This window comes from Brevundimonas kwangchunensis (assembly GCF_039523815.1).
Lineage (GTDB): Bacteria > Pseudomonadota > Alphaproteobacteria > Caulobacterales > Caulobacteraceae > Brevundimonas > Brevundimonas kwangchunensis.
Map to the genome: position 1 here is coordinate 692,478 of NZ_BAAAGA010000001.1, position 94,032 is coordinate 786,509.

The 94,032-nt window shown below is 68.1% G+C and carries 97 protein-coding genes and 1 tRNA gene; 35 read left to right on the top strand and 63 right to left on the bottom strand.

The window, feature by feature from the left end:
- Positions 1–71: 71 nt before the first annotated feature.
- From truA to ABDZ95_RS03355, 6 genes are all read right to left on the bottom strand, one after another.
- Positions 72–809, bottom strand: a complete 738-nt coding sequence (truA, locus tag ABDZ95_RS03330) for a tRNA pseudouridine(38-40) synthase TruA (protein WP_343790339.1) — start codon at positions 807–809, stop codon at positions 72–74.
- Positions 809–1,732: a methionyl-tRNA formyltransferase gene (gene fmt, locus ABDZ95_RS03335; RefSeq protein ID WP_343790343.1), complete on the bottom strand. Its 924-nt coding sequence runs from the start codon at positions 1,730–1,732 to the stop codon at positions 809–811. Before fmt ends, truA begins: the two co-directional genes overlap by 1 nt.
- Before the next feature lie 17 nt (positions 1,733–1,749).
- The gene (locus ABDZ95_RS03340; protein ID WP_343790346.1) at positions 1,750–1,977 is read right to left on the bottom strand and encodes a hypothetical protein; all 228 of its coding nucleotides are present in this window, start codon (positions 1,975–1,977) and stop codon (positions 1,750–1,752) included.
- Positions 1,977–2,567: a peptide deformylase gene (locus tag ABDZ95_RS03345; RefSeq protein ID WP_343790349.1), complete on the bottom strand. Its 591-nt coding sequence runs from the start codon at positions 2,565–2,567 to the stop codon at positions 1,977–1,979. Before ABDZ95_RS03345 ends, ABDZ95_RS03340 begins: the two co-directional genes overlap by 1 nt.
- Positions 2,568–2,636: 69 nt before the next feature.
- A complete protein-coding gene (locus tag ABDZ95_RS03350) occupies positions 2,637–3,044 on the bottom strand; it encodes an acyl-CoA thioesterase (protein WP_343790352.1) in 408 nt (135 codons plus the stop codon).
- 269 nt (positions 3,045–3,313) lie between these two features.
- A tRNA-Arg gene (locus ABDZ95_RS03355) sits at positions 3,314–3,390 on the bottom strand.
- Positions 3,391–3,549: 159 nt separating this feature from the next.
- Here ABDZ95_RS03355 and ABDZ95_RS03360 point away from each other — a divergent pair.
- Positions 3,550–4,842 (top strand): hypothetical protein, encoded by a 1,293-nt coding sequence (locus ABDZ95_RS03360; protein WP_343790355.1) that lies wholly within the window; start codon positions 3,550–3,552, stop codon positions 4,840–4,842.
- 77 nt (positions 4,843–4,919) lie between these two features.
- On the opposite strand, the gene ABDZ95_RS03365 is transcribed toward ABDZ95_RS03360, so the two are convergent.
- Positions 4,920–5,705 carry an SDR family oxidoreductase gene (locus ABDZ95_RS03365; protein WP_343790358.1) on the bottom strand — a complete coding sequence of 262 codons (786 nt, stop codon included), beginning with the start codon at positions 5,703–5,705 and terminating at the stop codon, positions 4,920–4,922.
- Complete coding sequence (locus ABDZ95_RS03370; RefSeq protein WP_343790361.1) at positions 5,702–5,998, bottom strand: 4a-hydroxytetrahydrobiopterin dehydratase; 297 nt, start codon at positions 5,996–5,998, stop codon at positions 5,702–5,704. Before ABDZ95_RS03370 ends, ABDZ95_RS03365 begins: the two co-directional genes overlap by 4 nt.
- A 125-nt stretch (positions 5,999–6,123) precedes the next feature.
- Here ABDZ95_RS03370 and ABDZ95_RS03375 point away from each other — a divergent pair, with 125 nt between their 5' ends.
- The 4 genes from ABDZ95_RS03375 (at position 6,124) to ABDZ95_RS03390 (ending at position 9,724) form a co-directional block, all read left to right on the top strand.
- Complete coding sequence (locus tag ABDZ95_RS03375) at positions 6,124–6,828, top strand: Crp/Fnr family transcriptional regulator (RefSeq protein WP_343790365.1); 705 nt, start codon at positions 6,124–6,126, stop codon at positions 6,826–6,828.
- Between the two features lie 63 nt (positions 6,829–6,891).
- The gene (locus ABDZ95_RS03380; protein WP_343790368.1) at positions 6,892–7,668 is read left to right on the top strand and encodes a class I SAM-dependent methyltransferase; all 777 of its coding nucleotides are present in this window, start codon (positions 6,892–6,894) and stop codon (positions 7,666–7,668) included.
- The gene (ubiB, locus tag ABDZ95_RS03385; protein ID WP_343790371.1) at positions 7,656–9,254 is read left to right on the top strand and encodes a 2-polyprenylphenol 6-hydroxylase; all 1,599 of its coding nucleotides are present in this window, start codon (positions 7,656–7,658) and stop codon (positions 9,252–9,254) included. The genes ABDZ95_RS03380 and ubiB overlap by 13 nt, the downstream gene beginning before the upstream one ends.
- Before the next feature lie 23 nt (positions 9,255–9,277).
- Positions 9,278–9,724, top strand: coding sequence for a hypothetical protein (locus ABDZ95_RS03390; protein ID WP_343790374.1), 447 nt, complete (start codon positions 9,278–9,280; stop codon positions 9,722–9,724).
- A 44-nt stretch (positions 9,725–9,768) separates the two neighbouring features.
- Here ABDZ95_RS03390 and ABDZ95_RS03395 read toward each other — a convergent pair whose 3' ends face one another.
- The 8 genes from ABDZ95_RS03395 to ABDZ95_RS03430 all read right to left on the bottom strand — a co-directional run bounded on the left by ABDZ95_RS03395 (position 9,769) and on the right by ABDZ95_RS03430 (position 17,062).
- Positions 9,769–10,314, bottom strand: a complete 546-nt coding sequence (locus tag ABDZ95_RS03395; protein ID WP_343790377.1) for a hypothetical protein — start codon at positions 10,312–10,314, stop codon at positions 9,769–9,771.
- 86 nt (positions 10,315–10,400) lie between these two features.
- Positions 10,401–10,802, bottom strand: a complete 402-nt coding sequence (gene arfB, locus ABDZ95_RS03400; protein WP_343790380.1) for an alternative ribosome rescue aminoacyl-tRNA hydrolase ArfB — start codon at positions 10,800–10,802, stop codon at positions 10,401–10,403.
- A complete protein-coding gene (locus ABDZ95_RS03405; protein ID WP_343790383.1) occupies positions 10,799–11,260 on the bottom strand; it encodes a YaiI/YqxD family protein in 462 nt (153 codons plus the stop codon). The genes arfB and ABDZ95_RS03405 overlap by 4 nt, the downstream gene beginning before the upstream one ends.
- A gap of 121 nt (positions 11,261–11,381) precedes the next feature.
- Positions 11,382–12,734, bottom strand: coding sequence for an amidohydrolase family protein (locus tag ABDZ95_RS03410; protein WP_343790386.1), 1,353 nt, complete (start codon positions 12,732–12,734; stop codon positions 11,382–11,384).
- Entirely contained in the window at positions 12,734–14,224 is a 1,491-nt protein-coding gene (locus ABDZ95_RS03415) for an amidohydrolase (protein ID WP_343790389.1), read from the bottom strand. Before ABDZ95_RS03415 ends, ABDZ95_RS03410 begins: the two co-directional genes overlap by 1 nt.
- 135 nt (positions 14,225–14,359) lie before the next feature.
- Entirely contained in the window at positions 14,360–15,232 is an 873-nt protein-coding gene (locus ABDZ95_RS03420) for a dihydrodipicolinate synthase family protein (protein WP_343790392.1), read from the bottom strand.
- Between the two features lie 136 nt (positions 15,233–15,368).
- A complete protein-coding gene (locus tag ABDZ95_RS03425; RefSeq protein WP_343790395.1) occupies positions 15,369–16,298 on the bottom strand; it encodes an electron transfer flavoprotein subunit alpha/FixB family protein in 930 nt (309 codons plus the stop codon).
- Positions 16,298–17,062 carry an electron transfer flavoprotein subunit beta/FixA family protein gene (locus tag ABDZ95_RS03430; RefSeq protein ID WP_343790398.1) on the bottom strand — a complete coding sequence of 255 codons (765 nt, stop codon included), beginning with the start codon at positions 17,060–17,062 and terminating at the stop codon, positions 16,298–16,300. Before ABDZ95_RS03430 ends, ABDZ95_RS03425 begins: the two co-directional genes overlap by 1 nt.
- Before the next feature lie 107 nt (positions 17,063–17,169).
- On the opposite strand from ABDZ95_RS03430, the gene ABDZ95_RS03435 reads away from it, so the two are divergent.
- Together ABDZ95_RS03435 and ABDZ95_RS03440 are read left to right on the top strand one after the other, a co-directional pair.
- Positions 17,170–17,511, top strand: coding sequence for a hypothetical protein (locus ABDZ95_RS03435; RefSeq protein WP_343790401.1), 342 nt, complete (start codon positions 17,170–17,172; stop codon positions 17,509–17,511).
- Between the two features lies 1 nt (position 17,512).
- The gene (locus tag ABDZ95_RS03440; RefSeq protein ID WP_343790405.1) at positions 17,513–17,731 is read left to right on the top strand and encodes a DUF4287 domain-containing protein; all 219 of its coding nucleotides are present in this window, start codon (positions 17,513–17,515) and stop codon (positions 17,729–17,731) included.
- Here the strand turns inward: ABDZ95_RS03440 and ABDZ95_RS03445 are convergent.
- A complete protein-coding gene (locus ABDZ95_RS03445) occupies positions 17,728–18,300 on the bottom strand; it encodes a cob(I)yrinic acid a,c-diamide adenosyltransferase (protein WP_343790407.1) in 573 nt (190 codons plus the stop codon). The two genes, ABDZ95_RS03440 and ABDZ95_RS03445, sit on opposite strands and share 4 nt — an antisense overlap.
- Positions 18,301–18,304: 4 nt before the next feature.
- Positions 18,305–18,511, bottom strand: coding sequence for a twin transmembrane helix small protein (locus ABDZ95_RS03450; RefSeq protein ID WP_343790410.1), 207 nt, complete (start codon positions 18,509–18,511; stop codon positions 18,305–18,307).
- Positions 18,512–18,656: 145 nt separating this feature from the next.
- On the opposite strand from ABDZ95_RS03450, the gene ABDZ95_RS03455 reads away from it, so the two are divergent.
- Together ABDZ95_RS03455 and ABDZ95_RS03460 are read left to right on the top strand one after the other, a co-directional pair.
- On the top strand, positions 18,657–21,086 hold the full coding sequence (locus ABDZ95_RS03455; protein WP_343790413.1) for a TonB-dependent receptor domain-containing protein: 2,430 nt from the start codon (positions 18,657–18,659) through the stop codon (positions 21,084–21,086).
- Positions 21,087–21,192: 106 nt separating this feature from the next.
- Positions 21,193–22,311: a hypothetical protein gene (locus tag ABDZ95_RS03460; protein ID WP_343790416.1), complete on the top strand. Its 1,119-nt coding sequence runs from the start codon at positions 21,193–21,195 to the stop codon at positions 22,309–22,311.
- Positions 22,312–22,371: 60 nt separating this feature from the next.
- Here the strand turns inward: ABDZ95_RS03460 and ahcY are convergent, their stop codons facing one another.
- Positions 22,372–23,763 (bottom strand): adenosylhomocysteinase, encoded by a 1,392-nt coding sequence (ahcY, locus tag ABDZ95_RS03465; protein ID WP_343790419.1) that lies wholly within the window; start codon positions 23,761–23,763, stop codon positions 22,372–22,374.
- 153 nt (positions 23,764–23,916) lie between these two features.
- On the opposite strand from ahcY, the gene ABDZ95_RS03470 reads away from it, so the two are divergent.
- A complete protein-coding gene (locus ABDZ95_RS03470; protein ID WP_343790422.1) occupies positions 23,917–25,245 on the top strand; it encodes an amidohydrolase family protein in 1,329 nt (442 codons plus the stop codon).
- 66 nt (positions 25,246–25,311) lie between these two features.
- Here the strand turns inward: ABDZ95_RS03470 and ABDZ95_RS03475 are convergent, their stop codons facing one another.
- Positions 25,312–25,707: a hypothetical protein gene (locus tag ABDZ95_RS03475; protein ID WP_343790425.1), complete on the bottom strand. Its 396-nt coding sequence runs from the start codon at positions 25,705–25,707 to the stop codon at positions 25,312–25,314.
- Between the two features lie 295 nt (positions 25,708–26,002).
- Between ABDZ95_RS03475 and dnaK the strand changes: the two genes are divergently transcribed.
- From dnaK to dapB, 3 genes are all read left to right on the top strand, one after another.
- Entirely contained in the window at positions 26,003–27,910 is a 1,908-nt protein-coding gene (gene dnaK / locus ABDZ95_RS03480) for a molecular chaperone DnaK (protein ID WP_343790428.1), read from the top strand.
- Between the two features lie 170 nt (positions 27,911–28,080).
- Positions 28,081–29,259, top strand: coding sequence for a molecular chaperone DnaJ (dnaJ, locus tag ABDZ95_RS03485; protein WP_343790431.1), 1,179 nt, complete (start codon positions 28,081–28,083; stop codon positions 29,257–29,259).
- 69 nt (positions 29,260–29,328) lie between these two features.
- Positions 29,329–30,078, top strand: a complete 750-nt coding sequence (dapB, locus tag ABDZ95_RS03490) for a 4-hydroxy-tetrahydrodipicolinate reductase (protein ID WP_343790434.1) — start codon at positions 29,329–29,331, stop codon at positions 30,076–30,078.
- A gap of 142 nt (positions 30,079–30,220) precedes the next feature.
- Here dapB and ABDZ95_RS03495 read toward each other — a convergent pair whose 3' ends face one another.
- Positions 30,221–30,583 (bottom strand): hypothetical protein, encoded by a 363-nt coding sequence (locus tag ABDZ95_RS03495; protein WP_343790437.1) that lies wholly within the window; start codon positions 30,581–30,583, stop codon positions 30,221–30,223.
- A gap of 121 nt (positions 30,584–30,704) precedes the next feature.
- Between ABDZ95_RS03495 and ABDZ95_RS03500 the strand changes: the two genes are divergently transcribed.
- Positions 30,705–31,385, top strand: a complete 681-nt coding sequence (locus ABDZ95_RS03500) for a hypothetical protein (RefSeq protein WP_343790440.1) — start codon at positions 30,705–30,707, stop codon at positions 31,383–31,385.
- Here ABDZ95_RS03500 and dut read toward each other — a convergent pair.
- Together dut and coaBC are read right to left on the bottom strand one after the other, a co-directional pair.
- On the bottom strand, positions 31,382–31,831 hold the full coding sequence (dut, locus tag ABDZ95_RS03505; RefSeq protein ID WP_343790443.1) for a dUTP diphosphatase: 450 nt from the start codon (positions 31,829–31,831) through the stop codon (positions 31,382–31,384). The genes ABDZ95_RS03500 and dut overlap by 4 nt on opposite strands.
- Before the next feature lie 14 nt (positions 31,832–31,845).
- Positions 31,846–33,069, bottom strand: coding sequence for a bifunctional phosphopantothenoylcysteine decarboxylase/phosphopantothenate--cysteine ligase CoaBC (gene coaBC / locus ABDZ95_RS03510; protein WP_343790446.1), 1,224 nt, complete (start codon positions 33,067–33,069; stop codon positions 31,846–31,848).
- Between the two features lie 113 nt (positions 33,070–33,182).
- Between coaBC and ABDZ95_RS03515 the strand changes: the two genes are divergently transcribed.
- Positions 33,183–33,698, top strand: a complete 516-nt coding sequence (locus ABDZ95_RS03515) for an S-type pyocin family protein (protein WP_343790449.1) — start codon at positions 33,183–33,185, stop codon at positions 33,696–33,698.
- Positions 33,699–33,708: 10 nt separating this feature from the next.
- Here the strand turns inward: ABDZ95_RS03515 and ABDZ95_RS03520 are convergent, their stop codons facing one another.
- The 14 genes from ABDZ95_RS03520 to ABDZ95_RS03585 all read right to left on the bottom strand — a co-directional run bounded on the left by ABDZ95_RS03520 (position 33,709) and on the right by ABDZ95_RS03585 (position 49,293).
- The gene (locus ABDZ95_RS03520; protein WP_343790452.1) at positions 33,709–34,125 is read right to left on the bottom strand and encodes a helix-turn-helix domain-containing protein; all 417 of its coding nucleotides are present in this window, start codon (positions 34,123–34,125) and stop codon (positions 33,709–33,711) included.
- A 170-nt stretch (positions 34,126–34,295) separates the two neighbouring features.
- A complete protein-coding gene (lnt, locus tag ABDZ95_RS03525; RefSeq protein ID WP_343790455.1) occupies positions 34,296–35,906 on the bottom strand; it encodes an apolipoprotein N-acyltransferase in 1,611 nt (536 codons plus the stop codon).
- Positions 35,881–36,342 carry an rRNA maturation RNase YbeY gene (gene ybeY / locus ABDZ95_RS03530; protein WP_343790458.1) on the bottom strand — a complete coding sequence of 154 codons (462 nt, stop codon included), beginning with the start codon at positions 36,340–36,342 and terminating at the stop codon, positions 35,881–35,883. The genes lnt and ybeY overlap by 26 nt, the downstream gene beginning before the upstream one ends.
- Complete coding sequence (locus ABDZ95_RS03535; RefSeq protein ID WP_343790461.1) at positions 36,339–37,322, bottom strand: PhoH family protein; 984 nt, start codon at positions 37,320–37,322, stop codon at positions 36,339–36,341. The genes ybeY and ABDZ95_RS03535 overlap by 4 nt, the downstream gene beginning before the upstream one ends.
- Positions 37,322–38,695: a tRNA (N6-isopentenyl adenosine(37)-C2)-methylthiotransferase MiaB gene (miaB, locus tag ABDZ95_RS03540; RefSeq protein ID WP_343790464.1), complete on the bottom strand. Its 1,374-nt coding sequence runs from the start codon at positions 38,693–38,695 to the stop codon at positions 37,322–37,324. Before miaB ends, ABDZ95_RS03535 begins: the two co-directional genes overlap by 1 nt.
- A gap of 42 nt (positions 38,696–38,737) precedes the next feature.
- Complete coding sequence (locus ABDZ95_RS03545; protein ID WP_343790467.1) at positions 38,738–39,004, bottom strand: hypothetical protein; 267 nt, start codon at positions 39,002–39,004, stop codon at positions 38,738–38,740.
- Position 39,005: 1 nt separating this feature from the next.
- Positions 39,006–39,443: a Fur family transcriptional regulator gene (locus ABDZ95_RS03550; RefSeq protein WP_425542944.1), complete on the bottom strand. Its 438-nt coding sequence runs from the start codon at positions 39,441–39,443 to the stop codon at positions 39,006–39,008.
- Between the two features lie 65 nt (positions 39,444–39,508).
- Positions 39,509–39,934 carry a GNAT family N-acetyltransferase gene (locus tag ABDZ95_RS03555; RefSeq protein ID WP_343790473.1) on the bottom strand — a complete coding sequence of 142 codons (426 nt, stop codon included), beginning with the start codon at positions 39,932–39,934 and terminating at the stop codon, positions 39,509–39,511.
- On the bottom strand, positions 39,931–40,605 hold the full coding sequence (gene tsaB / locus ABDZ95_RS03560; RefSeq protein ID WP_343790476.1) for a tRNA (adenosine(37)-N6)-threonylcarbamoyltransferase complex dimerization subunit type 1 TsaB: 675 nt from the start codon (positions 40,603–40,605) through the stop codon (positions 39,931–39,933). The genes ABDZ95_RS03555 and tsaB overlap by 4 nt, the downstream gene beginning before the upstream one ends.
- 4 nt (positions 40,606–40,609) lie before the next feature.
- Positions 40,610–41,170: a NifU family protein gene (locus tag ABDZ95_RS03565; protein WP_343790479.1), complete on the bottom strand. Its 561-nt coding sequence runs from the start codon at positions 41,168–41,170 to the stop codon at positions 40,610–40,612.
- 229 nt (positions 41,171–41,399) lie between these two features.
- Positions 41,400–41,870, bottom strand: a complete 471-nt coding sequence (locus ABDZ95_RS03570; protein WP_343790482.1) for a universal stress protein — start codon at positions 41,868–41,870, stop codon at positions 41,400–41,402.
- Positions 41,871–41,946: 76 nt separating this feature from the next.
- Positions 41,947–46,797: an NAD-glutamate dehydrogenase gene (locus ABDZ95_RS03575; RefSeq protein ID WP_343790485.1), complete on the bottom strand. Its 4,851-nt coding sequence runs from the start codon at positions 46,795–46,797 to the stop codon at positions 41,947–41,949.
- Between the two features lie 201 nt (positions 46,798–46,998).
- Entirely contained in the window at positions 46,999–47,841 is an 843-nt protein-coding gene (locus ABDZ95_RS03580; protein ID WP_343790488.1) for an outer membrane protein, read from the bottom strand.
- A 303-nt stretch (positions 47,842–48,144) separates the two neighbouring features.
- On the bottom strand, positions 48,145–49,293 hold the full coding sequence (locus ABDZ95_RS03585; protein WP_343790491.1) for an AI-2E family transporter: 1,149 nt from the start codon (positions 49,291–49,293) through the stop codon (positions 48,145–48,147).
- A 108-nt stretch (positions 49,294–49,401) separates the two neighbouring features.
- Here ABDZ95_RS03585 and ABDZ95_RS03590 point away from each other — a divergent pair, with 108 nt between their 5' ends.
- Both ABDZ95_RS03590 and ABDZ95_RS03595 read left to right on the top strand, forming a co-directional pair.
- The gene (locus ABDZ95_RS03590; protein WP_343790494.1) at positions 49,402–50,979 is read left to right on the top strand and encodes a helicase HerA-like domain-containing protein; all 1,578 of its coding nucleotides are present in this window, start codon (positions 49,402–49,404) and stop codon (positions 50,977–50,979) included.
- Positions 50,976–51,419 carry a hypothetical protein gene (locus ABDZ95_RS03595; protein ID WP_343790497.1) on the top strand — a complete coding sequence of 148 codons (444 nt, stop codon included), beginning with the start codon at positions 50,976–50,978 and terminating at the stop codon, positions 51,417–51,419. The genes ABDZ95_RS03590 and ABDZ95_RS03595 overlap by 4 nt, the downstream gene beginning before the upstream one ends.
- Before the next feature lie 95 nt (positions 51,420–51,514).
- Here the strand turns inward: ABDZ95_RS03595 and ABDZ95_RS03600 are convergent, their stop codons facing one another.
- Both ABDZ95_RS03600 and timA read right to left on the bottom strand, forming a co-directional pair.
- Positions 51,515–52,642: an MltA domain-containing protein gene (locus ABDZ95_RS03600; RefSeq protein WP_343790500.1), complete on the bottom strand. Its 1,128-nt coding sequence runs from the start codon at positions 52,640–52,642 to the stop codon at positions 51,515–51,517.
- Between the two features lie 20 nt (positions 52,643–52,662).
- Positions 52,663–53,295: a TIM44-related membrane protein TimA gene (gene timA / locus ABDZ95_RS03605; RefSeq protein WP_343790503.1), complete on the bottom strand. Its 633-nt coding sequence runs from the start codon at positions 53,293–53,295 to the stop codon at positions 52,663–52,665.
- A 199-nt stretch (positions 53,296–53,494) separates the two neighbouring features.
- Between timA and secB the strand changes: the two genes are divergently transcribed.
- Complete coding sequence (gene secB / locus ABDZ95_RS03610; protein WP_343790506.1) at positions 53,495–54,010, top strand: protein-export chaperone SecB; 516 nt, start codon at positions 53,495–53,497, stop codon at positions 54,008–54,010.
- A gap of 73 nt (positions 54,011–54,083) precedes the next feature.
- Here the strand turns inward: secB and dnaQ are convergent, their stop codons facing one another.
- Genes dnaQ through ABDZ95_RS03635 form a run of 5 tightly spaced genes read right to left on the bottom strand, consistent with a single transcriptional unit; the run spans position 54,084 to position 57,713 of the window.
- Positions 54,084–54,800, bottom strand: a complete 717-nt coding sequence (gene dnaQ / locus ABDZ95_RS03615; RefSeq protein WP_343790509.1) for a DNA polymerase III subunit epsilon — start codon at positions 54,798–54,800, stop codon at positions 54,084–54,086.
- 15 nt (positions 54,801–54,815) lie between these two features.
- Complete coding sequence (gene coaE / locus ABDZ95_RS03620; protein ID WP_343790512.1) at positions 54,816–55,448, bottom strand: dephospho-CoA kinase; 633 nt, start codon at positions 55,446–55,448, stop codon at positions 54,816–54,818.
- The gene (locus ABDZ95_RS03625; protein WP_343790515.1) at positions 55,445–56,242 is read right to left on the bottom strand and encodes a shikimate dehydrogenase family protein; all 798 of its coding nucleotides are present in this window, start codon (positions 56,240–56,242) and stop codon (positions 55,445–55,447) included. Before ABDZ95_RS03625 ends, coaE begins: the two co-directional genes overlap by 4 nt.
- Positions 56,239–56,835 (bottom strand): Maf family protein, encoded by a 597-nt coding sequence (locus ABDZ95_RS03630; protein ID WP_343790518.1) that lies wholly within the window; start codon positions 56,833–56,835, stop codon positions 56,239–56,241. Before ABDZ95_RS03630 ends, ABDZ95_RS03625 begins: the two co-directional genes overlap by 4 nt.
- Entirely contained in the window at positions 56,829–57,713 is an 885-nt protein-coding gene (locus tag ABDZ95_RS03635) for a pyruvate, water dikinase regulatory protein (protein ID WP_425542947.1), read from the bottom strand. The genes ABDZ95_RS03630 and ABDZ95_RS03635 overlap by 7 nt, the downstream gene beginning before the upstream one ends.
- 481 nt (positions 57,714–58,194) lie before the next feature.
- On the opposite strand from ABDZ95_RS03635, the gene hemE reads away from it, so the two are divergent.
- From hemE to rho, 4 genes are all read left to right on the top strand, one after another.
- The gene (gene hemE / locus ABDZ95_RS03640; protein ID WP_343790521.1) at positions 58,195–59,241 is read left to right on the top strand and encodes a uroporphyrinogen decarboxylase; all 1,047 of its coding nucleotides are present in this window, start codon (positions 58,195–58,197) and stop codon (positions 59,239–59,241) included.
- Complete coding sequence (gene hemH, locus ABDZ95_RS03645) at positions 59,238–60,299, top strand: ferrochelatase (protein ID WP_425542948.1); 1,062 nt, start codon at positions 59,238–59,240, stop codon at positions 60,297–60,299. The genes hemE and hemH overlap by 4 nt, the downstream gene beginning before the upstream one ends.
- A complete protein-coding gene (locus ABDZ95_RS03650) occupies positions 60,296–60,763 on the top strand; it encodes a CopD family protein (RefSeq protein WP_343790523.1) in 468 nt (155 codons plus the stop codon). Before hemH ends, ABDZ95_RS03650 begins: the two co-directional genes overlap by 4 nt.
- 221 nt (positions 60,764–60,984) lie before the next feature.
- The gene (gene rho, locus ABDZ95_RS03655) at positions 60,985–62,394 is read left to right on the top strand and encodes a transcription termination factor Rho (protein WP_343790526.1); all 1,410 of its coding nucleotides are present in this window, start codon (positions 60,985–60,987) and stop codon (positions 62,392–62,394) included.
- A gap of 63 nt (positions 62,395–62,457) precedes the next feature.
- Here the strand turns inward: rho and ABDZ95_RS03660 are convergent, their stop codons facing one another.
- Positions 62,458–63,429 carry a quinone oxidoreductase family protein gene (locus ABDZ95_RS03660; RefSeq protein ID WP_343791230.1) on the bottom strand — a complete coding sequence of 324 codons (972 nt, stop codon included), beginning with the start codon at positions 63,427–63,429 and terminating at the stop codon, positions 62,458–62,460.
- 82 nt (positions 63,430–63,511) lie between these two features.
- On the opposite strand from ABDZ95_RS03660, the gene ABDZ95_RS03665 reads away from it, so the two are divergent.
- The 7 genes from ABDZ95_RS03665 (at position 63,512) to ABDZ95_RS03695 (ending at position 69,730) form a co-directional block, all read left to right on the top strand.
- Positions 63,512–63,739, top strand: coding sequence for a DUF6489 family protein (locus tag ABDZ95_RS03665; RefSeq protein ID WP_343790529.1), 228 nt, complete (start codon positions 63,512–63,514; stop codon positions 63,737–63,739).
- A 139-nt stretch (positions 63,740–63,878) separates the two neighbouring features.
- Positions 63,879–65,192: a tRNA uridine-5-carboxymethylaminomethyl(34) synthesis GTPase MnmE gene (gene mnmE, locus ABDZ95_RS03670; protein ID WP_343790532.1), complete on the top strand. Its 1,314-nt coding sequence runs from the start codon at positions 63,879–63,881 to the stop codon at positions 65,190–65,192.
- A gap of 113 nt (positions 65,193–65,305) precedes the next feature.
- Entirely contained in the window at positions 65,306–67,162 is a 1,857-nt protein-coding gene (gene mnmG / locus ABDZ95_RS03675; RefSeq protein ID WP_343791232.1) for a tRNA uridine-5-carboxymethylaminomethyl(34) synthesis enzyme MnmG, read from the top strand.
- 53 nt (positions 67,163–67,215) lie between these two features.
- Positions 67,216–67,782: a 16S rRNA (guanine(527)-N(7))-methyltransferase RsmG gene (gene rsmG / locus ABDZ95_RS03680; RefSeq protein ID WP_343791234.1), complete on the top strand. Its 567-nt coding sequence runs from the start codon at positions 67,216–67,218 to the stop codon at positions 67,780–67,782.
- The gene (locus ABDZ95_RS03685) at positions 67,772–68,587 is read left to right on the top strand and encodes a ParA family protein (RefSeq protein WP_343790535.1); all 816 of its coding nucleotides are present in this window, start codon (positions 67,772–67,774) and stop codon (positions 68,585–68,587) included. Before rsmG ends, ABDZ95_RS03685 begins: the two co-directional genes overlap by 11 nt.
- A gap of 26 nt (positions 68,588–68,613) precedes the next feature.
- Positions 68,614–69,501 (top strand): ParB/RepB/Spo0J family partition protein, encoded by an 888-nt coding sequence (locus ABDZ95_RS03690; RefSeq protein WP_343790539.1) that lies wholly within the window; start codon positions 68,614–68,616, stop codon positions 69,499–69,501.
- Between the two features lie 46 nt (positions 69,502–69,547).
- Positions 69,548–69,730, top strand: coding sequence for a hypothetical protein (locus ABDZ95_RS03695; RefSeq protein ID WP_343790542.1), 183 nt, complete (start codon positions 69,548–69,550; stop codon positions 69,728–69,730).
- Positions 69,731–69,855: 125 nt separating this feature from the next.
- Here the strand turns inward: ABDZ95_RS03695 and holA are convergent, their stop codons facing one another.
- The 4 genes from holA to ABDZ95_RS03715 form a co-directional block, all read right to left on the bottom strand.
- On the bottom strand, positions 69,856–70,908 hold the full coding sequence (holA, locus tag ABDZ95_RS03700; protein WP_343790545.1) for a DNA polymerase III subunit delta: 1,053 nt from the start codon (positions 70,906–70,908) through the stop codon (positions 69,856–69,858).
- On the bottom strand, positions 70,905–71,390 hold the full coding sequence (gene lptE / locus ABDZ95_RS03705) for an LPS assembly lipoprotein LptE (RefSeq protein ID WP_343790548.1): 486 nt from the start codon (positions 71,388–71,390) through the stop codon (positions 70,905–70,907). Before lptE ends, holA begins: the two co-directional genes overlap by 4 nt.
- The gene (leuS, locus tag ABDZ95_RS03710; RefSeq protein WP_343790551.1) at positions 71,390–73,957 is read right to left on the bottom strand and encodes a leucine--tRNA ligase; all 2,568 of its coding nucleotides are present in this window, start codon (positions 73,955–73,957) and stop codon (positions 71,390–71,392) included. Before leuS ends, lptE begins: the two co-directional genes overlap by 1 nt.
- Before the next feature lie 63 nt (positions 73,958–74,020).
- Positions 74,021–74,509 (bottom strand): DUF3576 domain-containing protein, encoded by a 489-nt coding sequence (locus tag ABDZ95_RS03715; RefSeq protein WP_343790554.1) that lies wholly within the window; start codon positions 74,507–74,509, stop codon positions 74,021–74,023.
- A gap of 336 nt (positions 74,510–74,845) precedes the next feature.
- Here ABDZ95_RS03715 and ABDZ95_RS03720 point away from each other — a divergent pair, with 336 nt between their 5' ends.
- Positions 74,846–75,241, top strand: a complete 396-nt coding sequence (locus ABDZ95_RS03720; protein WP_343790557.1) for an NtrZ family periplasmic regulatory protein — start codon at positions 74,846–74,848, stop codon at positions 75,239–75,241.
- Positions 75,242–75,245: 4 nt separating this feature from the next.
- On the opposite strand, the gene ABDZ95_RS03725 is transcribed toward ABDZ95_RS03720, so the two are convergent.
- The gene (locus ABDZ95_RS03725; RefSeq protein ID WP_343790560.1) at positions 75,246–75,884 is read right to left on the bottom strand and encodes a thiamine phosphate synthase; all 639 of its coding nucleotides are present in this window, start codon (positions 75,882–75,884) and stop codon (positions 75,246–75,248) included.
- Here ABDZ95_RS03725 and ABDZ95_RS03730 point away from each other — a divergent pair.
- Positions 75,883–76,584, top strand: coding sequence for a YggS family pyridoxal phosphate-dependent enzyme (locus ABDZ95_RS03730; RefSeq protein WP_343790563.1), 702 nt, complete (start codon positions 75,883–75,885; stop codon positions 76,582–76,584). The two genes, ABDZ95_RS03725 and ABDZ95_RS03730, sit on opposite strands and share 2 nt — an antisense overlap.
- Before the next feature lie 82 nt (positions 76,585–76,666).
- Positions 76,667–77,353 carry a response regulator transcription factor gene (locus ABDZ95_RS03735; protein ID WP_343791236.1) on the top strand — a complete coding sequence of 229 codons (687 nt, stop codon included), beginning with the start codon at positions 76,667–76,669 and terminating at the stop codon, positions 77,351–77,353.
- 3 nt (positions 77,354–77,356) lie between these two features.
- Here ABDZ95_RS03735 and ABDZ95_RS03740 read toward each other — a convergent pair whose 3' ends face one another.
- From ABDZ95_RS03740 to ABDZ95_RS03755, 4 genes are all read right to left on the bottom strand, one after another.
- Positions 77,357–78,151 carry an exodeoxyribonuclease III gene (locus ABDZ95_RS03740; protein WP_343790566.1) on the bottom strand — a complete coding sequence of 265 codons (795 nt, stop codon included), beginning with the start codon at positions 78,149–78,151 and terminating at the stop codon, positions 77,357–77,359.
- A 44-nt stretch (positions 78,152–78,195) separates the two neighbouring features.
- Entirely contained in the window at positions 78,196–79,140 is a 945-nt protein-coding gene (locus tag ABDZ95_RS03745; protein ID WP_343790569.1) for a hypothetical protein, read from the bottom strand.
- A 252-nt stretch (positions 79,141–79,392) separates the two neighbouring features.
- The gene (locus tag ABDZ95_RS03750; RefSeq protein ID WP_343790572.1) at positions 79,393–80,037 is read right to left on the bottom strand and encodes a LolA family protein; all 645 of its coding nucleotides are present in this window, start codon (positions 80,035–80,037) and stop codon (positions 79,393–79,395) included.
- Between the two features lie 381 nt (positions 80,038–80,418).
- Positions 80,419–82,830, bottom strand: a complete 2,412-nt coding sequence (locus ABDZ95_RS03755) for an FtsK/SpoIIIE family DNA translocase (protein ID WP_343790575.1) — start codon at positions 82,828–82,830, stop codon at positions 80,419–80,421.
- Between the two features lie 145 nt (positions 82,831–82,975).
- Here ABDZ95_RS03755 and ABDZ95_RS03760 point away from each other — a divergent pair, with 145 nt between their 5' ends.
- A complete protein-coding gene (locus ABDZ95_RS03760) occupies positions 82,976–84,229 on the top strand; it encodes a UbiH/UbiF/VisC/COQ6 family ubiquinone biosynthesis hydroxylase (protein WP_343790578.1) in 1,254 nt (417 codons plus the stop codon).
- Positions 84,230–84,396: 167 nt separating this feature from the next.
- Here the strand turns inward: ABDZ95_RS03760 and ABDZ95_RS03765 are convergent, their stop codons facing one another.
- The 5 genes from ABDZ95_RS03765 to rpe form a co-directional block, all read right to left on the bottom strand.
- Entirely contained in the window at positions 84,397–84,591 is a 195-nt protein-coding gene (locus ABDZ95_RS03765) for a Trm112 family protein (RefSeq protein ID WP_343790581.1), read from the bottom strand.
- Between the two features lie 32 nt (positions 84,592–84,623).
- Positions 84,624–85,280: an LON peptidase substrate-binding domain-containing protein gene (locus tag ABDZ95_RS03770; RefSeq protein WP_343790584.1), complete on the bottom strand. Its 657-nt coding sequence runs from the start codon at positions 85,278–85,280 to the stop codon at positions 84,624–84,626.
- 13 nt (positions 85,281–85,293) lie between these two features.
- Positions 85,294–86,190, bottom strand: coding sequence for a thioredoxin (gene trxA / locus ABDZ95_RS03775; RefSeq protein ID WP_343790588.1), 897 nt, complete (start codon positions 86,188–86,190; stop codon positions 85,294–85,296).
- A gap of 94 nt (positions 86,191–86,284) precedes the next feature.
- Positions 86,285–88,099: a heparinase II/III family protein gene (locus tag ABDZ95_RS03780; protein WP_343790591.1), complete on the bottom strand. Its 1,815-nt coding sequence runs from the start codon at positions 88,097–88,099 to the stop codon at positions 86,285–86,287.
- Positions 88,099–88,755: a ribulose-phosphate 3-epimerase gene (rpe, locus tag ABDZ95_RS03785; RefSeq protein ID WP_343790594.1), complete on the bottom strand. Its 657-nt coding sequence runs from the start codon at positions 88,753–88,755 to the stop codon at positions 88,099–88,101. The genes ABDZ95_RS03780 and rpe overlap by 1 nt, the downstream gene beginning before the upstream one ends.
- 100 nt (positions 88,756–88,855) lie before the next feature.
- Between rpe and ABDZ95_RS03790 the strand changes: the two genes are divergently transcribed.
- Complete coding sequence (locus ABDZ95_RS03790; RefSeq protein WP_343790597.1) at positions 88,856–89,311, top strand: OsmC family protein; 456 nt, start codon at positions 88,856–88,858, stop codon at positions 89,309–89,311.
- Here ABDZ95_RS03790 and ABDZ95_RS03795 read toward each other — a convergent pair.
- The 4 genes from ABDZ95_RS03795 to ABDZ95_RS03810 form a co-directional block, all read right to left on the bottom strand.
- Entirely contained in the window at positions 89,306–90,115 is an 810-nt protein-coding gene (locus ABDZ95_RS03795) for a dienelactone hydrolase family protein (RefSeq protein ID WP_343790600.1), read from the bottom strand. The two genes, ABDZ95_RS03790 and ABDZ95_RS03795, sit on opposite strands and share 6 nt — an antisense overlap.
- Positions 90,116–90,274: 159 nt before the next feature.
- Entirely contained in the window at positions 90,275–91,879 is a 1,605-nt protein-coding gene (purH, locus tag ABDZ95_RS03800) for a bifunctional phosphoribosylaminoimidazolecarboxamide formyltransferase/IMP cyclohydrolase (RefSeq protein WP_343790603.1), read from the bottom strand.
- A gap of 341 nt (positions 91,880–92,220) precedes the next feature.
- Positions 92,221–92,634 carry a hypothetical protein gene (locus ABDZ95_RS03805; RefSeq protein WP_343790606.1) on the bottom strand — a complete coding sequence of 138 codons (414 nt, stop codon included), beginning with the start codon at positions 92,632–92,634 and terminating at the stop codon, positions 92,221–92,223.
- A gap of 75 nt (positions 92,635–92,709) precedes the next feature.
- Positions 92,710–93,252 (bottom strand): prolyl-tRNA synthetase associated domain-containing protein, encoded by a 543-nt coding sequence (locus ABDZ95_RS03810; protein WP_343790609.1) that lies wholly within the window; start codon positions 93,250–93,252, stop codon positions 92,710–92,712.
- Between the two features lie 53 nt (positions 93,253–93,305).
- Between ABDZ95_RS03810 and ABDZ95_RS03815 the strand changes: the two genes are divergently transcribed.
- Positions 93,306–94,032, top strand: a 727-nt coding sequence (locus ABDZ95_RS03815; protein ID WP_343790612.1) for a DUF6065 family protein, incomplete at its 3' end; no start/stop codon positions are given.

A 94,032-nucleotide genomic window follows, 5' to 3' on the forward strand; every position in this document is an offset into this window, starting at 1 on the left:
ACGACGCCCGCCGCTAGGGCCGGATCGGAAAGACGAACGGCCCGCCGGTTCCGCCGGCGGGCCTTTTCGCGTCAGTAGGTCACCCCGGTCAGATACAGACCGTCCGACGGCGCTACCGGGCCGCAGGCGGCCCGGTCCTTCGCCTCCAGCGCCGCCTTCAGGTCGTCCGCCGACCACCGTCCCAGCCCGACCTCGACCAGAGAGCCGGTCATCGAGCGGACCTGCCGGTGCAGGAAGCTGCGCGCCTCGAACACCAGATGCACCTCCTCGCCGACGCGGGTCACGCGGGCGACGTCCAGCGTCTTTTCCGGCGACTTCGACTGGCAGTTCACGTCCCGGAAGGTGGTGAAGTCGTGCAGGCCGACCAGCGCCTGCGCCGCCTCATGCATGGCGTCGGCGTCCAGCGCCTTCTTCATGTGCCAGACCCGGCCCAGATCCAGTGCCGGCCGGCCCGGCCGGTTCAGGATGCGGTACAGGTATTTGCGGCCCGTCGCCGAGAAGCGCGCATGCCACTCCGGATCGACTTCGGCGCAGTCGAGCACCGAGACCTCCTCCTCGATCAGATAGGCGTTCAGGGCGTTCATGACCGTGCGCGACGGCCAAGCCTTTTCCAGATCGAAGCTGACCACCTGACCGGTCGCATGCACGCCGGTGTCGGTGCGCCCGGCGGCGGCGATGCGAATGCTCTCGCCGCAGAAGGCCTTCAGCGCCATCTCGATGGCGCCCTGCACGGTCGGCTGGCCGGCCTGGGTCTGGAAGCCGTTGTAGCCCGAGCCGTCGTATTCGATGGTCAGCCGGTACCGGGGCATCAGGCCAGCACGGTTCCAGCGGGCAGGGGGAAGCCGCGCAGCATCTCGTCCGGCGTCTGCGCCGCCTTGCCCGCACGCTGGACGCGCAGCAGCTGAACCGCGCCGTCGCCGCAGGCGATGCGCAGGGAGCCATCCAGCACCTGACCCGGCGCACCTGAGCCTTCGGCCACGCGCGACATCAACGCCTTGACCCGCACCGGGCGTTCCGTCGAGGCGGCCTCGAACCAGGCGCCGGGGAAAGGTGACAGGCCGCGGATATGGGCGTCGACCTCGGCCGCCGGACGGCTCCAGTCGATCCGCGCCTCGGCCGGGGTGATCTTGCGGGCATAGGTCGGCTCGCCGGCCTGCTCCGTGCCCTCGGCCCCGCCGCGCTCGATGGCGGCCAAGGCCCGCGGCCACAGGCTGGCGCCGGTGTGCGACATGCGCTCGGACAGGGTCGCGGCGGTGTCGTCGGGGCGGATGTCCATGATCTCGGACAGCAGGATCGCGCCCTCGTCGAGACCCTCGGACATGCGCATGATCTGCACGCCGGTCTGCCTGTCGCCCGCCATGATCGCTCGCTGGATCGGAGCGGCCCCGCGCCAGCGCGGCAGCAGGGAGCCATGCAGGTTGAAGCAGCCCAGATGCGGCGCCTCCAGCACCTCGGTCTTCAGGATCTGGCCATAGGCAACGACGCAGGCGGCATCGACGTCCAGCGACCTGAACGTCTCGATCGCCTCGGGCGACTTCATCGATTCCGGCGTGAAGACCGGCAAGCCCATCGTCTCGGCGAAGGCGTGAACCGGCGAGGGGGTCAGCTTCTGCCCCCGGCCCTTGGGCCGCGGCGGCTGCGAATAGACGGCCACGACCTCATGCCCGCTGGCGATCAGTTCGGCCAGCGACGGCACGGCGAAGTCGGGGGTACCCATGAAGGCGAGGCGCATGAGCGCCTCCTAGCGCTTTAATCCCAACGCGTGAACACTCCGCCGCCCTCGTCCCATTCGCCGCCCGCGTCGAGCGCGTCGTCGAAGTCGAGCAGACGGTCCAGCAGGACGCCGGCGATCACGCCGATTGCGGCCACGCCGACGATGGTGGCGACCGAGGCGACGCCGACCTTCTCGTTGCGGGTCAGGCGACGGCGACCCGACGGATCGATGATGCGGTCGCGGTTGCGCTTGAGACGGGCCATCAGGCGGCCAGCCTTGCGTTTTTCTTGACCTTGGCCACAGCGCGCTCCCGGCGCAGGCGCGACAGGTGGTCGATGAAGAGCACACCGTTCAGATGGTCCATTTCGTGCTGGACGCAGACGGCGTAGAGGCCGTCGGCCTCTTCCTCGATCGTCTCGCCGTTGTAGCCCAGATACTTGATCCGGCAGCGGGCGGGGCGTTCGACGGAGTCGAAATACTCCGGGATCGACAGACAGCCTTCCTCGTAGGGGCAGGTGTCGTCCGAGGTCCACAGGATCTCCGGATTGACGAAGTAGCGCGGGTTGCGACGCTCGGCGTCCCAGGTCTCGCGCTCTTCCTTCGACATCGTCGAGGGATCGACGTCGTCGACGTCTCCGCCCTTGTCGCCCAGATCCATGACGATGACCCGGCGCGTATCGCCGATCTGCACGGCGGCCAGGCCGATGCCCGGAGCGGCGTACATGGTCTCGAGCATGTCATCCATGAGCGTGCGCAGCTCGTCGGTGACGGGGCCTTCGACCGGGGTCGAGACCTGCTTCAGGATCGCCAGATCGGCGGCGTTGTCGATGGTGAGGATGCGACGGATGGCCATGCCCGCGAGGTAGTCTCCGCGGGCCGAAAGGTCAAGATTTCCGACTGTTCCGAAGGGTTATTGCGGCGATCAGCCCTCGACGCCCGGCAGCAGGCGCGGCTTGCGGTTCTCGTCGATGGCTACATAGGTGAAGACGCCCTCGGTCACCCGCACCGACTCTGCCTGGGCGTCGCGCCGCGGGCGTTTCCACGCCTCGACATGGACGCGGATCGAGGTGCGGCCGGTCTTGATCACCTTGGCATAGATCGACACCTCGTCGCCAACCGACACCGGCTGGTGGAAGACCATGGCGTCCAGCGCCACGGTGGCGCAGCGGCCCTGCGCATATTCGAACGCCGGCGTCGCGCCGGCCAGGTCCATCTGCGCCAGCAGCCAGCCGCCGAAGATGTCGCCTTCCGGATTGGTGTCCGCCGGCATGGCGATGACGCGCCCGACGGGCTGACCGGTCGGATGGGCGGGCAGGTCGGTGTGGGTCATGACGCGACTTTCAACGGCTGGGGGCCCGCTGCCTAGCCCGTCCGCGCGCCGGCTTCCAGACCGCCTACTTCTTCCGCGTGGCCATCCAGCCCATGTAAACCATCGTCGCCAGTGCAGGCAGGGCGATGAGCGCCAGTGTGACGGGCTCCAGCGTCGCTGTCATATAAACCTCCCCCGAGTGCCAGAGCTCTATAAAGCAACCATAGAGCGAGTCGAGAGACTTGTTTGATCAAGCCTGTAAGGCCGCCAGATGCTGTTCGATGAGGAAATGGCGCACCCGAGAGGATTCGAACCTCTGACCCCTGCCTTCGGAGGGCAGTACTCTATCCAGCTGAGCTACGGGTGCATCTGTCGGCCTGAACCGGACGAAGGCCTCTACAGCAGGACAGGCCCGCCCTCAATCCCGAATGCATGACGCCCGTCGCACCGTTCTGGACGGGCCGGCGGTTTTGTCGGAAGACTTCGGCCGTCCGGGCGCGGGAGCGCCTGTCGAAGGAGTGTTCCGATGCGCGTGCTCGCCCTTGCCCTCGCCCTGCTGGTCGCCGCCTGCGCGGCGCCGCCGTCCGACGGCACCCGGACCGGCCCGCGCCGACCCACCCTCGACGGCATCGCCCGCGACTATGTCGGCCTGATCCTCGAGATCGGCGAGCATGAGGACGGCTATGTCGACGCCTATTACGGACCGCCCGAATGGCGGGAAGAGGCCAAGGCGAACCTTCGCACCCTGCCCGAGCTGGGCGAAGAGGCCGCCAATCTGATCCACCGCCTGAACGCCATGTCCACGGACGGCGAGGACCCGGCTATCGTCCAGCGCAAGAAGTACCTGCTGGCTCACGTCTCCGCCGCCGGAGCCCGGGTGCGGATGCTGTCGGGTGAGCGCATGAGCTTCGCCGACGAGGCCGAGGCGATGTTCGGCATCCGGCCGGAACTGCGGCCCCTGTCGTCCTTCGATCCGGTGCTGGCGCAGATCGACGCCCTGGTGCCCGGCGAAGGTTCGCTGACGGACCGCGTGACCGAGTTCCGCTCGCACTACGTCATTCCGCGCGATCGCCTGCAGCCCGTCATGGACGCCGCCATCGCCGAGTGCCGCCGCCGCACCCTGCAACATATCCAGCTGCCCTCGAACGAGAGCTTCACACTGGCCTTCGTCGGCGACAAGCCGTGGTCGGGCTACAACTATTATCAAGGAAATTCAGCGTCGAAGATCGAGATCAACGCCGACTTCCCGATCTATACCGAGCGGGCGATCGATCTGGGCTGCCACGAGGGCTACCCCGGCCACCACGTCTACAACGCCCTGCTGGAACGCACCTTCGTGCGCGAGCGCGGCTGGATGGAGATGAGCGTCTATCCCCTGTTCAGCCCGATGAGCTTCGTCGCAGAGGGCAGCGCCAACTACGGCATCGATCTGGCCTTCCCGGGCGATGAGGGCACCCGCTTTGAGCGCGAGGTCCTGTTCCCGCTGGCCGGCCTCGACCCTGCGACGGCCGAGAAGAAGGCCCAGCTGGGCGCCCTGACCCGTCAGCTGGCGCGCGCGGAGTACACCATCGCCGACGCCTATCTGGCCGGCCGCATCGACCGGGACACGGCCATCGAACAGCTGATGAAATACTCGCTGGCCGACCGCGCCAAGGCCACGCAGCGCCTGCGCTTCATCGACACCTACCGCAGCTACATCATCAACTACGGGCTCGGCCGCGACGTGGTGCAGGCCTGGGTCGAACGCCGCGGCGGCGACCACTGGGACGGCATGGAAACCCTGCTGAGCAGCCAGATCCTGCCGACGGATCTGCAGTAGGCGAAAATCGCCCTCAAGCAGCGAGCCGCCGCGCGGCGAGCGTTAGGGCAAAAAGGTGCAGTGAGCGCCGAAGGCGGTCACTGCGCCAGCATGCCGCCGTCGATGACGAACTCGGCGCCGGTGATGAATTTGCTCTCGTCCGAGGCGAGGTAGACCACGCACCAGGCCACGTCGTCCGGCTCGCCAATCCGCTTCAGCGGGATGCCGCGTGACAGGCGTTCGTGGGCCTTGCCCTCGTCCCCGCCGGCCATGGCCACGAAGGGGTCGAGGATCGGGGTCTTGATGAAGACCGGATGCACGGAGTTGGAGCGGACGTTCCATTCCATCTTGGCGGCCTCCAGGGCGATGGTCTTGGAATACATCCAGACCCCGGCCTTGGTGGCGTTGTAGGCGCCCATGCCCGGCGCGGCGGCGAGGCCCGCCACCGACGAGATGTTGATGATCGAGCCCGGCGCGGAGGCGCGCAGGTGGGGCATGGCGTGCTTGCAGCCGAACATGATCGAACGAAGGTTGATCTCGTACTGGCGCTGCCAGTTCTCGGCCGTGTCGGCCTCGACGAACATCAGCGGGCCGCCGATGCCGGCGTTGTTCACCAGCACGGACAGGCCGCCCATGTCCTCGCTGGCCCGGCCCAGCACGTCGACCCACTGCTCTTCCGACGTCACATCGTGGGCATAGGCGAAGGCCGCGCCGGGGTGGCTCGCATTGATCTCGTCCGCCAGCGACTGGACGGCGTCGGCGTTGACGTCGGTCAGGGCCAGCTTGCAGCCCTCGGCCGCCATGATGCGGGCCATGGCCACACCCAGCCCGCCGGCCGCGCCGGTGATCAGGGCCTGTTTGTTCGCCAGACGTCCGGCCATCATTCGCCTCCCATCGCCGCAGCGGCTTCATCGATGAAACGGGCCATATCGAGATCACGCTGCGTCACGCCACCGGCGTCATGGGTGGTCAGCAGCACCTCGACGCGATTGTAGACGTTCGACCATTCCGGATGGTGATCGACCTTGTCCGCCAGCAGGGCCACGCGGGTCATGAAGCCGAAGGCGGCGTTGAAGTCGGCGAACTTCAGATCGCGCTGGATCGCCGGCCGGTCGCCGGCCGGATCGCGCCATTTCGGCAGGGCCTTCAAGGCTTCCGCTACGTCAATCGTCTGCATCAGGGCGTCCTCCTCCGTCCGGCGTATCGCGGCGAGGCCCGCGCCACAAGACGACGAGCGGCGCCGGAACAACGGCAAAGCTCCGTGCGTTGATCAAGCGTCGCCATTTCTATCGGAGGGCTGTGATGGACAATCTGTGGATCAACGCGCTCGACGCCCAGGATCGCAAGCGGATCGAGCCGCACCTGACCGAACGCCCGTTCGAACAGGGGCAGATGCTCTATGACGCCGGCGAGGAGGTGGACGTGGTCTGGTTCCCGCTGAACGGAGTGGTGTCCCTGATGACCGTCCTGCCAGAGGACCGGATGATCGAGACCGCCGCCATCGGCCGAGAAGGACTGGTCGGCGTCACCTGCGGCCCGATGAACGCCCGCGCCTCCAGCCGCGCCATCGCCCAGATCGAGGGCGCCGCCGCCTGCTGTCCGGCCGATGTCTTCTCGGATGCCCTGGGCCGCAGCCCGGCCATGCGCAACGCCCTGTCGCGCTTCACCGAAGGCCTGTTCGCCCAGGTCCAGCAGACCGCCGCCTGCAATGCCCAGCATCGGCTGGACGAACGTCTCGCGCGCTGGCTGCTGACCCTGCACGACCGGGCCGGCGACGACCGCTTCAACCTGACCCAGGCCGGCATCGCCGGCATGCTGGGTGTGCGTCGCGCCACCGTGTCCGAGGTCGGTTCGGTGCTGGAGGGCCAGAAGCTGATCCGCCGCGGTCGTGGCTGGGTCGAGGTGCTGAACCGTCCGGGCCTCGAGGACGCCGCCTGCGGCTGCTACGGCCTGATGCGCAACGTCATGAAGGATCTGGGTCTTCCCCGGCCGCGCCCGACACACTGAGATCGCCGCCATGCGGCTTCACAGGTGGATGACGCGGCCCCGCCGAAGCGCTAGACCGCCGTCATGACAGACGCCGCCTCCCCTTCCGGCAAGACCTCGCCCTTCGGCTTTCGCGACGTGGACGCGAAGGAGAAGGTCCGCATGGTGCGTGGCGTGTTCGACAGCGTGGCGTCGAACTACGACCTGATGAACGACCTGATGAGCGCGGGCGTGCACCGGCTCTGGAAGGATGCGGCGGCGGCCAAGCTGAACCCGCGTCCGGGCGAGACCATCCTCGACGTGGCCGGCGGCACCGGCGACATGGCGCGCCGCTATTCGAAGATGGCGCGCGCGGCGCAGGAGCGACGCGGCGGAGACGACGCCTCGGTCATCGTGCTGGACTACAACGCCGAGATGATCATGGCCGGCGTTCACAAGGGCGGCGAGCCGGAGATGACCTGGACCGTCGGCGACGCGATGAACCTCCCGCTGCCGGACGCCTCGGTCGACGCCTATTCGATCAGCTTCGGCATCCGAAATGTGGCCGACGTCGACGCCGCCCTGCGCGAGGCGCGCCGGGTGCTGAAGCCGGGCGGACGCTTCCTGTGCCTGGAGTTCTCGCGTCCGATCGCCGGCCCGATCCGCGCCGCCTATGACGCCTGGTCCTTCCACGCCATCCCGCGCATCGGCGGCTGGGTCGCCGGGGACAAGGACAGCTATCAGTATCTGGTCGAGAGCATCCGCCGCTTCCCGGACCAGCCGACCTTCAAACGGATGATCGAAACCGCCGGCTTCAGCCGCGTCTCGGTCAGCAATCTGTCGGGCGGCGTGGCCGCCATCCACCACGGGTGGGCGATCTGACCCGACGGATCGATCCCGCGACGCCCCCGCCGCCCCCGGCGACCGTTCCGGTCAACAATCCGGTCGGTGCTTCCTTGCGCCTTCTGGGCTGGCTGGGCGTGCTGGTTCGCCACGACGCCCTGATCCCGCGCGAGATCACGCCCCTGCTGCCTGTCTGGGCGCGCTGGATTGCCCATCTGCTACATGTCTTCGCTGGCCGTGAAGGCCGCGATGGTCGTCCCGGTCAGCGGCTGGGCAAGGCCTTCGAACATCTGGGGCCCGTCGCCATCAAGCTGGGGCAGGTTCTGGCCACCCGCGCCGACATCTTCGGCGTCGAGTTCGCGCGCGACCTCGGCCGGCTGAAGGACGCCTTGCCGGCCTTCCCGGTCGAACAGGCCCGCCGCGAGGTCGAGCGCTCGCTGGGCCGCCCGGTCGAGGCCCTGTTCACCGACTTCGGGCCACCTGTCGCCGCCGCTTCGCTGGCGCAGGCCCATCCGGCGTATCTGGCCGATGGTCGCAAGGTGGCGGTGAAGGTGCTGCGTCCGGGCGTCGAGCGTCGCGTGGCGCTGGGTCTGGACTCCATGCGTCTGGCCGCCCGGTTTGCGGTGAAGTTCGTGCCTCTGGCCCGGCGGCTGGAGCCCTCCGCCTTCGTCGAGACCATCGCCCGCGCGCTGCAGCTCGAGCTGGACATGCGACTCGAGGCCGCCGCCTGTTCCGAGCTGGGCGAGATCATGCGCAAGGGCGCCGGCGATCTCGGCGGCCACATGACCGCCCCGGCCGTGATCTGGGACGGCGTCGGCAAGCGGGTCCTGACGCTGGAATGGGCGCCCGGCCTGCCCCTGACCGATCCCACCGCCGCGATGCAGCCGGGTCTGGACGTCAACGCCCTGGCCGACAATGTCGTGCGCTCCTTCCTCAGTCAGGCTCTCGATCACGGCGCGTTCCACGCCGACCTGCACGAGGGCAATCTCTTCTGCCACGCCCCGGCCGAGCTCACGGCGATCGACTTCGGTATCGTGGGCCGTCTGGGTCCGGCCGAGCGCCGCTACCTCGCCGAGATCCTGTGGGGCTTCATCAGCCGCGACTACGACCGCATCGCGATGGTCCATTTCGAGGCTGGCTATGTGCCGAAGGAGCATTCGGTCGAGGCCTTCGCCCAGGCCCTGCGCGCCGTCGGCGAGCCGGTCATCGGCAAACAGGCCTCGCAGGTCTCGATGGGCCGTCTGCTGGGCCAGTTGTTCGAGATCACCGACCTCTTCGACATGCACCTGCGGCCCGAACTGATCCTGCTGCAAAAGACCATGGTCTCGGTCGAGGGCGTGGCCCGCCGCCTGAATCCCGATCACGACCTGTGGGCCGCCGCCCAGCCGGTGGTCGAGCGCTGGATACGCCGCGAGCTGGGTCCGCAGGCCCAGATCCGCGACGCCGTCGACGAGCTTCGTGCGACGCTGAAGGCGCTTTCCAAGCTGGCGCAGAACCCTCCGACGGCCTCGACCGTTATCGTCCGCGAACCCCGCACGCCCGTGTGGGTCATCGTCGGGGTCACGGTCGCCGTCTGCGCCTCCGTGGCCGCCCTTGTTCTGTCGCTTTGGCCGGCCATCGTCTGAGCCTCACGCTGGAGACTACCTGTATGAAGTCCGCCCTGATCGCCCTGGCCCTGCTGGCCGCTCCGGCCGCTGCTCACGCCCAGGTGGCCGCCGCGACCGTGCCCAACACTTTCGACGCTCCGGCGACCCAGGCGGCGCCCGCGGCCCCGGCCGCTCCGGCCCGCGCGACGACACCGGCCAATCCGCAGGCCGAAGCCACGCTTCGCAAGATCATCGCCGACGCGACGGCGGGGGCGATGGACTACACCATCATGACCGAGACCCTCGCGGACCAGGTGCGGCCACAGGAGGCGCAGGTGACACCGCTGATCCAGAGCTTCGGCGCTCTTCAGTCGGTCGAATTCGTCGGCAGTCAGGAAGGGGCGGATCTGTTCAACGTCCGCTTCGCCAACGCCGCCACCCAATGGTTCATCGGCTTCGACGACGCCGGCAAGGTCGATGCCCTGCTGTTCCGGCCGGCCGAGCAGTAAACGAGGAACGGCGGGCGGATCGTCTCCGCCCGCCGCCTCTCTCATCAGGTCTTGCGATAGACCCGCGCGCCCGCATAGCAGGGCGCCAACGTGCATTCGGTCATGGTGATGCGGACGGTGTAGGCGCCGGCCGTCTCCGGCGTCAGGTCGATCACCGGGAAGTCGCCGCTGTCGGTGTCCGACTTGATGACCTGACCCGCGCTGTTCAGCAGCGAGATGTCGACCACCTTGCAGTCTCCGTCGCAGACCGCGAACACCAGATAGGGCGTGCCCGCCGTCATCTGGGTGGTGAAGTCGTGGACCTGCAGCGGCTGCATGGCGACGACCTCGTCCTCGCCGACCTGGGTGTGGCCCTCGGCGCGATCACCGCCGGTGCTGTCCAGCATCTCCTTCATGTGGTTCCGGAACTGCTCGCGCTCGGCCGGGGTCATCGAGGCCTGGGGGGTCGTTGCCCTGGCGGCGAGTTGCTCGGCGTTCATGCCCTTGTCGTTGGGGCGTTCCGAAGCGGAGTCGACATTGGTTTCGCCACAGGCGGCCAGCGCCAGTACAGCCATGGAGCAGGCGATGGCCGGGAACAGATTACGCATCATTCGGCAGACCTCTCGGGAAGGAAGGGAGGCCCCCGCGGCCCCCAAGCCTTGCCATAACGGACCGATTTGAACGTCGTTCCCCGACGCTAATCCGTTGTTGGCCTCGACCGCCCCGACTTGATCGACGACCGGTGCGACTTGCCCTCCAGACGCCGCTGTTTCGAGGCGCGGGTCGGCTTCGTCGGCACGCGATAGACCGGCTTGATCGAGGCCTCGGCGGCCAGAGCCTGCAGCCGCTCGATCGCGTCCGCGCGATTGCGTTCCTGGGTGCGATAGCGGACGGCGGTGATCAGGATTTCGCCGTGCTGCGTCGCGCGGCTGCCGGCCAGCTTGATCAGCCGCTCGCGCACCGCATCCGTCAGCGACGGCGAGTTGAGCGCGTCGAACCTCAGCTGGACGCTGGTGGAGACCTTGTTGACGTTCTGCCCGCCCGGCCCGCCGGCGCGGAAGAAGCGGAACTCCATCTCGCTTTCGGGAATGACCGTCATGCCAGCGCCCGCTTGGCCACGACCACCGCCCGGTCCAGCGCCTGCAGGAAGTTCGACCGGTCCTTCGGCCCGAACGGCGGCGGGCCGGAGGTCTGCAACCCCATCGAGCGCATGTGCTCGCCGACCATCCGCCCGGCCAGCGCCGAGCCGATCGAGTCCGCCGTAAAGGGCGACCCGTTCGACTTGATCGCCTGCGCTCCGGCCTGAAGGCAGCGGTCGGCCAGCGGGATGTCCTGCGTGACGACGATGTCGCCCTTTCCGGCCCGCTCGGCGATCCAGTCGTCCGCCACGTCCGGTCCCTCGTCGACCACCACCTGCTCGATCCACGGATCGCGGCGGGTGTTGATCCAGCCGTTCGACACCACGAACACCTTCAGCCCGTAGCGCTCGGCCACCCGATAGACCTCGTCCTTCACCGGACAGGCGTCGGCGTCGATGAAGATGCGAGGGGCGGACATGGAGGGTTGGCGCTGCAGGGTGAGTGACGAGTGCTAGTGAGCACGAGGTGAGCAGAAGACGCTGACGTCAGCCTCAGTGCTCACTGCTCGCTCACTAGCACTCTTCACCCTGGCTCGCGACCTACCGGCCGTAGGCCGGCGGCATCGCCCCTTCGCCGCCATCCCGATATCGATCCCGCAGCAGGAACTGGCGGCTGGTCGGGGCCTGCTCCTGACCGTTGACGAAGATCGTCTCGGCGATCGACAGGGGCTCCAGCGGATCGCCGGACCAGACGACCACATCGGCCGCCGCACCGGCGCGCAGCTCGCCGAATTGGCCGGCCATGCCGAAGATCTTCGCCGGATTGACGGTGATCGCCTCGATCGCAGCATCGTAGGGCAGGCCGTGCGAGACGGCGTTGCCCGCGTTGTAGCGGGTCTCGCGGGCGCGGTGGACCGAGCCCTCGTTGCCCTTGATCGCGATCACCACCCCGGCGGCGTCCAGTGCGGCGGCGTTCTGGGCCCGCGTGGCGCGGGTCTCCAGATTGCCCGGCAGGTTGGAGATCGGGTTCAACAGCACCGGCACGCCGGCGGCGGCGATCTGGTCGGCGACCAGCCAGCCCTCTTCCCCACCGTCGATGATGATCTTCAGGCCTTCCTCGCGGGCGAGGCGCAGGACCTGCTGGATGTCCGAGGCCCGGCGGGCGGTGACGATCAGCGGCATCGAGCCGTTGGCCACCGGGATCAGGGCCTCCAGATCGGCGCGCGACAGGCTGAGCGCCCGCAGATCGCCCCGGTCGTAGGCCGCGCGGTTGCGGGCGAACAGGCGGACCTCGGCCAGGGTCTCGCGGAACTGGGTGAACTCGGCGCCGCGGGCGCCGCCGGCGACGCCGGCTCCGGCCTCGCCGAAGGGCGCGACCTGGGCCACGCGCGGCTTCACGAGGATGTCGTTGCCCGACGCCAGATGGATGATCGCCGCCTGGCCCGCGAACAGGCTGGGCGACTGCAGACCCGCATGGCCGACACCGGCGAAGTCGGAGTCGTCCTGGTGGTTATGCCCGCCCGAGCTGCCCGGATGAGCCGGAACCACGATGGCGCGGGTGATACCGCCCAGTCGCGCCACCGGCAGGGTGAAGGACCAAGGGTCGAGGCCATAGCTGACGTCGAAGGCGGCGCTGATGGTGTTGGCGCCGTTGCGCAGGTCGTTCGATCCCGTCACCGACGAGATCTCCGAACCGCCGAGGCCGGAATCCACCGCGACAAAGCCGGGGGCCACGACCTTGCCGCGCGCATCAATGACGCGCGCGCCGGAGGGGGCCGCGCCGGTCCCGACCGAGACGACCCGGCCGTTCTGGATCACGACCACGCCATTCTCGATGACGGACGTGCCGGTCAGGACCCGGCCGCCGGTGATGGCGGTCAGTTCCTGTGCGAGCGCGGGCGAGGCGAGGGCGACCAGCGAGGCCGCACCAAGGATGAGGCTCTTGAGGCGCATCAGCGGGCTCCCTGCTGGACGTTGGCGGCCGGAACGCCGAAGCCGGGCTGACCCAGCTCATAGTCGGACAGCGGCTGATAGGCCGGGTTGTTGCGATCGAAGGCCAGACCACCGTCGATGAACACCTGATCGGCGCGGGCGTAGACCGAGAACGGATTTGCGCTCCAGATCACCACGTCGGCGCGCTTGCCGGGTTCCAGCGAACCGGTCTGATCGGCGATGCCCAGCGAGCGGGCGGCGTTCAGCGTGATCCAGCTGATCGCGCGCTCCTCGGGGATGTTCATGCCGATCCGGCGACCGGCGGCCAAGGCTGCGGCGGCTTCCTGATTGAGGCGCTGGGTCAGTTCTGCGTCGTCCGAGTGAATGACGGCGCAGCCGCCCGGCGCAGCGTCGACGAGAGCCGCATTGGCCTCGACGGCGTCCAGAGCCTCCATCTTGAAGCCCCACCAGCCGGTCCACATGTCGGCGCAGATGCCCTCGCGGGCCAGCTGCGGCGCCAGCTTGTAGGCCTCGATGGCGTGGTGGAAGGCGGTGATTTTGAACCCGAACTCCTTCGAGAGGTCGATCATCATTGCCATCTCGTCGGCGCGGTAGCAGTGGTTCTGCACCAGGATCGAGCCGTCCAGAACGCCGGCGATGGTCTCGAGCTGCAGGTTGCGGGTCGGGGGCGAGCCCTCGCCGTCCTCACGCCACTTGTCCCACTTGGCGCGATACTCCTGCGCGGCGATGAAGCCGGCGCGGTAGCCGGCCATGTTGCCCATGCCCGTCGCCGGGCTCTGGTTGCGACCGCCATAGACGCGCGAAGGATTCTCGCCGCAGGCCATCTTCAGACCGTAGGGCGCGCCCGGCATCTTCATGCCCTGCATCGTCACCGACGGGATGTTGCGCACGGTCACGCCGCGGCCGCCGAACAGGTTGGCCGAGCCGGGGAGGATCTGCAGCGTGGTCACGCCGCCGGCGCGCGCGGTGTTGAAGCCCGGATCCTGCGGCCACAGGCTGTGCTCGGCCCAGACCTGCGCCGTGTTCGGGCTGGTCGCCTCATTGCCGTCGCTCATGCCCTGCACGCCCGGCGACGGATAGACGCCCAGGTGCGAGTGCACGTCGATGATGCCGGGGGTCACATAGCGGCCGTTGGCCTGCACCACGCGATAGCCGGCCGGAATGGCGGTCGAGGCGTCGCCGACAGCGGCCACGCGCCCGTCGGTGATCACCACCACGCCGTTGTCGATGCGCTGGCCGGCGCCGGTGAAGACCGTGCCGCCGACGATGGCCATGTTCTCGCGCGGCAGGCCGCGATAGGTCGAGGGGAAAGGATCGGGATTGGCCGCCGCATCCAGACCCGGCGCCATCGCCGCCCGCTGGCGGGTGGACGAGCCGTCGGCCGAGGGCGCGTCCGTCGATCCGGTGGTGGCGCAGGCCCCGAGGGCCAGTACGGCGAGGGCGGCGAGGCCCGGAGCGAGGCGTGCGCCCCGCAGGCGGCGAAGTCTCATGAAAAGCTCCCCTTGTGCGCCAGGTCCGGAATGAGGGGCGGCGCGAACTCGGCGGGGATTAAGGCGTCAGTCGCCCGATCCGTCAAAGGGCGATTTTCGTCATGCGACGGACAGACGCTGATGCACCTCGTCGACCTACTCCGGCAGAACGGAAATCAGCCTTTCCCTCAGCGCGTCGTCGATCCCGAGCAGCGGCAGGGGCAGGCTGGCGGTCGTCAGCCCCTTGATCCGCGCCGCCTCGTGAACCAGCCGTAGACCGCCGTACGCGCGGAACAGCTCCCACAAACCGGCGAAGGCTGCGTCCAGCCTGTCCGCCTCGGCCCGATCTCCCGCCATCGCGGCCCGCGCCAGAGCGGATGCCGTTTTCGGGAACAGGCCGCCCGCGACACTGAACCAGCAGTCGGCCCCGGCGAGCAGCGCATCCTTGCAGCCCCAGTCCCCGCTGTAGCCGATAGACAGGTCGGGCGCGGCGGCCCGGAACGCAGCCAGATCGGCCGACAGGTCCGTCGCCGGCAGCGGCAGCTTGATCGCCGCGATCGTGGGCACGGCCGCCAGCCGCGAGACCAGCGCCGGCGTGAAGGTGAATTTCGTCGTGCCGGGGTTGCTGTAGATGCACAGCGGCAGGTCGGTCCCCGACGCGACGGCGACGAAATGCCGATAGACCTCCTCCTCCAGCAGGGGCGTGTAGCTGACCGGCGCCATCAACAACGCGGCCGCGCCTTCTGCCGCAGCGTCCTTCGCGAGGGCGACAGCCTCGTCCGTGCGCATGGCCCCGACACCGGCGATCACCGGGATCGAGATTGCGGCCTCGACCGCAGCCGCGACGGCCCGTCGCCGCTCCGCGCGGCTGATGAACATATAGGTCCCGGTGCTGCCCAGCAGGCCGACACTGTCGGCGCCGCCCGCCTCGATGCGACTGACAAGGCGCGCCAAATCGTCCGTGATGACCTGCCCCTCGGGGGTCAGTGGCGTGATCGGAAAGGCGGACAGTCCGGAGAAAAGGCTCATCCGAGGACCAGACAACCCCACATGTCGACGCTCAAATCAGGAATGGCTTCGCTTTGTGTCTGGCGGCCGCCCATCCGACGAAAAAGGCGCGGCCCCTTCCGGAGCCGCGCCCTCATCATTCAGCCTGTGAAAGCCCTCAGCCCAGAGCCTTCATCAGCTCCGGCACGGCGGTCTTGTAGTCGGCGACCAGACCATAGTCGGCGACCTGGAAGATCGGGGCGTCGGCGTCCTTGTTGATCGCGACGATCACCTTGGAGTCCTTCATGCCGGCCAGGTGCTGGATGGCGCCCGAGATGCCGATGGCGATGTAGAGCTGCGGGGCGACGACCTTGCCGGTCTGTCCGACCTGATAGTCGTTCGGCGCATAGCCGGCATCCACGGCCGCGCGCGAGGCGCCGACGGCGGCGCCCAGCTTGTCGGCCAGCGGGTCCATGACCGCGTGGAACTCCTCGGCCGAGCCCAGGGCGCGACCGCCCGAGACCACGATCTTGGCGGCGCCCAGTTCCGGACGGTCCGACTTGACCATTTCCTCACTGACGAAGGCCGTCTTCGAGGCGTCGCCGCCCGAGATGGTCTCAACCGAGGCCGAGCCGCCCTCTGCGGCCGCGGCGAAGGCGGTCGGACGCACGGTGATGACCTTCTTCGCATCCGACGACTGGACGGTCTCCAGCGCGTTGCCGGCGTAGATCGGGCGCACGAAGGTGTCTGGAGAGACGACCTCGACGATGTCCGACACCGGCGAGACGTCCAGCTTGGCGGCGATGCGCGGGGCGAAATTCTTGCCGTCGGTGTTGGCCGGGGCGAGGATGGCGTCGTAGCCCGAGGCCAGCGGCAGGACGGTGGCCTCGACGGCCTCCGCCAGCGTCTTGCCCAGGCCGGCGCTCTCGGCCAGCAGCACCTTGCGGACGCCCGAGATCTTCGCGGCGCTGTCGGCGGCGGCCTTGGCGCCCTGACCCACGACGAGGATATCGACGTCGCCACCGATGGCGGCGGCGGCCGTCACGGTCTTGGCGGTGGTTTCGCGGACGGTCGAGCCGTCGTGATCGGCGATGACGAGAACGGCCATCAGAGAGCTCCCGCGGCTTTCAGCTTCGAAACGAGTTCGGCGGCGTCAGCCACCTTGACGCCGGCCGACCGCTTGGGCGGCTCGGTGACCTTCTGCACCTTCAGGCGCGGCGCGACATCGACGCCGTAGTCGGCGACCGCCTTCGCAGCGATCTCCTTCTTCTTGGCCTTCATGATGTTCGGCAGCGAGGCGTAGCGCGGCGTGTTCAGACGCAGGTCGACGGTCACCACCGCCGGCAGGTCCACGGCCAGGGTCTGCAGACCGCCGTCGACCTCGCGGGTCACGGTGGCCTTGCCGCCACCAATCTCGATCTTCGAGGCGAAGGTCGCCTGCGGCCAGTCCAGCAAGGCGGCCAGCATCTGGCCCACGGCGTTGTTGTCGCCGTCGATGGCCTGCTTGCCCATCAGCACCAGGTCCGGCTTCTCCTCGTCGACCACCGCCTTCAGCAGCTTGGCGACGGCCAGCGGCTCGAGGTCCGTGTCGGACTGGATCAGGATGCCGCGGTCGGCGCCGATGGCCAGGGCGTTGCGGATCGTCTCCTGCGCCTGGGCCGGGCCGATAGAGACGACGACCACCTCGCTGGCCGTCCCGGCCGCGTGATGCTCCTTGCCTTCCTTCATGCGCACGGCCTCCTCGACTGCGATCTCGCAGAAGGGATTGATGCTCATCTTGACGTTCGCCAGGTCGACGCCGGACTGGTCCGCCTTGACGCGGGCCTTGACGTTGGAGTCGATCACCCGTTTGACGGGGACTAGAACCTTCATTGCGCTATCCACAAAGTCGCCGGAATGTTGGGTCAGGCAATAGGTACCCGACGCCCGGCCTGTCAACGTAACGTCGCGTCAACGCATCAACCCACGGAACGCCTCAAATGCATCGCCTCCTGACCATGAAGCGGCTCAGCGTGCTGTTCCTGTGCACCTTCGCGGTGCTGGTCGGTGCGACCTTCGCCTGGCAGGCCCTCGTCAAGGCGCCCGGCGACCGCTGCGAGGCGGCCGGCAAATGGTGGGACCCGGACGGCCGTGTCTGCGCCCAGCCGCTGTCGATCGCCGAGATCACCGGCCGCCCGAACGGCCAGACCCGCGCCGAGGCTTCGGCCGAGAAGAACCGCGAACTGGTCGCCATCGAACACCAGCTGGCAGAGCGCAAGGCCGCCCGCGACGCCGATGCAGACCGCCAGCGCGCGGCTCTGGCGGCCCAGCGGGGCCAGTAGGGTGTCGTTCCAGGCCTATCTGGACAACGTCCAGACGAAGACCGGCAAGTCTCCGGACGCGCTGAAGGCCCTGGCCGAAGCCGCCGGCCTGGTCTCGGGCGACGATCTGGCGCACGGCGTCAAGGCGACGCAGGTCACCGACTGGCTCAAGAGCGAGTTCGACCTCGGACACGGCCACGCCATGTCGATCTATGCGTATTTCAAGGGCAAGCGCAGCTAGCGCGTTGCGCCCGGCTTCCACTTGATGTCGCCGGCGCCGTTGGCGTTGGCCCGGCGCGCGGCGCAGAACAGGTGGTCCGACAGGCGGTTCAGGTAGCGCACCGCCGCGCCGTTCACGCTCTCGCCGGTCTCGACCAGCCGAACCGCCTCGCGCTCGGCCCGACGCGCGACCGTGCGGGCCAGATGCAGATGCGCCGACAGGGGGGCGCCGCCCGGCAGGATGAAACTGTCGAGCGCCTTCAGCGTCTCGTTCATCCAGTCGATTTCCTGCTCAAGCCGCTCGACCTGGCTTTCGAGGATGCGCAGGGCCTCCCACTTCGGTTCCGGGTCCAGCGGGGTCGCCAGATCGGCGCCGAGGTCGAACAGCTCGTTCTGGATCCGGCCCAGCATGGCGTCGATGCGATCGTTCTGGCCCGAGTGCAACCGGGCCACGCCGATGACGGCGTTCAGCTCGTCCACCGCGCCATAGGCCTCGACCCGGCGATCGCTCTTGGACACCGGCGCGCCCGATGCCAGCCGCGTCTGACCGCCGTCGCCCGTCTTCGTATAGATGCGGTTCAGGACGACCATGGGCTCAGGCTCCGTGCGTGGACTTCCACCACATGCCGACCACCAGCAGAACGACGGCGATCGCCTGCAGCAACACCCGCAGGCGCATCAGCTTGTTGGAATACGACCGGGCGAAATCGCCGCCGCGATACAGCGAGTACAGACCCAGTCCCAGGGTGATCGCCACGGCGGCGATAGCCAGCAGGATCAGGATGTCGAGAAAACTGCTCATGCCGCCCTTCTAGGCCCGGCTCCGGTCGCGCGCCATAGCCCGCAATATGGACCATCGGTCGCTGAGATTGCGACGGATTCGCACACCCTCCTTGCGGTGCAGCTTCGAAAGCGATTGAGAGGCGCTCGCAATTGCAGGGGTTGTCATGCTTTCTCGTTCCCGTCTTCGTTCCGCCTCGACCTGGGCCTCGGCCACGGCGCTTCTGATGGCCGCCGGTCCGGCGCTGGCCCAGGAAGCCGCCTCGTCGCAGCTGGACGATGTCGTGGTCACCGCCGCCGGCTTCGAACAGAAGATCGTCGACGCTCCGGCCAGCATCAGCGTGATCACGGTCGAGGAGCTGCAGACCCGGCCCTACATGACCCTGCTGGACGCCGTGCGCGATCTGGAAGGCGTCGACATCGGCGAGACCCGCGACAAGACCGGTCAGGGCACCATCTCCATGCGCGGCATGGGTTCGGACTACACCCTGATCCTGATCAACGGCCGTCGCCAGAACAACCACGGCGACATTTATCCGAACAATTTCGGCGGCAACCAGTTCAACCACATCCCGCCGCTGGACTCGATCGAGCGCATCGAGGTCATCCGCGGCCCGGCCTCGACCCTGTACGGCGCCGACGCCATGGGCGGGGTGATCAACATCATCACCAGGCGCAATCTCGACCGCTGGGCCGGCTCGATCACCACCGCCCGCACCTTCGAGACCAATGACGAGTACGGCGACGACACCACCGTCGACTTCTACGCCAACGGCCCGCTCATCCCGGGCGTCCTGAACCTCGCCGTGCGCGGCAGCTGGTACAACCGCGACGCCTCGAACCCGGTCTATGACACCGTCACCGACCCGGCCGGCCACCAGCACGTCCGTTCGCTGGGCTTCGGCGGCGGCGGCAAGACGGTCGACAACGAGAACATCGCCGGCGGCCTCAGCCTGACCTGGACCCCGACCTCCAACCAGACGGTGACGGTCGACTACGACACGTCGCGTCAGGAGTACAACAACGCCATCCAGATCAACGACGCCGGCAATCAGGAATATCCGGTCGGCACCGTCGACAACATCAACAGCATCTTCGCCGCGAGCAGCTTCTGCCTCGGCGGCACGGGCTCCAACGCGGCGGCCTGCACCGCCAGCGGCGGGACCTGGTCGCGTCGCGCCAATCCGCAGGTCGGCTACGCCCCGGCGCAGGAGTTCACCCGTGACGCCTGGGCCGTGACCCACCAGGGCGACTGGGGCTTCGGGACCAGCCGCGTGTCGCTGTCGCACGTCGCGACCAACAACGACGGCCGCACCATGCCGTTCACCGTGGCTGAACGCGCCCTGCTGCTGACCATGATCGACGGCACCGGCGCCTATGCCGGCCAGACCCTCGCCCAGCGCCGCGCCGCGGCCGAGGCGACCTTCCTGCCGCGTCCCAAACGCACGCTGGAAAGCGCCCAGTACACCCTCGACGCCCAGCTGACCGTGCCGTTCGAGATGGCCGGCGAACACACCGTCGTCACCGGCCTGCAGATCATCCGCGGCGAGCTGACCGACGGCGTCTTCGGCATCGAGAGCGGCACGCCGGGCCTGAAGCAGGAGCACAACATGTGGTCCCTGTTCGCCGAGGACACCTGGCGGATCGTGGAGCCCTTCGCCCTGACCGCCGGCATCCGCTACGATGACCACGATGTCTTCGGCGACCACTTCAGCCCGCGCCTGTACGGCGTCTACAGCCTGAACGACCAGTGGACGATCAAGGGCGGCGTCTCGACCGGCTTCAAGACGCCCAAGACCACCCAGCTGTACGACGGCATCACCGGTTTCGGCGGTCAGGGCACCTCGCCCATGTTCGGCAACCCGGACCTGCAGCCCGAGACCAGCGTCAGCACCGAACTGGCCGTCTACTGGGAATCCCCGGCCGGCCATAACTTCAACCTGACGGTCTTCGACAACACCTTCGAGGACAAGATCGCCAACCAGCCCTGCGGCGCCGGCACCACCCTGCCCTGCGCCAGCAGCGGCGAGTACGCCGACCTCGGCTACGGCTCGACCAGCCGCGCCACCAACATCGACGAGGTCGTGATCCGCGGCGCCGAGATCGCGGGCCGCTGGCGCATTCTCGACAATCTGGGTCTGCGCGGGAACTACACCTGGACGGACAGCGAACAGAAGAGCGGCGCCGAGATCGGCCGCCCGCTGGGCAACAGCGCCCGTCACATGGCGAACGCCTCGCTCGACTGGCAGGTCACCGATCGCTTCAACCTGCTTCTGACCGGCGAGACCCGCTCGGACCGCTACCGCGGCCTGCACGCCATCACCGGCGAGGAGCTGTTCTACAAGAGCTACACCGTGTTCAACTTCGGCGGCTCCTACGAACTGACCCCCTGGCTGACGGTCAATGGTCGGGTGAACAACCTGCTGGACGAGGACTTCACCACCTATGACGCCGAGTTCCGCGACCTGAACAGCGACGGCGACTATCTCGACCTGAACGTCGGCGGGACGGGCCGTAACGAGGCGCTGTTCTTCGATCACTACAACAACAAGGACAAGGGCCGCAGCTTCTGGCTGAGCCTCAACGCCCGCTTCTGATCGACACGGCCGGGAGCGTCCTCGTGGCGCTCCCGGTAATTCATCACAACCAAGCTAAGCGGTTGGTTATCTTTTTCTGGTTGTATGACCCCTTCAGAGGGGCCTGATGACCGACCGCGCGATCCGAAACCTGGCTCACCTGCGCAAGTCTGCGTCGACGGCGCGCGTGCTGAACCTGCTGAAGGTCTACAACGATCACCGGCGCGACCCCGACTATGCGGAAAAGCCGATATTCCGCACCGTGGCGCTGAACCGCGCTCTGATCATCAAGCACCGCCTGCGTCGCAACGAGTTCGACGCCTTCCACCTGCGTCGTCAGGTGTCGACGAAGGTGGTCATTCCCATCGACAGCGACGACCTGAAGACCGGCGGCCGCTTCGTCTTCGTGGACCAGCGCAATTTCGAGCGCCTGATGCAGGAGTCCTTTGGCATCGAGCCCGGGCACCCCGATCTGGTCACCCTGCGCCTGATGGACGCCCTGCCGTCGCTGGACCCCTTCCTGCTGCGCGAGCAGCTGAAGCGCGGCGGGGTCGAGCCGGCGGCCTGCTACTTCTCCATCAGCGATGCCGACCTCGACCGCATGCTGGCCTTCGTCGAGAGCGAGATCCGGCCGCTGGTCACCCTCAGCGTCGGCGACGACATCGAGACCGTCGGCTCGACCCGACGTCTGGCCGGCAAGATCCTGTCCAGCGACCCCGGCGACCGGATGGAGGCGCTGCGCGAGACGTTGCAGCTGCACCCGGACGAGTATCAGGAGGGCGTCTTCTGCTGGAAGGGCTTCCTCTACTACAAATGGGTGCTGACCAGCCTGCTGGGCGACGTCACCGCCGTGGCCGACGCCGTCGCGACGGTGAAGCCCTTGGGCAAGGTCGACCGCACTGCGCGCGAGTATCTGGATCGCGGCCGCAGGGTGCTGCACGAGCGGATCATGAAGACCTGCGAGGAGGTCTCGGCCACCCTGCGCATCTACGACGACGCCTATGCGGACCTGACGGTGCACGGAAAGCCCGCGGCCTTCCGCGACTTCCTCCTCAGGGCGCCGCGGCTGTTCACCCGTCTGGGCGAGCAGCTGGGCGCGGTGCAGCACGTGATCAGCTTCTGGCGCTTCCGCTTCGCTCCCGGCGCGCCGCCGGTCAGCGTGGACGAGCTGATCGATGTCTTCATGGACTTCGAGACCGGCCTGGCCGACCGCGATCAGGAGCTCGGGCAGCTGATGGTGGCCTGAACGAAAGAGGCCCGGCGGATCGCTCCGCCGGGCCTCCCCGTCTCCGCCTTCAGGCAGGGATCAATAGCGGTAGTGCGAGGGCTTGAACGGGCCTTCGGTCGGCACGCCGATGTAGTCGGCCTGTTCCTTCTTCAGCACGGTCAGCTGGGCGCCCAGCTTGGCCAGGTGCAGGAAGGCGACCTTCTCGTCGAGGTGCTTGGGCAGGGTGTAGACGTTGTTGTCGTACGCCTTGATGTTGGTCCACAGCTCGATCTGCGCCAGCGTCTGGTTGGTGAACGAGGCCGACATCACGAACGACGGGTGGCCCGTGGCGTTGCCCAGGTTCACCAGACGGCCTTCCGACAGCAGGATGATCTTCTTGCCGTCCGGGAATTCGATGTGGTGCACCTGCGGCTTGATCTCGTCCCACTTGAAGTTCTTCAGGCCGGCGACCTGAATCTCCGAGTCGAAGTGACCGATGTTGCAGACGATGGCGTTATTCCGCATCGCGCGCATGTGCTCGACGGTGATGACGTCCTTGTTGCCCGTCGCGGTGACGAAGATGTCGGCCTTGTCGGCGACGTCGTCCAGGGTCTGGACCTCATAGCCTTCCATCGCCGCCTGCAGGGCGCAGATCGGGTCGATCTCGGTGACGATCACGCGGGCGCCGCCCTGGCGCAGCGAGGCGGCCGAGCCCTTGCCCACGTCGCCGTAGCCGCAGACAACGGCGACCTTGCCCGACAGCATGACGTCGGTGCCGCGACGGATCGCGTCGACCAGCGATTCACGGCAGCCGTACAGGTTGTCGAACTTCGACTTGGTGACGCTGTCGTTGACGTTGATCGCCGGGAACGGCAGGTCGCCGCGCTCGGCCATCTGGTACAGGCGGTGCACGCCGGTGGTGGTCTCTTCCGACACGCCGCCGATCGCGTCGCGGATGGCCGAGTAGAAGCCCGGCTTCTCCTTCAGGTACCGCTTCATGACCTTGTAGAGGGCTTCCTCTTCCTCGTTGGTCGGGTTGTCCAGGACCGAGGCGTCCATCTCGGCCTTCGGACCGAGCACGCACAGCAGGGTCGCGTCGCCGCCGTCGTCGAGGATCAGGTTCGGGTAGCCGCCGTCAGCCCATTCGAAGATCTTGTGGGCGTAGTCCCAGTACTCTTCCAGCGTTTCGCCCTTCACGGCGAAGACCGGGGTCTTGTTGGCGGCGATGGCGGCCGCGGCGTGGTCTTGGGTCGAGAAGATGTTGCACGAAGCCCAGCGAACCTCGGCGCCCAGCGCTTCCAGCGTCTGGATCAGCACGGCGGTCTGGATCGTCATGTGCAGCGAACCGGCGATCCGCGCGCCCTTCAGCGGCTGCGCCGCGCCGTACTCCTCGCGCAGGGCCATCAGGCCGGGCATTTCGGTTTCGGCGATCGCGATTTCCTTGTTGCCGAAGTCGGCAAGCGAGATGTCACGGACGATATAGTCGGTCATGGATCTGTTCCGGGTCCTTGGTTTGGCGCGCGTATAGACCGCCGACGCCGCAACCGCAAGAAACCCATAAAGATGTCCTTATATGATTGTCCGCTGGCGGAGAGGCGCGATCTGCGCTGTGGTGGCGACTTTCGGACGTCCGGGGAGGGATGAATGAAACGGATCGCAGCATGCGCCGCGGCCATGGCGCTGATCGCCGGACACGCGTGGGCGCAGGACACGACGCCGCCGGAGGGACCGGTCACCCTGGTTCAGGCCGGGCGGTTGCTGGATCGCCCCGGACAGGCGCCGCGTGGACCCTCGACGGTGGTCATCCGGGACGGCCGGGTGGTCGAGATCCGCGACGGCTTCATCGACGCCGCCGCCTTCCCGGGCGCGACGGTCATCGACCAGAGGGACCGCTTCGTCCTGCCGGGCCTGATCGACAGCCACGTGCATCTGGTTTCGGATTTCGGCGGTCAGGCCGGTCTGGTGTCGGAGATGACCGAGAACCTGCCGGTCCACGCCTTCCGCGCCGCCGACAACGCCCGCAAGACCCTGATGGCCGGCTTCACCACCGTCCGGAACCTCGGCGACAGCGGCGGCGTCACCCTGGCGCTCGCCGACGAGACCGAAGCCCATCGCCTGCCGGGACCGCGCATCATAGACGCCGGGAACAGCATCTCGACGACCTCGGGCCACATGGACGGCCGGTTGGGCTTCAACGACGATCTGCGCGAGGTCATGCCGCACGATAACGTCTGCAATGGTGTGGAGAGCTGCCGCGAGGCGGTCCGCATCCAGGTCGGACGCGGGGCGCGTGTGATCAAGATCGCCACCACCGGCGGAGTGAACAGCCGCATCGGGGCCGGTCTGGGCGCCCAGATGTTCGAGGACGAGGCCCGCGCCCTGATCGAGACGGCGCATTTGTACGGCCTGCGGGTCGCCGTTCACGCCCACGGGGCAGACGGCGTCAATCTGGCCCTGCGTTTGGGCGCGAACTCGATCGAGCACGGCACCATCTTCGACGACGAGACCCTGCGCCTGTTCCGCCAGTCCGGCGCCTACTACGTCCCGACCCTGTCGACGGTGAACGGCTATATCGAACGTCTGGCCGCCGACCCCAACGCCTACTCGCCGGAGGTCCTGCCCAAGATCCAGTGGCGCATCCGGATCACCGGCGAGTCCCTGCAACGGGCCGTGCCGGCCGGCGTCCGCATCGCCTTCGGCACCGACGCCGGCGTGTCGAAGCACGGTCGCAACGCCGACGAGTTCGCCCTGATGGTCCAGCACGGCATGACGCCGATGCAGGCCATTCACGCCGCCACGGTCAACGCGGCCGACCTGCTGGGCCTCGCTGACGAGATCGGCACGCTGGAGCCCGGCAAGCGCGCGGACCTGATCGCCGTCGACGGCGATCCCCTGACCGATGTGACGACACTGACCTCGGTCGACTTCGTCATGCGCGACGGCCGCGTCTATCGCAGCGAAGCCGGCGACTGACGCCCAAACGAAAACCGCCTCCCCCCAGCGGAGGGGAGGCGGCCTTCTCATCCGCTGACTACGGAATCAGCGGGTGTAGTAGTAGTCCGCGATCTGGCAGACGTTGACCTGCATGCGGGTCAGTTCCTGGCCGTTCGTGAAGCGGGCCTTGAAGTCGTACAGGCAGGCGCCCGAGCCATCGTCGATATTCATCATGATGCTGCGGCCGGCGCCCAGAACGCTGGAGCCCAGCATGTCCTCCTGCCAGCTGTCGATGCGGCTGTCCGAGGCGTAGAAATGGCTCATCGTCCAGCCGGTCTGGTTGTGGATCCGAACCCGGCGGTTCAGGCCGTCGCGCGACTGGACGGTGATGGTGGTCACCTTCTCGGCCGCGATCAGCGGCTCGGCGGCGGTGGCGATGGAGGTCGTGCCCAGGGCGGCGGCGATCAGCGCGGCGCGGGCGATGGTCTTGAAGGCGATCATGTCTGTTCTCCCCAGCCGGCGGGATCGTCGGCTCCCTTGATGACGCCGTTATCCGGGAAACAGACGGGCCCGTCTTCTGACGAGGTCTGACGAGGAATCTCGCCCGCGGGACAATAGGGGCTTGCAGGGCCGGGGGTGTTTCCCATATCGGCGACAACCCGTTGAAAACCCCGCAAGCCGTGGGGGCTTCGACATCCACCAACGACCGGAACCTGAAACGGGGGCGGTCACGCGCGGCGCTTCGCTTTAAAAGGCCGCCGCATCGCCCGCTGTATGGAGTGAAAAGACAAAGCCCATGGCCAAGATCATCGGCATCGACCTCGGCACCACCAACTCGTGTGTGGCCGTCATGGACGGCAAGAACCCCAAGGTCATCGAAAACGCGGAAGGCAACCGCACGACCCCGTCGGTCGTCGCCATCCAGGACAACGGCGAAGTGCTGGTGGGTCAACCCGCCAAGCGTCAGGCCGTGACCAACCCGACCAACACCTTCTTCGCCATCAAGCGCCTGATCGGCCGCAACTACGACGATCCCGTCGTGGCGAAGGACAAGGGCATGGTGCCCTACGAGATTTCGAAGGGCCCGACCGGCGACGCCTGGGTGAAAGCCCACGGCAAGGACTATTCGCCGCAGCAGATCAGCGCCTTCACCCTGGGCAAGATGAAGGAGGCCGCCGAGGCCTATCTGGGCGAGAAGGTCACCCAGGCCGTCATCACCGTCCCGGCCTACTTCAATGACGCCCAGCGTCAGGCGACCAAGGACGCCGGCAAGATCGCCGGCCTCGAAGTCCTGCGCATCATCAACGAGCCGACCGCGGCCGCCCTAGCCTATGGTCTGGACAAGAACGACGGCCAGAAGATCGCCGTCTACGACCTCGGCGGCGGCACCTTCGACGTCTCGATCCTCGAGATCGGCGACGGCGTGTTCGAGGTGAAGTCGACCAACGGCGACACCTTCCTCGGCGGTGAGGACTTCGATCTGCGCCTCGTCGACTACCTGGCCGACGAGTTCAAGAAGGAGCAGGGCGTCGACCTGCGCTCCGACAAGCTGGCCCTGCAGCGCCTGAAGGAAGAGGCCGAGAAGGCCAAGAAGGAGCTGTCCTCGACCACCCAGTACGAGGTCAACCTTCCATTCATCACCATGAACGCCTCGGGCCCGCTGCACCTGAACATCAAGCTGTCGCGCGCCAAACTCGAGGCTCTGGTCGAGGATCTGGTCCAGCGCACGATCGAGCCCTGCGCCAAGGCCCTGAAGGATGCCGGTCTGAAGGCCTCGGACATCGACGAGGTCGTCCTCGTCGGCGGCATGACCCGTATGCCCAAGGTCGTGGAGGCCGTGAAGGCCTTCTTCGGCAAGGAGCCGCACAAGGGCGTGAACCCCGATGAAGTCGTGGCGCTGGGCGCGGCCGTTCAGGCCGGCGTGCTGCAAGGCGACGTCAAGGACGTGCTGCTGCTGGACGTGACCCCGCTGACCCTGGGCATCGAGACCCTCGGCGGCGTCTTCACCCCTCTGATCGAACGCAACACGACGATCCCGACCAAGAAGAGCCAGACCTTCTCGACCGCTGACGACAACCAGTCGGCCGTGACGATCCGCGTCTTCCAGGGCGAGCGTCCGATGGCCGCCGACAACAAGGTGCTGGGCCAGTTCGACCTGATGGGCATTCCGCCGGCGCCGCGCGGCATGCCGCAGATCGAGGTCGCCTTCGACATCGACGCCAACGGCATCGTGCACGTCACCGCCAAGGACAAGGCAACCAACAAGGAACAGTCGATCCGAATCCAAGCTAACGGCGGCCTGTCGGACGCCGACATCGAGAAGATGGTCAAGGAAGCCGAGGCCAACGCCGCGGCCGACAAGGCCCGCAAGGAACTGGTCGAGGCCCAGAACGGCGCCGACAGCCTGATCCACTCGACCGAGAAGGCCCTGTCCGAGCACGGCGACAAGATCGGCGACACCGAGAAGGCCGCCATCCAGACCGCTCTGGACGACCTGAAGTCGGCGAAGGACGGCACGGATCCGGAAGCCATCCGCGAGAAGACCAACACCCTCGCTCAAGCCTCGATGAAGCTGGGCGAGGCCATGTACGCCGCCCAGAACACGGGCGGTGACGAGGCTTCGGCCGAGCAACCGGCTGACGACGGCGTGGTCGATGCGGAGTTCGAGGAAGTCTCGGACGCGGACGACAAGAAGAACGCGTAAGTCACTCCTGACGCGGAAACGATATGGCCCCGCTTGTCCTTCGACGGGCGGGGCCTTCTTTTGAAACTTGCATCATCGGATCGGGCGCCCATGTCAGCCCGGTCAACGCTTCGCTTCAAAGGCCGGGAACAGGCCCGAAGCGAGGGCGAGAGTAAGAGGACGAACGCCTGATGGCGCGTGACTATTACGAAGTTCTGGGGGTCGAGCGGACGATCGACGCCGCCGGTCTGAAGTCGGCCTATCGCAAGCTGGCGATGCAGCACCACCCTGACCGCAACGGCGGCTCGGAAGAGTCGATGGCGATCTTCAAGGAGATCTCCGAGGCCTACACCGTCCTGTCCGACGACCAGAAGCGCGCCGCCTACGACCGCTTCGGCCACGCCGGCGTCAACGGCGGCATGGGCGGCGGCGGACAGGGCCAGGGCTTCCACGACATCAACGACATCTTCTCCCAGGTCTTCGGCGACGCCTTCGGGGACGTCTTCAGCGGTCAGCGCGGCGGCGGACGCCAGTCGGGCCCGCGTCGCGGCTCGGACCTGCGCTACGACCTCGAGATCACGCTGGAGCAGGCCTACAAGGGCGCCGACGTCGAGATTTCGGTCCCGACCACCGCGACCTGCGACACCTGCGAAGGCACGGGCGCGAAGAAGGGCGCCAAGCCGACCACATGCTCGACCTGCAGCGGCGCCGGCCGCATCCGTCAGGCCAACGGCTTCTTCCAGATGGAGCGCACCTGCCCGCACTGCGGCGGTCAGGGCAGCCGCCTGTCCCAGGCCGACACCTGCACCAGCTGTCTGGGCCACGGTCAGGTCCGCAAGAACCGCGTCCTGAACCTCAAGGTCCCCGCCGGCGTTGACGACGGCTCGCGCATCCGCCTGTCGGGCGAGGGCGACGCCGGCCAGCGCGGCGGTCCCCGCGGCGACCTCTACGTCTTCCTTTCAGTCACTCCGCACGAGCTGTTCGAGCGCGACAATCTCGACCTTCTGGTCACCGTTCCAGTCTCGGTGACCACCGCAGCGCTGGGCGGCGAGATCGACGCCCCCTGTCTCGTGTCCGAAGCTTGCGACGGCCGCTGCAAGGCCCCTGTCGTCGTCCCCGCGGGCGCCCAGACCGGCAAGACCGTCCGCATCAAGGGCAAGGGCATGCCCCACCTGAACGGCCGCCAGCGCGGCGATCTGGTGGTCGAGCTGTTCGTCGAGACCCCCACCGACCTGACGCCCCGCCAGAAGGAGCTTCTGGAAGAGCTGGCCGCCTCGCTGGGCGACACGCAGACGCCGAAGAACGCCTCCTTCGCCGGCAAGGCCAAGCGCTTCTGGGCCGACATCCTCGGCGCGGAGAACGCGCAGTAGGCACCGCGCCGGGATAGCGAAATCAGCGAATTCATCCATTGTGCGGATGAACTCTTCGAGGGGACCGATTTGAGCGCCATCTTCCACGCCGGCATTTCCGGAGCACGGGGCCGCATGGGTCGGGCCGTCTCGGCCGTTCTGGACGCCCGCGAGGACGTCGTCGTCGCCGCCCGCTTCGACCGCGGCGAGAGCCCGGACCTGTCGCTGTGCGACGTGATCATCGACTTCTCAACGCCCGAGGCGTCCGTCGAGCTGGCCCAGGCCTGCGCCGCCGTCGGCGGTCCGGCCCTGGTCATCGGCTCCACCGGCCTGACCGAGGAGCAGGACGCCGAAATCCTGAAGGCAGCCGAGAAGATCGCCATCGTGCGCAGCGGAAACTTTTCGCTGGGCGTCAACATCCTGATCGGACTGGTCGAACACGCCGCCCAGCGGCTGGACGCCCGCGACTGGGATATTGAGATCTCCGAGGCCCACCACCGCCGCAAGGTGGATGCGCCCTCAGGCACCGCCCTGATGCTGGGCGAGGCGGTCGCCAACGGCCGCGCCGAGGACCTCGAGGACATTCGCATGCCGCCGTGGGACGGCATCACCGGTCCGCGCGAGACCGGCAAGATCGGCTTCTCCTCGACCCGCGCCGGCGGCATCATCGGCGAACACACCGTGCTGTTCGCCTCGGACGACGAGGTCCTGACCCTCAGCCACTCCGCCATCGACCGCTCGCTCTTCGCCAAGGGCGCGGTGGCGGCCGCCGCCTGGGTCCGCAGCCGCAAGCCGGGGCTTTACGACATGCAGGACGTTCTTGGTTTCCGTCAGGCCTAGGCCTGACGGAGTGCGCTAACGCTCGCCGCGCGGCGGCTCACTGCCTGAGCGCGAGTGGTGCGCGAACCGCCAGGCCGCGTCGGGTCGAGAAGGCGGAGCCTTTTGACCGCGGCCCAAAAGAATGACTGAGGGCCAGAGGCCCTCAGTGCGCGTGCACCCTGCGACGCCCGCCGCCCGTGAACAGCGACTTGATGAAGAAGAACACGGCGATGACGATCGCATAACCCAGGAACAGGGCCAGCACCGTCATCCAGAAGCCCAGCGTCAGCAGGGGCGGCAGGGCCAGCGACCCGCCGTCCAGAACGGGCCTCAGGACGCCGATCAGGATGTGCACGAAGGCCGCGCCCAACGCCGTGGCCCACAGCCGGCTCCACGCCGGCATCATCAGGGCCGCGATCACCGCGATCAGCAGGCCCATGACCTGGTTGACGCCGTCGAAGCCGCCCTGCGCCAGTCCGAACAGGGCCGACAGGAAGGTCATGATCGAGTCGATGAGGGAATCCATACCGCATCCTCTGTCTTCACTACGGCCGAGCTTGGCCGGGAAGCAGGGTTAACGCGGCTCAGGCCGGAAGGCTCCGCGGGTTTGGTTGCACCGAGCATGGGATTGCTTCTAGGTTGAGCTGATGCGGCGTTTTCCTCTCACAGTCGTGGCCGCACTGGCCTTTGCGCCAGCCCTCGCGTTGGGCTGCGCGGCGGATGCGAACGCCGATCAGGCCGCTGATGTGCGCTTCGGACGGAGGGGAGAGGCGACGATCTTCGAGAAGATTTGCCGCTACACCTTCGAGGAAATCCCACCCACCTTCACGATGCTGGAACTGACCATCGAAAACGGCGGGCTGACCAGTTTTGACGGAAGGCAGGGGTTTCTGTTCGTGCCGGCGCGATCTGACGAATGTCCTGACCTTACGGCGCTGGGCGCCTCGACGCCCGAAGTCGTATCTCATGGCGACGCGGCTGCCAGGTTTGGTCGGACCTCGGGTGCTCTCCGGCCCAGCGGGCCGGAGCAGACGAGTATCGTGCTCTACCAGCCTTCCGGCGCGCCCGTCGGGGACTTCCTGCAACTGATGCTCGACGTCGGCGCGCTGGTCATGAACGACATGCTCCCTGTGACCCATTTCGCAGCCATGGGAGCTGCTATCTGTCTCGAGGGCCCTGACGCGGCTGCAATCAGGGACCGCATTTCCGAGGCCGAACTGACCGAACCCGAGAGCGTGATCGTGACCATCGGTAGCGGACTCTGCCGAACCGCCACTCGCGAAATCACGGGGCGGCCATGGCCCGAAGTGGTTGCCTCGGCCTCCTAACGCCCCGTCGAGCCGAAGCCACCCGCGCCGCGCGCTGTCTCGTCCAGCGCCTTGACCTCGACGACGGTCGCCTGCTCGTGCCGGGCGATGACCATCTGGGCGATGCGCTCGCCACGCTGGATCGCGAACGGCTCCTGACCGTGGTTGATCAGGATCACGCCAACCTCTCCGCGATAGTCGCTGTCGACCGTGCCGGGCGAGTTAAGGCAGGTGATGCCGTGCTTCAGCGCCAGACCCGAGCGAGGCCGCACCTGGGCTTCATAACCCGGCTCCAGTGCGATCTTCAGACCCGTCTTCACCAGCGCCCGCGCGCCCGGCGCCAGCGTCAGCGGCTCACCCTCCGGCAGGGCCGCGCGCAGGTCCATCCCGGCCGAGCCCGTGGTCTCATAGGTCGGCAGGGGCAGGCCTTCGGCATGCGGAAGGCGCTCGACGCGGACGGTCGTCATGGGCGGGGTATCTCTCAGGCCTTGAAGTGGTCGGCGATGCGGGCGGCCAGCTTGCGCGCCACCTCGGTCTTTGACTGGCGCGGCCAGCTGTCGGCGCCGTCGCGGGTGAACAGCGTCACCGCATTGCCGTCTGCGCCGAACACGTCGTCCGATACGTCGTTGCCGACGATCCAGTCGCAGCCCTTGCGTGACAGCTTGGCCAGGGCGTTGGCTTCCAGGTCGGTCGTCTCGGCCGCGAAGCCCACGACCAGCGTCGGCCGGTCCTTGCCGGGCTTGGAGACGCCGGCGAGGATGTCGGGGTTCTCGATCAGCGACAGGGACGGCGGCCCGCCCGGCGCCTTCTTGATCTTGCCCGAGGCCACGCCGTCCACGCGCCAGTCGGCGACCGCGGCGCTCATCACGGCGATGTCGGCGGGGAAGGCGGCCTTGACCGCCGCCTGCATGTCGCGCGCCGTCTCGACCCAGACCCGTTCGACCCCCACCGGAGCGGACAGGGCGACCGGGCCGGACACCAGCGTCACCTTGGCGCCCAGCGCCGCCAGCGCCTCGGCGATCGCATAGCCCTGCTTGCCGCTGGAGCGGTTGGTCAGGCCCCGCACCGGGTCGATGGGCTCGAAGGTCGGACCGGCCGTCACCACCGCCGTGCGACCCGCCAGCGGGCGTCCGTCGGGGCCGGCCAGCAGACCGGAAATCGCATCCAGAATGGCCGCCGGCTCAGCCATCCGGCCCGGGCCGAATTCGCCACAGGCCATCTCGCCCTCGCCCGGTCCGACCACCGCGACGCCATGGAAGCCGTCGAAGCCCTTCAACCGCTCGACATTGGCCTGCACCGCGGGGTGCAGCCACATCCGCACGTTCATCGCCGGCGCCAGCAGCACCCGCTTGTCAGTGGCCAGAAGCGTGGTCGAGGCCAGGTCGTCGGCGAAGCCGTTGGCCGCCTTGGCGATCAGGCCCGCCGTCGCCGGCGCCACCACCACCAGATCGGCCCAGCGCGACAGCTCGATATGGCCCATGGCCGTCTCGTCCTCGGGCATGAACAGGGCCTGGCGAACGGGATGGCCGGTCAGGGCCGCCAGCGACATGGGCGTGACGAACTCGGCCCCGGCGGCGGTCAGCACGCTCATGACCTCTGCGCCCGACTTCTTCAGCAGGCGCACCAGCTCCAGCGACTTGTAGGCCGCGATGCCGCCGCCCACGATCAGCAGGATCTTTCGTTCGGACAGGGCAGCGGTGCTCATCCTTCCGATCTAGCGATGCGGCCCCCCTGCGTCGAGTGACGCTTCGGCGAACGTTGCGGGAACGAACAACCTGTGATTACTTCGCGCCGCTGAAGCGTGTACGGGAGGGCGGAATGTTCAAACCGATGACGCTGGCGACGGCCGGCCTGATGATGCTGACGCTCGCGGGATGCGGGGATGGCGGTTCTGCGGTGGAGACGCGGGATCGCAGTGCGAGCGACGAGGCTGCGCCGACGACGCGGGCGGACGCCGCTGGCGAGGCCGGGAAGGGCGGTGGCCAGCCCGCGCCCGCGCTGACCGCCAACCGGCGCGAGAGCGTGGACGAAAAGGTGGTGCGACTGTTCGAGCGCAACGGCGCCGACTTCGACGCCCGCACGCCCGAGGACTATCTGCGCAAGGTTCGCGCCTTCACAGGCTCACCGCCGTCGGGAACGGAACGGGTCGAGCGGGCGAACGGGGATGTGCTGCTGTATCAGGCCTCGACCAACACCTTCGCGGTGCTGTCGCGCGACGGCGTGCCCAAGACGATGTTCAAGCCGGACAGCGGCGCGGCCTACTGGGCCGAACAGAAAGAACGGGCGCCGACCTTCGGTCGTCGCCGTCAGGGATCGGATCGATCGGAGGAATGAGGGAGGGCGATCAGCCCTCGTCGCCCTCGGTACGGTCGGTCATGTCGCGGATCAGGTCCAGCGCCAGTTTCTGCTGTCGGGTCGACAGCTGGGGCGCCAGGCGATTGATCTCGATCGTGTAGCGGGTGGCCGGGAAGTCGTGTTCGAACGCCGCGCCGTCTTCATTGTAGCCGGCCAGCTGTGCGCCGGTCAGGCCTTCGAAGAAGAAGCCGATATCGACCTTGAAGAACCGGGCGATGTCCCAAAGCTTCGAGGCGGAGATGCGGTTGGCGCCCTTCTCGTACTTCTGGATCTGCTGGAAGGTCAGACCGAGAGCTCGTCCGAGGTCGCTCTGGTTGTAACCCAATGCGAGGCGCTTCTCGCACACTCGCCGGCCCACGTGCCGGTCCACCGGGTGGGGACCGTCATCGCCCTTGCCTCTCGCCATCGTAACCTTGCCTTCGAACTCGGTGCAGCAACGCCTGCATGCGCTCCTGATTGGCCTATGTCATCCAAAAACAGGCCAAATTACGCCATTGCAACACTAGGGTTGCGGACCAAGAACATTCCCTCTCGTGCGGATGGAAACACCCTTACAAAATGCTCTTGTTGCGAGAGTCAGACGAGGATTTCGCGACGCTTGCGGACGATACTCGACCATGGCAAGGCGGTCGCCAGACCGCCGATGATCGCCAGCCAGAACAGCAGATCTCCGGTCCGGCCATAGATGGTCACGGCCGTCGGTCGGGGCAGGCGGGCATCGATCACGCCGCTCTCGCCCGGGTCGAGGCGTTCGGCGCCGATCACCCGCCCCCAAGGATCGATCATGGCCGAAACGCCGGTCGGCGTGGAGCGGACAATGGGCAGGCCGGTTTCGATGGCGCGGTAGCTGGCCAGGTTCAGGTGCTGGCGCGGCCCGGACGATCGCCCGAACCAGGCGTCGTTGGAGATGTTGACGATCCACTCCGGCCGGCCGGTCGAACCGGCGGTGAAGCCGGGATACAGGCTCTCGTAGCAGATCAGCGGCTGAACGCGCGGCGCGCCGGGAATGTCGATCGGCGCGGGCCGCTCGCCGGGCGTGAAGTCCAGCGGCATGTGGGTCAGGCTGCGGACGCCGAGAGCGCCCATCAGGTCGCCCAGCGGCATGTACTCGCCGAACGGCACCAGCCGGTATTTGTCGTAGATGGTCGAGATGCGCAGGCCCGGCCCGCCCTCGTCCGTCAGCACGAACATGCTGTTGTAATAGCGCGCGCCCTCGGGAACCGTCGGATCGGGCACGCCGCGGCCCAGACCGATCAGCAGACTTTGACCCGGCTGCAGGGCGTTGGAGATCGCCGTGGCGTCCGGCGAGTTGAACACGTCGCTGGCGGTGGCCGGCAGGGCGCCCTCCGGCCAGATCACGATGTCCGGCAGAACCGCGCCGGGCTGCGCCGTCAGGCTGACATAGCGATCGACGATGCTCTGGTAGCTCTCGGGAGACCATTTGGACTCCTGCTTGATGTCGGCCTGAACGATCCGTACCACCGTCGGGGTCAGCTCGACCTGCGCCTGCGACAGCCGCACCGTTCCACCGATCACCAGCGCCGCGATGGTCAGCACGCCCAGCGCCGCCGTCACGCCCTTCGCCTTCATCGAGCCGCGCCCGGCCAGGGGCGCGAAGGCGGCGGCGGCGGCCACGGTGACGAAGCTCAGGCCATAGATGCCGGCGATCGAGGCGAACTGCGAGGCGGCCGAGCCGGCCTTCCAGCTGGCGCCCGCCGGATTCCACGGGAAGCCGGTCAGCAGGTTTCCGCGCAGCCACTCCAGCAGGCAGAACAGGGCGGCGAAGACCAGCACCTTGGCCATGCCGTCCGGGCTGAAGCGGCGGTAAAGGGCCGTGGCCGTACCCCAGAACAGACCCAACCCGGCCGGCAGCAGGGAGGCCGCGAACGGCGCCATCCACGCCTGCGCCGGATCGACCAGGAAGGCCTCGGCCACCCACCAGCAGCTGATGAAGAAATAGGCGAAGCCCGCCAGCCACCCCATCCAGAAGCCGCCGCGCGTCGTGCGCGACCGCTCGGTCAGGATCATCAGCAGGGCGTAGCCCAGCAGGCCGGGCAGAATGCCGAACGGCGGATGGGCCAGAGCCGCGCCCGCACCCGCCAGCAGGGCCAGGGCGATGCGGCCCAATCGCAGGATCAGCCGCGAGCGCAGGCTGCCGTCATCAAGCTTCGCCGAGAGGGTGATCATTCGTCTCGTATGGGTCCGCTATGCCCAGGCTGGCAAGGATGGATCGTTCCTCCTGCTCCATCTCCTCCGCCTCTTCGTCGATTTCATGGTCACGGCCCAGCAGATGCAGCACCCCATGCACCACCAGATGGGACAGGTGATCCGACAGGGACTTGCCCTGCGCCTGCGCCTCCTCGACGCAGACACCGTGGGCCAGCACCAGATCGCCCAGATGCGGCATGGCGCTTTCGGCCGCCGGGAAGGACAGGACGTTGGTCGGCCTGTCCCTGTCGCGGAAGCGGGCGTTCAGATCGCGGATCGTCGTATCGTCCGTCAGCAGAACGACCACATCGCCCTCGACCGCGCCCAGCGCCGCCATCGCCGCGCGCTCGACCACCGCCGCAGCCGTGGGCAGGCTGGAGGCCCATTCCAGATCCTCGAGCTCGACCTCGATCACGTCGTCGGCTTTCCGGCCGCTTGCGCCGCTGCGTCGGCGTCATAGGCGCGCACGATCCGCTCGACCATGGCGTGGCGCACCACGTCCTGCGCCTGGAACTTCAGCACCCCGGAGCCCTGCACGCCATCGAGGATGCGCAGGGCATGGGACAGGCCGGAGTCGCGGGCGTTCAGCAGGTCGATCTGCGACGGGTCGCCCGTCACCACCATCCGCGCGCCCTCCCCCAGACGGGTCAGCACCATCTTCATCTGCAGCTTCGTGAGGTTCTGCGCCTCGTCGACGATGATGAAGGCGTGGGCCAGCGTCCGGCCGCGCATGAAGGCGATCGGCGCCGCCTCGATCTCGCCCTTGTCGCGCCGACGACGGACGTCATCCGGACCCAGAATGTCGTTCAGCGCCTCCCAGATCGGGGCCAGATAGGGATCGACCTTCTCGTTCAGGTCGCCCGGCAGGAAGCCCAGCTTCTCGCCCGCCTCGACCGCCGGCCGGGTGATCACCAGCCGGTCCACCTGCCCCCGCCGCAGCAGGGAAGCGCCATAGGCGGCCGCGAGGAAGGTCTTGCCCGTTCCCGCCGGGCCAACGCCGAAGGTCAGCTCGCAGCGCGACAGCAGCTCCAGATACCGGGCCTGCGCCGCCGTCTTGGGCGCGATGGCCCCGCGACGCCCGACCGGCAGGGCCACGGCGTCCGGAGCGATACTCCCCTGCCCCGCCCGCGGCTGGGCCACGGCCGCGCCCAGGGCCGTGCGCACATCGGCCTCGGTGATCTCGGCGCCGGTCTCGGCGCGGTCGGCCAGGGTCTCGATGACCCGCTTGGCCTGCGCGCGATCGCGGGCAGAGCCGTTGATCGACACCCCTCCGCCCGGCGTCTCGACCAGCACCTTGAAGCGATCCTCGATCAGCGCGATGTGCCGGCTGTTCGGACCGATGACCGCGCGCAGGGCCTCGTCGCCCAGCGCCAGGAACTCACTCTCACGAGCCATCAAGCCGCTTTCTGAAGAAGTCGGCCGCTGAGGGATTTCAGCCCGCCGCTCTCGATCGTCACCGGAACGATCTGACCGATCAGTTGATCCGCGACGCCATCGACATAGACCGGTTGCAGCCACGGCGACCGACCCGTGACATGGCCGTCGAACTTGCCCGGACGCTCGAACAGCACTGGAATCGTCATGCCCGCGCGCGAGGCATTGAACGCCGTCTGCTGATCGAACAGCAGGGTCTGCAGCGTCTGCAGCCGCTCGCGCGACACGGCGTCGGGCACCTGGGCGCCCATGGTCGCCGCCGGCGTGCCGGGGCGAGGCGAGTACATGAAGGAGAAGGCCGAGGCGTAGGTCACGCGACGGACCAGATCCATCGTGTCCTCGAAATCCTTCTCGGTCTCGCCGGGGAAGCCGACGATGAAATCGCCCGACATCGCCATGTCCGGCCGCGCCTTGCGGATGCGGTCGATCAGCTCGAAATACTTCTGCCGCCCGTGCTTGCGGTTCATCAGCCGCAGGATGCGATCCGAGCCAGACTGCACCGGCAGGTGCAGCCACGGCATCAGCACATCCAGATCGCGGTGCGCCTGGATCAGGTCGTCCGACATGTCGTTCGGATGGCTGGTCGTGTAGCGGATGCGGTCCAGTCCGGGGATCTCGGCCAAGGCCCAGGCCAGCCGCGCCAGCGTCGACGGCTTTCCGTCCGGTCCCTCGCCGTCATAGGCGTTGACGTTCTGGCCCAGTAACGTGACTTCACGAACGCCCTTGGCCGCCAGCTCCCGGGCCTCGGCCAGGATCGCCGCCACCGGCCGCGACCACTCGGCGCCGCGGGTGTAGGGCACCACGCAGAAGGTGCAGAATTTGTCGCAACCCTCCTGCACGGTCAGGAAGGCGGTGAAGCCGTCCACCCCGCGCGCGGCGGGGAGGGCGTCGAACTTCTCATCCGGCGCGAAGTCGGCGCCGATCCGCTCGCCCCGCGCCCGCGCCGTGCGCGTCAAGAGCTCGGGCAGCTGGTGATACGCCTGCGGGCCGACGACCAGATCGACCGCCGGCTGGCGCTTCATGATCTCCTCGCCCTCGGCCTGGGCCACGCAGCCCGCGACAGCGATGGTCATGGCCCCACCTTTTGCGTCCTTCAGCTCGCGCATCTTGCCGAGCTCGGAATAGACCTTCTCGGCCGCCTTCTCGCGGATGTGGCAGGTGTTCAGGATGACGAAGTCGGCGTCCTCCACGGTGTCCGTGGCGGCATAACCCAGCGGGCGCAGGACATCGGCCATGCGCTCGGAGTCATAGACGTTCATCTGGCAGCCGTAGGTCTTGATGAACAGGCGTTTGGTCGCCTGCTCGTCCTTCGGCGGGACAAGGGTCTCGGTCATGAAAGGCTTATGATATCCGGCTGCGGCGACCGCAAGGCACGGTCAGGACCGGTGCGGGCTCTGTTGGCGGCGCCAGATACCCACACCCTCCACCACCGCGGCAAGGCCGAGGCCCAGCATCATCGCAGTCGCCAACGCTATCGCGCCGGTGACATCCTGAAAGGCGATCGGCCCGACCGCCAAGCCGGAGAGCGCCAGAACGCCCACTAATTTCGCAAGCAACTCAGGCAGTCGCCACGGGCGACCACCGATCCCGAACACGCCCAGACTGCCGACGCACCAGATCAGGCCGACGACGGCGAGGAACACCTCAGGCCGTTTCGTCCACGCTGTGGGCGTGGCGCTTGTAAACCAGACCTTCGCGATCTTCCGGAGCCGCCCCGGGGATCGGCTTGCCGTAGAGCTCCAGCTTGTGGCCGACCAGTTCGAAGCCCAGACGCTTGGCGATCTCGGTCTTCAGGCGCTCGATCTCGGCGTCGAAGAACTCGATGACCTCGCCGGTCTTGGTGTCGATCAGGTGATCGTGGTGGTCGTCGCCGGCCTCTTCATAGCGGCTGCGGCCATCGCCGAAGTCGTGCTTCTCGACGACTCCGGCTTCCTCGAACAGGCGCACGGTGCGGTAGACCGTGGCGATCGAGATGTGCGGATCGATGGCGGAGGCGCGGCGGTACAACTCCTCCACATCGGGGTGATCTTCGGCGGCCGACAGCACCCGCGCGATCACGCGGCGTTGTTCGGTCATGCGCATGCCGCGCTCGGCGCAGAGTTTCTCGATCCGGTCCATGGAACGCGAGAATAGGGGGCGTCTCGGCTCTAGGGAAGCCGCCCGGTCAAGTTGAGAGTCAGAAGCATTGCATCGCGCCGCGACCCATCAGCGCGGGCGTAGTATCGCAGCCTCCGACCGGCCTCCTCGAAGCCCGCCCGGCGATAGACGGCGAGGGCCGAGGCGTTGTCGTCGGCGACCTCGAGAAAGACCCGATGCGCCCCTCGTTCGGCCGCTTCGGCGACGCCTTCGGCGGTAAGGCGACCGCCCTCCCCTCGCCCGCGCGCGTCCGGGCGCACGGCCAGGGTCAGGATCTCGGCCTCGTCGGCCACGGCACGCATCAGGATGAAGCCGGCCTCGCTCTCGACCACGAACACACCCGGTCCGGCCAGCAGGTCTGCGAAGGCGGCGGCGTCCCAGGGCGCGTCGAAGGCCGTGGCGTGCAGCGCCGCCAGACGCGGCGCCTGATCGCTCACGCCGGAACCGCCGAACGCGGCTGGCCCGGCAGGCGGGTCGGCGGGGTCGCATCGGGCGCGCGCAGGTACATGGGCTTCGGTGGGTTCGCTTCCGGATCCAGAGCCGCCGTCAGCCACGCCAGGTCCTCCGGTCGTGCGCCCACGGCGTCCACCACCGTCGCGCCGGGCGCGCTTTCCAGCACCAATCCCGAGCCCGATCCAATCAACGCCGGCGTGGTCAGCTCGGCCACCCGACCTTGCGCGTCCTCGATGGACAGGGCCTCGGCCGGCCCCTGCGCATCGCCGCCTTTCCAGAACCGGGCATAGACCTGCCCGCGTCGCGCATCGATCAGAGCCGCGCGGTCCGGCGCGTCCGACGCCTCGGCGAGCGCATCCAGCGTCGACAGCCCGACCACCGGCTTGCCCAGCGCTGCGCCCAGACCCAGCGCGAAGGCCATGCCGACGCGCAGGCCGGTGAAGGAGCCCGGCCCGACGGTCACGCCGATCCGGTCGATGCCGTCGAAACCGCCCGCATCCTTCGCCGCATCGCGCGCCAGCCCGGCCAGTCGTTCGGAATGCCCCTTGGTCATAGCCTCGGAACGCAGACCCAGCGGCCGCACGACCGCGCCGTCGACCTCGAACACCCCGGCCGTGCACAGGCCCAGGGCGGTATCGACGACCAGCACCTGCATCGGATCAGAGGACCTGCTCGACGCGGGTCACTTCGGGCACGTAGTGTTTCATCATCTGCTCGACGCCGGACTTCAGCGTCGCCGACGACGACGGACAGCCCGAACAGGCGCCGCGCAGCCGCAGGGACAGGACGCCGGTCTCCTCGTCGAAGGAGTCGAAGAGGATGTCGCCGCCGTCCTGCGCCACCGCCGGGCGGATACGGCTGTCCAGCAGTCCCTTGATCTCGGCCACGATCTCGCTGTCCTCGCCCTCGCCGCCGGCATGGCTGTCGCCGCCGCCCTCGCGCAGCAGGGGCGCGCCCGAGACGAAATGATCCATGATCGCCGCCAGAATCGGCGCCTTCATCGTCGTCCACTCCGGCCCCTGCGGCTCGCGGGTGACGGAAACGTAGTCGTAGCCGAAGAAGACGCTGGTCACGCCTTCCAGCTCGAACAGGGACTCGGCCAGCGGCGAGGCGGTCGCCTCGTCCACATTGACGAAATCGCGCGGATCGTTCGCCACGTCCCGTCCCGGCAGGAACTTCAGGACGTTCGGGTTCGGCGTCGGTTCGGTCTGGATGAACATGGCCGGTAAGTGCGCTTTGACGAGGCGAGGTTCAAGGGCAGTTCCCCCGGACTCACCTCTCCATTCCCCCAGGAATGGAGAGGACAGATCGACGCGCAGCGGCGATCAGGAGAGGGCGACACCGGCGGATGTGATCGGAGCTCCGCCAACCACGGCTGCCGTCGCCCTCTCCTGACCGCTTCGCGGTCTGTTCTCTCCATCGCCTTGAAGGGGCGATGGAGAGGTGAGCCTACGCCAGATCCTCAATGTCCTTCTCGGTCAGCTCGCCCGGCACGATCGTCACCGGCAGCTTGCGGCCGGTGAAGGCCGCACCCTGTTTGACGATGGCCGAGACCAGCGGTCCCGGGCCGCGGTTCCCCTCGCCGGCGGCCAGCACCAGAATCTTGATCTCCGGGTCCTCGCCGACGACCTTGCGGATACAGGCCTGCGGCTCGCCACGCTCGATCAGCAACATGGGCGTTGCGCCCGACCGCTCGGCCGCCTCGCCTGCCCATTTGTTCAGCAGGGCCTCGGCCTCGGTGCGGGTCTGGCGCTCGATCTCGTCGCGGACCCCGGCCCAGTGGGCGTCGGACGCCGCCGTCGGGATGACCTGCAGCATGACCACACGGCCGCCGGTCGACTTCGCTCGACGGCTGGCATAGCGCAGCGCCGCCTCGAATTCGGGGCTGTCGTCGACGACGACCAGAAACTTGCGCGGCATTCAGCCTCTCCCCATCCGGCCCGACATGTAGCAGATCGGCGGCCGGCAGATAGCCCGGCCGCCTTTCAACACATCGTCAGATCGCAGACGAAGCGATCTCGCGAATGGCGCTGTTCGCGATCGTCAGCTTGGCGAAGGTCCAGCCCGAGCCCGAGGACTCGATCTCGTCCACCGAGGCGCGCACACCCTCGACGGTGACCTGACGCGAGCCGATCCAGGCGTCGACAGCCTTCTCGGCCGTTTCCTCGCTGGCGCCGACCGAGGCGTTGGACGCCTTGGCCACCGCGCGGGTCAGGGCCATCTGCTCGCCCATCAGATCCTGGATCAGGCGACGGACGGCCAGACGGTCGAAGTGATCCGCCGACGGCACATTTCCGGCGGCCGCGCGCAGGCGGTCGAAGTCGAAAGCCGCGCCGACCTGGTGGTACAGCATGGCCATCGCCGGTTCCGGCCAGCCGGCCTCGCGGGCCAGATCGCCGATGTCCGCCGTGGCGACCAGCGGACGCAGCATGGCGAAGTCGCGCGCCATCTCATCCGAGGCGCCCAGAGCCGTGAAGGCCTGGATGCGGGCCTCGAACCGGCCCTGTTCGAACCGCGACAGCACCGAGGCGCCGGCCGAGCGCAGGGCGTCGGCGGCCGGACGGTAGGCGGCGATCAGGCTGTCGACGGTCGCACCCGCCTGCATGGCGCGGCGGGCCAGCCAGAAGGTCTGGCGACGCAGGACGGTGGCGATCTCGGTGTAGAGGGCGGTCTGCGCGTCGGCCGGGATCTTCAGGTCCAGCGCCGACACGGCGTCCCAAGCCTCGTCGAGACGGAAGACCTGACGCGCCGCCTCGAAGGCGATGACCATGGCCCCGGTATCGCACTGGGCCGAGTAGCGCAGGCGTTCCGGGAAGGTCGCGCCGCACATGTTCACGATCTCGTTCGACAGGATGGTCGAGATGATCTCGCGACGCAGGCGGTGGCGCTGCATGTCGGCCTCGAACTTCGCCAGCGGAGCCGGGAAGTAGCGGACGAGGGTCTGTTTGAAGAAAGCGTCGTCCGGCGCGGCCGAACCGACGACCTCGTCGAACAGCTCCAGCTTGGAGTAGGCGGTCAGCACCGCCAGTTCCGGTCGGGTCAGCGGCGTCTGGGCCGCCTTCATCTCGACCAGCTTCAGATCGTCCGGCAGGCCCTCCACCTTGCGGTCCAGCTTACCCTTTGATCCGAGCCACTGCATGAACCGCTGCTGGGCGTCGAGCGCGCCCGCGCCCTCGGCCTGCTGCAGGGTCAGGGCCAGGGTCTGGTCGTAGTTGTGCACCAGCACCTTCAGCCCGACCTCATCGGTCATCGAGGCCAGCAGGGCGTTGCGATCCTCCGACTTCAGCGCGCCCGAACCGATGGCCGCGCCGGTCAGGATCTTGATGTTCACCTCGTGGTCGGAAGAGTCCACGCCGGCCGAGTTGTCGATGGCGTCGGTGTTGATCCGGCCGCCGGCGCGCGCGAAGGCGATCCGGCCCGCCTGGGTCAGACCCAGGTTGGCGCCCTCGCCGATGACCTTGGCCCGCACCTCGCCGCCGTCCACGCGGATGGCGTCATTGGCCTTGTCGCCGACCTGGGCGTCCGTCTCGTTCGGCGCCTTCACATAGGTGCCGATGCCGCCGAAATAGAGCAGCTCGACCGGGGCCAGCAGGATGGCCTTCATCAGGGTCGCCGGATCGACGACGTCCTCCTGGATGTCCAGCGCAGCCTTGATCTCGGGGCTCAGCTCGATCGACTTGGCCGAGCGCGGGAAGATGCCGCCGCCCTTGGAGATCTTCGACGTGTCGTAGTCCTGCCAGGACGAGCGCGGCAGTTTGAACATCCGGTCCCGCTCGACCCACGACGAGGCGGGATCCGGGGTCGGGTCGATGAAGATGTCGCGGTGGTCGAAGGCGGCCACCAGCTTGATGGCCTTGGACAGCAGCATGCCGTTGCCGAACACGTCGCCCGACATGTCGCCCACGCCGGCCACGGTGAAGGGCTCGGACTGGATGTCCTTGCCCTCCTCGCGGAAGTGCCGCTTCACGGCCTCCCAGGCGCCGCGGGCGGTGATGCCCATGACCTTGTGGTCGTAGCCGACCGAACCGCCCGACGCGAAAGCGTCGTCCAGCCAGAAGCCGTAGGAGGCCGACACGCCATTGGCGATGTCCGAGAAGGTCGCCGTGCCCTTGTCGGCGGCGACGACCAGATAGGGGTCGTCGCCTTCCCAGCGGACCACGTTCTGCGGCGGAACCACGCCACCGTCGGCGTTGATGTTGTCGGTGATGTCCAGCAGGCCCGACAGGAAGGTCTTGTAGGCGCGGATCGCCTCGGCCTGCTGCGCATCGCGGTCGCCGCCGGCGCGCACGATGCCGGCCAGCATCTTCGGATAGAAGCCGCCCTTCGAACCGACCGGCACGATGACGGCGTTCTTCACCTGCTGGGCCTTCACCAGACCCAGAACCTCGGTGCGGAAGTCGTCTCGACGATCCGACCAGCGCAGGCCACCGCGCGCGACCGGGCCGAAGCGCAGGTGCACGCCCTCGATGTGCGGCGCCCAGACGAAGATCTCGCGGAACGGCTTGGGCAGCGGCAGGTCGGCCAGCTCGCGCGAGGCGATCTTGATCGAGATGTGCGCCTTCGGCTCGCCGTCAATGCGCTGGTAGTAGTTGGTCCGCTTGATCGCCTGCACCAGCAGGGCGATGCGACGCAGCGCCTTGTCATGGTCGAGGCTCTTCACGTCCTGAAGCAGGTCGTTGATGTGCGTAACGAGGTCGGTCACCGCCGCCTCGCGCGCGGCCGCATCCCCGGCCTGGGCCGGATCGAACTTGGCGGCGAAGAGGGCCAGGATCGCCCGGGCCACGGTCGGATAGTCGCGCAGCGCCTCTTCCTGCACCGCCTGCGACGGATCCAGACCTGTCTGCTGGCGATAACGGGCAAGGGTGCGGATAAGGGCCGCCTCGCGCCATTCGACGCCGAGCTCGATGACCAGGCGGTTGAAACCGTCGCTCTCGGTCCGGCCGGTCCAGACGGCCTCGAAGGCCGACTCGAACGGATCGCGCACCGCGTCGAAGCTGAGGTCGCCGCCGCGCGGGTCCTCCATCAGGAATTCGTGGACGTGGATCTCGTCCGCGCCGGTCGGCTTCAGGGCGTAGCCCCATTCCTCCAGCGTCTTCAGGCCCATGTCGGCGAGGATCGGCAGCACGTCCGACAGCGGCACGGCCGAGCCGCGGCGATACAGCTTGAAGCGGAAGTTCAGCGGACCGTCGCGCTCCGAGCGGAAGGCGCGCACCTGCACCGGCTCGCCGCCGTCGTTCTGGCCCGAGGCGTTCAGGCGGTCGGCGGCCATCAGGTCGCGCACGCTCTCGGCGGCGTCGTAGCGGTCGCGGTAGCCCGCGCCGAAGGCGTCGGCCCAGCGGGCGCTCATCGGGCCGACGGCGACGTCGTCGACGTCAGCAGCGCGCAGGGCGCTCTCGAAGCGATCGATCCAGCTGCGGCCCGCCTCGGCCACCTCGGTCTCAAGCGCGGCATTATCCGGGCACGGATGATTGCCCGGCTCGACGCCAATGATGTAGTGGATGCGGACCAGCGGCTGGTCCGACAGCTGCGGATACCAGGCCGACAGGCGACCGCCCCAGGCACGGGCCAGGATCGCGCCGATCCGCTCGCGCACCGAGGCCTCGAACCGCTCGCGCGGGATGAAGGCCAGCACCGACACGAACCGGTCGAACGGGTCCTTGCGGGTGAAGATCTTGATCCGCGGGCGGTCGTTCAGGTGCAGGATGCCCAGGGCGATCTGCAGCAGCTCGTCCTCGCCGATCTGGAAGAGCTCGTCGCGCGGATAGTTCTCGAGGATGTTCTTCAGCCGCTTGTAGCTGTGCGTGCCCTCGACCTTGCCGGCCCGCTCCAGCGCGTTCTTCACCTTGCGGCGGATCAACGGCACCTCGTGCGCGGCCTTATCGTAGGCCTCGGCGGTGAACAGGCCGACGAAGCGGGTCTCGCCCGACGCCCGGCCGTCCGGCCCGAAGCGCTTGACGCCGACATAGTCCATGTAGGCCCGGCGGTGGACGCGCGAGCGGATGTTGGCCTTGGCCACCGTCACCGGCTCGCTCAGATCCAGCTGGCGCTTCATCTGGCGGGTCAGCACGGCGGGTTCGCTGGCGCGGCGCAGCACGGCGCGCTCCGGATCGACCAGCACGCCCAGCCCCTCGCCCGACTGCGATAGCGGCGCCTCGGCCTCGTAGTCGCCGTCGGTCGTGCGCGGATAGTCGTAGTCGCGGGCGCCGAGGAAGACGAAGTGATCCGACGCCAGCCAGCGCAGGAAGGCCAGGTTCTCGGCCCGCACCTCCGGATCGGCGTCGCCGGTGGACTTCTCGAGATCCGCGATCGACCTGTCGATCAGGGCCTTCATGGCCGCGTGGTCGGTCACGGCGGTGCGGACGTCGTTCAGGGTCGTGGCCAGGGCCTCGCCCAGGGCGTCGCGGCGCTCCTGCGGCAGCGAGTCCAGCACCACGACGATGATCGAGGTCCGGCCCGCGCCGGCGTCCACGATCGGGTGGAACATCGAGCGGACGGTCACGCCGGCCTCGGCCAGCTCGCCCATCACGCTGTCGACCAGGAAGGGCCGGTCGTCCTGCACCAGGGTCACGGCGTCATAGCCGGCCGCGCCCGCCACCGGGCTGACGCTGATCCGCGCCGGGCCACCGCGCACGTTCTCGCTGGCCGAGGTCCAGGCCGAGGCCAGCAGGCCGCCCAGCTCGGCCGCGCCCAGTTCGGGGATCTCGTCGGCGGCGTAGTCTTCGAACACCTGGGCGACAAACGCCTTTTCGGCCGCGCCGGGCGGCTTGCCGATCGCGGCTGCGAAGCTGCCTTCCAGCGCCTCCAGGGTGATCACCTGAGGGAGCGGTTGGGCTTTATCGCCGGACATGGACAGGTCTCGTATGGACGCGGTCTCTTACGGACCGCCGGAGGGGGTTCAAACTAGGCGCCTTTGCCGACACGGCAAGGCGTCAGTGTGGCAGGGTTTGACTAGGCCAGCCGAAGCGCTGCGGGAACCCCCCAAAACGCACGACGCCGGCCCCCTTTCGGAGACCGGCGTCGGTTATCAGTGATCAGTCTCGAGGACGGATCAGAAGCGGACGTTCATGCCGATGCGCAGCGCATGCAGTTCCATCGAGTCATTGCTGCGCGTCATGTCCGTGCCGGCGGTGTTCGGCGGCAGGATGAAGGGGTTGGTCGCCGGCGTCGTGCCGGTGTTGCCCACGCGAATGACGTGATCGCCCGGCGTCAGGTCGGTGTAGAGATACTCGCCGACCAGCGAGAGACCCGGAGCCAGACGCCACTCCATGCCGGCGCCCAGCTGGAAGCCGTCGGCGTCGTCCTCGTCCGACTGCACGACAAAGCTGTTCGCCGTATTGGTCGTGCGGAAGGTGTTGCGGATCTTCCCGTAGGCCGGACCGCCGGTCACGTAATACAGGCCCGAGCCCGCCGCGAAGCCGACGCGGGCGCGCAGGGCGGCCATGCTCTCGAGCTCGCGACCGAACACATAGTTGGCCGGGGTCGAGCTGAACGAGGTCACGGTGTCGGTCAGGCTGACCGCGCTCCACTCGCCGACCACGCCGGCGACGATGCCGTTGCCGAACTGCCAGTCATAGCCGGCGCGAATGCCGGCCTCGACGCCACGATCGTCCTTGTTGCAGCCGCCGGCGAACTCGTTCGTCGTGGCCGCGCCGTCGCAGCGACCCGGCGCGAAGGCGTCTGCGCCGCCCGAAGTGAAGACGGTGTCGTCGAAGTCGCCATCGAAGTCGCGGTCGAAGATCAGGGTCTCGCCGGCCTGCTCGTTGTTGTCGATCACGCCGCCGTAGATGCCGATGTACGGGCCCGACCAGTCGGTCGAGGACTGGGCCAGGGCGGGAGCGGCGACGCCGGCCATCAGCAGGGCCAGGGAAGCGGTCGGAAGGATGTGTTTCATTTGCTTCAGCTTTCAGGGGGAAATCTGAAGCGCTCAACGGCCGCGCCCGTCGACACGTTCCGGGGCCGGACGACCGCGTCTGGCGACTGTGGCGCCAAAGACGCTATTAATCGGTGATGGATCGCCGTTCCGGAAACAACAAAGCCGCCGAACTTGCGTCCGGCGGCCTGCTGAAGATCGACGCCCAGGAGGGGGAGGGTTGGCGCCGAACTCTAACGCCACGGCCTTGGGGGAGGGGGAGGGGCCGTGGCGACAGGGATGAGATAGGCGCCGGTTGTGACCAATCAAGGGCAGGTCGCCCCCTCACCGGGCCTTTGTCTGCGGCGGGTTGACGCGGCGACGCTTGGCGGGGGTTTTTGGCGCTGGCGTCTCGGCGTCGGGCGGATTGGGCTGGGCATAGGGCTCGCCGTCGCCGGACAACAGAATGGCCATCCAGCGCGAGCCTTTGAACTCCGCCAGAATGGCCATGGCCATCACCGCCAGAGGGGTCGACAGGAACATGCCGACCACGCCCCACACCTTGCCCCAGAAGGCCAGGGCCAGCAGCACCACCACCGGATCGATGTTCTGGTTGTCGCCCTGCATGCGCGGCTGGATGAAGTTGCCGCTGATGAAGAGGATCGCCTGCAACCCGCCCAGCAGGATCGCCGCGGGCCAGTAGCTCTCGAACTGCACCAGGGCGAACAGGGGCGGGGCCAGGCCCGCGATCGCCCCGCCCAGCACCGGAATGAAGCCGACGATGAAGATGACGAAGGTCCAGAACTCTGCGTTCTGCAGGCCCACGATCCGCATCAGGATCCATGCGGCGGCGCAGATCATCACGCCAGTCACGGTCTGGACCCACAGATAGCCCTCGACGCCGCCGCGCACCCGCTGGAACACCTCCAGCGCCTCGGCGCGCGCGCCGCGATCCGGGAACATGGTCACCAGCTTGCGCCGGAAGCCGCTCTGCGACGCCAGCAGGAAGCCGAGATAGATCATCACGAAGATGGCCCCGGTCACCACGCCTTGGGCCTGACCGGCCACCTGCATCAGATAGCCACGCACGTCGATCTGGGCGATCAGGTCGGTCAGGGTCGGGGGCGTGGTTACACCCACCAGCCTTGAGGCGTCGGCAAGGATCTGGTCGATCCGCGGCCCGATGCTGGCCGAAACGCCCGAGGCGTCGCTGAAGAAGCCGTAGGCTCCATTCACGATGAAGGCGATCGAGGCGATGAAGCCCAGCACCACCAGCAGCAGGGCGGCGATGCCCGCCATGTGGTCCGGCAGGTTGGTCCGCTGCTCGATCGTGCGCTTCACGCCATCAATCATGATCAGCAGGAAGATGGCCATGGCCAGCGGCGTCAGGATGTCGGCCATCCAGTAGACGGCCGCGCCCACCGCCACGACGGCGATGGCCACCATGGCGTTGCGGGCGACGCTGGAGGTCGGGATCTGGATGGGCGGCTTCATAGCCATATGGTCAAGGTCGCCGTCGTTCCCGTCAATCGCGCCGCGTTCACACTTGAACGGTAAGGCTCGCGGGTAGAGCATGAGCGCCGATCCCTTCCCGGAGTTCCCATGACCGACGTCACGCCCGGCCTGTTTCTCGGCCAGTCCATGGATGCCGACGCCTCCGCCCAGACCCTTCTGTTCAAGCGGGCCAACCGCCACGGGGTGGTCGCCGGCGCGACGGGCACCGGCAAGACAGTGACCCTGCAGATCATGGCCCAGGGCTTTTCCGACGCCGGGGTCCCGGTCTTCTGCGCCGACGTGAAGGGCGACCTGTCCGGCATCGCCGTGGCGGGATCACCCAACGAGAAACTGCTGGCCCGCGCCCAGGGGATGGGCCTGACGCTGACCCCGAAGGCCGCCCCGACCGTCTTCTGGGACCTGTATGGTCAGAAGGGCCATCCGATCCGCACCACCGTGAGCGAGATCGGCCCGGTGCTGCTGGCGCGCATGTTGAACCTCAACGACGTGCAGGAGGGCGTGCTGTCGGTGGTCTTCCATGTCGCCGACAAGGAAGGCCTGCTGCTGCTCGATCTCGACGACCTGCGCTCCATGCTGGTCTACGTCGGCGAGAACGCCGAGCGGATCGGCCGCGAGGTCGGCAATGTCGCCCCCGCCTCCATCGCCGCCATCCAGCGCGCCCTGCTCCAGCTCGAGCAACAGGGCGGCGACGCCTTCTTCGGCGAACCGGCCCTGCGGCTCGAGGACATGATGCGCACCGGCCTTGACGGCCGGGGCCAGGTCAATGTGCTGGATGCCACCCGCCTGATGAACAGCCCGCGCCTGTACGCGGCCTTCCTGCTGTGGCTGCTGTCCGAGCTGTTCGAGCAGCTTCCCGAGGTCGGCGACCCGGACAAGCCGCGTCTGGTCTTCTTCTTCGACGAAGCCCACCTGCTGTTCAACGACACGCCGGCGGCCCTGCGCGAGAAGGTCGAGCAGGTCGTGCGCCTGATCCGCTCCAAGGGCGTGGGCGTCTATTTCGTCACCCAGAATCCGGCCGACATTCCCGACAGCGTGCTGGCCCAGTTGGGCAACCGCATCCAGCATGCCCTGCGCGCCTACACCCCCTCCGAGCAGAAGGGGCTCAAGGCGGCGTCCGAGAGCTTTCGCGCCAATCCGGCGTTCAACACCGCCGAGGCCATCCAGGGCTTGGGCGTCGGCGAGGCGCTGGTGTCCATTCTCGACGACAAGGGCGCACCGACGGTGGTCGCCCGCACCGCCATCCGGCCGCCGGACAGCCGTCTGGGGCCGGCGACCGACGCCGAGCGCGCCCAGATCATGGCCGCCAGCCCGGTACGAGGCCTCTACGATACCGTCGTCGACCGCGAGTCCGCCGAGGAAATCCTCGCCGCCCGCCGGGGCGAGGCCGATCAGGCCGCCGCCGACGCCAAACTGGCAGAGGCCAAGGCGAAAGCCGACGCCGCCGCTGCGAAGGACGCCGAGAAAGCCGCCGCCGCCCATGCGAAGGAACAGGCGAAGGCGCAGGCCCAGTACGAACGCGAGGCCGCCCGCACCCGCGCGCCCGCCCGTCGCTCGACCCGCGAAACCCCCGTCGAGGCCATGACCAAATCCGTCCTGCGCACCGCCGGCTCTACCCTGACCCGCGAGCTGCTTCGCGGGGTGCTGGGCGGGTTGCGGCGGCGGTGAGCCTCATCCCCGAAGCTTTGGCGGAGGATCTGGAAGGTCTGGCGCGGCTGAGCCGTCGGGATGCATCTCTCTGGATCGATCGCCTGAACGTGTGGGACTCACGCCACGAGCTGCCACCCTCAAGGACGCTCGATCTCGTCGCGCTCTGGATCGCCCGGGGTTTTGATGACGATCGCCTGTCGTTCGAGGTCGCCGGCGTTCTCATCAATGAGGTCTATGGTGCGGTCGTGATGACCGACCATATGCGCTATCGCCAGCTCCGCTCGATCAGGCATCTGAACCAGCCTCCGAAACGATCTCTCCCCGCCGACGGCGAGGAGCCGTTCTGGTGGCGGGTCTATCTCGCCTTCGACGCCGGTGAGTTCCATCGGCTTCCCGACGAGGACCCGGTCGAGGCCCATACCCGTCCGCTGGTCCGGCAACTGCTCGGGGACACCTGAACTGAAACCCCTCCACCATGCGGTGGGGCTCGACCGATCGCCCGCGCCTCGCCTGTCAGGGCGTCGACAACCAGCTCGTCCGCCAGCAGTAGCGTTCAGTTCGCGACCGGAACCAGCCGCCACATCCGCAAGGGATGCCGAACGGCCCCGGCCTCCTCGCCCGCCGCGTCGCCCCGGCCCATGTAGAGGTCGGCGCGGACCGGCCCACGGATCGCCGAGCCGGTGTCCAGCGCCACCACCACGCCCTGATAGCTGCCGCGCGCGCCGGCCAGATTGCCGCCGTCGGCGCTGATCCAGACCAGATCGCCATAGCGCCAGTGGCCCGGATCGACCGCGATCGAGCGCCGGGCGGGCAAGGGAATCCCCGCGGCGCCGGACGGGTCGCCGCCGTCGTCGGCGTCCATCGCAAAGAAGATGTAGCGCGGGTTCAGCGCCATCACCGCCCGCGCCTCGGCCCCGCGATGCGCGGCCAGCCAGCCCCGGATCGCCTCGCCCGAGGTGCCGTTCTGCGGCAGTAGCCCCTGCTGCGCCATCGGTCGGGCGATGCCGACGAAGGTCTGGCCATTGTCCGCCGCATAGGCGGCCCGGGCCTTTCCACCGTCCTCGAAGGTCAGATAGCCCGAGCCCTGGATCTGCATGAAGAAAAGGTCCTCGGCCCGCATCCAGGCCAGGGTCCGCGTCGGCGGATTCGCCTCGATCTCCGCGCGCGGCGGCAGAGTCTGGCCGCGCCGCCAGCCGGCCGGCGCGGCCAGAACCGGCGCGTCGAACTCGGCCGTCCGCTCGCGCCGCGCCGGGTACTCGGGCGCGAAATAGGAGGTCAGCAGGCCGGGCCGGCCGTCATCCGTCCGCGCCGGCACGGCGACAAAGCCGTTCTCGAGGAAGGCCCGCGCCAGCGACGGCGTCACCGGCCGCGACGTCTGGCGGATGTGCTGCGCCTCCGCGCACTGGATACGGGCCGCATTCCCGCCGGCGATCCGGCAGGCGTCGGCGAAGGCGTTGAAGGCCGCGAGATGATCCTCGTCATTCCAGCCGGGCAGGCTTGTCAGACTGGCGGCGCCCCGCGGCGGGGGAGCCGGAGGCGCAATGACCGGCACGTCGGGGTGTGGCGCGGGGCCGGGCGCCGGGGCAGGGACTGTTGGCGAAGTCGGGACCGGCGCGGTCGCGCAGGCCGCCAGCAGGGCGGTCAGCGCGACAAGGACGATCGAGGAGCGGACGGACAACACTACGCGTCCCTCGGTTTGGATCAGGCCGTGGCGGCTTCGGTGCGGGACAGGACCCAGTTCGGATCGGCGGCGCCCAGCGCGCGTTCGAAGGTCCAGATCTCGGCCACGCGGCGCTCCTCGATCGCCTCCTCGCCCTCGCCGGCCGGCTTCACGCGGTTGCGCAGTTCGGCCAGGAAGCGGACGCGGGTGATGGCGCGGTTCTCGACGGCGGTGGCCTCTTCCAGATCCGCGCGCGGCGGGTGGACGAACTCGGTCGTCTCGGTGTCGCCGCGGGTCTCGCGGGCGGCGATGCCGGCCTCGAACGAGGCCATGACGGCCGGGGTCAGCAGGGGCTTCAGCGTCTCGCGATCGCCTTGGGCATAGGCGCTGACGATGGTCTCGTAAGCCTGGCGGGCGCCTTCGAGGAAGCGGTTGGGGTCGAACGACGGGTCGCGGGCGCGCAGGCCGGCGATCGAGGCCAGGGTCACGGCGTCCAGAACATTGGCGCGCTGGGCTGCGGCGGCCTCGGGTGTTCCGGGGGCGGGCGCGGCCTGAGCCGGCTTGGGATTATCCTCGGGCTGGCGCCCCACCTTCTTGCCCAGCACATTGTAGAGCTGGAAAAGCACGAAGGCGGCGATCACCGCGAAGATGACGATCTGGACCTGGACCGGCACGAGGCATCCTTGACTGGCGCGCCTGCGGATCGCCGGCGCGTGATGACGATTACGGGCTGATATAGGGCCGCGCAAGGCGAAGGGGACCCCCGCTTCGGCGAGCGTCGTTGCCGCAGGGGGCCTCGCGTGGTAGTCGCCCCGCCTTCCGGACCGTCCATGGGGGGCCGTCCGAACCCGATTTTCAGACTGTATTCGACTCATGACCGACGCCGCTCCTCCCGCAGAAACCAACGCCGAAAACGGCGCCCAGGGTTCCGCCGGCCCTGCTGGCCCGGGCTTCCGCATCGTCGCCCAGTACGTGAAGGATCTGTCCTTCGAGAACCCCAAGGCGCCGGACAGCCTGCGCGTCGACGGCCGCCCGCAGATCGACATGGGCGTCGAGATGAACGCCCAGGGCCGTCAGGACGGTCTGTTCGAGGTCGAGCTGCGTCTGACCATCAAGGCCACCACCGACGCCATGACTGTCTTCAACGTCGAGCTGGTCTATGGCGGCCTGTTCGCCCTGCAGGGCGTGTCGGAGCAGGACATCGAGCCGCTGCTGCTCATCGAGTGCCCGCGCTACATGTTCCCGTTCGCCCGCGAGATCGTGGCCCGCGCCACCTCGGACGGCGGCTTCTACCCGCCGTTCATGCTCGACCCGATCGACTTCGCCGCCATCTACGTCTCGCGCCAGCAGCAGATCGCCCGCGGTCCGGCTGACTCCGGTCAAGCCTGAGGTTCGAGGGATTGGGGATCAGGGATTGGTCGAGACCATCGGCCCCCTAATCCCCAATCCCTGTCCCTAATCCCTACGCTTCGGCTTCCAGCCGAAGCCCGTAGCCTTCCCACAGCGAACGGTCCTTCAGCGTCTTCAGCAGGAAGGCCGCATGGGCGGCTCGCTCCTCCTCGGTCGAGCGATCCGCCAGCGGACGGGGCCGCGCGCCATAACCGCCGGTCACGGCCGCCACCGCCGTCGAGGCGACGCGTGTCGTGGCCAGGTCCAGCCGCCGCTCCTTGCCGCCACGCAGCTCCAGATACACCTCGGCCAGCAGCCGGGCGTCGATCAGGGCGCCGTGATAGGTCCGGTCCGACAGGCTGATCTTGAAGCGCTTGCACAGCGCATCCAGCGAGTTGGCCATGCCCGGAAACTTCTTCTGGGCCAGCTGCAGGCTGTCGATCCAGCGCGCCTCTTCCAGCAGCGGATGGCTGCAGCGGGTGCATTCCGCATCGATGAAGTTGCGGTCGAACTGGGCGTTGTGGGCGATCACCGGCGCGTCGCCGATGAAGGCCATCAGATCCCCGACCACCTCGTGGAATTTCGGCGCGTCCTTGACCTTGTCGTCCGTGATGCCGTGCACCCGGATCGCATCGGGCGGGATCAACCGCTCGGGGTTCACATAGGTGTGGTAGGTCCGCCCCGTCGGCAGCAGATCCATGATCTCGATACAGCCGACCTCGATCAGCCGGTCGCCGGTCTTCGGGTCGAAGCCGGTCGTTTCGGTATCGAGGACGATTTCGCGGGACATGGCCCCTTAATGGGGTCATTCGGGGCGGTGCGAAAGACCACGGCGGGGCGCCGTCCAGTCCGGCGACAGGACTGTCCCCACGATTTCGACGACCTGGGCCCGCGCCGCCTCCAGCCCCCGGCCGGTATCGACGATGAAGTCCGCGCGGCGGCGCTTCTCGGCGTCGGGAACCTGCCGGGCGAGGATGGCCTCGAACCGCTCGCGGGTCATGCCGGGTCTGGCCAGCACGCGCTGCGTCTGCACCGCCGGATCGGCGGTCACCACCACCACCGCATCGACCGCCGCTTCGCCGCCGGTCTCGAACAACAAAGGGATATCCAGCACCGCCAGCTTCACGCCCCGCGCCTCGGCCTCCGCCAGATCCTCCAGCCGGCCCTTGAGCACAAGCGGATGGACGATGGCCTCGAGCTTACGAAAGGCCTGATCGTCCCGCCCCAGCGCTTCGGCCAGCCGGGCCCGGTCCACGGCGCCGTCCACGACCACGCCGGGAAAGGCTTCCTTGATCGGCGCCACGGCCTCACCATCCTTGGCGTACAGCCGATGCACCGCCTCGTCGGCGTTCCAGGTCAGGGCGCCCGCCTCGGCGAACATGGCCGCCGTGGTCGATTTGCCCATGCCGATGGAGCCGGTCAGTCCCAGAACGATCATCCGGCCTCTCCCAGCACCGCCAGCGCCTTCGCCCGCACATCCACCGCCGGCGGCGCCCGTCCGAACAGGGCCTCGAACGACGGGACCGCCTGGCCGATCAGCATGGCCAATCCGTCAACGATGGTCAGCCCCCGCGCCCGGGCTTCCGCGAGGAAGGGCGTGATCAGCGGCCGGTAGGTCATGTCCATCACCACAGCATCGGCCTGCAGCGCCGCCAGATCGATTTCCGGCCGGACGCTCAGCGCATTCACGACCAGAGCGGCGTCGCCGAGCGCATCAACGTCGACGACCGAGACGCCCAGATCGCCCGCCAGAACTTCGGCCCGCGCCCGGGTCCGGTTCAGAATTCCCACCGACGCGCGCGCATCCCGCAGCGCCGCCGCCGCCGCCCGCGCCGCACCGCCCGCGCCCAGGATCACCGCCGACCGCCCGGCGACATCCAGCCCCGGCGCCTGCTCGGCCAAGGCCCCCAGAAGGCCCCGACCGTCGGTGCTGTCGGCGAACACTCGCCCGCCCTCGAACACCAGAAGATTGGCCGAACCGCAGTCCCGCGCCGTGGCGCTGACCTCGTCCGCCAGCGCCAGAGCCTGCTCCTTGAACGGCGAGGTGACATTCAGGCCCCGCATTCGGCCCGCCCCGACCTCGCCGACCAGCGCCTCGAATCCGGTCTCGTCTTCAGGACCAAAGGCCTCATAGGTCGCGTCCAGCCCCGCCGCCTCGATCCAGGCGGAGTGGAGCAGGGGGCTCAGGGAGTGAGCGATGGGCTGACCGGCGACCCCGGCTCTGATCGTCACGTCGCCAGCACGCCGGCGCGGCGCAGTTCGGCCAGCACCGGCCACAGCGGCAGGCCCAGAACCGTGAAATAGTCACCGTCCACCGCCTCGAACAGCTGCGACCCCATGCCCTCCAGCTGGTAAGAGCCTACGGACGTCAGCAGCACCTCGCCCTCCGCCGCGAGATAGGCGTCGAGGAAGGCGTCAGAGAAACTCCGCATCCGCATGTCGACGCTGTCGACGCCCGACCAGACGATCTGGCCCTTGTGCGCCAGCGCCGCGCCGGAATGCAGCTGGTGCGCCTTGCCACGCATGGACTGCAGTCGGGTCCGGGCCTCGGCCATCGACCTGGCCTTGGAGACCAAGCCGCCGTCGAAGGCCAGGGTCTGGTCCGCGCCCAGCACCCAGGCGTCGGGGTCGTGCCGCGACACCGCCAGCGCCTTCACGCGCGCCAGCTCGACGGCCAGTCCCGCCCGGTCGGCCGGGTCGTGCACCGCCTTGACCGCGTCCTCGTCCACATCGGCGACGTGGATGGAGAAGGCCACGCCGGCCCCCTCCAGCATCGCCCGCCGCGCCGCGCTCTTCGACGCCAGAACCAGCCGTTCGCTCACCATGTCGCGGCCATCCGGCGGGTCCGGTTCTCGTTCAGGACGTTGATGATCGCCGCCGCGGTCTCCTCGACCGAACGACGGGTCACGTCGATGACCGGCCAGCCGCGGCGCTCGAAGGCCCGGCGCGCCTTGACCGTCTCGTCTCGGACGGCGTCATGATCCACATAGTCGCTGGCCCGGCTGGCGTTCAGCCCGTCCAGGCGGTTGCGGCGGATCTGCACCAGACGATCGGGCGAGACCGTCAGGCCGATGACCAGCGGGTTCTTCAGCGCCGTCAGCCGCTCTCCATCCTCCTGTCCCGGCACCAGAGGCACATTGGCCGCCCGGATGCCGCGATGGGCCAGATAGATGCAGGTCGGGGTCTTGGACGTCCGCGACACGCCGCACAGGACGACGTCGGCGCCTTCCAGCTGCTCGGTCGTGCCCTGTCCGTCGTCGTGGGCCATGGCGAAGTCCAGCGCGGCGATGCGGTTGAAATAGTCGGTATCCAGCGCGTGCTGGGCGCCGACCCGCGTCGACAGGGCCGCGCCCAAGTATCGGGACAGAGCTCCAACAAGCGGGTCCAGCGCCGCGATCTGCGGCATGTCCAGCTTACGGCAGCCTTCCTCCAGCTGCTCCCGCAGGTCGCGATCGACCAGGGTGTGCAGAACCACGCCCGGGGCCGCGGCGATTTCCTCCAGCACCCGTTCCATCTGCCGGTCCGAGCGGACCAGGGCGTAGATGTGCTCGATAGGGATGACACCGTCGAAACGGGCCACCACGGCCTTGGCCATGGCGTTCAGCGTCTCGCCCGTGGAGTCCGAAACCAGATGCACATGGAAGTAGGTGGCCAGCCGGCCGGCGGGGCGCGGAGTCATGTGGACGGACTCGTCGGCGACCATGGCATGGCGGAAAGACTCCTGTGGACTGCGCCGGGCGCCGTTTGCGGACGACCCTGTGGCCGAACCTATAGCGCCGCCCGGTTTGCGTCGCGAGCGGGGATGAGGGTGGACGATCGAACCCGTCATCCGGTCGATCATCCACGGGCAGCGGGCGTCATCCCGATCGACTGTGGAAGAGGCGTCGATCACCCGAACGGCGCCCAGACCCCATGTCTGGCCAAGCCCTTCAGAACATTGGCCCGTTAAGGAGTTGTTAAGGATTATCCCCGGTATCGACAGGCCGTCATCGTTCTGTCGACGAGCCTGTGGTTCGTTCCGGAAATCCGTTGTCGCCGACGGGATGACCGCGAAGTTGTCCCCGCCATCCCCGCCCCAACCCACTACCTTCCAAAAAAGATTCAATTCTTTTGTTTCTGGGGGGAGGGGTGCGACCTTGGCCGGGCTTGAGCGGGTGTCTCCCGACCGGTATGGCCGACGAGGAATGACGAACTCTCCTGACACCCCCCTTTTCCTGCAGGCCCTTGCCGGTCAGACGACGCCGCGTCCGCCGGTGTGGTTCATGCGTCAGGCCGGGCGCTACCTGCCGGAATACAGGGCTCTGCGGGCGACGACGTCCGGGTTCATCGAGTTCTGCCATGACCCCGAGAAGGCGGCGGAAGCCACGCTCCAGCCCATGCGACGGTTCGGCTTCGATGCGGCCATCGTGTTCGCCGACATCCTGCTGATCCCCCGCGCCCTGGGTCAGGACGTCTGGTTCGAGGCCGGGGAGGGCCCCCGTCTGGGTGAAATGCCGTCGGTCGAGGCCATGCGGGAACTGGCAGAGGGCGCGGGCGAGAACCTGAAGTCTATCGGGCAGACGCTCAGCCTGGTACGCGAGCAGCTGGATCCGTCCAAGGCCCTTATCGGGTTCGCCGGCGCGCCCTGGACCGTCGCCACCTACATGCTGGACGGCGTGGCCCGGACCATCGGCAAGGGCGAGCGGGCACAGGCCCGGACCTATGCCTATGCGGAGCCCGAGAAGGTCGCCGCCCTGTTGGACGTGCTGGTCGAGGCCACGGCCCACTATCTGAAAATGCAGGCCGACGCCGGGGCGCAGACGCTGAAGATCTTCGAGAGCTGGGCCGAGGGTCTGCCGGACGATCTGTTCGAGACCCTTGTCCTGCAGCCGCACATCAGGCTGGTGAGGCGGGTGCGCGAGCTGGGCGTGACGGTGCCCCTGATCGGCTTCCCGCGCGGCTCCGCGGCGCTGGCCGAACGCTATGCCCGTCAGGTCGAGGTTCAGGCGGTGGCGCTGGACACCGCCTGTCCGCTTGAGGTCGGTCAGAGGGTACAGAAGATCAAGACGATCCAGGGCGCGCTCGATCCCCTGCTGCTTCGCGCCGGCGGTCCTCTGCTGGATCGTCGCGTCGATCAACTGCTCGAGGCCTGGGGGCAGGGGCCGTGGGTGTTCAACCTCGGTCACGGCATCCTGCCGGATGTGCCGATAGCGCACGTCGAGCAGGTGCTGAAACGGATCGGCGCGCAGTGACCAGGGTCGTGGCGACGGGGCTGAAGGGGCGGCGCATCGCGGTCGTTCTATTCAATCTGGGCGGTCCGGACGATCAGGCTTCGGTGAAGCCGTTCCTGTTCAACCTGTTCAACGACCCGGCCATCATCGGCCTGCCCGGACTGTTGCGCACGCCGCTGGCGAAGCTGATCTCCAGCCGCCGCGAAACCTCGGCCCAGGCCAACTACGCCCTGATGGGTGGCGGTTCGCCCCTGCTGCCCGAGACCCGGAAGCAGGCCGAGGCACTTCAGGCGAACCTGACGAGCCGCTTGCCGCATGACGAGGTCCGGACCTTCGTCGCCATGCGTTACTGGCATCCGCTGACCGAGGAGACGGCCGCCGATGTCGCCGCCTGGGGGCCGGACGAGGTGGTGCTTCTGCCGCTATATCCGCAGTTCTCCACCACGACGACGGAAAGCTCGCTGAAGCGCTGGAACGAGACCTATGCCGGTTCGGGCGTCAGCCGCACGGTCTGCTGTTGGCCCGAGGCTCCGGGCTGGGTTCAAGCCCAAGCCGGGCTGATCCGTGAGAAGCTGACCGAGGCCGGTGAGGCGCAGGTGCGCGTGCTGTTCTCGGCCCACGGCATCCCGGAGATGCTGGTGGAGAAGAAAGGCGATCCGTATCAGGAACAGGTCGAGAGCACCTGCGCCGCCGTGGCGGCCGCGGCCGGCCTGCAGGACTGGTCGGTCTGCTACCAGAGCCGGGTCGGGCCGATGAAGTGGTTGGGCCCCTCGACCATCGAAGCACTGGAGCAGGCGGCGAAGGATGGGGTGGGCGCTGTCGTCGTGCCGATCGCCTTCGTGTCCGAACACGTCGAGACCCTGGTCGAGCTGGACATCGAGTACGGCGAACTGGCGCATAAGTCCGGCGTGACACCCTATCTGCGCGTTCCGGCGGCCGGCGTGACGCCCGTCTTCATCGATACGCTCGCCGAGGCGGCCGAAGAGGCCCTTGCGCGCAACGACGTCGCGCCGCACGGTCCCGGTTGCCGCGCGGACTGGAAGGCCTGCCCGCGCACCTGCGACCGGAGAGCGGCGTGAACTGGTACGATCTGGCCCGCGGCCTGCACATCCTGGCGGTGATCGCCTGGATGGCCGGCATGCTCTTCCTGCCCCGCCTGTTCGCCTATGACGCCGAGCAGAATGACAAGCCCGAGCCGCTGCGTTCGGAGATGCAGTCCCTGCTGCGGCTGTGGCAGACTCGCCTGCTGCGCATCATCATCAATCCGGCGATGGGGCTGGCCTTTGTCTTCGGCGCCTGGCTGTTCTGGCTGCGCAGCGGCGAGGGCGCGGACTGGAGCTTCGCCCATGAGCCCTGGATGGTGACCAAGCTGGTCGGCGTCTTCCTGCTGGCCGGCTGGCATGGCTTCCTCGCGGGCCAGCGCAAGAAGATCGCCGCCGGGACCTCGAAATACTCGGGCCGCTTCTGGCGCATGACCAACGAGATCCCCTTCGTCCTGGCCATCATCATGGTGCTGTCGGTGACGCTGGAGTGGCGGTTCTGAACCGCGGCGCCGCTTGACCTGACCCCCTGAAGCGTGGTTTCGCTCAAGGCGAACCGCGCCTGGACATTTCGCCGGCCGGTCCCTCTCTCCTCGCGATGCCTGCCGGATCGACCCGACGGGACTCCATCGCATCTCCTGCCGGCCGCAAGGCCACATATCGTCAGCCGTCAGACCTCGCCTTTCGCGAGCGTTCCGGCGCGCATGCCTGAAGAAGACTTCCGATGACCGACGTCCGCGACACCGATCCGACCGCCCCCGAGACCGAAACCCTCGACGAGACCTCCAACGAGGTTTCCGCCGCCGACCTGCCGATGGTCGATCAGGAGGCCGACGACGAGGATGACGACGGCGAGCCGATCGTCCCCAACGGCCGCATCACCCTGGCCGAGCTCAACGAGAAGACGCCGGCCGATCTGGTCGCCTTCGCCGAGGGGCTTGAAGTCGAGAACGCCTCGAACCTGCGCAAGCAGGACCTGCTGTTCGCCATCCTCAAGGCGCTGGCGGAAGAGGAAGTCGAGATCATCGCCGACGGCGTGCTCGAAATCCTGCCGGACGGCTTCGGCTTCCTGCGCAGTCCGGACGCCAACTATCTTCCGGGTCCGGATGATATCTATGTCTCGCCGTCGCAGATTCGCCGCTTCGGCCTGCGCTCGGGCGACACCATTCACGGCGCCGTCCGCGGCCCGCGCGAGGGCGAGCGCTATTTCGCCCTGCTGAAGGTCGACACCATCAATCTCGAAGACCCCGAGATGGTGAAGACCAAGGTCCTGTTCGACAACCTGACCCCGCTCTATCCGGAAGAGCGGATCCATATGGAAATCCAGGATCCGACCCTGAAGGACCGGTCCGGTCGGGTCATCGACATCGTCGCCCCGCTGGGCAAGGGCCAGCGCTGCCTGATCGTCGCTCCGCCGCGCGTCGGCAAGACGGTCATGCTGCAGAACATCGCCAAGTCGATCGAGCGCAACCACCCGGAAGTCTTCCTGATCGTCCTGCTGATCGACGAACGTCCGGAAGAAGTGACCGACATGCAGCGCACGGTGAAGGGCGAGGTCATCGCCTCGACCTTCGACGAGCCCGCCACCCGCCACGTCGCCGTCGCCGAGATGGTGATCGAGAAGGCCAAGCGCCTGGTCGAGCACAAGAAGGACGTGGTCATCCTGCTGGACTCGATTACCCGTCTGGGCCGCGCCTACAACGCGACTGTGCCGTCGTCGGGCAAGGTCCTGACCGGGGGTGTGGACGCCAACGCCCTGCAGCGTCCGAAGCGCTTCTTCGGCGCCGCGCGGAATGTGGAGCAGGGGGGCTCGCTGACCATCATCGCCACCGCCCTGATCGACACCGGCTCGCGCATGGACGAGGTGATCTTCGAGGAGTTCAAGGGCACCGGTAACTCGGAAATCGTGCTGGACCGCAAGGTCGCCGACAAGCGCATCTTCCCGGCCATCGACGTGCTCAAGTCCGGCACCCGCAAGGAAGACCTCATCACGCCGAAGGACCAGCTGGCCAAGACCTATGTCCTGCGCCGCATCCTCAACCCGATGGGTCCGCAGGACGCGATCGAGTTCCTGCTCGACAAGCTGCGCCAGTCAAAGAACAACGGCGATTTCTTCCAGTCGATGAACACCTGAGCCGTCCCCGCTTTCGCGAGGCTGACAAGAAGGGCCCCGGAGCAATCCGGGGCCTTCTCTGTTTCAAGGGATCAGCAGCGTCGAGCCCGTCGTCTTCCGCCCGGCCAGCGCCTCATGCGCCTCGCGCACGTTCGCCAGAGGGAAGGTCTGGCCGATCTCGACCTTCACGGCGCCGTTGCGGATGACGTCGAACAGGGCGGTGGCGCTGGCGTCGAGTTCTTCGACCGTTGCGACATAGTCGAACAGGGTCGGGCGGGTGACATAGAGCGAGCCGCCGCGAGACAGGCGCAGCGGGTCGAACGGCGGGACCGGTCCGGAGGCATTGCCGAACAGGATCAGGGTCCCGCGCCGCTTCAGGCTGGCGAGCGAGGACTCGAAGGTGGCCGCGCCGACGGAGTCGTAGGCGGCCGCGACGCCCCGGCCGTCGGTTATCTCCTTCACCCGCGTGGCGACATCCTCACGGTCGTAGAGGATGACGTGGTTCGAACCATGAGCGCGGGCGAGCTCGGCCTTGGCCTCGGAACCGACCGTGCCGATGACGGTCGCGCCGAGCGACCTCGCCCATTGGGCGAGGATCAGGCCGACACCGCCGGCTGCCGCATGCAGCAGAATCTCGTCGCCCTGTTTCACGTGAAACGCTCGACGAACGAGGAATTCCGCGGTCATACCCTTGAGCATCACCGCCGCTGCGGTTTCCAGCGAGATGTCGTCCGGCACGCGTACGGCAGCTGTCTCTGGCAGGACGTGGAACTGTCCGTAAGCGCCGACCGGGGCCGTCGCCGTTGCGATCCGGTCGCCCACCTCGAACCGGACCACACCATCGCCAACCGCCTCGACCACGCCGGCGGCTTCCTTCCCGAGGCCCGAAGGTAGGGGCAGGGGGTAGAGGCCGGTGCGCTGATAGATGTCGATGAAGTTCAGGCCGACGGCCGCGCTTCTGATCAGGATCTCTCCGGGGCCGGGCGAAGGGACGGGCGTCTCGACCAGCTGGAGCACCTCGGGTCCGCCGTGGGTGTCGAAGCGGACGGACTGCATGGTCGAGGGAAGGGGCATCGACGGGTTCCTTTACGCGGCCGGATCGGCCATGAACGGTCTACCGACAGATTGGAGCGGCCCCATGAAAATCAATGTCGAAGTCGACTGCACTCCGGCCGAGGCACGCGCCTTCCTCGGCCTGCCCGACGTGACTCCGCTGAACGACGCCATGGTCGCCGAGATGCAGAAGCGGATGAGCGAGAACGTCGCCGCCATGCAGCCCGAGGAACTGATGAAGACCTGGACCAGCTACGGCCTCCAGGCCCAGGACCAGTTCCGCCGCCTGATGGAAGCGGCGGTCAAGCCGTGAACCAAAGCCGTTCCTCCCCCTTGGGGGAGGGGGACCGCGTAGCGGTGGAGGGGCGTGACCCCGCGCGCCGGCGTTCGAATCTTGCCCCCTCCACCATGCTTCGCATGGTCCCCCTCCCCCGGCGGCGGAGGAGCTGACCGTGCCGCCCCCCCCCACCATCTTCGCACTCGCCACCCCGCCGGGGCGCGGCGCGATCGCCATCATCCGCATGTCCGGTCCCGACACGGACGACGCGCTCGCGGCTCTGGGTTCGCCGAACCTGAAGCCGAGAATGGCGTCGCTGCGGACACTGTCCCATGGCGGACGGACGATCGATCAGGCGCTGGTCCTGCGCTTCCCGGCGCCGAACTCCTATACGGGCGAGGACTGCGCTGAACTGCATCTTCACGGTGGGCGGGCGGTGGTCGAGGCGGCCAGCCAGGCGCTGATCGCCCTCGGGGTTCGACCGGCCGAGCCCGGCGAGTTCACCCGGCGCGCCTTCGAGAACGGCCGGATGGATCTGGCCCAGGCCGAGGCGGTCGCCGATTTGATCGATGCGGAGACGACGGCGCAGGCCGGCCAGGCGTTGGGTCAGCTCGACGGCGCCCTGAGCCAGACCTATGCCGGTTTCCGCCGGACATTGCTCAGAGCCCTCGCCCTCGTCGAGGCCGAGATCGACTTCCCCGACGAGGAGGTGCCCGACAATCTGGCGCGCACGGCCGGACCCGTTCTCGACGTCCTGGTCGCCGAGTTGAAGGCTGCGCTGGCCGATGCCGCCCGCGGCGAACGGGTGCGCGGCGGCTATCGCATCGTCCTGATCGGCGAAACCAATGCCGGCAAGTCGTCGCTGTTCAACGCGCTTGTTTCACGTGAAGCGGCGATCGTGACGCCGATCGCGGGGACGACGCGGGACGTGCTGGACGCCGAACTGGTCATCGGCGGCTATGCGGTGACCCTGTCGGACACTGCAGGTCTTCGGGAGTCGGACGACATCGTCGAGGCCGAGGGCATCCGTCGGGCGCAGGCGAGGGCGCGATCTGCAGATCTTCGTCTCTGGGTCCGGGCGCCCGGAGACCCGGAAGGTCCGGCCGCGGCGTTCGCCACTGGCACAGACCTGCTTGTCCTCACCAAGGCGGACATCGACCGCGCGGCGCCGCCCCCGGACCGGGCCGCTGTGGTCGTCAGCACGACGACAGGCGAGGGGATGGGCGCGTTGCACGACTGGATCGCCGACCGTCTGGCACGCGATCTGTCCGGCGCGGACTTCCCGGCGGTGACGCGAGAGCGTCACCGCCTCCGTCTCGAAGAGGCATTGGCCTCGGTCGAAGCCGGACGTCGCGCGCTGGACTTGGCGCCGGAAATGGCCGGGGATGATCTGCGGCGAGCGGCCGATGCTCTGTCACGCGTGACCGGAGCGATCGGGGTCGAGGATATCCTGGGCGAGGTCTTCTCGACGTTCTGCATCGGGAAATGACCCCAAGCCAGACCCTCCACCGCAGGCGAAGCCGGCGGTGGAGGGGTCGTTTCACGTGAAACACCTCACTCCCCACAGTGGCGAAGACGGCCGTTTTCGACTATGTCCTCGCGATGCAATCCTTCGACGTCATTGTGATCGGCGGCGGCCACGCCGGCTGTGAGGCCGCGGCGGCGTCCGCGCGCACGGGCGCGGCCACCCTCCTGCTGACTCAAAAGCTCGAGACCATCGGCGAGATGTCCTGCAACCCGGCCATCGGCGGTCTGGGCAAAGGCCATCTGGTCCGCGAGATCGATGCGCTGGACGGCGTCATGGGGCGTCTGGGCGACGTTTCGGGTATCCAGTTTCGGCTGCTGAATCGGTCCAAGGGCGCGGCCGTGCAGGGTCCGCGCAGCCAGATCGATCGCCGCCTGTACCGCGAGGCCATGCAGGCGGAACTGGCCCGTACGCCGAACCTGTCGCTGATGGCGGGTACCGCGGAGCGGCTGATTCTGGATGGAGACCGGGTCGTCGGTGTGGAGACGGGGGAGGGCGTGACCCTTCGCGCCGGTGCGGTCGTGCTGACGACCGGGACCTTCCTGAACGGCGTCATTCACAAGGGCGACGAGCGCATCCCCGCCGGTCGTCACGGCGAGGCACCGTCGACCGGACTGGCCACGGACCTGTACGGCGCCGGCCTGCAGATGGGGCGTCTGAAGACCGGCACGCCGGCCCGCCTTGACGGTCGCACCATCGCCTGGGACCAGCTGGAGATGCAGTCGGCGGATGATGAGCCCGTGCCGTTCAGCTTCCTGACCGACCGGATCGACGTGCCCCAGATCGCCTGCGGCATTACCCATACGACCGAGGAAACCCACCGCATAATTGCCGAGAACCTCGGCGAGAGCGCCGTCTATGGCGGCCACCTGTCCGGGCGTGGCCCGCGCTACTGTCCCTCGATCGAGGACAAGGTGGTGCGGTTCGCCGACAAGACCTCGCACCAGATCTTCCTCGAACCCGAAGGGCTGGACGATCCGACCGTCTACCCGAACGGCATCTCGACCTCGGTATCCGATGCGACCCAGCTCGCATTCCTGCGCACCATCCCGGGTTTGGAGCAGGTCAAGGTGTTCCGCTTCGGCTATGCGATCGAGTACGACTATGTCGATCCGCGCGAACTGACTCCGGCGCTGGAAGTGAAGAAGCGGCCCGGGCTGTATCTCGCGGGGCAGATCAACGGCACGACGGGTTATGAAGAGGCCGGCGCCCAAGGGCTGATGGCCGGGCTGAACGCCGCGCGCGCCTCGGCCGCTAAGGCGCCCATCGTCTTCGGTCGCGACCAGGCTTACATCGGCGTGATGATCGACGACCTGGTTACCAAGGGTGTGACCGAGCCATACCGGATGTTCACCAGCCGGGCGGAGTACCGGCTGTCGCTGCGCGCCGACAACGCCGATCAACGGCTGACGCCGCTGGGTATCGAGACGGGTGTCGTTGGCCAAGCTCGCGCTTCGACGTGGGCGATAAAGGCCGACGAACTGGCCCGGGCGACCGCTGTTTCACGTGAAACGCAGTTCACGCCCAAGGAGGCCGGACAGCTCGGCATCCGGGTTAATGCTGATGGCCAGCGTCGCTCCATGCGAGACCTGTTGAGTTTCGACGGTGTGACCCTCGACACCTTCCTGTCGGTCAAACCCGAGATCGCCGACTGGTCGAAACAGGTGCGCGGGCAGATCGTGATCGACGCGGGCTATGCCGGCTACCTCGACCGACAGGCGGCGGACGCCGAGGCGCTGCGTCGTGAGGAGGCCCTGGCCCTGCCGGTCGACCTCGACTACGCCGCCGTCGGCGGGCTGTCCAATGAGGTCCGGGAGAAGCTGGTTCTGGTCCAGCCACGGACCCTCGGTCAGGCCAGGCGGATCGAGGGCATGACCCCCGGCGCCCTGACAGCTCTGCTGTCCCATGTGAAGAAGGTGAAGGTCGTCGCGTGACACCCTATGACTCGTCGGCGTTTCAGGCCGAGTTCGACGCGACCGCTGCCCAGATGGGCGACCTCGAACGGTTCATCCAGCGGCTGACCGACGCCAATGCAGTCATGAACCTCGTCGGACCGGACACGATTCCCGACGTCTGGAACCGTCACATCCGGGACTCGGCTCAGCTGCTCCAGATGGCGCCCGAGGCCCAGACCTGGGCGGACCTCGGGGCAGGCGCCGGCTTCCCCGGCATCGTTCTGGCCATCATGCTGAAGAAGGATCCCAAGTCGCATGTCTGGCTGATCGACAGCCTCGGCAAGCGCTGTCGTTTCCTTCGGGAAGTGGTCGATTCCCTCTCGCTCCGGGCCACCGTGATCAACGGCCGGGCGGAGGAGAATGCGGTCACCGTTCGGGTCGTGACGGCGCGCGCTGTCGCGCCGATGGAGAAGCTGCTGGGCTATGCACAACCTTATCTACAGCGCGGCGCCCAGGGATTGTTCCTGAAGGGGGAAAAGGCCGAGGTCGAGCTGGCAGAGGCTCGCCGCGTCTGGCAGTTTCAATCCGACCTCTCCGTCTCGCGCAGTGATCCGCGCGGCCGTATCGTATCCGTCCGGGGAATCCGCCGTGCGCGCTGACAAGAAGACCCGCGTCCTCGCCGTTTCCAACCAGAAGGGCGGGGTGGGGAAGACCACCACTGCGATCAACCTTGGCACCGCTCTGGCCGCCATCGGCGAGCGGGTGCTGATCGTCGACATGGATCCGCAGGGCAATGCCTCGACAGGTCTCGGTGTTCCACGTGAAACACGGAGGGTGACGATCTACGATGTCATCGTGGATGGCCGCTCGGTGGACGATTCCGCCGTGCCGACGACTGTGCCCGGCCTGTCGATCATCCCGGCCGACGCCGACATGTCGGGCGTTGAGATCGAGCTCAGCCAGGCCGATCGCCGATCCTTCCGTCTGCGTGACGCGCTCCAGTCCCAAGGGCGGGATGGTCAGCCCCGGTATGACTATGTGCTGATCGACTGCCCGCCGTCGCTGAACCTGCTTACGCTGAACGCCATGGCCGCCGCAGATGCGGTGCTGGTGCCGCTGCAGTGCGAGTTCTTCGCGCTCGAGGGCCTGACCCAGCTGATGAAGACCGTCGACATGGTGCGCCAGAGCCTGAACCCGGCGCTGGAAATCCAGGGTCTGGTCCTGACCATGTACGACCGCCGCAGCGCCCTGTCGGGGCAGGTGGCCAACGATGTCCGCGCCCATTTCGGCGAGAAGGTCTATGACTCGGTCATCCCGCGGAACGTCCGCGTCGCCGAGGCGCCGTCCTTCGGCAAGCCGGCGCTGATCTACGATCTGAAATGCGCCGGCAGCCAAGCTTATCTGCGGCTCGCCCGCGAGGTCGTGGCCCGCGAGAAGAAACGTCGGTTTCAGGCTGCGGCCTGAGCCAATAGAAGAACGGAATCAGTATCTTGAGCGAACGTCAGCGCGGACTGGGCCGGGGCCTTTCGGCTCTTCTGGGTGAACAGGCGGCGGAGGCCGTGCCGGTCGACGGAACGGGTGCGCCCACCGGCGTCCGCATCGTTCCGGTCGAGAGCCTCAAGCCCAATCCGGATCAGCCCCGGAAGATCTTCGTGCGCGAGGATCTGGACGAGCTGGCGACCTCGATCCGCGACAAGGGTGTGCTGCAGCCAATTCTTGTGCGCACCCAGCCCGGGCAGGACGGCGTCTGGCAGATCATCGCCGGTGAACGCCGCTGGCGCGCGGCCCAGCAGGCGCGCCTGACCGAGGTGCCGATCGTCGTGCGGGAGATGGACGACGTCGAGGTCTTCGAGGTCGCCATCATCGAGAACGTCCAGCGCGCGGATCTGAACCCGCTGGAAGAAGCCGACGCCTATCGCATACTGATGGAGCGGTTCGGCCGGACGCAGGATGCGGTGGCGGGCATAGTCGGCAAGAGCCGCAGCCACGTCGCCAACACCCTGCGCCTGCTGCAGCTGCCGGAAGAGGTTCTGTCCTATGTTCGCGAGGGCAAGCTGTCGGCCGGCCACGCCCGCGCCGTCATCACCGCCCCGAACGCGGTCGAACTGGCCGAGCAGGCGTATCGCGATGGCCTGAACGTCCGTCAGATCGAGGCTCTGGCGCGCCGCGCCGCCGAGGGTCCGAAGCCTGGCAAGGCCAAGGCTTCGCGCCCGTCGGGCGAAGGCGACGCCGACGTCGCCGCCCTGGAGCAGGATCTGGCTGATACCCTCGGCCTCAAGGTCCAGCTCAGCGACAAGGGCGGCAAGGGCGAGCTGACCATCCGCTACGCCACGCTGGAACAGCTGGACGACCTCTGCCGCCGCCTGATGCGGGGATGAGGTCACCGGTCTGGCTCTGCCGGCTCGGCGATGGCACCATGGGCGGATGACTGACAAGCCCAATCCAACCGCCGAGGCGATGAAGAAGGCGCTGGCCGCCAAGAAGGTCGCGGCGGGAGCGCCAGCCAAGGGCGGCTTCAAGCCGGCCCAGCACGCTGAAAAATCTGTGGCGCATCAGGCAGCTGCGCTGAACAAGCCGGCGTTCAAAAGGGCGTCGAAGCGGGGGTAAGCAACCCCTCCGTCTCGCCGGCGGCGCCGCCGAGCCACCTCCCCACTGCGTGGAGAGGTGATCGGGGCTTTTTCACCTCTTCAGCGAAGCTGGGGAGGGGGGCCATGTGAAGCATGGTGGAGGGCTTAGAGCCCCAGTCGCCGCGCGCGGGCTGAAATCTCCAGCAGCAGCCGCTCCGCGATCAGCTGATCCGGTGAACCGGTCGTCTTGGTGGCGATGTCGGCGGCGTTGACGCTGTCCAGCACCTTCTCGAGGTCGTCCAGCCGCCAGCTGCGGGCCTGCCGAAGCATCTCGGCCTCCTGTTTCCAGAAGACGCCGGCGGCTTTGGCGGCCTCCTTGGCGTTGGCGCCGTTGGCCTGAAGCACATTTATCCGGCGCAGCTTGCCCAGATGGATCGAGGCCTGTCTCACTGCCATGACAGGGCTCTCGCCCTCGGCCAAGGCGCGGCGCAGACCGGCCTGGGCGGGGGCAGGGCGACCGCCGAAGGCCTGTAGCGCGGCGTCCTGAAGCGAGGCGTCCGGCTCGACCCCCAGATGCGCGTCGAGTTCGGCGACATCGATGCTCCGACCGCTGCCGGGGCCGATATAGAGGATCAGCCGCTCGATCTCCTGCCGCATCAGGCCCCGCTCGCGCGGCAGGCGGCTGACGAAGCGATCCAGGGCGTCATTGGTCAGGCCGACCTTGTCCGCCGACAGGGCTTCCCGGGTCATGCGGGCCACGTCGCCGGTCTCGTCTTCGTAGCAGGCGATGCCGACGGCCTCTTTGGCGGCCTCTGCGGCCTTGCGGAGGGCGGAGTCGCGACCAAGAGCCCCGGCCTCGATCACCAGCATGGCGTCGGGATTGAAGCCGCCCTCGGCATGGCTCTTCAGCGCGGAGGCCAGCATCTTGTCGACGGAGGCCTTCTCGGCCGACAGGCGCACGCGGACGAGGCGACGGCCGCCGATCATGGAGAGGGCCGTCAGGGCCTCTTCCAGCCGGGCCTCGTCGCCGTCGATGTCGCTGTCCGTCAGGACGGTGACGTTGAACGGGTCATTGAGATCAGGCGTGATCGCCTTGCACAGGATCTCGGCGCGCTCGGCGACGCCCGAGCGGTCCTTGCCGTGGATCACGGCGGCGCGGACGCCCCGGTCCGGAGACTTCAGGAAGCGATCGACCTCTGGCCGCTTCGAGAGGATCACCGGTCGCTCAGGGCTCGCAGGAGGTCCAGACGGATCAGGCGCGCCAATTCGGCCGCCGCACGCTCCTCGCCGTCCTGCTGGGCGGCGATGGCGGCGTAGGGCTGGTCGGCGGCGGCATAGGTCGTCGTGACCGTCTCGACGCCGGTCATGACCGGTCCGCCGGCGATGGGGTTCAACGTCCACTGGCCGCGCACCGTCAGTTCGTAGCGCACGGCGGTGTCGTCGATCCGGCGACCCAGCGGGCGGCGGCTCTGGGTGATCTGCGTCTCGAGGCGATAGAGTGGGGTCTGTGCCCCGTCCCGGCCTAGGGCGTCCTCTAGCTGCTCGCGGACGCGATAGCCCAACCGGTCGTCTTGGGTGGAAACCGAGATGCGCGACAGGCTGCCGCCCGCGCCGGCGTCGCCGTACAGGGGCGTGAAGCCACAGGCGGAAAGTCCCACGACCGAGACTGAAGCCAGTGCGAGGGCGGCGAGGCGGCGCATCAGGCGACCACCACGTTCACGATGCGATCCTTGACCACCACGATCTTCCTCACCGTCAGACCTTCCAGCCGTGCCTGCACCTCCGGATCGGCCATGACGATGGCTTCCACCTCGGCCGGCTCAAGCCCACGGGCGACACGGATCTCGCCGCGGCGCTTGCCGTTGACCTGGATCGGCAGGGTAACCTCGTCGTCGGCCGCAAGAGCCGGGTCGAAGACCGGCCAGGGCGCATCCAGCACCATCCCCTCTTCGCCCAGTCGCGTCCAGCATTCCTCGGCCAGGTGCGGGGTGAAGGGGGCGACCAGACGGGCCATGGCCGACAGGGCCTCGCGTTTCGCCGCGCCGCCCGCCTTGCCGTGGTCACGCACGGTGGCGACGAAGGCGTAGAGCTTGGCGATGGCCGAGTTGAAGCGGAAGCCGGAGACGCCCTCGGTCACGGCCTTGATGGCCTTGTGGGTCTCGCGCAGCAGGGAGGCGTTGACGGCCTCGTCGCCCGGAACGGCCGGGTCGAAGCTGTCGAACTCGTTCCAGACGCGCTGGACGAAGCGGCTGGCGCCCTCGACGCCGCCGGGGGTCCATTGCACATCTCGCTCCGGCGGGCTGTCCGACAGGACGAACAGGCGACCGGCGTCGACGCCATAGGTGTCGACGATCTCCTGCGGGGCCACGACGTTCTTCTTCGACTTGGACATCTTCTCGATGTCGCCGATCGACAGGACCTTGCCGTCCGACAGGCGGGTGGCGACCCGCTTGCCGTCCACCGTTTCGATGCGGACGTCTGCAGGCTCCACCCAGGCCGGTTTGCCGACACTGTCGACGCCGTCGAAATAGGTTTCGTGAACCACCATCCCTTGGGTGAACAGGCCGGCAAACGGCTCCTTCACATTCATCAGGCCAGCGTCGCTCAGGGCGCGGCTGATGAAGCGGGCGTAGAGCAGGTGCAGGACTGCGTGCTCCACACCGCCGATGTACTGGTCGACCGGCAGCCAGTGATCCGCGGCCTCGCGCGAGATCGGATCTTCGGCCGTCGGATCGGCGAAACGGGCGAAGTACCAGCTGGAGTCCACGAAGGTGTCCAGCGTATCCGTCTCTCGCGTCGCATCACCGTGACACGACGGACATTTGACGTGCTTCCACGTCGGGTGACGATCGAGCGGATTGCCCGGAATGTCGAAGGTGACGTCCTTGGGCAGTTCGACCGGCAACTGATCCGCGGGCTGGGCGCCGCAGGTCGGGCAGTGGATGACCGGGATCGGGCAACCCCAGTAGCGCTGGCGGCTGACGCCCCAGTCGCGCAGTCGATAGATGGTGGCACCCTGACCCTGACCAGCCGCCTCGATGCGGGCGATGGCCTCGGCCTTGGCCGCCTCAATCTCCAGTCCGTTCAGGAAGTCGGAATGGAAAATCGTGCCGGGACCCGTGTAAGCCTCGGTTTCGACAGCGAAATTATCGTCGGCGCCATCAGGTCTCACGACCGGGATAATCGGCAGCTTGTATTTGGTGGCGAACTCGAAGTCACGCTGGTCATGGGCGGGACATCCGAAGATCGCGCCCGTGCCGTACTCCGACAGGATGAAGTTGGCGATCCAGACGCTGACCTCGCGGCCGTCGAATGGATGGACGACCTTCAGGCCGGTGTCGAAGCCGACCTTCTCCGCCTGATCAATCTCGGCTTGGGTCGACCCGCCCTTGCGGCACTCGGCGATGAAGGCGGCGGCCGCCGGATTGCTCTCGGCCAAGGCGCGGGCGACCGGGTGGTCGGCGGCGATGCCCATGAAGCTGGCGCCGAACAGGGTGTCGGGGCGGGTGGTGTAGATCTCCAGACCGTCGGGCGCGCCCGCAGGCGCAGCGCCGACCCAAGCCCAGGTCATCTGCAGGCCCTTGGACCGGCCGATCCAGTTCTCCTGCATCAGGCGGACCTTGTCGGGCCAGCGGCCTTCCAGTTCCTTCAAGCCCTCGATCAGGTCGTCGGCATAGTCGGTGATCCGCAGGAACCACTGGTTCAGCTTGCGCTTCTCGACGATCGCGCCCGAGCGCCAGCCGCGGCCGTCCACCACCTGCTCATTGGCCAGCACGGTGTTGTCGACCGGATCCCAGTTGACGACCGAGTCCTTGCGATAGACCAGGCCGCGCTTGAACAGCTCCAGGAACCACGCCTGTTGCTTGCCATAATAGGCCGGGTCGCAGGTCGCGAACTCGCGGCTCCAGTCCAGCGACAGCCCCAGCAGTTTCAGCTGGTCTCGCATGTTGGCGATGTTGGACCAGGTCCAGTCGCCGGGATGGATGCCGCGTTCGATGGCGGCGTTCTCCGCCGGCAAACCGAAGGCGTCCCAGCCCATCGGATGCAGGACATCGAAGCCCTGAGCCCGCTTGGACCGGGCGACCACGTCGCCCATCACATAGTTCCGGGCGTGGCCCATGTGGATGTTCCCCGACGGGTAGGGGAACATCTCCAGCACATAATACTTCGGCCGGCCCGTGCCGGTCGTCGGCATGCGGAAGGCGTCTGCGTCCGCCCAGCGGGTCTGCTGGCGGGGTTCGGCGGTCTTGGGCTCGTAACGGGCCACGGCAATCCTTGAGGCGTCGCTCCCAAAGGCGAGCCTTGAGGAGGCTATGGTCGGGAGGCGGGTTTAGCGGCGGGTCGGCGCGTTCTGGAGATTGAGCTGGCGCGCCTTGGTCAGGATCGCGTTCTCAAGGTCCGTTTCGGTCTGGGCCGCCACGGGAGCGCCGACCCAGTTTCCGCTCGCGTCACGGACTTCCTTGGTGACGGCGACGTTCAGCGCATCGGCGCGAAGTCGCGTGTCGAGGATGAAGACGGTCGCCTTGAAGCGCTCGGTCGGCGTCTGCGGATCGGTGTACCAGTCGTAGTTGATCACGCCGCCCCACGGATCGGCGTTGGCCAGCGGCATGAAGCTCAGCGTGTCCAGGCTGGCGCGCCACAGGAAGGCGTTGACGCCGATGCCGGTCTGGCCGGTCGATGCGGCGCGGGCGGCCGCGGTCGGCGTTCCGCCCCCGAAGACGTCGCCGACGGTGGGCCCGAACGGGCGCTCGGCCGAGCAGGCGCCCAGCACGAGGCCGGAGGCGATCAGGGCGAGCGTCGCACCGCGAACCAGCACCATCGAGAGTTCTCCATTCATCAATGCGCGCGACGGACCTTCCGACGCACGCGCTGGCGCGCCCGTACACGGGTCGCAGCCGAAGCGAAGCTCTATAACACGGCGAAAAGGGGCGATGACAAGGCGAAGAAGACGAACCGCTGACGCTTCATGGCGAACGTCGGGCGACCGCAAGGCCACATGGGTGTCCGGCCGTGACGCTCCCGCCACAGGAGTCTTCAGAGTTGCACGGAACCCGGGTGCAGCGCCGCAGTTACGTTGACCGGGCTGACCAGCGGTGTCTACTTGCTGGAGAACGAGACTGCGACGGGACTTCCGACGCGGCGAAAAGGGCAGGATATGCGCAAGAGCGCTGTCATCTCTGGAGTGATTGCGGGCTTGGCCCTGATCGGCGCCGCCGACGTGGCCGCCGCGCAGAGCCAGTCGCGCACGCGTGATCCCGCCGTGTCCCTGAACGACGCCCAGGCCGCCCGCACCACCGCTCCGGCAGGCCAGAGCCGCATGCGCTTCACCGAGCGTGGCCGCTGGGGTCTCGATCTGAACATGAGCCAGCCCGTCGGTCGCGAGAGCAATCTCGGTGATGTCGAGGCCGGCGCCTACTATCGCGTCAATCCGCGTCTGCGGGTCGGCGCCGCGGCCGGCTTGGCCACGCCTGAACAGGATCCGGCCCGCGCGCCGCAGACCGACCAGCGCACCGCGCCGCGTTTCCGTCTGGAATCGATCTTCCGCTTCTGATCGATCAAGCCGGGCCGAACGCGGCCTGGATGGCCTCCACCCCCGCCAGTCCGACAACGCCCGAGCCGGCGAGTTCGTGCGCGTTCCCTGCATGGATCCCGCCAAGCGCATAGACGGGGCAGGGCGAAAGTCGCACCAGTTCGGCAAGCCGACCGCCGCCCAACGCAGGTCTTGTCGCCGAAGCTCCGCCCGCCGGAAAAACAGGCGAGAGGATCGCCGCGTGCAGGGATGACGCGCCGGAAAGGGCCTGGGCGGAATGCACAGCGCCCGTCACGAGCCAATCCGGCTGAGCGGCGCGAAGCGCCCCGGCCTGTCCAAGCGCGCGCTCGGGCAGATGGACTCCATCGGCGCCGACCGCCTTCGCCAGCGCGATGTCCAGGCCGATCAGCAGGCGGATCTCGTTCTGCGAGGTCACCTGTCTCAGCCGATCTGCAGTTTCGATGGCGTCTGACGCGGCAAAATGGCGGAACACGACGCCCGAGCCTGTGGGCAAGGCGGCGGCCGTTTCCCACGGCCGGGGCGTCCGTTCCGGGTCGGTAAAGAACAGCAGCGGCGGCAAGGGGAGCGGCGGGCGGCTGACTTCGACGGCCGCGCGGGCTAGACCGCTGGCGACCTCCCACAGGATTTCGGCGTCCGGACGCATGACGATCTCTTCCCCCGATCCCGCCACGACGTCCAGCCCGGTTTCGGAGCGGATCGAGGCGGCGCGTCGGAAGATCGCCCGCGCCTGCAGGATCGCCGGACGCGATCAGGCGGGCGTCACACTGACGGCGGTGACCAAGACCCAACCCGACGCGGCGATCCGCGCGGCGCTGGAAATCGGTCAGCGCGTTTTCGGCGAGAACCGCGTGCAGGAGGCGCAGGCGCACTGGACGGCTCTACGGAAGGAGTTCTTCGATCTCGAGCTGCGCCTGATAGGGCCGTTGCAGACCAACAAGGCTGCCGACGCGGTCGCCCTGTTCGACGTGATCGAGACCGTGGATCGACCCAGGCTGGCCGAGGCTCTGGCGGTCGAGGCGCAGAAGCAGGGGCGGGCGCTGCGCGTGCTGGTTCAGATCAACACCGGCGAGGAACCCCAGAAGGCGGGCGTCCTGCCGGCCGATGCAGATCCGTTGATCGCGCAGGTTCGGACCCTGGGTCTGACGGTCGAGGGTCTGATGTGCATTCCCCCGGTCAACGAGGCGCCGGGTCTTCACTTCGCCCTGCTAAGAAAGATCGCGCGGCGGAACGGCCTGTCGGTCCTGTCGATGGGCATGAGCGACGATTTCGACGTCGCCATCCGCTTCGGCGCCACCCATGTGCGGCTCGGATCGGCGTTGTTCGGGGAACGAAAACCGGTCTGAAGGCCCTCTATTGAACTGAAAACCGCGGCCAATCGGCCCGCCGCCCTTGGCGGATCGCCCAAGCCTCGCCATTCTTGCATACATGCCCACGCCCAAGACGATCCTGATCATCGACGACGACGACGACCTGCGCGAGGCGCTGGCCGAGCAGCTGGCGCTGCACGAGGCCTTCCGCCCGGTTCAGGCCTCGACCGCCACGGAAGGCGTCAAGCTGGGGCGGGAGACCCGCGCCGACCTGATCCTGCTGGACGTCGACCTGCCCGATATGGACGGCCGTGAGGCCTGTCGCCTGCTGCGCAAGGACGGGGTGTCGACCCCTATCATCATGCTGACGGGCCAGTCGTCGGACGCCGACACGGTGCTGGGCCTTGAGTCGGGCGCCAACGACTATGTGACCAAGCCCTTCCGGTTCGCGGTTCTGCTGGCCCGCATCCGCGCCCATCTGCGCAGCCACGAACAGTCGGAGGACGCCGTTTTCCGCATCGGACCCTACGAATTCCGGCCGGCGGCCAAGGTTCTGGTCGACGACAAGGCCCGCAAGATCCGTCTGACGGAGAAAGAGACCAACATCCTGAAGTACCTCTACCGCGCCGGCGCCAAGGCCGTGTCGCGCGAGGAGCTGCTGACCGAGGTCTGGGGCTACAACGCGGGGGTCACGACCCATACGCTGGAAACCCACATCTATCGCCTGCGCCAGAAGATCGAGCCGGAGCCCGGCCAGGCGCGCCTGCTGCTGACCGACGCGGGCGGGTACCGGCTTCAGCCCTAGGGCTCAGACGTCCAGATCCATCGTGACCGGGGCGTGGTCGCTGGGTTGCTCCCAGGCGCGGACGTCGTCGTGGATGCGGGCCGAGCGGGGCGTCACAGCGGGGGTCAGGCCCGGCGAGGTCCAGAGGTGGTCGAGGCGCAGGCCGCGATTTGACTTGCGGAAGTCGGCGGCGCGGTAACTCCACCAGCTGGCCAGCTTGGTCGGCTCGGGAATCTGGTCGCGCACCACGTCAGCGAAACCGCCCGCCTCCTGCAGCCGCCGCAGGGTCTCCACCTCGATCGGCGTGTGGCTGACGACCTTCGACATGTAGCGGTGATTCCAGACGTCGTTCTCGCCCGGCGCGATGTTGAAGTCGCCGGCGAGGATCAGCGGGCGCTGGCGGTCGCGGCCAGCCATGTCGGCGGTCAGACGCTCGTAGAAGTCCAGCTTGTGATCGAACTTGGGGTTCAGCGTCCGGTCGGGCAGGTCGCCGCCGGCCGGGATGTAGAAGTTCTGGATCTCGACCCCGTCGACCATGACCCCGACGCAACGGGCATGCTTCTCGCGGCAGACGTCGAGGGCCGGGGCTTCGGTGATCGGCTTGCGGCTGGCGATGGCGACACCGTGCCAGCCCTTCTGGCCGCCGATCTTCAGATAGGGCAGGCCCATGGCCTCGAAGGCGGCGCGCGGGAATTGGTCCTCCAGGCATTTGATCTCCTGGAGGCACAGCACGTCGGTCCCGCTCTCGGCCACGAAGCGGGAGACCTGATCGATCCGCAGGCGGACGGAGTTGATGTTCCAGGTGGCGACGCGGAGCATGGGCGGTTCCTCTTCAGAGGGCCCGCCCTAGCACGGTCCGGCGGTCAGCGCAGTTCGGGAAGGCGGCGTTCGACCGAAGCGGAGTGCTTGCGCACCTGCTCGCCGAGCGTCTTGCGGCGGGCCTTGAAGACGCTGTGGTCCGGACTGCCCCATCGCGCCTGCACGCCGTCGGCGAGATGCGGGTAACGGTCGTACTGGTGAAGCACGGGGCTGAGGCTTCCGTCGGGGTTGCGGACCAGTCCGTCCTCGCCCCAGACCAGCGCATCTCCATCGCCCTCGCCGATGGTCGCGACGCGGTCGTGGTTGGGTCGGATGTCGGCCTCGATCAGCCCCAGATGGACCGCCAGATTACAGGCAGCCTGATCTGCGCCGAACGCGCCTCCGACGCCGGAGCGGGGGATTGCGGCCAGCATCAGGATCAGCCGGCACAGGCGGGCGGCCTCCTGCGCGGGGCCGAAGACGGTGCCGACGCAGATGCAGGGGCGATCGAGGATCTGGTCGGAGAGGGTCTCTCCGAACACCGCCTTCAGGTGCTTTCGGTTGAAGGCGTGCCGGGCGAGGGTGTCGCCGGTGCGCTCGATGAAGACCTCCAGCCGGTCGGCGGGCGGGGCGAAGGGGTCGGCCTGGAACACTACGTCCCGGACGTCGGTGAGCAGGACCTGCTTCAGCCACGGCCGGCCGCCGATCCAGGCGTCGTAGGCGGCGAACCGCTCGACCACCGGATGGGGGCTCCAGCCGGTCGATGCGGCTGGGATGACCATGGTCACGTCGAGGCTGGCCAGCAGCTCCCGGACGTCCGGCCGGTTGTCGACCGCGAGGATGATCTCGCCATCGAACCAGTGCCTCAGGGAGCGGACGAAGGGCTCCAGCGCACCGGCGCCATAGCCGGTGGCATACCCCATCACAGCCCGCGGAGACTGGAGGGCGCCGCCTCCCGTCTTCGACCCGAGGGTTCCGCTGAGCCAGCCGAGATAACGGGAAGCCACCACCTGGAGCGCCTCAAGAGCCAATATGTGCTTCGGTTCTGGACCGTTTCGGCCGGGAAATCACGCCTCTGTAGCCCGCCCCGGAGATAAAAAAGCGCCCGGTCCGGGGGGACCAGGCGCTCGAAGGTTCGTCTCTCTCGCCGCCGGGAAGGGGATGAAATCCGTAGCGGTTCAGATCGGCTCTCGCTGACCTGTTGCGAAAGTGCCACGACCGGCGAAAAAAGTCAATCGCCCGTCGGCGGCGAGAGACGACCGTTAGTTGCGGCCCGGACGGCGGGTCGGGTCGCGCAGCTGGAACAGACTGGCGGACAGGCCCGAGGCGGGCTCGAGCGTCGTCAGGCGGGTGGTGGTCGAGCCGCCCTGGGCGTCGCGGATCGTCCATTCGCGCAGGCGAAGCGGGCTGCCGGCGAAGGACAGGATCACATAGCCGTCGTTCGGACGTCGCGAGTCGCGCACGGTGATGGCGAAGGCGCCCGACTGCATCCGGGTCACGCGATCGATGCGGACGCCCTGATCCAGACGGACGTTGCGGGCCAGGAAGGTCGATAGCGGGGTCTGGCTGAGCGGCACCTGACGGAAGTTGTTCAGACGCGGATCCCAGCGCTTCACGTTCGAGCCGTCCGAGACGACCAGCAGGCCCTCGGGGTTGCTGTACTCGAAGCGCATCTTGCCCGGACGCTGCAGATAGAAGCGGCCGGCGCGGTTCTGCGGCCCCGAGACCTCGGTGAAAGTCCCCTGGGCCGAGGTCAGGCCCTGAAGATAGGTCTGGGCCTGTTGCAGGACGGCGCGATCCTCGGCCGACAGGTTCGCCTGGGCGGAAGCGGGCAGGGCGGCCAGGCCGGCGACGGCGGCGGTCCCCAGCGCGAAGGCGCGGCGCGACAGGTGAGGCGAGACAGTCATGCAGTTCTCCCGTTCGGGATGGTTGTCGATCCCGCCGTCATGCCGAACCGGTCTGTCAGGGGCGTGACCCCAGCCTGACCATATTCCGGCGCTCCGATGAAGCCCTGTTCAGCTTCGCCGTGCCGACCACGGCCACAACGAACGCGGCCGGAGCCTTGCCGTTGCAGCCCGGGACCCGGGTTTTCGTCCGCTAGGACACGACAGATGCAATCGATGCAATTGATGCATTCGATGAAACGGCGATGTTCAGCGCGGGCGATCGTCATCCCGACATCATAGATGCGGTTTGGGATGGTGTTGCTTCATGACGCTACCCGACCCCGAACAGACAGCAGAAACAGCGCTCTGGACGGGAGAGAGTCGCTGACAATCCGCGCTGGATCACACGATCGGCGGCGGTCCCGCGAGGATGTCACGCTTGCCCGCATGGTTGGCGGGGCTGACCACGCCTTCCTGCTCCATCCGCTCGATCAGGGAGGCGGCGCGGTTGTAGCCGATCTGCAGGCGGCGCTGGATGTAGCTGGTCGAGGCCTTGCGGTCGCGGGTGACCACGGCCACGGCGCGATCGTACAGGTCGTCGCCCGAGCCGCCGCCGTCATCGCCGCCGAAGGCGTTGTCGCCGTCGCCGTCAGGATCGTCGGTGATCAGGTCGAGGTAGTCGGGTTCGGCTTGCGACTTCAGATGGTTGCAGACGGCCTCGACCTCCTTGTCGTCCACGAACGGGCCGTGCAGGCGGGTGATGCGGCCGCCGCCTGCCATGTAGAGCATGTCGCCCTGGCCCAGCAGTTGCTCGCCGCCCTGCTCGCCCAGGATGGTGCGGCTGTCGATCTTGGACGTGACCTGGAAGGAGATACGGGTCGGGAAGTTGGCCTTGATGGTGCCGGTGATGACGTCAACCGAGGGGCGCTGGGTGGCCATGATCAGGTGGATGCCGGCGGCGCGGGCCATCTGGGCCAGACGCTGGACGGCGCCTTCCACGTCCTTGCCGGCGACCAGCATCAGGTCGGCCATCTCGTCCATGACCACGACCAGATAGGGCATGGGCTCGGGGCGGATCTTCTCGCTCTCGTAGACCGGGCGGCCCTGATCGTCGAAGCCGGTCTGGACGGTGCGTTCGAAATGCTCGCCCTTGGCCTGGGCTTCGCGGGCTCGGTCGTTGTAGCTGGCGATGTTGCGCACGCCGAGCTTTGACATCCGGCGATAGCGGTCCTCCATCTCGCGCACGGTCCACTTCAGGGCGACCACCGCTTTCTTGGGATCGGTGACGACCGGGGCCAGCAGGTGCGGGATGCCATCGTAGACGCTGAGCTCCAGCATCTTGGGGTCGATCATGATGAAGCGGCACTGCTCGGGCGTCAGCTTGTACAGGATCGACAGGATCATGGCGTTCACGCCGACCGACTTGCCAGAGCCGGTGGTGCCGGCGATCAGCAGGTGGGGCATGCGGGCCAGATCGGCGACATAGGGCTCGCCGCCGATGGTCTCGCCCAGCGCCAGAGGCAGCAGGTGCGAGGGCTTGTCGTATTCGCCGGACGCCAGCAGGTCGCGCAGATAGACGGTCTCGCGACGGGCGTTGGGCAGTTCGATGCCGATGGCGTTGCGGCCCTGAACCACGCTGATGCGGCAGGCGCGGGCGCTCATCGAGCGGGCGATGTCGTCGGCCAGGGCCACGACGCGGCCGTGCTTCACGCCGGGGGCGGGGACCAGCTCGTACAGGGTCACGACCGGGCCGGGGCGAATCTGGTCGATCACGCCGCGCACGCCGAACTCCTGCAGCACGCCTTCCAGCATCTTGGCGTTCTGTTTCAGCGCCTCCTCGTCGACCGAGGCGACGCGCTTCTCGGGCTTGGACAGCATGCCCAGCGGCGGCAGGTCGAAGCCGCCCTCGGGGCGCTCGAAGTCGAAGGTGGCCTGGCTGTCGTCCAACTCGCGCTTCGACGCTTTCGGAGCCTTGGGCGCGGCGACCTTCGGCTCCGGCGCGGCGCGGGCCCGGGCCGGCGCGGGCTCGTCCCACGGCGGGGTGTCGTCGTCGTCGAGGCTGACGGGCGAGTAGGCGGCTTCGGCGGCGGGCGCCGGGCGAGCTTCCGGTTCGAACTCGGGTTCCGGCTCGGGACGCGGACGCGGCGTGCGGATGGGGGCCTCGCGGCGGGCTGCCTTGGCGACCGGGCGCGGTGTGGCGCCGCCGCGGCTCCAGGCGAAGGCCTCGCCCAGGTCGGCGAGGCGCAGGCCGATAGCATAGCCGATGCCCCACAGGGCCAGCGGCAGGAAGAGGACGGCGGCGACGATCGGCGCGCCGGGAATGCGGATCGCCTCGCAGGCCATTCGGACCAGGCCGACGATGGCGTCGCCCCACAGACCGCCGAGGCCCGAGGCCAGCGGCCAGGCGGCGGGCTGGGCGAGGGCCGACAGGGCGGCAGACAGGGCGAGAACGCCGCCGGTGGCGGACAGGGCCTTGAGCGGGGTGGGCTTCAGTCGTTGCTGGATCGCGTCGCCGATGGCGCCGGCCAGACCGAAGGCGATCAGCAGCAACGCAGCGGGCCAGGCCGCGAGGCCGAGCGACTGCATGAACAGGTCGGCGAACAGGGCGCCGTTCAGGCCCAGCCAGTTCGTCGGAGCCTGTCCGGACGAGGCATTCAGGCTGGGGTCCGCCGGATTCCACGAAATCAGGGCCACGACCAGCATGGCCGCCAGCAGGGCCTGCAGCACGCCGCGGAAGCGCACGACGAATGGCGCGTCCCACAGGATGCGGGCGCTGACCCAGGCGCGTTGGCCGATGGCGAGGGCGGCGGACATGCGGACGCATTCTCCGGAAGGCGGTGACTCGACCGCCATTGTCGCGCGCGCAGGGTTAAAGGGCTGTTTACCAGCGTGGCCGTTCGGCGGAGGGCGCGACGTCCGGGCGCTGGACGGCGCGAGCCGGAAGCGCGACAACCGGCCCATGAGCTCGACTGACCGATATGACGTCTTGATCGCTGGCGCCGGCATGGCCGGGGCGACGTTCGCCCTGGCGGCCGCGCAGGGCGGGTTGAGGGTCGTTCTGGTCGATCCGCAGCCGTTCGACGCCCAGCTGGCGCCGACGTTCGACGGGCGGTCCACGGCGATCGCTTTTTCGACCTTCCGGATGTTCGACGCGCTCGGCGTGGGTGAAGGCCTGAGGCCGCACGCCTGTCGGATGGACCATATTCTGGTGACGGACGGACGGCGGCCCGGCGCGGCGTCGCGGGCGCCCTCGTCGGCCTTCCTGCGCTTCGACGCCGACGAAATCGCGGAACGCACCGGCGGCGAGCCGCTGGGCTATATGGTCGAGAACCGGCGTATCCGCTCGGCCCTGGCCGAGGCGGTGACGGCGGCGGGCATCGAGGTTCTGGCGCCGGCCAGCGTCGTGTCGGTGGAGACCGGTCCGGCGCGGGCGCGGGTCACGCTGAAGGACGGCCGGGTCATCGAACCGACGCTGGTGGTCGGGGCGGAGGGGCGCGGTTCGACTGTGCGCTCGGCGGCAAGGATCGACACCGTCGGCTGGGATTATGGCCAGAGCGGCGTGGTCGCCACGGTCGCCATGGGCAAGGACCACGGAAACGTCGCCCATGAATACTTCCTGCCGGACGGGCCGTTCGCCATCCTGCCGCTGACCGAGCAGCGGGCCAGTCTGGTCTGGACCGAGACGACGCGCCGGGGCGAGGCGCTGAGGACCGCGTCGGACGCGGCCTTCCACGCCCATCTGATGCGGCGGTTCGGCGAGTATCTGGACGACGTCACGGTGGTGGGACCGCGCTTCGTCTATCCGCTGTCCCTGCAACTGGCCGAGCAACTGGTTGCGCCGCGCACGGCCCTGATCGGGGATGCGGCCCACGCGGTGCACCCGGTCGCGGGGCAGGGGCTGAACATGGGGCTGAAGGACGCCGCGGCTCTGTCCGAGGTGCTGATCGAGGCCTTGCGTCTGGGCGAGGACATCGGCTCGGAGATCGTGCTGGACCGCTACGCCCGCTGGCGTCGGTTCGACAACGTCGCCCTGACGGCCGGGTTCGACGGGTTCGTGCGCCTGTTCTCGAACGACCTGCCGCCGGTGCGGTTGGCGCGGGATCTCGGTATCGCGGCGGTGAACCGGATCCCGGCCCTGCGCCGCGCCTTCATGCACGAGGCCGGCGGGGCGACGGGGGATCTGCCCAAGCTGTTGCGCGGTGAGACGGTGTAACCTCTCCTCCCTGTTCGCGAAGTGAATGGGGAGGTGGATCGGCGGCGTAGCCGACGAGACGCAGGGGAAGTCTCCGTTAGCGAACATCGGAGGGCGGCGTCGCCCCCTCCGTCACGGCGCTTATGCGCCGCGCCACCTCCCCATGCTGCGCACGGGGAGGACAGGCTTCAGTCCAGCTTGCGGGCTTCCTCGGCCAGCATGATCGGCACGCCCTCGCGGACGGGGAAGGCCAGTTTGGCGCCCTTCGAGACCAGCTCCTGACGCTCGCTGTCCCATGTCAGCTTGCCACGGGTGACCGGGCAGACGAGGACCTCGAGCAGGCGCGGGTCGACGGTGTTGGGGGTGTTGAAGGCGTCGGACATCGCTGCAGGATACAGGGGTTGGCGACCGGGTGCTACTGAATGACCGCGCCGTCCTCGTTGTCGCCGGCGGCGTCGATCTGCATCAGGGCAGTCAGCACGAGGGCGCGTTCGTCGAGGTCGGCGGCCTCCAGCAGGGCCTGTTTCTCCGGCGGTTCGAACGGGAGGGCCATGGCGAGGCTGTTGACCAGCGCCTCCGGCGGGGCGGTCTCGGCGCTCTCCCAGTCGATGTCGAGGCCGCGCGTGGTCAGATAGGCCTTGAGCGCCTCAAGCAGGGTCTCGCGGTCCAGCGCGCCTTCGCCGGACGGCGGGGCGGTCAGGTCGGCTTCATAAGGGCCGAAGTGGGCACGGACCTGACGATAGGGGGTCTGGGCGGGCAGTTCCGAGGCGATGCGGAAGCGCGCGCAGCCGGTCAGGGTGATCAGATAGCGGCCGTCCGAGGTCTCGGCGAAACTGGTGATGCGGCCGGCACAGCCGATCTGCGACAGGCGCGGCAGGCTGGCGGCCCCGCCAGACGGCTGGACCATGCCGATCAGGCGATCCCCGGCCATGGCGTCGTCGATCATGTTCAGATAGCGCGGCTCGAAGATGTTCAGCGGCAGCTGACCCCGGGGGAGCAGCAGGACGCCGGACAGGGGGAAGACCGGGATGACCTGCGGCAGGTCGGCAGCCTTGACGTAACTCTGGGCCACCGTCCGGCCTCCCCTACGAGAACAGCAGCGACGACAGACGGCGGCGGCCGTCCTTCGCCACGTCCGAGGTCGGGCCGGCTGCGTCGAACACCGTCAGCAGCTGCTTGCGGGCGGCCTGCTCGTTCCAGTCCCGGTCGGCGGCCACGATCTTCAGCAGATGCTCGACCGCGCCCTTCAGGTCGCCCGAGGCGGCGAGGGCGCCGGCGAGGTCGAAGCGGGCCTGATGGTCGTTCGGATCGGCGGCGACCTTCGCCTCCAGCTCCGCGTCGGCGCCGGAGGGGCTGGCCGAGGACAGGGACAGGCGGGCGCGGATCGACTGGACGGTGGGGTCCTTCGAATCCTGCGGGGCCATGGCGATGGTCTGGCGGGCCTGATCGACGTCGCCGTCGGCCAGATAGACCTGGGCCATGCCGGCGATGGCCTTCTCGTGGCCGGGCTCCAGCGTCAACACATGGGCGAAAGCCTGGGCCGCGCCGCCGAGGTCGTTCAGCGACAGGGATTCCTCGCCCAGCGCCAGTAGCTGCTCGACGTCGGAGTTGGCGCTCTCACCGCCGGTCAGCTTCTCGATGAAGGCCTTGAGCTGGCTGTCGGGCACGGCGCCCTGGAAGCCGTCGACCGGCTGGCCGTTGACGAAGGCGTAGACGGTCGGGATCGACTGGACCCGCAGCTGGCCCGCGTACGCCGGGTTCTTGTCGACATCGATCTTGACCAGTTTCACGGCGCCGCCGGCGGCGCGAACGGCCTTCTCCAGCGCGGGCGTCAGCTGGCGGCAGGGTCCACACCAGGTGGCCCAGAAGTCGACCAGAACGGGCTGGGTCTTCGACGCCTCGACCACGTCGGCCATGAAGCCGGCGTCGGAGCCTTCCTTGATCAGGTCGTTCGGCAGGTCGGTCGGGTCGGCGAAGGTCATGAGGGTCCTGTGTCCGGATCAGTCGTAACGCGGAAGCCGTCAGATGGTCGCGCCTGTTCCGCGCCTCAAGGGGCGGAGGGGCGGTTCCGGCGCTTCAGGAGGGTTCTCCGCCGGCGCCGGCGGGGCTGAGCTTCCAGCGGATCTTGGTTTCGGAATCGGTGCGGGCCGAGCCGCGCACCACGATCTGCAGAGAGCGACGGGTCAGGCCCTCGTCGACATGGACCGAGGGCTCGATGGCCACGTCCGGGCCGTCGGTCCGGAACCACCAGCCGCGCCCCGAGTGGCCGCGCAGCAGGATGGAGCGCCGGTCGCGGGCCAGCGAGGCCTGGACGCCGGGCTCCAGCTGGAAGCGGACGGCGTAGGGGGCGGCGATGGCGCGCACGACGTCCTTCTGGCCGGGGGCGGGGTGCAGCCGCTCCTCGGCGCGGAGCTCGTCCAGACGCTGGTCCAGATAGAGGCGGCGCTGGTGGAGCAGGCCGAAGTCGTGGACCCAACCATCATGCTCCAGCTCGAGCCAGACGGCGCCCTCGCCGTCGCGCTGGTCCGAAGTCACATGAACGGGACGTCCGACGAGGCGGGCGCCGAGCAGGTCGCCCTTCCAGCCGCCCAGAGGTTCGCCGGTCGAGGTCTCGCCCAGCGTCAGTGTCGAGTGGCCCGGCGTCAGGCGCAGGCCCTGCCGATCGGCGGCGCGGGGCGTCCAGCCGCAGCCGGTGACCAGACGATCGCGGCCGCACAGGATCTCGACCGCCAGAGGCTGGGCGCAGGCGCGGGCCGACCAGGCGCCCTGCGCCGGCGCGGCGGCATCGGCGATGACGGTCAGCAGGGGGCTGCGGATGCGGTTGATGCCGCCGACAGCGCCGGTCGCATCGACATCGCGGTGTCCTTCTTCCTCCTGCCCTCGCGCGGCGGCGACGCGCTCGGCAGTCGAGGGGCCGCCGCCCTGCATGGTGGCCAGACGGCCGTCGGGCAGGGTGAGGATGTCGAGGGCCTTCTCCAGACGGGCGGAGGCGGCCGTCACGGCCTCCGGCGCGGTCTCGGACAGCTGGCCGAGGCCGTCCTCCAGCGTCAGCAGGTCCAGCAGCAGCTCAAGCCCGGCTTCGGGCGAGCGGCTGGCGTGACCGCCGTCGGCGCCGACCGCACGGTCCAGCACCTTGCCGAGGCGGCTGATCGCGGCCTTGCGTAGACCGGCTCCGGCCGGGCCGGCGAGGGCGCAGCCGACCGTGGCGGCGGCGACCAGACGCTCCGCCTGCGTCGCCGTGCCGCCGGGCGGGCGCAGCAGCTGGCGGGCCTGTCGGGCGACGATGTCGGCAAGGCGAAGGCGCTCGTCCTCGGTCGCGATCTGGCCCATGCGGCGGGCGGCGCAGGCGAGGTTGTAGGCGCGGCGCGACAGGATGTCCGGGTCCCAGGCGAAGGGCGACCAGCGGGCGAAGATGCGGGCCCAGGCCAAGGTCAGCCGCACCGCCTCACGGGCCCCGCGTTCGCCCTGCAGCATCAGCGAGGGCAGCCAGGCGAAGCTGTGCAGGTCGACGGCGAAGGCGCGGTTGGGGCTGGAGCGGTTGAAGGGATCCTCGTCCGCACCGATCTCGAGACTGGCGCCGGCGAGGATGAAGCGGCCCGAGAGGATGTTCTTGCCGACGGTCGGGTCGACCGGACGGAAGTCGCGCGGGGTGCAGGCGAAGCCGGTCGCTTTCGAGCCCTTCAGCGTCAGCGAATAGCCGGGCAGGCCATAGAGCTCGATCCAGACCTGCCGTGTGACCAGCCGGCCGGCGATGGCGGGCCAGAGCGACGGGCCGGTCCTGGCGCCTGAGCCGCGCACGGGGGTGCGAACCGGGGCGCCGCGCAGGCCGGGGATCTCGCCCGGCGCCGGGCCGTCCGCCTCGGGGCGGGAGAAGGGTCCGATCGGGCTCATCAGGCCTTCAGGGCCGCGATGTTGGCGGCATAGGCGTCCGGCCCGCCCTTGAAGACGAAGGAGCCGGCGACCAGGGCGTCGGCGCCCGCGGCGACGCAGGCGGCGGCGTTGGCCGAGGTCACGCCGCCGTCGACCTGCAGGTGCGCCTTCGAGCCGGCGGCGTCCAGCAGGGCGCGGGCGCGCTCGATCTTGCGCAGCGACGTATCGATGAACGACTGGCCGCCGAAGCCCGGATTGACCGACATCAGCAGGACCAGATCGACCAGCTCGACCACCTCTTCCAGCACGGTCAGGGGCGTGCCGGGGTTCAGCACCACGCCGGCTTTCGCGCCCAGCTGGCGGATGCGTCCGAGCGTCCGGTGCAGGTGCGGGCCGCTCTCGGGGTGGACGGTCAGGATGTCGGCGCCGGCGTCGCGGTAGGCGTCCAGCCACGGATCGACCGGGGCGACCATCAGGTGGACGTCGAACGGCAGCTTGGTGTGCGGCCGTATGGCCTTCACGATGTCCGGCCCCAGGGTGATGTTGGGCACAAAATGCCCGTCCATGACGTCGACGTGGATCCAGTCGGCGCCGGCGGCGTCGAGGGCGCGGACCTCCTCGCCCAGCTTCGAGAAATCGCTGGCGAGGATGGAGGGGCAGATCAGGGGGGCGGCCATGCCCCCGGATAAGGCGGGTCGCGGGCGCGGGCAAGCGGAGGCTGGGTTCCCGGCGCGGCGCGGTTTACACGGTTTGGTCATCGCAGCCGGGAGCCGTCGCATGGCCGAATATGTCGCCACCATCGAATGGAGCCGGGGCGACCAGCTCTTCCTGGACCAGAAATACAGCCGGGTTCACGACTGGCGCTTCGACGGCGGGGCGGTGGTGAAGGGCTCTCCGGCCCCGACCAGCGTGCCGGCGCCGATGTCCGACCCTGCCGCGGTCGATCCCGAGGAAGCCTTGGTGGCGGCCGTGTCCAGTTGTCACATGCTGTTCTTCCTCGCCTTCGCGGCGAAGGCCGGCTTCGTCGTGGACCGCTATCGCGACGACGCGGTCGGGACGATGGGCAAGGACGACCGGGGCAGGACGGCGATCACCGAGGTGGTGCTGCGCCCGGCCATCGCCTTTTCGGGCGCCGGGCCGGACGCGGCGGCGCTGGCGGACCTGCACCACCGCGCGCACGAGGCCTGCTACATCGCCAACTCGATCCGGGGCGAGGTGCGGGTCGCCCTATGACAGTCGGGTCATCCCCGTCTGCACGCCCCTGAGCGAAGCGGGCGATGTCCAGACCGGGGGAGCCGCCGCCACATCCGTCAGCAGGGCGCGGAAGCGCTCGACGGCTTCGTCGGCGAGTTGCGGATGATAGACCATCGGCTTGACCGCGCCGGGTTCGTCGAAGGCGTGGGTGCCCTCGGCGATCCAGGTCTCGATGTCGGCGCCGCAGTTTCCGACCATGGTCATGACCCGCTCGGCGTTGCGGACGGTGGTCAGGTGGTCGGTGCGCGAGACGACGGCGAGGGTGCGTGGGCAGTGCTTCCACGGCCGCATCCGGTTCAGTGCCGCGACGCCGATATAGGGATAGGCGAGGTAGACGGCCTTGATCCCCTCCAGCGAGACATCACCGGGATTGGCGAGGCCCAGCATGCCGGGGCGACGCTCGGAACTCATGGCCTCCATGATGCCCCAACCGCCGTGGCTCCAGCCGGCGAGGGCGATCTTGCCGGGGATGACGTCAGGCCATTTCGAGATGTCCGACAGGGCGGCCAGCACGTCGCCCGCACGCTTGTCGCCACGCAGTTGAAGACCGGTGCAGACGGTCGCGAGGGCGTACTCCCGGCTCCAGCCTCGCGCTGCGTAGGAATCGATGATGAAGGCGCGCCAGCCGGCCTGCATGGCTGCCTCGGCATAGCGCGGCAGATGTTGTCTCAGGCCTCCACAGCCGTGGAAAAGGAGCACCGCCGGGCGGGGGCGTTCATCGGCCGGCCCGATGACCCGCACGTGGCGTCGAAGTCGGTCCCAGCGTTCGGCGAGCGTGTCCATGGATCAAAGACCTAGCCCTTCTCCCCTCGCGGGAGAAGGTGGACCGCGCAGCGGGACGGATGAGGGGGGCTGGTGCGACCCCTCACCCGACGCCGCAAGGACGACGGCGATGCCGTCGTGCGTCGTCTCCCTCTCCCGCAAGGGGAGAGGGGAAGGCCATCAGTGCCGGAAGACGCGAACCCCGGTGAAGGCCATGGCGATGCCCTTCTCGTCGGCGGCGGCGATGACCTCGGCGTCGCGCATCGAACCGCCTGGCTGGATCACGGCGGTGGCGCCGGCGGCGACCGCTTCCAGCAGGCCGTCGGCGAACGGGAAGAAGGCTTCCGAGGCGCAGGCCGAGCCTTCGGCCAGCGAGGTGGTCAGGCCCTTGGCCTCGCCGGCTTCCTTGGCGCGGATGGCGGCGATGCGGGCGCTGTCGCGGCGGTTCATTTGGCCGGCGCCGATGCCGGCGGTCTGGCCGTCCTTGGCATAGACGATGGCGTTGGACTTCACGTGTTTGGCCACGGTGAAGGCGAACAGCATGTCCTGGATCTCGGTCGGCGTCGGCTGGCGCTTCGTGACGATCTTCAGGTCGGCCGGTTTGATCAGGCTGCGGTCGCGGGACTGGACGAGGAAGCCGCCGGCGACCGAGCGGAACACCTCGCCGGCGCCGTGCGGATCGGGCAGGCCGTCGGTGATCAGCAGGCGCAGGTTCTTCCTGGCGGCGAAGACCGCCTTCGCCTCGTCGTCTGCGCCAGGGGCGATGACGACCTCGGTGAAGATGCCGGTGATGGCGCGGGCGTCGTCGCCGTTCAGCGGGCGGTTGACGGCGATGACGCCGCCGAAGGCCGAGACGGCGTCGCATTCCAGCGCGCGGGCATAGGCTTCCGACAGGTCCTTGCCGACGGCGACGCCGCAGGGGTTGGCGTGTTTGACGATGACGACGGCCGGCTGCTCGAACTCGGCGACCAGCTCATAGGCCGCATCGGCGTCGGCGATGTTGTTGTAGCCCAGCTCCTTGCCCTGGATCTGGTCGGCGTAGGCCACGCCCGGACGACGCTCGCCGGTGCGGTAGAAGGCGCCCGTCTGGTGCGGGTTCTCGCCGTAGCGCAGGGTCTGGGCCAGAGAACCGGCGATCGACTTGCGGGCCGGGGCGGCGTCCTCCAGCTGGCCGGCGAACCAGCCCGAGACGGCGGCGTCATAGGCGGCGGTGCGGGCGAAGGCGCGGGCGGCGAGGCGTTTGCGCAGCGCCAGGGTGGTGGTTCCGTCGGCCTTCAGGGCTTCCAGCAGTTCGGCGACGGCGGTCTGGTCGACGCAGACGGCGACGTAGCCGTGGTTCTTGGAGCCCGAACGGATCATGGCCGGGCCGCCGATGTCGATGTTCTCGACCACGGCGTCGAAGCCGCCGCCGGAGGCCACGGTGGCCTCGAAGGGATAGAGGTCGACCCAGACGATATCGATCGGGCCGATATCGTGGGTGGTCATGGCCTCGGCGTGATGGGCAGCGTCGCGCACGCCCAGCAGGCCGCCGTGCACCACCGGATGCAAGGTCTTGACCCGGCCGTCCATCATCTCGGGGAAGCCGGTCAGGTCGGCGACGTCCTTCACCGGCAGGCCGAAGCCGGCGATGGCGGCGCGGGTGCCGCCGGTCGAGACCAGTTCGACGCCCAGGCCGTGCAGGGTGCGGGCCGCATCCTCCAGCCCCGTCTTGTCGCTGAGCGAGATCAGCGCGCGCTTCGGCGCCACGCGGTCGGGCGCGGGGGGAAAGTCGGGAGCGGCGGGCATGGCGGCGTCCGTGGCTGGAATGGGTCGGGGAGACGCGCGGGGCTCTAGCACGGGCGGGGAGGAAAAGTCAGCTTGATGAAACCAATCGGAATAAGCCTCAGAGGATCAACAATTTTGGACTCGGCCTCGTTGACGGGGACAAAGAATCGAGTCCTTCGAATTGATTCGGAGACGAATCGCGCCTACACTTAATGGGCGAGCGACACGGTGAGATTCTGCCTGCCGTAGCACCGTAAGCGTTCAGATCCCGGTTAAGCTTGACGGGTGGAAGATCGCTCAGGGAGCGCTTTGTAGGGTTCCGGGCAGGCCCTACCTCGCAACGGGAGCTTCGGCTCCCGTTTCTATATCTGGCCGTGATTTCGAATGACTTGCAGCGGTTTAGCCAGTTCACGCCGGTATTTTCTCTCGTTCATTTTGCAGAACGACACGGCGTAAATCTTACGTCCGTCGGCTGTCGCTTTGAGATACGCTCGAACGCCATATCCCAACCGATGACGATCAACGAACAGGATCACCATCTGGTTTGGCCCATCCCGCCTGCATTCGCCGAACAAGATCGCTGGTCTCAGCGCAGTGTAATCATCCGGGACCAGATCAGGGTGTCGAAGCTTCTGTTTTGCGAGCGTCTCCGCCGACAACAAAACGCGCGTCACACGAGCGCCGATAGCATCGGCGAGTTCGCGCTCGATATTGCAGACAATGACAGGGTCCGTTCGAAGGCCGTCATATAAGCCTTGGAAGTGGGCGAAGTTCATGCCCGCAATATCGTTCAGGTTGCGCGAGGCCTCAACGCACGTTGTTCATCGGTCATGTGGATGGCGCCATTCTCTTCATTCACCTAGACGCTCGAAATCCACCACCTGCACCGGCTCCCGGCCGATCAGCGTCAGGAACCGCCGGAACTCGCCCTGCGCCATCGCCGTCGTGGCCGTGTTGTTCAGGGGGTGGAAGTTGACGATGTCGGCGTCCCACAGGGCCTTGTCGAGGATGAAGGTCACGCGCTGGTCCGGGTCATTGATCAGGCCCAACGCCGTAACCGAGCCGGGGCGGACGCCGAGGGTCTCGTACAGCAGGGTCTCGTTGCCGAAGGACAGGCGGTCCGAGCCGATGGTCTTCGGTGCGCGCTTCAGGTCGACGACCGTGTCCTGGCGGGCGGAGATCAGCCAGATCTGTCCCTTCTTGTCCTTGAGGAACAGGTTCTTGGTGTGGGCGCCGGGCATGGAGGCCTTGAGCTCCAGCCCCTCCTCGACGCGGAAGACGGCCGGGTGCTCGTGATTGTCGAAGGCGAGGCCCTGCTCCGTCATCCACGCCAGCAGGCGATCGGGGTCGAACAGCGGTTCGGGCGCGGCGTCGGGCGTCTTGTGTTCGGTCATCGGGCTTCGGTAGGGAGGAGGGACGCTTTCGATTACCCCGCCGGAGGTCCCCTGTGGAACTGGAATGCTATCCGATGATGCCGCAGCCGCCGGACCTGGTGCCCGGTCGCCAGTCGCGCAACTGGATGGACGCCTTCGCCAGCCGGCATCCGTACCGCTGCCTGCCGTTGAACATGGCCAATACGACGGGCTGGGAAATCCTGTGCCCGTTCACCTTCACCGCCGAGTGGAACGGCGGACCGCGGCAGGAAGACATCGTCATCACGCCGGAGCGGCCGCAGCCGAACATCAAGCATGTGGTGACCTCGCACTTCTCGCGCGGGGTGCTGACCATGCACCCGCAGTACCTGTTCCGGACGCCGCCGGGCTGGGGCCTGCTGGCGGGCGGGTCGCCGAACCATGTGAAGGACGGGATCCAGCCTCTGGTCGGGCTGATCGAGACCGACTGGCTGCCCTTCCCCTTCACGATGAACTGGATCTTCACGCGGCCGGGCCGGGTGACGTTCGAGAAGGGCGAGCCCTTCTGCTTCATCACGCCGATCGAGCATCGCAAGGCCGAGGTGTTCCAGCCGGTGATCCGGACGCTGGAATCCAACCCGAACATGGCGGGTCAGTTCGAGGCCTGGAACCGGGCGCGGACCGACTTCAACCAGCGTCTGGCCTCGGGCGATCCGGATGCGGCCAAGGAGGCGTGGCAGCGTTTCTACTTCAAGGGCGAGATCCCCGAGGATCTCGGTACGGCCCCGGCCACGCACACGAACAAGCGACGGCTGAAGTCGC

Coding starts and splice junctions, on each gene's coding strand:
- truA (WP_343790339.1), bottom strand. CDS start 809: ATGCCCCGGTACCGGCTGACCATCGAATACGACGGCTCGGGCTACAAC.
- fmt (WP_343790343.1), bottom strand. CDS start 1,732: ATGCGCCTCGCCTTCATGGGTACCCCCGACTTCGCCGTGCCGTCGCTG.
- ABDZ95_RS03340 (WP_343790346.1), bottom strand. CDS start 1,977: ATGGCCCGTCTCAAGCGCAACCGCGACCGCATCATCGATCCGTCGGGT.
- ABDZ95_RS03345 (WP_343790349.1), bottom strand. CDS start 2,567: ATGGCCATCCGTCGCATCCTCACCATCGACAACGCCGCCGATCTGGCG.
- ABDZ95_RS03350 (WP_343790352.1), bottom strand. CDS start 3,044: ATGACCCACACCGACCTGCCCGCCCATCCGACCGGTCAGCCCGTCGGG.
- ABDZ95_RS03360 (WP_343790355.1), top strand. CDS start 3,550: ATGCGCGTGCTCGCCCTTGCCCTCGCCCTGCTGGTCGCCGCCTGCGCG.
- ABDZ95_RS03365 (WP_343790358.1), bottom strand. CDS start 5,705: ATGATGGCCGGACGTCTGGCGAACAAACAGGCCCTGATCACCGGCGCG.
- ABDZ95_RS03370 (WP_343790361.1), bottom strand. CDS start 5,998: ATGCAGACGATTGACGTAGCGGAAGCCTTGAAGGCCCTGCCGAAATGG.
- ABDZ95_RS03375 (WP_343790365.1), top strand. CDS start 6,124: ATGGACAATCTGTGGATCAACGCGCTCGACGCCCAGGATCGCAAGCGG.
- ABDZ95_RS03380 (WP_343790368.1), top strand. CDS start 6,892: ATGACAGACGCCGCCTCCCCTTCCGGCAAGACCTCGCCCTTCGGCTTT.
- ABDZ95_RS03390 (WP_343790374.1), top strand. CDS start 9,278: ATGAAGTCCGCCCTGATCGCCCTGGCCCTGCTGGCCGCTCCGGCCGCT.
- ABDZ95_RS03395 (WP_343790377.1), bottom strand. CDS start 10,314: ATGATGCGTAATCTGTTCCCGGCCATCGCCTGCTCCATGGCTGTACTG.
- arfB (WP_343790380.1), bottom strand. CDS start 10,802: ATGACGGTCATTCCCGAAAGCGAGATGGAGTTCCGCTTCTTCCGCGCC.
- ABDZ95_RS03405 (WP_343790383.1), bottom strand. CDS start 11,260: ATGTCCGCCCCTCGCATCTTCATCGACGCCGACGCCTGTCCGGTGAAG.
- ABDZ95_RS03410 (WP_343790386.1), bottom strand. CDS start 12,734: ATGCGCCTCAAGAGCCTCATCCTTGGTGCGGCCTCGCTGGTCGCCCTC.
- ABDZ95_RS03415 (WP_343790389.1), bottom strand. CDS start 14,224: ATGAGACTTCGCCGCCTGCGGGGCGCACGCCTCGCTCCGGGCCTCGCC.
- ABDZ95_RS03420 (WP_343790392.1), bottom strand. CDS start 15,232: ATGAGCCTTTTCTCCGGACTGTCCGCCTTTCCGATCACGCCACTGACC.
- ABDZ95_RS03425 (WP_343790395.1), bottom strand. CDS start 16,298: ATGGCCGTTCTCGTCATCGCCGATCACGACGGCTCGACCGTCCGCGAA.
- ABDZ95_RS03430 (WP_343790398.1), bottom strand. CDS start 17,062: ATGAAGGTTCTAGTCCCCGTCAAACGGGTGATCGACTCCAACGTCAAG.
- ABDZ95_RS03435 (WP_343790401.1), top strand. CDS start 17,170: ATGCATCGCCTCCTGACCATGAAGCGGCTCAGCGTGCTGTTCCTGTGC.
- ABDZ95_RS03445 (WP_343790407.1), bottom strand. CDS start 18,300: ATGGTCGTCCTGAACCGCATCTATACGAAGACGGGCGACGGCGGTCAG.
- ABDZ95_RS03450 (WP_343790410.1), bottom strand. CDS start 18,511: ATGAGCAGTTTTCTCGACATCCTGATCCTGCTGGCTATCGCCGCCGTG.
- ABDZ95_RS03455 (WP_343790413.1), top strand. CDS start 18,657: ATGCTTTCTCGTTCCCGTCTTCGTTCCGCCTCGACCTGGGCCTCGGCC.
- ABDZ95_RS03460 (WP_343790416.1), top strand. CDS start 21,193: ATGACCGACCGCGCGATCCGAAACCTGGCTCACCTGCGCAAGTCTGCG.
- ahcY (WP_343790419.1), bottom strand. CDS start 23,763: ATGACCGACTATATCGTCCGTGACATCTCGCTTGCCGACTTCGGCAAC.
- ABDZ95_RS03470 (WP_343790422.1), top strand. CDS start 23,917: ATGAAACGGATCGCAGCATGCGCCGCGGCCATGGCGCTGATCGCCGGA.
- ABDZ95_RS03475 (WP_343790425.1), bottom strand. CDS start 25,707: ATGATCGCCTTCAAGACCATCGCCCGCGCCGCGCTGATCGCCGCCGCC.
- dnaK (WP_343790428.1), top strand. CDS start 26,003: ATGGCCAAGATCATCGGCATCGACCTCGGCACCACCAACTCGTGTGTG.
- dnaJ (WP_343790431.1), top strand. CDS start 28,081: ATGGCGCGTGACTATTACGAAGTTCTGGGGGTCGAGCGGACGATCGAC.
- ABDZ95_RS03495 (WP_343790437.1), bottom strand. CDS start 30,583: ATGGATTCCCTCATCGACTCGATCATGACCTTCCTGTCGGCCCTGTTC.
- ABDZ95_RS03500 (WP_343790440.1), top strand. CDS start 30,705: ATGCGGCGTTTTCCTCTCACAGTCGTGGCCGCACTGGCCTTTGCGCCA.
- dut (WP_343790443.1), bottom strand. CDS start 31,831: ATGACGACCGTCCGCGTCGAGCGCCTTCCGCATGCCGAAGGCCTGCCC.
- coaBC (WP_343790446.1), bottom strand. CDS start 33,069: ATGAGCACCGCTGCCCTGTCCGAACGAAAGATCCTGCTGATCGTGGGC.
- ABDZ95_RS03515 (WP_343790449.1), top strand. CDS start 33,183: ATGTTCAAACCGATGACGCTGGCGACGGCCGGCCTGATGATGCTGACG.
- ABDZ95_RS03520 (WP_343790452.1), bottom strand. CDS start 34,125: ATGGCGAGAGGCAAGGGCGATGACGGTCCCCACCCGGTGGACCGGCAC.
- lnt (WP_343790455.1), bottom strand. CDS start 35,906: ATGATCACCCTCTCGGCGAAGCTTGATGACGGCAGCCTGCGCTCGCGG.
- ABDZ95_RS03535 (WP_343790461.1), bottom strand. CDS start 37,322: ATGGCTCGTGAGAGTGAGTTCCTGGCGCTGGGCGACGAGGCCCTGCGC.
- miaB (WP_343790464.1), bottom strand. CDS start 38,695: ATGACCGAGACCCTTGTCCCGCCGAAGGACGAGCAGGCGACCAAACGC.
- ABDZ95_RS03550 (WP_425542944.1), bottom strand. CDS start 39,443: ATGCGCATGACCGAACAACGCCGCGTGATCGCGCGGGTGCTGTCGGCC.
- tsaB (WP_343790476.1), bottom strand. CDS start 40,605: ATGCAGGTGCTGGTCGTCGATACCGCCCTGGGCCTGTGCACGGCCGGG.
- ABDZ95_RS03565 (WP_343790479.1), bottom strand. CDS start 41,170: ATGTTCATCCAGACCGAACCGACGCCGAACCCGAACGTCCTGAAGTTC.
- ABDZ95_RS03570 (WP_343790482.1), bottom strand. CDS start 41,870: ATGCCGCGCAAGTTTCTGGTCGTCGTCGACGACAGCCCCGAATTCGAG.
- ABDZ95_RS03575 (WP_343790485.1), bottom strand. CDS start 46,797: ATGTCCGGCGATAAAGCCCAACCGCTCCCTCAGGTGATCACCCTGGAG.
- ABDZ95_RS03580 (WP_343790488.1), bottom strand. CDS start 47,841: ATGAAACACATCCTTCCGACCGCTTCCCTGGCCCTGCTGATGGCCGGC.
- ABDZ95_RS03585 (WP_343790491.1), bottom strand. CDS start 49,293: ATGAAGCCGCCCATCCAGATCCCGACCTCCAGCGTCGCCCGCAACGCC.
- ABDZ95_RS03590 (WP_343790494.1), top strand. CDS start 49,402: ATGACCGACGTCACGCCCGGCCTGTTTCTCGGCCAGTCCATGGATGCC.
- secB (WP_343790506.1), top strand. CDS start 53,495: ATGACCGACGCCGCTCCTCCCGCAGAAACCAACGCCGAAAACGGCGCC.
- dnaQ (WP_343790509.1), bottom strand. CDS start 54,800: ATGTCCCGCGAAATCGTCCTCGATACCGAAACGACCGGCTTCGACCCG.
- coaE (WP_343790512.1), bottom strand. CDS start 55,448: ATGATCGTTCTGGGACTGACCGGCTCCATCGGCATGGGCAAATCGACC.
- ABDZ95_RS03630 (WP_343790518.1), bottom strand. CDS start 56,835: ATGGTGAGCGAACGGCTGGTTCTGGCGTCGAAGAGCGCGGCGCGGCGG.
- ABDZ95_RS03635 (WP_425542947.1), bottom strand. CDS start 57,713: ATGGTCGCCGACGAGTCCGTCCACATGACTCCGCGCCCCGCCGGCCGG.
- hemE (WP_343790521.1), top strand. CDS start 58,195: ATGACGAACTCTCCTGACACCCCCCTTTTCCTGCAGGCCCTTGCCGGT.
- rho (WP_343790526.1), top strand. CDS start 60,985: ATGACCGACGTCCGCGACACCGATCCGACCGCCCCCGAGACCGAAACC.
- ABDZ95_RS03660 (WP_343791230.1), bottom strand. CDS start 63,429: ATGCAGTCCGTCCGCTTCGACACCCACGGCGGACCCGAGGTGCTCCAG.
- ABDZ95_RS03665 (WP_343790529.1), top strand. CDS start 63,512: ATGAAAATCAATGTCGAAGTCGACTGCACTCCGGCCGAGGCACGCGCC.
- mnmG (WP_343791232.1), top strand. CDS start 65,306: ATGCAATCCTTCGACGTCATTGTGATCGGCGGCGGCCACGCCGGCTGT.
- rsmG (WP_343791234.1), top strand. CDS start 67,216: ATGGGCGACCTCGAACGGTTCATCCAGCGGCTGACCGACGCCAATGCA.
- ABDZ95_RS03695 (WP_343790542.1), top strand. CDS start 69,548: ATGACTGACAAGCCCAATCCAACCGCCGAGGCGATGAAGAAGGCGCTG.
- lptE (WP_343790548.1), bottom strand. CDS start 71,390: ATGCGCCGCCTCGCCGCCCTCGCACTGGCTTCAGTCTCGGTCGTGGGA.
- ABDZ95_RS03715 (WP_343790554.1), bottom strand. CDS start 74,509: ATGGTGCTGGTTCGCGGTGCGACGCTCGCCCTGATCGCCTCCGGCCTC.
- ABDZ95_RS03720 (WP_343790557.1), top strand. CDS start 74,846: ATGCGCAAGAGCGCTGTCATCTCTGGAGTGATTGCGGGCTTGGCCCTG.
- ABDZ95_RS03730 (WP_343790563.1), top strand. CDS start 75,883: ATGACGATCTCTTCCCCCGATCCCGCCACGACGTCCAGCCCGGTTTCG.
- ABDZ95_RS03725 (WP_343790560.1), bottom strand. CDS start 75,884: ATGCGTCCGGACGCCGAAATCCTGTGGGAGGTCGCCAGCGGTCTAGCC.
- ABDZ95_RS03735 (WP_343791236.1), top strand. CDS start 76,667: ATGCCCACGCCCAAGACGATCCTGATCATCGACGACGACGACGACCTG.
- ABDZ95_RS03740 (WP_343790566.1), bottom strand. CDS start 78,151: ATGCTCCGCGTCGCCACCTGGAACATCAACTCCGTCCGCCTGCGGATC.
- ABDZ95_RS03750 (WP_343790572.1), bottom strand. CDS start 80,037: ATGACTGTCTCGCCTCACCTGTCGCGCCGCGCCTTCGCGCTGGGGACC.
- ABDZ95_RS03755 (WP_343790575.1), bottom strand. CDS start 82,830: ATGTCCGCCGCCCTCGCCATCGGCCAACGCGCCTGGGTCAGCGCCCGC.
- ABDZ95_RS03760 (WP_343790578.1), top strand. CDS start 82,976: ATGAGCTCGACTGACCGATATGACGTCTTGATCGCTGGCGCCGGCATG.
- ABDZ95_RS03765 (WP_343790581.1), bottom strand. CDS start 84,591: ATGTCCGACGCCTTCAACACCCCCAACACCGTCGACCCGCGCCTGCTC.
- trxA (WP_343790588.1), bottom strand. CDS start 86,190: ATGACCTTCGCCGACCCGACCGACCTGCCGAACGACCTGATCAAGGAA.
- ABDZ95_RS03780 (WP_343790591.1), bottom strand. CDS start 88,099: ATGAGCCCGATCGGACCCTTCTCCCGCCCCGAGGCGGACGGCCCGGCG.
- rpe (WP_343790594.1), bottom strand. CDS start 88,755: ATGGCCGCCCCCCTGATCTGCCCCTCCATCCTCGCCAGCGATTTCTCG.
- ABDZ95_RS03790 (WP_343790597.1), top strand. CDS start 88,856: ATGGCCGAATATGTCGCCACCATCGAATGGAGCCGGGGCGACCAGCTC.
- ABDZ95_RS03795 (WP_343790600.1), bottom strand. CDS start 90,115: ATGGACACGCTCGCCGAACGCTGGGACCGACTTCGACGCCACGTGCGG.
- purH (WP_343790603.1), bottom strand. CDS start 91,879: ATGCCCGCCGCTCCCGACTTTCCCCCCGCGCCCGACCGCGTGGCGCCG.
- ABDZ95_RS03805 (WP_343790606.1), bottom strand. CDS start 92,634: ATGAACTTCGCCCACTTCCAAGGCTTATATGACGGCCTTCGAACGGAC.
- ABDZ95_RS03810 (WP_343790609.1), bottom strand. CDS start 93,252: ATGACCGAACACAAGACGCCCGACGCCGCGCCCGAACCGCTGTTCGAC.